Source organism: Altererythrobacter sp. TH136, from assembly GCF_007065885.1.
Classification (GTDB): Bacteria; Pseudomonadota; Alphaproteobacteria; order Sphingomonadales; family Sphingomonadaceae; genus Tsuneonella.
The window spans coordinates 392,889-506,079 of record NZ_CP041409.1 but is presented as its reverse complement, the minus strand read 5'-3'; the positions used below and the strand labels follow the sequence as shown (position 1 = coordinate 506,079).

Genomic DNA, 113,191 nt, shown 5'->3' with positions numbered 1-113,191 from the left:
CACGGCACGTCCTTGGGCAGGGCGTGCACGGTACCGAACAGATAGATCGTCGTGTCCGCGTCAGCGACTGCCCACAGCGCCGGTCCCGTGCTGGCCGGGACAGGCACGGGCGTGGTGGCGCAGCCTGCGGCCAGCAGCAGTGCGGCCAGTGCGCCGGTTGCCTTGCTCGTTCTGAAGTTCATTGCGTGCCTGTGAATTCGCGCGGTGCCTCGCGCAAGCGAAACGGCGAACAGCAGCACGCCGCCGCGACCATCCGTTCCGCGCCCGAGGCGCCGTTGTTGGGGCGCCATTGACGGGTGCAGGCCGCTCGGCCATTTGCCGCGGCAATGACCTCCGCTCGTGACCCCTCCCGCAGCTTCCAGGACATGATCCTGACGCTCCATGATTTCTGGAGCGCGAACGGCTGCCTGATCCTGCAGCCTTATGACATGCGCATGGGCGCCGGCACGTTCCATACGGCGACCACCCTGCGCGCGCTGGGGCCGGAGCCGTGGAACGCCGCTTTCGTGCAGCCGTGCCGCCGCCCGACCGATGGCCGCTATGGTGAAAACCCCAACCGGCTGCAGCATTACTACCAATACCAGGTGATCCTGAAGCCGAGCCCGCCCGACCTGCAGGAGCTTTATCTCAAGAGCCTGGAAGTGATCGGCATCGATCCGCTGAAGCACGACATCCGCTTCGTGGAGGACGACTGGGAAAGCCCGACGCTCGGCGCCTGGGGGCTGGGCTGGGAAGTGTGGTGCGACGGGATGGAAGTGACCCAGTTCACCTACTTCCAGCAGATGGGCGGCTTTGACTGCAAGCCGGTCGCGGGTGAGCTGACCTACGGCCTCGAACGCCTGGCGATGTACATCCAGGGCGTCGACAACGTGTACGATCTGTCATTCAACTCCGCCGGCGTAAGCTATGGCGAGGTGTTCCTGGAAAACGAGCGGCAGATGTCGAAGTGGAACTTCGAGGTTGCCGATACGGCGGCGCTATTCGACCTGTTCGCCAAGGCCGAGGCGGAGTGCCGCAATGCGCTCAGCGCCGACGTGCCGATCGCGGCCTATGAACAGGCGGTCGAGGCGAGCCACGTGTTCAACCTGCTGCAGGCGCGCGGCGTGATCAGCGTGCAGGAGCGCGCCAGCTACATGGGCCGGGTGCGCGATCTCGCGCGCTCGTCTTGCGAGGCCTATGCCGCCAAGATGACCCCCGAGTGGCAGAACAAGTATCCGGGGTGGACGCTGTGAGCGCCGCCGACTTCCTGCTCGAACTGCGCTGCGAGGAAATCCCCGCCCGCATGCAGAAGGGCGCGCGCGCCGACCTCGAAAAGCTGTTCCGCGCCCAGATGGACGCCGCCGGCGTGCCGCTGGGCGAGATCACCGTATGGTCCACACCGCGCCGCCTCGCGCTGATCGCGCGCGGCTTACTGCAAGCGACGCAGGCGGTCAGCGAGGAGACCAAGGGCCCCCGCACCACCGCGCCCGATCAGGCGCTTGAGGGGTTCCTGCGAACGACCGGGCTGTCGAAGGACCAACTGACCGACCGCGACGGGGTGTGGTTCGCCATTGTGGAGAAACCCGGCCGCGCCGTGCGCGAGGTGCTGGCTGACGCGATCCCCGCGATCGTGCGCGCGTTTCCCTGGCCCAAGTCCATGCGCTGGGGCGCGGCTTCGCTTTCGACCGAGAGCCCGCGCTGGGTGCGGCCGCTGTCGGGCATCGTCGCGATCCTCGGCGAAGACCTGGTCGAGTGTCAGGTGGGCGAGATCGCCAGCGGATACATGACGCTGGGCCACCGCTTCCACCACTCCGGCCCGATCACCATCGGCGGGGCGGATGACTACCAGGAAAAGCTGCGCGCCTGCCACGTGATCGTCGATCACGCGGAGCGCGAGGCGCTGGTCCGCGAGTTGAGCCGCGCCGCCGCGCTTGCCGCAGGGCTGACGCTGATCGAGGACGAAGGGCTGGTGGTCGAGAACGCCGGCCTCACCGAATGGCCGGTGCCGCTGCTCGGCCGCTTTGACGAAGCGTTCCTCGACGTCCCGCCCGAAGTGATCCAGCTCACCGCGCGGGTGAACCAGAAGTACTTCGTGTGCGAAGACGCGGCGGGCAAGCTCGCCAACGCGTTCGTTTGCACCGCCAACATCGAGGCGGCTGACGGCGGCGCGGCGATCGTCGACGGCAACCGCAAGGTCCTGGCCGCGCGCCTGTCCGACGCGCGCTTTTTCTGGGAGCAGGACCGCAAGACGTCGCTGGCCGACCACGCGAAGAAGCTCGAGCGGATCACCTTCCACGAGAAGCTCGGAACCGTCGCTGACAAGGTCGAGAGGGTCGCCAAGCTGGCGCGCTGGCTGGTCGAGGAAGGCATCGTCAAAGGCGCCGATCCAGAACAGGCCGAGCAAGCCGCACGCCTTGCCAAGGCAGACCTCGTCACTGAAATGGTCGGAGAATTTCCCGAACTACAGGGACTTATGGGTGGCTATTATGCCCGCGCCGATGGCTTGCCGGATGCCGTGGCCAATGCCATCCGCGACCACTACAAGCCGGTCGGGCAGGGCGATGGTGTGCCCACTGCGCCGGTGACGGTGGCGGTAAGTTTGGCAGACAAGCTTGATACGCTGCGCAGCTTCTTCGAAGTCGATGAGAAGCCAACCGGGTCGAAAGATCCTTTCGCGCTTCGCCGGGCGGCATTGGGCATCATCCGGCTCGTCCAGGACAATCAGCTGCGTTTGCCGATCGCGCACGGCGACCTGCTCGACTTCTTCGCAGACCGTCTCAAGGTCCAGCAACGCGAGGCCGGCGTTCGGCACGACCTGATCGATGCCGTTTTCGCGCTCGGCGGCGAGGACGATCTTGTCCGCCTGCTCGCCCGCGTTCATGCGCTCCAAGCGTTCATGGCGACCGAGGACGGCGCCAACCTGCTCGCCGGTTACAAGCGTGCGGCCAATATCCTCAAGAAGGAGGACTGGCACGGTTCGGAGGGCGAGATCGCCCGCACCGGCGAGGAAGACCCGCTCGCCCTGGTAGACGATCCCGATCTTGCACCGGTGATCGCCGCCAAGATGGCGGAGCGGCGCGAGAATGCGCTTTCCTACACCCCCGAACCTGCGGAAGTAGCGCTGATCCAGGCGCTGGATTCGGCCGAGCCTACCGCAAGCCGTGCGGTCGAGGCGGAAGACTTCGGCGCGGCGATGTCGGCGCTCGCTTCGCTGCGGGCGCCGATCGATGCGTTCTTTGACAGCGTGACCGTGAACGATCCCGATGCCGCCAAGCGCGCGGCGCGGCTGGACCTGCTGGCGCGCCTGCGCGACGCGGTTCATCGGGTGGCGGATTTCAGCCGGATCGAAGGATAGCACTTCTTGCCTTGGACAGTGTGACACGTGTGACACTTCCATCAAACCGTACAGCCAGACAGAGGCCTGCATGACCAGAACCGTCTACACCTTCGGCGGCCGCGCCGTGCACGAGGATCCGCGCGCCCGGGACAAGACGATCGTGGGCGGGAAGGGTGCCAACCTCGCCGAAATGGCCGGCATCGGCTTGCCCGTGCCTCCCGGCTTCACCATCACCACCGAAGAATGCGTCCGCTACCTAGCCGAAGGCGGCGACTTCTCAGGCGATCTGCAAGAAACCGTCGCCAACGCGCTGCAACATATCGAGAAAACGGTCGGCAAGCGGTTCGGCGACCCGGCCGATCCGATGCTGGTGTCGGTCCGCTCCGGCGCGCGGGTGTCGATGCCGGGCATGATGGACACGGTGCTCAACCTCGGTCTCAACGACCAGACCGTGCAGGGCCTCGCTGTCGTCAGCGGGGATGAGCGCTTTGCCTGGGACAGCTACCGGCGATTCATCCAGATGTATTCCGACGTGGTCCTTGGCCTCGACCATGGGCTGTTTGAAGAGGCGCTGGAAATCGCCAAGGAAGACAAGGGTCTCTACGCCGATACCGAGATGGAGGCTGAAGACTGGCAGGCGCTGGTCGCGCAGTACCGGACCATCGTCGAGGAGGAACTAGGCCAGCCGTTCCCGCAGGACGTGACCGAGCAGCTGTGGGGCGCGATCCGGGCGGTGTTCGACAGCTGGGACAGCGACCGGGCCAAGGTCTATCGCCGGCTCAACGACATCCCCGCCGGCTGGGGGACCGCGGTCAACGTACAGGCCATGGTGTTCGGCAACATGGGCGAGACGAGCGCCACCGGCGTCGCCTTCACCCGCGACCCCGCCACCGGCGAGCGCGCCTACTACGGCGAATGGCTGGTCAATGCGCAAGGGGAGGACGTCGTCGCCGGCATCCGCACTCCCCAGTACCTCACCCGCGCCGCCCGGACACGCGCCAACGCCAAGCCGCTCAGCATGGAAGAGGCGATGCCCCAGGCCTATGCCGAGCTTGCCCGGGTGTTTGACATCCTGGAACTCCACTACCGCGACATGCAGGACATCGAGTTCACCGTCGAACGGGGCAAGCTGTGGATGCTCCAGACCCGCTCCGGAAAGCGTACTGCCAAGGCTGCGCTCAAGATGGCGGTCGACATGGCGGGCGAGGGGCTGATCGACGAAAAGACCGCGATCCTGCGGGTCGATCCGATGGCGCTCGATCAGTTGCTTCACCCCACGCTCGATCCCCAGGCTCCGCGCGATGTCCTCACCACCGGCTTGCCCGCGAGCCCCGGCGCCGCGTCGGGCAAGATCGTGCTTGACGCCGATACCGCGGAAAGCTGGGCCGCGCGCGGCGAGAAGGTCATTCTCGTGCGTGTGGAGACCAGTCCCGAGGACATCCACGGGATGCATGCGGCGCAAGGCATCCTTACCGCGCGCGGCGGCATGACGTCACACGCGGCGGTTGTCGCGCGCGGGATGGGGCGCTGCTGCGTCTCGGGCGCTTCTGCCGTGCAGATCGACCGCGCAGCCCGCACGCTGCGCATTGGGGGGCGCGAACTGGCCGAAGGCGATGTGCTGACCCTCGACGGCAGCACAGGGCAGGTCATGGCGGGGGTGGTCGACACGATCGAACCCGAACTGGCCGGCGACTTCGGCGTGCTGATGGAGTGGGCCGATCGCCATCGCCGAATGGCCGTGCGCGCCAATGCCGAAACGCCGGGCGACTGCCGAATGGCGCGCCAGTTCGGCGCCGAGGGCATCGGTCTCTGCCGTACCGAGCACATGTTCTTCGATGCCAGCCGTATCAGCGCCGTGCGCCAGATGATCCTGGCCGAAGACGAGGCTGGCCGGCGCAAGGCCCTGAGCAAGCTGCTACCCGAACAGAGGGCGGATTTCGCGCAGATCTTCGAGGTGATGGCCGGCCTGCCGTGCACGATCCGCTTGCTCGACCCCCCGCTGCACGAGTTTCTGCCGCACGACGACGCCGAGTTCGCCGACCTGGGCGAGGCCACCGGCTTTGGCGTCGATCACCTCAAGCGCCGCGCGGCCGAGTTACACGAATTCAATCCGATGCTTGGCCATCGGGGTTGCCGGCTCGGGATCACCTATCCCGAAATCTACGAGATGCAGGCGCGTGCCATTTTCGAAGCCGCATGCGATGTCGCCGCGGCATCGGGCGCGGCGCCAGTCCCCGAGGTGATGATCCCGTTGATCGCCACCAAGCGCGAACTGGAGATTCTGCGTGCGCTGGTGGACCGCGTGGCCGCTGAAGTGTTCGCCGAGAAGGGCAGATCGGTCGACTTTCTGGTGGGTACGATGATCGAGCTCCCACGCGCTGCCCTCATGGCTCACGAGATTGCCGAAGAGGCACTGTTCTTTTCGTTCGGCACCAATGACTTGACGCAGACTACTCTCGGCTTGTCGAGGGATGATGCAGGCCGCTTCCTGGGGGCCTACGTCGATCAGGGGATTTTTGCGCGTGACCCTTTCGTCAGCCTGGATGTCGAGGGCGTCGGCGAACTGGTCCGCCTCGCTGCCGAGCGCGGGCGGTCGACCCGGGCCGACATCAAGCTGGGCATCTGCGGCGAGCACGGCGGCGATCCCGCGTCGATCCAGTTCTGCGAGAGCGTGGGGCTCGATTACGTCTCCGCCAGTCCCTATCGCGTGCCGATTGCGCGGCTGGCGGCAGCTCAGGCGGCGCTGCGCGCCTGATCGTGCGCGGTTGCTCAGTCTTTCCAGCCGGTAAGGGTCAGAATCTCGAGCGTTTCGATCACCCGGCCGTCGTCGTCGGCGTCCGCCAGAAACGCCTTTCGCGCACGGTCCAGACCGGTGCGGGTCAGAGGCGGCGCGCTGTCGGCGAGCGTGCTGGTAAGTCCTTGCGCACGCAGATCGGCGACCAGCGTGTCGAGCGCGCCGTACCGCAGGCGCAAGGTCCACGCGTCTGCCACCTGCCGCGCGAAACCGGCGCGCTGCAGCAGGCCGGCGCCCGAGCGAGCATCGACCGCGGGGTGCAGGCGCGCCGCCGGCCGCTCGCCATCGGCGGCGAGCAGGGCGGAGCGCAGCCTCGGCAGGCTGCCGGCACCGATCATTCCGGCCAGCATGACGCCGCCCGGCGCCAGCGCGGCGCGCTGATGGATCAGGGCGCCCGGCAGGTCATTGATCACATCGAGCGCGGCCAAGCTGACGATCAGGCCGAAGTCTCCAAACGGCATTGGCCGCTCCAGATCGATCGCTTCCGGTTCGGCCACGGTCACGCGGATGCCGTCCCGCTCCAGCGCGCGGCCAAGTGTGGTGCTTCCCACCCCCAATATCAGCACACGCGCGGGTTCGAGCCGCATGAAGGCGATCCGGTCCAGCATGTCCTCGACCATCGCCTCGCCCAGCCACTGAGCAGCATCTGCTTGTTGCTGGAGGACCTGCGCCCTGGCGGCGCGCGCGGCCCGGCGCCGGGCGCTGAAGATCGTTGGCGGGGCGGCATCTGTCATGGCGAAACTCACGCACCATCGGCGCGCGCGATGCAAGCGCGACAATGAGCGTCAAGGCGATCTTGCGCGACAGCCTCGCGCCGCTGGTCGACCTTATCTACCCGCCGCGCTGCCCTCTATGCGGCGCGGCGATCGGCGCCCAGACGGGCCTGTGCAGCGACTGCTGGAGCGAGTTGCGCATCCCTTCGGAGCCAGCTTGCGCCACCTGCCAGCGCCCGTTCGGCCACTCGGCGGCCGGGAGCGGAGCGGTCTGCGCCGTGTGCCTCGTCAAGCCGCCGCGCCACGACGGGATCGCCGCCGGTACGCTCTATGGCGATGGCTCGCGCAAGCTGGTGCTGGCCTTCAAGCATGGCCGGCGGATCGCGCTCGCGCCGATGCTCGCCCGGCTGATCGTCGCCCGCTTGCCGGCTCTGGAGGGGACGTGGCTGGTGGCCCCGGTGCCGCTCCACCGTTGGCGGCTGTGGTCGCGCGGCTACAACCAGGCCGCTCTTCTGGCGCGGGAGGTGGCCCGGCTGACCAATCAGACGCTGGCCCTCGATCCGCTGATCCGCACGAAGCACACCGCCACGCTTGGCGGGTTGGGGCGCACGGCGCGCGCACGCGCGCTGAGGGGCGCGCTGACCGTCAATCCGCGTTACGCCGCCGGTCTAAAGGGCGCGCAGATTATCCTGGTGGACGACGTGCTGACCAGTGGCGCGACCAGTGATGCCTGTGTCCGGGCGCTGAAACGCGCCGGAGCCGACAAGGTCATCGTTGCGTGCTTTGCTCGCGTGCTGGATGAGACGGATGGAGAGGTGCCGGAAAACGAAACGCCCGGGGCGTTAACCCCGGGCGCACCGTGACGAAATACGCTGAACCCGCCTTTCGGCAACAGCGGCCACCCCCTATGGCCGCCAGGTTCGATCCCTCATCGTCTGCCGATCCCGTCGCGACCTGATGCAAGCATTGGCGCGTTTGCCGTGATCGGCGGTCCCTGAACCTGGCACGCTATGGCTGCCGCGTTCCGGCTCGCCGCCCTTGCGGACTGCACAGGCTGTGTCTCACTGTTCGCCGGTTCATCAAATAGACATGTGGCAAAGACACTGATTTTGCCCGATCTCTGTGGTTATGATGCAACAAGGTGTGGCGTTAAGGAGAGTGACGAATGCACGCGCAGTTCAAGCCCAAGTACGATCAGCAAGGGCTGCTGACCGCCGTCGTGATCGACGCCGCCAGCAAGGCCGTGCTGATGGTCGCGTTCATGGATGCCGAAGCGCTTGCCGCAACTCGGGCGACCGGGTTCGCGCATTTCCATTCCCGCTCGCGCGGCCGCTTGTGGAAGAAGGGCGAAAGCTCGGGCAATGTCCTGCGCATCCAGCGCATTTTGGTCGATTGCGATCAGGACACTCTGCTGCTCGAGTGTGTTCCGGCGGGACCGGCGTGTCATACCGGCGCGCAAAGCTGCTTCTTCAGTGAACTCGACGGCGAGGTTCTCCATCCCGTCACAACTTGACGCGCACGTAAAGCAGCGAGTATCGTGACTTATGGCCGAACCCGCCCGCAGCGCCGAATCCGCTCATCAAGGGGCGCACCTCGAACGGCCCGATCATCTTGATCGAGAGCAGTTCTCCATTTCCGACCTGACGGAGGAATTCGGCTGCACTGCACGGGCGCTGCGGTTCTACGAGGACGAGGGTCTGATCGCGCCGCGCCGTGTCGGTCTGGCGCGGATTTACTCGACGCGTGACCGCGCGCGCTTGGCCTGGATCATGCGGGCCAAGAACGTCGGCTTCAGCCTGGGCGAGATCCGCGAGATGATCGACCTTTACGATCTGGGCGATGGGCGGGTCGAGCAGCGCCGCGTGACGATCGAAAAATGCCGCGAGCACGTCGCCAAGATGAAAGCGCAGCGGGACGATATCGATTCGGCGATTGCCGAGCTGACCGCATTCATCGCGCACGTCGAGCGCGTGGCCGAAGAACGCTAAGCGCTCTCGTTATACTAAGGACATCAAATGCCGAGCTATACTGCCCCGACCCGTGACGCCAAGTTCATCCTCAACGAGGTGCTGGACGTGGCAAGCTATGGCAACCTGCCCGGCTTCCAGAGCGCCACGCCCGATCTCATCAACACCGTGGTGGACGAAAGCGGCAAGTTCGCGGCCGCGGTCCTGGCGCCGCTCAACCAAGTGGGCGACCACGAGGGGTGCACCCGTCACCCGGACGGATCGGTAACGACGCCGACCGGCTTCAAGGCGGCGTTCGATCAGTACGTGGAAGCGGGCTGGAGCACGCTGACCGCGCCGGAGGAATTCGGCGGGCAGGGGATGCCCCACGTGCTCGGTTCAGTGCTGGAGGAATTCATCTCGTCCGCCAATCAGTCGTTCGGCATGTATCCGGGGCTGACGCAAGGCGCGGTGAGCGCCATTCTGGCCACCGGCAGCGACGAACAGAAGGCGCTCTACGCGCCCAGGATGATCGCCAATCAGTGGCTCGGGACGATGAACCTGACGGAGCCACAGTGCGGCACCGACCTGGGCCTGATCCGCACCCGTGCCGAGCCGCAGGGCGACGGCAGCTTCGCCATCACCGGGACCAAGATCTTCATCTCTGCCGGTGAGCACGATCTTGCCGAAAATATCATCCACCTGGTCCTCGCCAAGACGCCCGGCGCCCCTGACAGCAGCAAGGGCATCAGCCTATTTATCGTGCCCAAGTTCCTGGTGGGCGACGACGGCTCGATCGGGGAGCGCAACGCGGTCCAGTGCGGTTCCATCGAGCACAAGATGGGCATCCACGGTAACTCGACGTGCGTGATGAACTACGATGGTGCCAAGGGCTGGCTGGTCGGCGAGGAGATGAAGGGACTGGCCGCGATGTTCATCATGATGAACGCCGCGCGCCTTGGCGTGGGCATCCAGGGGCTGAGCCAGGCGGAAGTCGCCTACCAGAACGCGGTCGCCTATGCCCGGGATCGGCGCCAGGGCCGGGCGTTGACCGGTCCGGCTGACCCAACCGAGAAAGCGGACCCGATTATCGTCCATCCCGATGTCCGGCGGATGCTGATGGACGCCAAGGCGTTTACCGAGGGCATGCGCGCGCTCGTCCTGTGGGGCGGGTTGCTGGTTGACCTGACGCACAATGCCCCGAGCGAAGAGGAGCGCGGTCAAGCTGATGCGCTGCTCGGGCTGCTGACCCCGGTGATCAAGGGCTATGGCACCGATAAGGGCTTCGACACCGCGGTGAACATGCAGCAAGTGTTCGGTGGCCACGGCTACATCCAGGAATGGGGCATGGAGCAGTTCGTCCGGGACGCTCGCATCGCCCAGATCTATGAAGGCACCAACGGCGTGCAGGCGATGGACCTGTGCGGGCGGAAGCTTGCCAGCAAGGGCGGGGCAGCCATCCAGGCGTTCTTCAAGATGGTCGACGACGAAGTCGCTGCCAGCGATGGGGAGCTCGCGCCGCTGGCCGAAGCCCTCGGCAAAGCGGTGGGTGAGCAGAAGGCGGCCACCATGTGGTTCATGCAGAACGCAATGGCCAACCCCAACAACCTGGGCGCAGGCGCGCATCACTACATGCACATCATGGGTGTGGTGTGCCTGGGACTGATGTGGCTGCGCATGGCGAAAGCGGCGGCGGTGCGGGTGGCCGACGGCGACGGCGACGGCGCGTTCTACCAGGCCAAGTTGACCACCGCGCGCTACTTCTTCGAACGCTTCGTGCCGGACGTTGGAGCGCTGCGACGCAAGATCGAAACGGGCGCCGAAGCCTTGATGGCGCTGGACGAGGACGCCTTTCTCACCGCGGCTTAGCGTTCTGCGTCACAGCAGCCGCAACTGACCTCCGTTCGGTGGCGGGCGGAATTGCGTGCAGTCGAGCTCGAACCGCTCCTTGCGCATGCCTGCGCGGGAGGCGGCGATGCGAAAGCGGGCGCGGAACAGATCGGCCCAAACGCCGCTCGGCTTCATGCGGCTGAAGAATGCCGGGTCGTTGTCGCGCCCACCCCGGATCGATTGCACGATGCTCATCACCTTGTCGCCGCGTTCGGGAAAATGGACCGACAGCCATTCGCGGAACAGCGGGGCGACCTCATGAGGCAGGCGCAAGGGTATCCAACCGGCCGATCGCACGCCAAGCGCTCCGGCGCGGGTGATGATCTCCTCCATGAACTGGTCGGTGATCGCCGGGATGATCGGGGAAACCGAGCAGTGCGTCGGCACGCCCGCATCCACCAGCTTGCCGAGCGCGGCCAGTCGCTTGGCAGGCGCTGCTGCGCGCGGTTCGAGCTTGCCGGAGAGTGCGGGATCCAGCGTCGTTACCGACACGCAGACCGCGATCAGCCTCAGCCGGGCCATTTCTGCCAGCAGGTCGATGTCGTCGCATACCCGGTCTGACTTGGTGGTGATCGTCACCGGGTGGCGGGCATCGAGGCACACCTCCAGCAGTTCGCGCGTGATCCGATAATTCCGCTCTATCGGCTGATACGGATCGGTGTTCGTGCCCATGGCTAACGGCTGCGGACGGTATCTGGGCTTGGCGAACGTATCGCGCAGCAGGCGGGCGGCGTCGGGTTTCGTGAACAGCCGGGTTTCAAAATCCAGGCCGGGCGAGAGATCGTGATACGCATGGGTCGGCCGCGCGAAGCAGTAAATGCAGCCATGCTCGCAGCCCCGATAAGCGTTGACGGATCGGTCGAATCCGATGTCCGGCGATGTGTTGAAGCTGAGGATCGTCTTGGGGTGTTCCGCCGTGACCGTGGTGCGCAGCTTCACCGGCGGGCCCCCGGCTTCCCTGGCGAGTTGCTCCATGTAATCGCGCCAGTCGCCGTCCTCCTCGCGGGTGTTGAGGCCAAACCGGGTGGGGGCACCATCCGACTGGGCGCCGCGGCCGCTTACTTCTGGTGCGAATCGTCGTTCCACGTGGCGGAACATAGGTGGAACATTGATTGAGCGGTAGTCGCTATTGCTCCTGCAAGCGCGGTAGGAGGTCGACGAAGTTGCAGGGGCGATTGCGGCTGTCGAGTTGCTCGGCAAGGATGCCGTCCCACCCATCTTTCACGGCGCCGTTCGATCCGGGGAGAGCGAACAGGTAGGTCCCGCGCGAAACGACAGCGCAGGCGCGGCTCTGGACGGTGCTGGTCCCGATCGAGCGAAAACTCAGCCATCGAAATAGCTCCCCGAAACCGGGAATGTCCTTCTCCTTCACGCGGTCGAAAGCTTCTGGCGTGACATCGCGCCCCGTCAGTCCGGTGCCCCCGGTGGTGATGACCACGTCGATGGCAGGGTCGTCGATCAAGCCGTTGAGCCGGGCAGCCAGCGCATCCAGATCGTCGCGCTCGATCGCGCGGACGACAAGGTGGTGCCCCGCGTCCCGGATGCGATGGGCAAGGATATCGCCACTGGTATCGTCCGCAGGCGTGCGGGTATCGGAGACGGTAAGCAGCGCGATGTTGACCGGGCGGAACTCGCGCGCCGGATCGATCGGCATCAATCCAGCCCTCTAGTCGGCGCGGGTCAGACGGACTGCACGGCTGCCGGAAAGCTCAGGGAAAGTCGGCCACATGCCCTGGGCCAGCGCCTTGCGGCTGTCGCTCGCGCCGCCGGCTTGCCGCTCGTACATCCAGTAATTGCGCATCACGATGCCGACGTAGCCGCGGGTCTCCCAATACGGGATGCTTTCCATGTAGAGCAGCGGATCGCCCTGGTCGCGCACTTCGCTGTTCCATCGGGTGATCGGCGATAGACCCGCGTTGTAGGCGGCCATTATCTTGGGCAGCAGCCCGCCGGTCGCGGCGCTGTCACGCAGCATTTCCAGGTTTTCCTGCCCGAATGCGAGATTGGTCGCCGGGTCCGACAGGTTGACGTAGCTCGCGCTCATGTTCAGCCGCGGTGCGTGCTGGCGCACCGTGATCGGCGTGATCTGCATCAGGCCTTTCGCCTCAGCCGGGCTGACGGCGTTCACCTGGAACCGCGATTCCTGCAGCGTGTGGGCAAAGGCGAGCGCCGGATCGACCTTCCATCCGGTCGCCGGCTGCCAGCGCGGGGCGGGGTAGCGCAGGGCGGTTTCAGCCCGGGCACCCCGCGGGGCATTCGCCGCCATCCACAGTTGGGTCGATGGCAGGCCCAGCTCCCGCGCAAGCCGGCTGAGCGCATCGTATTGGCTGGCGGGACCGATCTTCGCCTCGTAGCGCAGCACCTGGTCGGCCAGGCTGTCGCGGCCGATCTCGGCCAATGCCACGGCGGTGCGCACGTTGGGCTCGTCGCGCAGCCGCTGCCAGTCCGCGAGATCGAAGTCGGCCGTCCGCTTGCCGCCGGGCAGGTCCTGGCCCAACTGCTCGCGGGCGAGCATACCGTAGAGCGTTTCATCGAGCCGCGCTGCTCCGCGCAGTTGCTCAGCGGCGCGCTCGGGTTCGCGGCAGCGCACCAGGGCGCGGCTGGACCAGTAATATGCGGCTGCGGTCAGTTCGAGGTTCTGCGCGGAGCCCGCCGCGCGGCGGAACGCATCCGCCGCGCCGGCACAATCGCCCAGCCGCCACGCGGCAAGGCCCGCCGCCCAGTCGCCTTCGCCGACCCACGCGCCACTCCCGCCATCACGGACGGTATTGGCCATCGCCAGCGCGGAGGCGTCGTCATTCTCGATGTAATAGCTCCACGCGACGCGCTGGCGCCATTCGGCGCGCGCCGCACTCGACAGGCCGGCGTCGACGCCGTCGAGCAGGATCCGCGCGCCGCCGGGATCGTCCGCCTTGATCCGCTCGAGGATCGCCGCCGATACTTCGGCTGGCATCGTCCCGTCATTGACCGCACGGGGCAGCGTCCGATTGGGCGCGTAGGGCTGCGCGACCAGCTGCTGCGGTACGGGAAGGCTGGGTACGGTCGCCAGTCCGCGCTTCAGACCCAGGCTGGCGATCTGCTGCGCCTGCGGCAGCGCCGTTCCCTTGTCGAGCCAGGCCTGGATGGCAGGCAGTTCAACCTTTGGGCTCTTGGCGTGGAGGAAATATTCGGCGCGGGCGACCTGATGCAGCGGGCCGTCCGCTTTCTCGGCGAACATCGCATCGACTCGGGTCCAGTCATTGAGGTCAATCGCGGCGAACAGCGACTTGTACCACTCGCTCTCGGCCTTGCTCAGCAACTTCGGAACGTTGGTGGAGTTGGCGCGGGCGCGGAAATATTCGGCGGCGCTCGAATTGGCGAGAGCTGGGGACGACACCGCGCAGGCGATTACGCCCGCCGCAGCCAGAGCTATCCGTGTGGTTCGTCCCATGTTTGCCCGTCCGTCCAATCCAGCCAGCGCTGCCATAACCTCGCCCGGAGTGCCGGTTTGGCCAGCAGCCGGTCGAGCCCCGCTTCGTGCAGCGCCGGTACCCTGCCGCCTTCATGGTTAAACGATTGTAAATTTGGTGAGCCTTGCGCTGGATTGTGCCCGCAAAGCGGCAGGATGCTCTGACCGAGCACGAGCAGCCGCTTCGGACGCGCCAGCATCACGTGATAAGCAAGAACCGCGCCCATTCCATCCGCCGTGATCTGGCGCCAGTCTGCCATCGGCGTGTGCCGGGGCAACACGCTTGCGAAATAGACGCGCTCATCGGGCAGGCCCGCTGCGGCCAGGAAGCCTGACAGGAGCTGGCCTTCCCGGCCGGTCAGGATGGTTTCGCGATCATGCTCCTCGGGCATCGCCACCAGCACCATGAGCTCCGCGCCCGCGTCGCCGCGGGGTGCGATGCGCGGGGCAAGTCCGCCTTCATCAAGCGAGGGTTCTTCAAGCCACCAGTTACGAAAGGATTCCAGGTCGCCTGGCCACCGCGCCCGATCGCCGCCAATCGCGGGCGCTGGCTGCGGCGTGGGTAGCGGTGCGGCGGCAGCGGTCTGGCTCGGCTCCGCAGGGGGAGAGGCTCCCTTTAGCTCACCCAGCCATTTGCGCGGCGTATCACCGAAGGTGGCATCGACGCCGGCTTCCCGCCACCAGTCCAGCGCGGCGGCAATGTCTCTTGCGAGCACGGAAGAGGTCGGGGTGGGCATGATCAGGAGCGGCTAGGTCTTGACCTGCCCCGCCGCTGCAATCAAGCGGTTAGCAACGCAAGAACTGGAGCCTTTCAGGCATGATTGAACGTGAATCGATGCCGTGTGACGTGGTGATCGTCGGCGGTGGCCCCGCCGGCCTGTCCGCCGCGATCCGCCTCAAGCAGATCAATTCCGAACTCGAAGTGATTGTGCTGGAAAAAGGCAGCGAAATCGGCGCGCACATCCTGTCGGGCGCGGTGGTCGATCCGCGCGGGCTCGACGAGCTGTTGCCAGACTGGCGGGATCAGGGTTGCCCGATGGCCGAAGTGCCCGTGACCGATAATTGGCACTGGGTTCTGTCGAAAGGCAAGAAGACCAACCTTCCGCACCTGATCATGCCGCCCTTCATGTCGAACGATGGCAATTACACCGGATCGCTGGGCAACCTGTGCCGCTGGCTGGCCGAACAGGCCGAAGCGCTGGGCGTCATGGTATTCCCCGGCTTCCCCGCGGCAGAGGTGATCATCGGCGAAGACGGCGCTGTCGCCGGCGTCATTACCCAGGACATGGGCGTGGCGGCGGACGGCGAGCACAAGGGCGATTTTCAGCCGGGCATGGAAATCCACGCCAAATATACTCTGTTCGCAGAAGGCGCGCGCGGTCACCTTACCAAGCGGATGAAGTCGAAATACGACCTGGAGGCGAACTGCCAGCCGCAGGTCTACGGCCTCGGCATCAAGGAAGTGTGGGATATCGATCCCGAAAAGCACGTGCCCGGACGGGTGATCCACACGCAGGGCTGGCCGCTCAACGAAAGCGAGAGCTGGGGTGGCGGGTTCATCTACCATCAGGCGAACAATCAGATCGCGATCGGCTTTGTCACCGCGCTCGACTATCGCAATCCCTACGTCAGCCCGTTTCAGGAATTCCAGCGCTGGAAACATCACCCGGCGGTTCGCGAGTATCTCGAAGGCGGCAAGCGGGTGGCGTACGGCGCGCGCGCCATCAACGAAGGCGGCTGGCAATCAGTCCCCAAGCTGGCATTCCCGGGCGGCGCGCTGATCGGGTGCTCCGCCGGCTTCGTGAACGTGCCTCGGATCAAGGGCACGCACACCGCGATCAAGAGCGGCATGCTGGCTGCGGAAGCGGCTGCTTCCGCGATCGGCCGAGGTGACGAGCGGACCGAGCTGATGGATTACGACGCAGCGCTCCGCGACAGCTGGATCGCGCATGAACTGAAACTGGTGCAGAACGCGCAGCCGGCGGTCGCCAAGTTTGGCGGGGACATGGGCACGATCGTCGCAGGCCTCGACATGTGGTTGCGCTATCTCAAGATGCCGATCATTCCCGCGTTCAAGCACCACCGCGACAGCGAGATGACCGAGCGGGCCGACCTGTACCAGCCGATCGCCTATCCCAAGCCCGACGGAGTGATCAGCTTCGACCGGCTGACCAGCGTCGCTTTCAGCTATACCAACCATGCCGAAAACCAGCCGGTCCACCTGGTGGTCAAGGACATGGAGTTGCAGAAGCGCAGCGAACTGGGTGTCTTTGCCGGCCCATCGCAGCGTTATTGTCCAGCCGGCGTGTACGAATGGCTCGTGGACGATGCGACCGGTGAGCCGCGGTTCCAGATCAATTCGCAGAATTGCGTCCACTGCAAGACGTGCGACATCAAGGATCCGAACCAGAACATCACGTGGGTTGCACCCGAAGGCGGGGGCGGACCCAATTATCCGAACATGTGAGGCGCTAGTCGGGCATCAGCTTGTTGGCCTTGCTGACGATGAAGGCGGTCGACCAGCCGATCAGCAGGAAGCCGATCAGCGCCTCGAACGCGCCGATCAGCCGCCAGTCGGGCGGGAAGTATTCGGCGGTCCGGCCAAGCGTCGTGTACGTGGATGCAGAGTAGAACAGCGCCTCCTTGACCGTCTCGACCCCGCCGACCCACAAGTAGAATGCACCAAACAGGCCGATCTCCAGCGAGTGCAGCAGCAAGAGCATGAACCCCATCGCCGACATCTTGATGATGCTGTGAATGCCGAAATTGAGCTCGTCGAGGCGCTCTTCCCGCAAATTGAGCAGGTGCGATATCGCAGTGATGCCGAACGCATGAACCACGGTCATGGCCACCATCAAGCCGCCTGCGGCGCTCAACTGTTTGCCAAGCGCGATCGTGTCGGACGTCTGTTCCATCATACCCATGCAAATGGTGGTCGGGACCGATGCGTTCCTGTTCCGGATGGAAGGGGCTGAATGCGCGAGATTGCATACGCCAAGATCAACCTGGCGCTGCACGTCCGTCGCCGGCGCGACGATGGCTATCACGAGCTCGAGACATTGTTCGCGTTCGTCGATGCGGGCGATGTGCTGGTCGCCCGGCCATCAGACCGGGACAAGCTGACGGTAAGCGGTGAGTTCGCCGAGCAACTGACTGATCCGTTTGGCAATCTTGTGACCGCTGCTCTGGGCAAGTTGCCGCGGGCGAGCGGGCTTTCGCTTGCGCTGGAAAAGAACCTTCCGGTGGCGGCCGGTCTTGGCGGCGGATCGGCGGATGCCGGCGCGGTATTCCGGATCGTGGACGCGCTCCATGACTTGCCGGCCGACTGGCTGCGGCGGGCGGCGGCCTTGGGGGCGGACGTTCCGGCGTGCGTCGAAAGCCGGATGTGCCTGGGTCATGGCTCCGGCGTCGATTTAACTCCTATAATCAATGATCTGGAGGATGCACCTGTTATCCTCGTGAACCCCCGGGCGCCGCTGGCGACCGGCGCGGTGTTCGCCGGCTGGAGCGGCGAGGATCGCGGTCCGCTCCCGGTCGGACCGGCGTCCATCGTCACCCAGCAAGGGCGCAATGATCTTGAGGACTCCGCCGTTGCCCTGGTTCCGGAAATCGCAGATGTCCTCAGCGCCCTCCGCCGAACCGGCGCGTCGGTCGCGCGGATGTCGGGTTCGGGCGCGACCTGTTTTGCCCTCTACTCCGACCCGGCCGCGCAGGCCGCAGCGGCGGCCCAGCTGGCCGGCGAGCATCCAGGCTGGTGGATCATGGAAGGTAAGCTGCGACCATGACATCATGGCAACCCTGGCGGCGCATCGGACCTCAACACGCCCCGGAAGGGATCGTGCTGGTAGCGGATCACGCGTCCAAATTCGTGCCGGCCGGGATCGACCTCGGTATCGCGCCTGAATTGCTCGACCAGCACATCGCCGTCGACATCGGGGTGGAGCCGGTCGCCGAACTGATGGCGCAGGACAGCGGGATCCCCGCTCACCTGGCAACCGTCAGCCGGCTGGTATGCGATCTTCACCGGGAAGAAGACCACCCCGCCGTGGTTCCAGCGATCAGCGACGGGCATGCGATACCTGGGAACGCGGGGGCAGATATAGAGGCGAGGTTGAACCTTTTCCACCGGCCATATCATGGTGCTTTAGCTGCATGGCTGGACGAGGTTGAACCCTCGCTGATCATCTCGCTGCACAGCTTCACGCCTTCGCTCCGCAGCGCACCAGGGGCGCGGCCATGGGAGGTCGCGCTGCTCCATAACGAGGATGATCGCGCCGCTCGGCTTGCGATGAACCTCTTTCGAGCGGCTGGCTTCACGGTCGGCGACAACGAACCGTACTCCGGCCGCCAACTCAACGCGACGATGAACCGCCATGCCGAGGCGCATGGTCGATCGTATCTCGCGATCGAGGTGCGGCAGGATCAGATCGCTGAGCCCGCGGGGCAAGCGCTCTGGGCGCACCTGATCAGCGATGTCGCGGCGCGGGTGGCGCTGCTGCTTGAGGCGCCTTAAGGAAATGCCGTTGGGACGGAGCAGCATCCTGGCCTAGCCTTTCTCGACAGCCAAGGACCCTGCACATGCCCGAACTCCGTTCCCGCACCTCCACTCATGGCCGCAACATGGCGGGCGCCCGGGGTCTCTGGCGCGCGACGGGCATGAAGGACGGCGATTTCGGCAAGCCGATCGTGGCGGTGGTCAACTCGTTCACCCAGTTCGTGCCCGGGCACGTCCACCTTAAGGACCTGGGCCAACTGGTCGCCCGGCAGATCGAGGCGGCGGGAGGGGTTGCGAAAGAATTCAACACTATAGCGGTCGATGATGGCATAGCGATGGGCCATGATGGGATGCTGTATTCGCTGCCGTCACGCGAACTGATTGCCGACAGCGTCGAATTCATGGTCAATGCCCATTGCGCCGACGCGATGGTGTGCATCTCCAATTGCGACAAGATAACGCCGGGCATGTTGATGGCTGCGCTGCGGATCAACGTGCCCGCCGTTTTCGTCAGCGGCGGGCCGATGGAAGCCGGCAAGGTGGTGGTGAAGGGCAAGGAGATCGCTCTCGACCTCGTCGACGCGATGGTCGCCGCGGGCGACGAGAGCTTTTCTGACGAAGAAGTCTCGGATATCGAGAGGGCGGCCTGCCCGACCTGCGGATCGTGCAGCGGGATGTTCACTGCCAATTCGATGAACTGCCTGACCGAAGCGCTCGGCCTGTCGTTGCCCGGCAACGGCTCCGTACTGGCCACGCATGCCGACCGGCAGGGGCTGTTCGAACGGGCAGGGCGCCTCGTCGTGGAGTTGTGCCGCCGTTATTACGGGGATGGGGATGCCAGCGTACTGCCACGCTCGATCGCCAGCTTCGAAGCTTTTGAAAACGCCATGAGCCTCGACATTGCGATGGGCGGTTCGACCAACACGGTGCTCCATCTGCTGGCAGCCGCGCACGAGGCCGGGGTCGATTTCACCATGCACGACATCGACCGTCTGAGCCGGCAAGTGCCCTGCCTGTGCAAGGTCGCGCCGGCCAAATCGGACGTGCACATGGAAGATGTCCACCGGGCCGGGGGCATCATGGCTATCCTCGGTGAGCTTGACCGCGGCGGCCTGTTGCATACCGCGCTACCGACCGTGCACTCTCCAACGCTGGGTGATGCGCTTGCCGACTGGGATGTGCGGCTGACCAACAACCCCGCGGTGCAGGATTTCTATCGCGCTGCGCCCGGCGGCGTCCCCACGCAGACTGCGTTCAGCCAGGACAAGCGTTGGGACGCGCTCGACACGGATCGTGCAGGCGGGGTGATCCGCTCACGCGAACACGCCTTCAGTCAGGACGGAGGCCTTGCCGTCCTGCATGGCAATCTTGCGCAGGATGGCTGCATCGTGAAGACCGCGGGGGTGGATGAAAGCATCCTCTCGTTCGGCGGCCCGGCGAAGGTGTTCGAAAGCCAGGACGCCGCGGTGGCGGCCATTTTGACCGATCAGGTCGTGTCCGGAGATGTGGTGGTGATCCGCTACGAGGGGCCTCGCGGCGGACCGGGGATGCAGGAGATGCTGTACCCCACCAGCTACCTGAAATCGAAAGGCCTCGGCGCCGAGTGCGCGCTGATCACTGACGGCCGCTTTTCCGGCGGCACGAGCGGCCTGTCGATCGGGCACGTAAGCCCGGAGGCAGCGGAGGGAGGGACGATCGGTCTGGTCCGCGACGGCGACTGGATAGAAATCGACATCCCTGCTCGGACCATCCAGTTGGTTGTGTCCCAGGATGTGCTGTCTCACCGTGCGGCGGAGCAGACGGAGCGCGGTTGGCATCCGGCGAAGCCGCGCCAACGGGCGATCTCCACCGCACTGCAGGCGTATGCCGCGATGACCACCAGCGCCGCGCGTGGGGCGGTGCGGGACCTCAGCCGGCTAAGGCGCGGGTGATGCGATCGTGTCTTGTCGCGGCGGTGCTGGGCCTGGCTGCGTGCTCACAAGGAGAAGCGCAGCCGCAGGCCAGCCCGGGCGCTCGCCAGATCGAGTGCGCGCAAGGATCAGGAAGTGCCTTTGCAGCTGATTGCCTGGTCGAGCGGTTTGCAGGCGAAGAAGGTTCGGAATTCGTGGTGCGGCATCCGGATGGCGCCTTCCGGCGATTCCGTATCGCGCAGGACCGCACCAGCATGGTGGCGATCGATGGCGCGGACGATGCAGTCAGTACGCTTGTCGGCGATCCCCCGGTGATGGAGGTGGCCGTCGGCCCGGACCGCTACCGTTTCCCGGCGGACATCGATGCGCAACCCTGACCAGGTCCTCACCGCCGATCAGATGCGCGGCGCTGAGCAGGCGCTGATGGCGCAAGGAGTATCGATCGACGAACTGATGCTGCGCGCCGGGCGTGGGGCGGCGGATTGGGTCCACCGGGCGGCGCGGGGGCGTTCCGTGACGGTGCTATGCGGCCCGGGCAACAATGGCGGTGACGGATATGTCGTTGCCGAGCACCTGCGCCATCTAGGGTCTGACGTGCGAGTCATCGCTCCGGTGGATCCGGCGACAGACGCTGCCCGCCGCGCAAAAGCGCGCTGGCAAGGGAACCAGGTGGAAGGCGCCCGGGGCGGCGTGTTGGTCGATTGCCTGTTCGGGTCCGGTTTGTCCCGACCACTCGCTAGCGAACACAGCGACCTTCTTGCCAAGCTTGCCGACGCTCACGAGTTCGTGATCGCGGTGGACCTGCCGAGCGGCGTTTCGTCGGATGACGGAGCGATCCTGGGAACAGCGGTGCGCTGCGATCTTACCTTGGCGCTGGGCGCGTGGAAGCCGGCGCATTTCATGACGCCGGCCAGCGACTGCATGGGGGAAGTACGCCTGGTTGATATCGGCATAGAGCTAGCCAGCACGGGTGCGCACCTGTTCACGGCGCCGCGCTTCAGTGCTCCCGCACGCGGCGCTCACAAGTATTCGCGCGGCATGGTCGGCGTGGTGGGGGGCGTGATGCCGGGAGCAGCGCTACTCGCCGCCGAGGCGGCGATGCGCAGCGGCGCGGGTTACGTCAAACACCTCGCACAGCCACTCCCTGCCACGCACGCGCGCGCGTTGGTGAATGACTGTCGCCCGATTGGTCTAGCGCTTGCCGATCCCCGCTTTTCGGCATTGGTCATAGGACCCGGGCTGGGCCGGGACGAAGCTGCTCGGCAGAACCTTGGCATGGTGCTGGAAAGGGGGATACCGACGGTCATCGATGCAGATGCGTTGCATGTGCTCGACGATGACCTCCTCGAAGGAGTTGCCGCCGCTCGGCTACTGCTAACCCCGCATGAAGGCGAGCTTGCCGCGCTGTGCCGGCGATTTGCAATCGCCGCTTCAGGCAAGATCGACCGTGCCAAGACGCTTGCCCAGACTATCGGTGCGACTGTGCTGGCGAAGGGTCCGGACACCCTGTTGGCGGGAGCAGGTGGCGAACTGGCTTTCTTCGCTCCGGGACCGAGTTGGCTTGCCACGGCCGGCACCGGCGATGTGCTCGCCGGTATCGCGGCCGGCCGGATGGCCGCGGGACGTGACCCCTTCCGAGCGGCAGGCGAGGCGGTCTGGCTGCACGGGGAGGCGGCTCGCATCGCCGGTACGGCGCTGATTGCCGATGATCTGATCCGCAATCTTTCACCCGCTTACGACCGGTTCTTGCGCACGTGACAGAGGAGATCGTCCGGGTCGCCGCGAAGGGGGACGGCGTGACCCCAAGCGGGCGCCACGTGGCGTTCGCCGCGCCAGGAGATGTGATTGCAGACGACGGCAGCCTGTTGCCTGGACCTCACCGCGCCGCGCCTCCCTGCCGTCATTTCGGAAAGTGTGGCGGCTGCCAGCTTCAGCATCTCGACGAAGGCGCTTTGGCAACCTTCGTACGTGATCGGGTCGTGCTAGCCGCCGAGGGTCAGGGAATACTGCCCGTGATGGTCGCGCCAACCCATCTGTCACCGTCGCGCTCACGCCGTCGGGCTTCGCTGCATGCGTCAGCGCAGGGCGGACGCGTCGTAGTCGGTTTTCGAGAACTCGCCTCTCACAAGATCGTCGACATGCGCGAATGTCACGTCCTCCGGCCTGAACTGTTCTCGTTGGTCGCGCCGCTCCGCCAAATGCTCGCCAGTCAGCGAGGGAGATGGGCGGTGGATGTGGACTTGACGCTGAGCGACCAAGGGGTCGACTGCAACTTGCGTCATTTTGCAATGGAAGGTCTCGCCGCGACAGAGGCCGCGCTGCACTTTGCGCAGACCAATCGATTGGCTCGGCTGACGGCGGACCTGGGATTCGGGGCGGAAGCGCTGTGGGAGCCGGAACCCGTTACCGTCACGTTGGGCGGGATGCGCATCCCCCTGCCCAGCAGCGCGTTCCTGCAAGCGACCGCGGACGGAGAGGCAGCACTGGTTGCCGCAGCGCGCGAATGGCTGGCCGACAGCACCTACTCCGCCGATCTGTTCGCGGGGCTTGGCACGTTCGCATTCGCGTTGCCTGGTCGGGTCGCGGCGTTTGAAGGGGCCCGCGATGTCTACCTCGCATGCCGCACGGCCGCGGGCCGAACCGCGTCTCGGGTGGAAGCGCACCATCGGGATCTGTTCCGCAACCCACTCCAGCAAGATGAACTGTCGCGCTTCGATGGAGTACTGATCGATCCGCCGCGGGCAGGTGCGCGGGAGCAAGTGGCTCACATCGCCAGCAGCGCGGTCTCAAGGGTCGTTTATATCAGCTGTAACCCGGCAAGCTGGGCGAAGGACGCACGAACACTGATCGATGCCGGCTTCAGTCTTGCCGAGTTGCGCCCTGTCGGCCAGTTCCGCTGGTCCACGCACGTAGAGCTTGCCAGCCTTTTCGTGCGCTAGCCGCGCAAGATCTCGAGCAGGTTCCGCTCCAGGAACTCCCGCGCGTGAGGTTCACTCCAGGCATGACCAGCGCCGTCGCAGCGCACCACCCGCGTATCGTCGGCATCCCAGTTGCTCGTGAAAATCTGAGCCGTGCGATCCGATCCTGCAACCAGTATGCGAACGGGGCCATCGAATGCCGCCAAACCGGCGGCCATCTCGCTTGCGAGTGTTGTGGGGGCAGACGTACGCCGACCGGCTCGCACCAAACCTTTCGCAAGCTTGCCGAGATCCACTCCGCCGCTTAGCAAGCGGGCGAGTTCTCGAGGGTTCTTTAGCTTTTCAGCATAGCGTGCACGCACCGCTTCGGGCGGCGGCAGGGCGCGGTCATCTTCGACGGTCCAGGGGTTTGATAGCACGAGTGCATCGCAATCCAGCCCGCTCGCCAGCATCAGGGCGCTTGCTGCGTCGCAGTTGCCATAGCCGACCACCCGTTCGATTTGGGGTGCGATGACGCGGAAGGCAGCGAGCGCAGACTGGATATCGCGGTTGCTCTTGCGAAAGCCCTTGTTCTCACCGCCACTGTCGCCGACCCCCCGCCGGTCGAAACGGAACACGGGGTAGCCTGCGGCGGAAATGCGTGCTGCAAGTGCCGCCTGGCCTGAAAAGACGCCCGAACGTACTTCGTTGCCCCCGCTGACGAGCAGCAGCCCGCTGACGCCGGCAGCCGTGTCCAGTGAGCCCGCCAAGGTGGTGTCGGCGCATTCGAAGGTCAGGTGAAGCCGTGTCATGTACCGGCGATGCCTATCGCGATCATGGCTGCCAAAGCATCCGCCTGTCCCGGGTCTTCACCGGGTTCGGCCCGCCGCCAGAAGCCAGTTCCGCCTGCCAGATCCTGATCGATGGGCACAAGTTCGGCTGATGGGGTGGCCGCTTCGAGGCTGCGGAACATTTGTGCACCGATGGTCCAACCTGCAAGTTCGATCCCGTCGATCCGGGCCCCGTTCTGAAGGTCCTCTACCCGCTCGGCTTTGCCAGCTTCGCGCGCGGCGATCGCGCGGGCGCGCAGCATCGTACGTAGCACTTTGGCGCCGGTAACCGGTCCGAATACCCAGCCGGGCAGCCCTTCGGGAGCGATCAACCCGCCCGCGCGAACCGCGAATACGTGTGTCGCGGCAAACTCCCGGGCAGCGGCGGTGGCTGAGTGACGCCAGCTTGCCAACGTCTGTTGGGGTAGCGGTGCCTCGCTCTCGTTGCAGCCCGCGAGATCAGGAAGGAAGCAGTCGATACCTGACAGATCGAGGCGGCGCATGATTTCGACGGTTTGGCGCCGCAGCTTGTTTGCCTCATCGAACCAGGCCGGCAGGACGAGCAGACGATGCTGGCGCCCCTTGTCGAACACGAGCGCCAGTTCGTCGTGCGTCCCTCCGTTGATTGAGGGGCACGGCCAGTCGATGTATCCGAAAGGGTTCACGCCGAGGCGGCTTTGACCTCGGCAAAGGCAAGCAGGCCGCCATAGGTTTCGAGCATTTCGCCGTCGACGTCCTCGTCATCGATAACGATGTCGAGTTGGTCCTCCATTTCGGTCAGCAGCCCGGCGACAGCCATGGAATCGAGCTCGGGCAGGTGCCCGAATAGCCCCGTGTCGTTGTCGAACGTCGCGACGCGATCCGGGTCGAGGCCCAGCGCGTCGACCAGAATCGAGCGCAGCCGGGCGTCGATCTCGGTGCGACTCGCGCCCAGGTGATGCTGATCAACCGTCATACGGTTCCCCATCCGAAATGCGCGCGGCACCTAGCCTTCGCTCGAGAAGCGCGCAAGCGCCCGCTTCGCCAGGGCAGGCCAGGCGCGGGGCTGTCTCGGATCCAGACAATCAATTCGATAGCGGGGCCGGTCGTGCTCCATCCAATGCCGTTTGTAGGGATCGTTGCCCGTCCCGAAGTCGACTAGGTCGACCCGGTCGGTATCAATCACCCGTTCAAAGAGCGCTGCAGTCAGGATGGTGCCAGGCGAGAGGTGTCTGGCGCTCTCGCGATGCGCGAGCTTGTGGATGTAGGCGATCTTGTTTTCGACGGTCCAGAATTGTGCCGCAACCGGCTCACCCTCGGCCCGAGCGACGCCCAGCCGGATGCGGCCCGCGGCGCCCTCGGCCTGCGCAAATTGACGTAGGAGCTCCGGGTCCCCTTCGGCAGGCTTCCAACTATCTCCGTAAATCGCCTGGTACGCTTCCCATGCGCTTCCATCGAAACGATCGAAAAGATCGACTGAGACCCTATTGGCCTTGCGCTTGTGGGTGGCGCGGATCTGTCCGGGTCGACCCGACCAGTATTCGGCAAAGCTGCGACCAGCGACCTCAAGCACGTGATTGTGGTCGCAAGGCGTGCAGCTCACCGCCCAACCTGCAGATCGAAACCCACTGGCAAGGCGGCTGGCGGCACCGTCTTCGTCGGGGACCGGCCACAGCGTCACGCCCGCGGCGCGTGTGCGCAAATCGCGTGCAACGACGGCGATCAGATGATCGTCCAGCATTCCGACGGGGCGCCAGCTGAAAGTGTACCAATTTCGCAAAGCCTCGATCCGGCCATCCGCATCTGACAACGGAAGCGCGATTGCGTTCTCGCCTTGGCGGGCAACCGCAATAAGGGGACGGTGTCCGGCAGTTTCCAGCAAGGCGAACCATTCGGCGCGATCGAACGGCCCGGCCGGCGCTGCTGCAACGTCTTGCAAGACCTTAACCGTGTGATGATAGCTGACCGCGTCCAACGCGCTTGTTCCCTTCGGAGTATTCATGCCCGTAGCGCTCGATCCCCGGCCCAGGCCGCTCGATCACCTCATTGACCGAGGCAATGCATCTGCGCCTGCGCTAATCCTGAGGTCGGAGACCCTTAGTTATCAGGATTTAAGGAACCGTGTCGCCCGGCTGGCGGGCTGGCTGCTGACGCAAGCGGGAAAGGGGGCGCGGGTCGCCAGTTGGGCAGCGAAGGGCGAGGTGACGTGCCTGCTGCCGCTTGCTTGCGCGCGGGCAGGACTGGTTCACGTGCCGATCAATCCATTGCTCAAGCGGCTCCAGGCAGCGCACATCCTGGCAGATAGCGGTTCGGACCTGCTCATCGGGACCCGCTCGCGTCTGGAAACGCTCAATCAGGGCGATCTGCCGCCCGGGTGCACGGCGGTAGCGGAACAAGATCTGTGGGATCTGGCGGGCGAAGCAACACCGCTGGGCCGGTCGGAGCACGACCCCAACGATCTGGCGGCGATCCTTTATACTAGCGGGTCGACCGGCCAGCCCAAGGGTGTAATGCTGAGCCATGCGAACATGTGGCTCGGCGCGGTCAGTGTCGCGCACTATCTCGGGCTTGAGATGGATGACATCACCCTGGCCGTCTTGCCGCTCAGCTTCGACTATGGACAAAACCAGTTGTTCTGCACGTGGTATGCAGGCGGCGCGGTGGCCCCGCTCGACTATCTGATGCCGCGCGACGTGGTGAAAGCATGCGCACGGCATGGCGTCACGACGCTGGCCGCCGTGCCGCCGTTGTGGATGCAACTCAGTGAAGTCGAATGGCCGCTTGATGCCACGCGGGCGATGCGGAGGCTCACCAACAGCGGCGGTGCATTGACGGAACCTCTTGTACGAACCCTGCGGGGCCTTTTCCCCGCCGCACGCCTGTTCCCCATGTATGGGCTGACGGAAGCGTTCCGCTCGACCTATCTTGATCCCTCGCTGGTCGACAGTCATCCCACGTCGATGGGCCGGGCCATTCCCTTCGCCGAAGTCATGGTGATCGGTGAGGACGGCGAGGAAGCCTCGAATGGCGAGGAGGGAGAACTGGTTCACGCAGGTCCGCTCGTCGCGCAAGGGTATTGGCGCGATGCCGAGCGCACGGCCCAACGGTTCCGCGCCGCGCCGCGCACATCCACCTACGGTGGGACCGCGGTCTGGTCAGGTGACCGAGTACGACGAGAGGCAGACGGCTTGTTATATTTCGTCGGGCGGAGGGACGCGATGATCAAGACCGCGGGAAACCGCGTCAGCCCCCAAGAGATCGAGGAAGCGGCCCTAGCCACGGGCCTTGTCGCTGAGGCGGTCGCGGTGGGCGTGCCGGACACGAAATTGGGGCACGCGATCGGCCTTGCGGTTCGCCCCGCTGCCGACTTCGATGAAGAGATGCTGAAAAAGGCACTGACGGCATCGCTGCCGAACTTCATGCAGCCCCGCCAGATGCGCCGTTACGATTCGATGCCGCGCAATCCGAATGGGAAGCTGGACCGGAACGCGATCCTGCTGGATTTCATTCAGTGAAGCCGCTCGGCCCCGTTCCGGCAGGCTACGACACCATAGGCGGCGAACTGGCTATCGGCGGCCGCACCGCGAGCGCGCTGATTGCAGAAGCGGGCGGTACGCCCCTTTTCGTGTATTCGCGAATGCACCTGGATCGCCGGATGATCGACCTGCGCGCGGCGATGCCCGAGCGGCTGGCGATTCACTATGCCGTCAAGGCGAACCCATGGCAGCCTGTGCTGCAGCACATGGCAGGGTTGGTCGATGGCTTCGACATCGCATCCGGCGGGGAACTCGCGCTGGTCATGGACGCAGGCATCGATCCGGCGCGAGTCAGCTTCGCCGGACCGGGGAAGCGTGACATCGAACTTGAGGCCGCCATCCGGGCGGGCGCGACCCTCAACTGTGAAAGCGAGAACGAAGTGCGGCGGGCGCTGAATATCGGCGAGCAACTCGGGATAAAGCCTCGGCTCGCAATCCGGGTCAATCCCGACTTCGAGCTGCGCGGGTCCGGGATGAAAATGGGCGGCGGAGCAAAGCCGTTCGGAGTCGACGCCGAGCGTGTTCCGGCGCTGGCGAAGGAAATCATCGCGGCGGGCGCGGATTGGCAGGGTCTGCACATTTTCGCAGGCAGCCAGGCACTTGATGCCGAAGCGATTGCCGAGGCCCAGGGCAACGTGCTGGACCTTGCCGCTCAGCTTGCTGACGACATCGGCCACGGAGCTTTGCCCAAGCTCAATATGGGCGGCGGGCTTGGCATCCCCTATTTTGCGGGTGACACGCCAGTGGACGTCAGAGTGGTCGGTGACCGCTTGGCGGAGCGCTTTGACAGGCTGCCATTATCTCTGCGCGAGACCGAACTCTGCATCGAGCTTGGCCGGTATCTGGTGGGGGAGGCGGGGGTTTACCTGTGTACCGTGGTTGATCGCAAGGACAGCCAGGGCGAAACCTACGTGATCACTGACGGTGGTCTGCATCATCAACTGGCGGCATCCGGCAATTTCGGCACCGTCGTCAGGCGCAACTATCCAGTCGCCATCGCCAGCCGTTTCGGCGCGGCAGCTGAGGAGGTGGCGACCGTGGTCGGCTGCCTGTGTACTCCGCTCGACCGGCTGGCCGACAAGGCGCTGCTTCCTCGCGCCGATGTCGGCGACGTGGTCGCCGTGTTCTGCGCGGGCGCTTATGGGGCGAGCGCTTCACCGGCGATGTTTCTTGGGCAAGGACCGGCGCGAGAAATACTCGTTTAACGCTTTTGCTAACCGTTGTCCCGGAGCGGGACTGCCCGCGTTAACGACCTTCAAGCCTAACAGTATGTTCACCAATTTCCGCGAGATGACGGCCGGATACGCGCGCCTTCGCCGTGTGCCGGGTCGCTCCCGGAACATGCGTCGCATGGGCCGCCTGAAGGCAAGGATCTATCGATGCGCTCTTTCCGTCCCGTCCAAATCATTGCGAGCATGGTCGCGGCTGCCTCGCTCGCGTTGAGTGGCTGCGCAAGCAGCGGAACTGACAACCAGCTGCCGCCCGCGGCATTCGTCTCCATGCAACAGGGACCGGGCGAAGATTACGTGATCGGTCCGCTTGACGAGCTGACAATCAAGGTTTGGCGCAATCCGGAACTCAGCGCAGAGAAAATCCAGGTTCGTCCCGACGGGCGGATCACCACGCCGCTGGTCAACGATATGCCGGCGGTGGGGAAAACGCCGGCGATGCTGTCCCAGGACATCAAGCTTCAGCTCTCGCAATATATCGAAGACCCCCTGGTCAGCGTGATCGTGACCGATTTCGCTGGCACCTTCAGCCAGCAGATCCGGGTAATCGGCGCGACCGAAAAGCCGGCGAGCATTCCATTTCGTGCCAACATGACCGTGCTTGACGCGATGATCGCGGTCGGAGGGCTGAGCGAGTTCGCTGCCGGCAACCGCGCCAAGCTGATCAGGTTCGACAAGCAGGTTGGGCGGCAACGCGAATACGCCCTGCGCCTTGGCGATCTGCTGAAAAAGGGTGAGAGCGAGGCGAACGTCATGCTTCAGCCGGGTGACGTCATCATCATCCCCGAAAGCATGTTCTGATGAACGAGATGTTCGGGGAACTGCGCGCGGCGGCGGTGTCGGTGTGGCACCGACGCTGGCTGGTGCTCGGGGTCGCGTGGGGCGTGTGCCTGCTGGGCTGGATGGCCGTCGCGATGATCCCCAACAAGTACGAATCGACAGCGCGGATCTTCGTCGAAACCGATGATGTCTTGTCCGATCAGCTGAAAATTGCGAACGGCGGCAAGGGCGAAATCGACCGTGTCCGCAAGACCCTAGCCGGCGGCGTGAACCTCGAGAAAGTCGTTCGCGGAACCGATCTGGGTGCCGACGTCGCCACTCCGCGGGAGATGGAGCAGACCGTCGCCGATCTCGCCGAAAACGTGAAGGTCGAGAGCCAGGAAGACAGCCTGTTCACGATCACGGCGCTGATCGGCAAGCCGAGCCTGTCGGACGCGCAGAACGCCAAGCTGGCGCAGGATGTCGTTCAGAAGCTGATCGATATCTTCCGCGAAGAGAACATCGCGGGCAACCGCGGCGAAGTCGCCGACACGGTTGTGTTCCTCGATCAGCAGCTAGAACAGCGCAAGGCCGAACTGGAAGCGGCCGAAGCCAAGCTTTCCGCATTTGAAGCCGCGCACCCCGATCTGGTGGGCGGCAGCAGCGCGATTTCCAGCCGTCTGGCCGCGACGCGCCAGGAAGTGCGCGGGGTCGATGCCGATCTTGCAGCGGCGCAAAGTGCGCTCGCCGCGATCAACGGGCAACTCGCCGGCACGCCGCGGATCTTAGCCGGACCGGGGGGCAGCGACGGTTCCGCGCTCGGCCAGACCCAGGCGCAACTCGCCGCGATGCAGGCGCGAGGGCTGACTGACAGTCACCCGGACGTGGTTGCGCTCAAGCGGCAGATCACGCTGCTCCAGCGGGCGGGCGGGGGACAGGCGAGCGGCATGCCCAATCCGGCGTACAGCTCCTTGATCTCGATCAAGGCGGAACGGGAAGCCAACGTCCAGGCGCTGATGGCACGCAAAGCGGCGCTTCAAGCGGACGTCAGCGGCGCGATGGCGGATCAGGCGAGCGAGCCATCCGCGTCGGCCGAAGCCAATCGCATCAGCCGCGATTACGACGTGCTCAAGAAGAAGTACGACGAGCTTCTCCAGAACCGCGAGGAAATGCGCCTCCGCGGGCAGGTGGAGGACGAACGGTCGAGCTTCAAGTTCGATGTGGTCGATCCGCCGTCGACGCCCCGCAACCCCGCATCGCCAAATCGGCCGTTGCTATTGCTTGGCGTGCTGATCCTGGGTCTCGGAGCTGGGGTGGGCTCGGCGCTTGCCTTGGGCCAGCTCCGCTCGACCTTCGCGACCACGGCCGGGTTGGAGCGCGCGCTCGACCTGCCGGTGATCGGCGCGATTTCAGAGAACCTGACGGGAGGCGCCAGGGCGCTGCGGGCCAGTCGGATGAAGCTGTTTTATGCCGCGACCGGCTCCTTGGGTGGAGTGTTCCTGGTGCTTCTGACGATCGAATTCGTCCAGCGGGGGATGGTGGCATGACCGAACACGCAAAGAGCCACCTTCCGCCGCAGGGCGACGATGCAAGCGAGGTGTCGCTGTTCGAACGCGCGAGTGGCGCTTTTGCACTGGATCCGTTTCGGGCTGCGCCAATGCCGAGCGAGCTCGCGGTGCCAGTAACAAGGCGCGTGCAGCGCACCGCCGCGCATGCCGGGTCGATTCCGGTGGCGGCAACGCCGCCCGAGCCGGGGCCGCAGTTCGAAGCCTCTGCTTCGGTCGTGCCCGAACCCGCTGCACCGGAGGCTCCATCGGCGGTTTCGCTCACGGGTCCGCGTCATCCGATTGATCGCGAGCGTCTGCGAGAGCGGGGCCTAATCGTGCCTGAAGATGGCGCAACGGCGCTGCTGGAAGAGTTTCGCATCATCAAACGACAGGTGCTCGCATCGGCGCACGCTGCCGGGGATACCGCCGCCCAGCGGGTTCTGATCTGTTCGCCCCTTCAGGGCGACGGAAAGACGTTTTGTGCCACCAACCTTGCTATCGCGATGGCGGGGGAACGTGGCGGCGAAGTGGTGCTGATCGATGCCGATTTCGCCAAGCCTTCCATCCTCGCGACACTTGGGCTGCCGTCCGCGCCCGGTCTGATGGATGCGCTGGCAGACCCGTCGCTCCGCGTCGAAGATCTTGTTTTGGCAACGGACATCGATGGACTTTTCGTGCTGCCGGCGGGGGATATGACCGCCACAGATAGCGAATGGCTTGCCAGCGCCAGAACCGCGGAAGTGCTCGACCGGTTGACCCGGGGCGCGCCTGGTCGAATGCTGGTGTTCGACAGTCCGCCCGCGCTGGCCGCCTCTCCAGCCGCGGATCTGGCGCAGCACGTGGGCCAGGCGGTTCTCGTCGCCCGTGCTGACAAGACGGGTCGAAGTGCGCTTGAGGACGCGGTGCACCTGCTGGGCGCCTGCCCGGACATAAAGCTGCTGTTGAACGCAACGCATTTCAGCCCGAGCGGACGGCGCTTCGGCACTTATTATGGGCACGAGGGGTAATGTCCGTGAAGGCATGGACCCTTGCCTCGGTCATTGGGCTGGCGGCCACAATTGCCGTGGTTCCGGCTTCCGCTCAGCAGGCGGACCAAGGCCAGCGCTCACGCAACGTGCGAACCGCCCCGTATATCGAGGCCAATCAGGTCCTGACCGCCGAACTGTCGCCGGGCAGCGACGCGGTGACTTATACGCAGGTGGCAGCCGGGGTCGATTTGAGCGTTCAGGGCCGCAACAACGGCGGCGCCGCCTCCGTTCGATTCGAACAGACGCTGGGCTACGACTCGCGGATGACCGACAGCTCGACGCTGTCCGGGGTGGCCCGCGGTTACGCCAGCGTGGTTCCTCGCGCTGTCACGGTCGAGGCCGGGGCGCTCGCCACGCGCACCCGCATCGACAGCAACGGCGGGGCCACGATCGGATCCGGACGGGATCGTGACAACGAAAGCCGCGTCTATTCAGCCTATGCCGGACCCACCGTTCACACCCGCGTCGGCGACGCGGAAGTGAACGCCAACTACAGGATCGGTTACACTCGGGCCGAAGCGCCCGAAGGGTTTGCGACCGCGCCGGGCGCGCCGTCAGTGGACGTGTTCGAAGACAGCGTGGTGCAAAGCGCTGGCGTGCACGCAGCAACGCGCGCGGGAGACGGACTGCCCGTCGGCGTCGGCGTCGGGGCCGGTTACTATCAAGAAGATATTTCGAACCTAGACCAGCGGGTGCGCGACGCACACTTCCGCGCCGACGTGAGCGTCCCATTGACCCCAGCGCTCGCCGCCGTGGCGGGGGCGGGGTACGAAAACGTGAAAATATCCAGCCGCGATGCCGTGCGGACCGCCGATGGCGCGCCGGTGATCGGAGCCGACGGCCGCTTTGTCACCGACAAGAGTGCTCCTCGCCAGCTTGCTTACGAAACCGAAGGGCTGATCTGGGATGTGGGCGTGATGTGGCGCCCCAGCCGCCGCACTCGGGCTGAGGCGCACGTCGGCAAGCGTTACGATTCAACGACCTATTATGGCAGCTTTGCGTGGGCGCCCAGCAGCCGCAGCTCGGTCAACATAGCGGTCTATGACGGCATCACCGGCTTTGGCGGGCAGTTGACCAACGCCCTGGTCGCGCTGCCGGCCGATTTCGCGGCGAACCGCAACGCAATTACCGGGGATGTAACCGGCTGCGTTGCCAGCTTGCAGGGCAGCAATTGTCTCACCGGTGTGCTCGGTTCGATCCGCTCGGCAGTGTTTCGTGGGCGGGGTATCAACGCAAGCTATGCGCGCCAAATCGGCCGCATGAGTGCCGGCGTCGGAATGGGTTACGATCGCAGCAAGTTCATCGCGGCCCCTGGCACGGTTCTCGGCAGTGCCAACGGCGTGGTGGACGAAAGTTACTGGGCAGCGGCCTACCTGTCGGGCCAGATCGACGCGCGCTCCAGCTTCAACGCCAATGCCTACGCGAACTGGCTGACCAGCGATTTTGCGGGAGCGCGGGATGCCAGCGTGATCGGCGCATCGGCCGCATACCGCCGGTATCTGCTAGACGGGCTCTCCGCCAATGCCGCGGTGGGACTGGACCACCTGAACGGATCGATTGCGGGTCAGGATCTGACTACTGCGTCGGCACTGCTCGGCCTGCGCTACGACTTCAATTGAGGGCTTGGGATAGACTGATATGTTCGACGACTTTTACGCTCTGAGCGGGCGGCCCTTTCAGCTTACCCCTGACCCGCAGTTCTTTTTCGAGAGCGCCACTCACCGCAAAGCGCTGAGCTACCTCGGCTATGGCCTATCCCAGGGGGAAGGCTTCATCGTCATCACCGGTGAAGTGGGCGCAGGCAAATCGACGCTAGTCGCGCACCTGATGCGCAAGGTCGATCCGGCCCAGCTGACTGTCGGACAGATCGTCACCAGCAACCTGGATGGTGAAGAGCTGGTCCATGTGGCCGCGCAAAGTTTTGGCCTCGACATAGATGGCCATGACAAGGCCTCTGCGCTTGCCGCGATCGAAGGCTTCCTGCACGACGAAGCGCGCGGGGGCCGCCGCTGTTTGCTGGTTGTCGACGAATCCCAAAACCTCAGGGTCGAGGCGCTGGAAGAGTTGCGCATGCTGTCAAACTTCCAGCTCGGCTCACATCCGCTGCTCCAGACCCTGCTGCTGGGCCAGCCCGAATTCAAACGGATGCTGGCTGACCATCCGGCGCTCGAACAATTACGCCAGCGCGTCATTGCCGCTCACCACCTCGAGGCAATGGGCGCCAGCGAAATCGAACCGTATGTCAGCCACCGCCTGCAGTGCGTTGGCTGGAAAGGCCACCCGGCGTTCGACCAGCGGGTTTTCGCGGAGCTTTTCGAGGCGACCGGCGGCATCCCTCGCAAGGTCAATCAGCTCATGAGTCGGCTCATGTTGCTGGGCGCGGTGGAACAGCGCACCCGGATCGACGCGGCCATGCTCGCTGCGGTCCGCAAGGAGATGGCCGGCGACAACGTCATACCGGCCGCCGTACCGCAGGCCGGCACCAGAACTGCCGTGCCCGCCGAAGAGCAGCGGCACGTTTCCACTAGTGCCGAAGGAGCAGCCCCCGCTGCTGGGATGGAGGATCTGCTCGCAGAACGTGATGCGCAGATCATGGAACTGCGCCGCGCGATTGACGAGTTGGCGAACGAGCGCCCAGCCAACGATGACTTGGCGAACAGCGAATGGTCCGCACGTTTCGAACGAATGGAGCAGCGGATCGCCGATCAGGAGGACGCCGTCCGCCACGTCCTGACCATGTTGATCGAATGGTTCGAAGATGCCTCTCCGCGCGCGGCGGCGTGACGGGCGTCGATGACCATCCCCCATTCCAGGATCGTCAACGGACTCTCGGTCGATGTCGAGGACTGGTTCCAGGTGGGCGCCTTTGAAGACGTGATCGCGCGGGACACCTGGGACAGCTTGCCGCTGCGCGTGAGCGACAACGTGCTGCGCGTCCTCGACATGTTCGCGGCGGCCGAGGTCAAGGCGACTTTCTTCACGCTCGGTTGGGTGGCGCAGCGCCATGGAGCGCTGATCCGCCGCATCGCCGAGGAAGGGCACGAGGTTGCCAGTCACGGCTGGGATCATGCGCGCGTGTTCACGCTGGATCGCAAGAGCTTCGGCGCCGATCTGAAGCGCGCGCGCCAGGCACTGGAAGATTCTTCGGGGGCGGCCGTTACCGGTTACCGGGCGCCCAGCTTCTCGATCGATCAGCGCACCCCATGGGCTTATGCCGAACTCGCCGAGCAGGGGTACGCCTACAGTTCGTCAGTCGCGCCGGTGACGCACGATCACTATGGTTGGCGGGAGGCACCTCGGTTCGCCTTCAATCCGCTGCCTTGGCACCCGCTGGTGGAGATTCCCGTGACCACCGCGATTCTTGGTGGTCGGCGCGTGGCGGCCGGCGGAGGGGGCTTTTTCCGGGTGCTGCCCTACGCCTTCAGCCGCTGGGCGATCCGGCAAGTCAATCGTCAGGACCGGCGGCCGGCGGTGTTCTACTTCCACCCCTGGGAGATCGATCCGAAGCAGCCTCGCGTGCCGAATGCCTCGGTCCGTTCCCGGTTGCGGCACTATACGAATCTCGACAAGATGGCGGGCAAGCTGGCCGAGCTGGTGCGCGAGTTCGAATGGGGCCGGATGGACGTGCTGGCTCACCGCGAGGCGGCAATCGCCGGCAGCCTTGCGGCATGAACGCGCCCTTCACTCCGATGCTGGAGACCGTCACTCTCGCCGACCTGACCGATCCGGGCGAACTCGCGCGGATCGAACGTTTCGTCGTCGAAAGGGAGGGGACCCCGTTCCATCGGCCAGCTTGGCTTCGCGCCGTCGAACGGGGGACCGGGCAGCGAGCACTCGGACTGATTGCAGAGAGGGGCGGCAACTTGACCGGTTGGCTACCGGTCACTGAAGTGCGATCGCCACTATTTCCAGCCGCACTGGTTTCGAGTGGGTTTGCGGTGGGCGGCGGCGCAATCGCCGACAGCGAATCATCAGTTCAGCGACTCACCAAAGCCGCGATCGAGCTTGCCCAACGGCTGTCCTGCGCCTCGGTCGAGCTGCGCTGCGCCGATATCGAGGAAGGATGGCGGCAGGTCACCGGCAAGCATGCGAACTTCGCGGCTCCTCTGGCGGAAAGCGACGATGCGCAGCTGCTGGCCATCCCGCGCAAACAGCGCGCCGAGGTGCGCAAAGGTCTGCAGCAGCCTTTCGCCGTCAAGGTCGGAACGAGCGATGAAGACCGGCGGATGCACTATGCCGTCTATTGCCAAAGCGTGCGCAACCTAGGCACCCCTGTATTCCCGCGTGCGCTCTTTGATGCGGTTCTGGATGGTTTCGGCTCCGCTGCCGATATCCTTACGATCTTGCTCGAAAATAAGCCGGTTGCGGCCGTTCTGACGGTTTATCACCGGGGGGTGGCGTATCCATACTGGGGTGGAGGTACCCGCGCCGCCCGCGCGTCGCGCGCGAACGAACGGCTGTATTTCGAATTGATGGGTCATGCCCGTCGGCGCGGATGCGGCACATTCGATTTCGGGCGGTCGAAGATTGGTAGCGGCGCCTTTGCCTATAAGAAGAACTGGGGCTTCACGCCTGAACCGCTGACCTATGCAGTCTGGCAAAAGCCCGGTGAAGCAGCGCGCGACATCGATCCAAACAGCGATGTGTATTCGGGCAAGATCGCGCTGTGGAAGCGTCTGCCGCTCCCGGTCGCCAACCGCTTGGGACCGATCATCGCCCGCGGGCTTGCGTGATGGGCGAGACACTGTTCATCGCTCATCGCATGCCCTTTCCGCCCGATCGGGGTGACAAGATCCGCTCGCATCACTTGCTCAAGGCAGTCGCCGAACTGGGGCCGGTGCATGTGGCGACCCTTGGCGAGAGTGCAGCCGATTTCGCCGCCGAACCGCTATTGGCTGAAGTATGCGCCAGCTATTGTCTGCAGCGGCGACCCAAGCTGATCCCGGCGGGTTTGCGCGCACTAGCGTCCGGCAAGCCCGTCAGCCTGACCGCTTTTGCCAGCGACCCTCTCCGGCAATGGATCGAGGATACGCTAGAGCAGAGAGCGATCGACACGATCTTCGTTTTTTCCGGGCAAATGGGACAATACGTGCCGCGCTCTTTCGAGGGCCGGCTGGTGGTCGACCTATGCGACGTAGATTCCGCCAAGTTCGAGGCCTACGCGCACCAGCGCACCGGCCCGCGCGCGTGGATCGACGAGCGGGAAGGGCGGTTGCTGGCAGTCGAGGAGCGCCAGCTCGCAAACCGCGCCGATACCGTTCTGCTGATCTCCGATGCAGAGGCCGCACTGTTCCGCAGCCGCACCGGCCACGTCAATGCTGACGTGGTTGCTCTTGGCAACGGTATCGACACTGACCTGTTCGATCACCAGGCAACGAAGCCTGAAGCGGCTCTGATGCAAGACCGCGGTCCGCACCTGCTGTTTACCGGGCAGATGGATTACCTGCCCAACGTCGATGCAGTCCGGCGGGCGGCCATGCAGCTGATGCCGGCGATCCGCGCGACGTACCCGTCCGCCACATTTCACATCGTGGGTCGCGCACCCTCAGCAAAAGTGCGTTCCCTTGACGGGCTGAACGGCACCCGGGTGTGGGGCGAGGTGCATGACGTGCGCCCATTCCTGGCGGCATGCAGCCTCGTACTTGCTCCGCTTGCCATTGCTCGCGGCGTGCAGAACAAGGTGCTGGAGGCGATGGCGATGGCGCGCCCGGTCGTCCTGTCTCCCGAAGCCGCGACAGGCATCAACGCGACCGATGGCGAGCACATGGCGGTAGGCAGCGACGATGCGGCGCTCATCGAACGCGTGATCGGCCTCTTAGCCAACACGATTTCGGCGCAGGCCATGGGTGCTGCGGCGCGCAAATTCGTAGTGCAGGAGAAGAGCTGGCCCACCGCTCTGGCGCCACTCGCCGGCATCATGGGCCGGGCTGCGCAGCGCGATCGCCATGCCGCCTGACAGCTCGACCTTCCGCCCGGCAGCAGTCGCCAATAATGATCGGAAATCGCTGCTGCTGCGCCTCGCCGCAGGATGGGTCGCGCTGTTCGTACTGACCGCGCGTGAGTGGGGCGAGATGGCGCACCAATGGTGGAACAGCGATACTTACGCGCACATTCTGCTGATTCCGCCGATTCTCGTGTGGCTGATCTGGCTGCGGCGGACCGAGTTATCCAGGTCCAGCCTCTCGGCCTTCGTCCCCGGACTTGGCCTGCTTTGCGGCAGCCTTTTGATCTGGTTGTGCGGCCGAGCGGCAGGAATTAATCTTGTCGCTCAGTTTGGCGCCGTCGCCGCGATGTCCGCTACCGTGATGACCATCTGCGGGATGCGGGTGATGCTTCTGTCGGCGTTCCCGGTCGCCTACTCGCTGTTCCTGGTGCCATTCGGGGATGAGATCATCGCGCCCCTGCAGCAATTGACCGCACGCATCGCAGTGGCCTTGACCCATGCGAGCGGGGTCCCCGCGATCTCAAACGGGTTGTTCATCGATACGCCTGCGGGGCGCTTTGTCGTTGCCGAGGAATGCTCCGGCGTGAAATTTCTCATCGCGATGGTCGCGCTCGCCACGCTGGTTGCCTGGACCTCCTTTACCAGCTGGAAGAGGCGCGTGATCTTCGTCCTTGCCGCGGCGTGCGTATCGGTAGTGGCAAACGGGGTACGCGCATGGGCAACCATCTTTGTGGCCCAGTACATCGGCGCCGAGCGCGCCGGGGGCTTCGATCACATCGTCTATGGCTGGGTGTTTTTCGCTCTCGTGATCGCGCTTGTGCTGGGAGTCGGGTGGCGGTTCATCGACCGCGATCCGGCGAATGCCGGGCTTTCGGCGACCGAGGCCGACGCGATCGCCCAGCGATTTCCCGCGGGTGTAATCGCACCGGACCTCGCGGTCGTGCTGGTCTGCGTGATCGCCGCAGCTTTTGCCGTTCTTGTGCGCCTGATCTAGGGCCGGCGGCATGTGCGGAATTGCGGGGATATTTCATTGCGGCACGCCCAAGCCGGTCGATCCGGCGCGGGTGACCAAGATGTGCGATGCAATCGCGCACCGCGGGCCTGATGGCGCAGGGGTGTGGAGTGCGCCGGGCGTAGCGTTGGGCCACCGCCGGCTGTCGATCATCGATCTGGCGGGGTCGCCGCAGCCCATGGCCTCGCCCGATCGTCGGGCCATGTTGGTATTCAATGGCGAGATCTACAATTTCCGCGAGGTGCGCCGCGAGCTTGAAGGGCTGGGTGCCCGCTTTGACACCCACGGAGACAGCGAGGTCATCCTGGCGGCCTGGCAGCAATGGGGACCGCGGTGCCTCGACAAGCTGCACGGAATGTTCGCGTTTGCCATCTATGATACGGAGCGGCGAGAGTTGTTCCTGGCTCGCGACCGGCTGGGCGTGAAACCCCTTTTCACAGCCATGCTCAGCGATGGCAGCCTGGCTTTCGCTTCGGAACTCAAGGGACTTCTCGCCCACCCGTTGCTGCGCCGCTCGGTCGATCCGCTTGCGGTCGAAGACTACCTCACCTGGGGGTACGTGCCCGACCATCGCTCGATCTTGGCGGGAGTGGAGAAGCTGTCGGCGGGACACTACCGACTGCTGAAACACGATGCACCTCCGGCGGGCCCCGTTCGGTGGTGGGACGTTTCGTTCGCTGATCGGCGGAAGGACAAGGCGGCCGACCTTGAGGCCGAACTTCTCTTTCACCTGCGGGAGGCTGTCAGCAGCCGCATGGTCGCCGACGTGCCGCTCGGCGCGTTCCTCTCCGGCGGGGTCGACAGCTCCAGCGTGGTCGCGTTGATGGCGGAGGTTTCGTCCGCTCCGGTGCGAACCTGTTCGATCGGTTTCGACGAAGCATCGCTCGACGAGACAGCCTATGCCCGGCAGATTGCCGAAAGGTTCGCCACCGATCACCGCGAGCGGATCGTTTCGGCGGATGAGTTCGGCGAGATCGATCGGCTTGCGGCCATGTTCGACGAACCCTTCGCCGACGCTTCCGCGCTGCCCACTCTGCGCGTGTGCGAACTAGCGCGCGAGACGGTTACGGTCGCGCTGTCGGGAGATGGGGCGGATGAAGCTTTCGCAGGTTACCGCCGCCACCGGTTCCACGCCGCTGAGGAACGGGCCCGGGCTGTATTGCCGCAATCGGTGCGCTCATCCGTCTTCGGCGCGCTGGGCCGCGCCTGGCCGAAGGCGGATTGGGCGCCGCGTGCCTTTCGCGCCAAGAGCACTTTCCAATCGCTCGCTGCATTCGGGGAAGAGGGTTATGCGCGCGGCCTTTCGGTGACCGCCCCTGAACTGCGCAATCAGTTATACAGAGATGCCTTCCGCAGTGGCTTAGGAGGCTACCAGGCGGAGCGCCCCTTCGTCGATCTGATGCGCAATGCGCCCGCCCGATCCGGCCTTGACCGGGCACAGTATGCGGATCTCAAGTTTTGGCTGCCCGGTGACATCCTGACGAAAACCGATCGCACCAGCATGGCGGTGAGCCTTGAAGCGCGAGAGCCGCTGCTCGATCATCGCCTCATCGAATTCGCGGCGGCACTCCCGGAGAACCTGCGCATCCGCCGGGGGCAGGGCAAATGGCTGCTGAAGCACACGATGGAGCGCTACCTGCCGCGAGAGGTGCTCTACCGGCCCAAGCAGGGCTTCGTTACGCCGATCGCGCAGTGGCTGCGCGGTCCGTTGGCGAGCGAGGCGCGCGCGATCGCTCGCGGTGCCTCGCTCGCCCGTACGGGGTGGTTCGATAGCGCGAGGATTTCTACGCTTGCAGAAGCGCACATCTCCGGCCGTAGCGATCACTCTCGCCTGCTGTGGCAGCTTCTGATGCTCGACCGCTCGCTCTCGCGGCTCGGCGTCGTCTAGCGGCTGTCGACCAGCACCAACTCGACGTCGTCGAGCGCTTCGACCGTGATCTCGCTCTCGCCCGTGATCGCCACGCCATCGCGAGCAGACGCCTGGAGCCCGTTCACTCGCACCTGGCCGTTGACCGGCACGAGATACAGATGCCGGGCCTCATCAGCCATATAGCGCACGGTTTCCCCAGCGCCGAGCGTGGCCGCCAGGACCTTCGCATCGGCACGAATGGGAAGTGCATCGTCAACATCGGGTGTGCCGCTGGCGAGCGTGACCCAACTGCCGCTGCGCTCCCCGCGCGGAAATTCGCGCGCTCCCCAACTCGGCTGTTCACCGGCGCGATCGGGCATGATCCACAGCTGGAACAGCGTCGTTTCGTCGTCTTCGAGGTTGTATTCGGCGTGAGTGATGCCCGTGCCGGCACTCATCACCTGGACATCGCCGGCGCCAGTCCGGCCGCGGTTACCAAGCGAGTCCTGATGCGTGATCGCTCCGGAATGTACGAACGTAACGATTTCCATGTCCCGGTGCGGGTGAGGGGGGAAACCGCTCTTCGCCGCGATCCGGTCATCGTTCCACACGCGCAGTGCGCCCCAGCCCATGCGCTGCGGATCATGATAGTCGGAAAAACTGAAGTGATAACGGGTTTCAAGCCAGCCATGGTCGCGGTGCGCCAGGCTCGCCTTTGGTCGAATGTCGATCATCGAAAATCAGTCCACCTCGGCGGGATGTTAACGCCGGAATGTAGGATATGTGGCGCCGCCCGAGCGCACCTTCAACCCGCGAGCCCGTGCCCGCGCGCCATGTAGTCGGCGCTGCGCATCTCTTCCAACCGGCTGACCGTCCGCGCAAATTCGAAGCTGCCTGGTCCGACTGGGTAAAGGTCCCCTGGCTCACCGGCGGCGGTGGCGAACAGCTTGACGCTGTTTTCGTAGAGCGCATCGACTAGCTTCGTGAACCGCAGCGCTTGGTCCCGGTTGTCGAGACCCATTAGCGGAATGCCGACAACGATCACGGTGTGATACGCGTGAGCGATCGCGAGGTAATCGGCGGCCCCGCGGTTTTCGCCGCACAGCCGTTTGAAGCTGAAAACCCCGACACCCTTCAGACTTTTGGGCACTTGCAGGGAACGCCCGCCGCCGAGGTCGAGCTGAGCGCTTGGTACGTGGTCCGCGTCTTCCGGGTTGTAATCGGTCAGCCGGAAAAACGCCTCTCGCACGCTGGCCGTGGCGGCATCGCCCAGCGGTGCATGCCAGGTCGAAATGCCCGCAAGGCGCTCGAGCCGATAATCGGTCGGCCCATCTAGGGGGATCACGTCGAGTTGATTTTCGACCAGCGCGATGAACGGCAGGAACAGCGACCGGTTGAGCCCGTCCTTGTACAGGTCATGTGGGGGCCGGTTGCTGGTGGTCACGATCGTGACACCCTGATCCACCATCAGCGCGGTGAACAGCCGCGCCATGATCGCCGCATCCGCCGTGTTGGTCACGACCATCTCATCGAAGGCAAGGCAGCGCAGGTCTCGGGCGATCCGGGCTGCTGTGGGAGCGATGGGGTCGCCTGCCTCTCTGGCCCGCTCATCCCTGATCAGGCTATCCACCTCCAGCATGAACGCGTGAAAGTGCGTTCGCCGTTTGTCGGGGATCGCGAGTGTCTCGACGAACAGGTCCATCAGCATCGACTTGCCGCGGCCTACTCCGCCCCACAGATAAATTCCGCGCGGGAGCGACGGCTTGCGTCCGAACAGCTTGCCTAGAAGCCCTGCTTCGACAGGAGCCTCGAGTTGATCTTGCAGCCGGGCCAATGCCGTCACAGCGGTTCGCTGATCGACATCCGGCTGCAATTCGCCTGCTGCGACGAGCGCGTCATACCGCGCCGACAGCCCGCTCATTTCTTCGACGCTTTGCGCACCAGCCCGGAAAAGGCCGCGACCAGGCGGTAATCCTGAACCACATCGCCGCGCAGGAACAGCATCCGCCCTGTCTCCCGCAGGACTTCCACCACCGCATCAAGTGGCTCATCGGGTCGTCCGGCGCCGATGAACTGGGTGGAAAGCTCCAACGTCACGGCCGGTCCCGCGTCGCCTTCGGTCCGCATCGCCGCGAACAGGGACACATCGATGAGCGACAAGGTTATCGCTCCGTGGATCATGTCCTGCAGGTTGGTATGCTTGCGTTCCGGGAACATCCGCAGGCGGCATTTGTCGCCTTCCACGCGAACGATCATCTCGCCAAGAACGACTGAGTTGAACCGCGTGTCATCGCGCAACCGCCAGGTCTTCCAGCCCGGATGTTCCGGGTGATCGCGGTGATCGAAGACCGCGCTGTCCCCGTCCACGTCAGGCGTGCTTTTCGACCTGCAGCTTCTTGATCTCGGCGATCGCCTTGGCCGGGCTCAACCCCTTGGGGCAGACGTTGGCGCAGTTCATGATCGTGTGGCAGCGATAGAGGCGGAAGGGGTCTTCCAGCTGCTCCAGCCGCTCGCCGGTCATCTCGTCGCGGCTGTCGGCGAGCCAGCGGTACGCCTGCAACAGGATCGCGGGCCCGAGGAAGCGGTCGGAGTTCCACCAGTAACTGGGGCAGGAGCTGGAGCAGCATGCGCACAGGATGCACTCATAGAGCCCATCGAGCCGTTCGCGCTGCTCCGGAGTCTGCAGCCGTTCCTTGTTCGAGGGAGTGGGCGTGACGGTCTGCAGCCACGGCTTGATGGACGCGTACTGGGCGTAGAAATGCTTGAAGTCCGGCACCAGGTCTTTGACCACCTGCATCGCCGGCAGCGGCGTGATCTTCACGTCGCCATCGAGATCTTCCATCGCAGTCGTGCAGGCCAGTCCGTTGCGGCCGTTCATGTTCATCGAACACGATCCACAGATCCCCTCGCGGCAGGACCGGCGGAAGGTCAAAGTGGGGTCGATCTCGTTCTTGATCTTGATCAGCGCATCCAGAACCATCGGACCGCAGTCGTCCAGATCGATCTGGAACGTGTCATAACGCGGGTTCTCTCCGCTTTCCGGATCGAAGCGATAAATCTTGAACGATTTGACGCGGCTGGCGCCCGCCGCCTGATGCGCGCGACCCTTTCCGGTAATCTTCGAATTCTTGGGCAGCGTGAAGGTGGCCATCGTCGGCATTCCTCGGGTCAAGGGATCGTGGCCTATCTAGCGCCTCGCTGGCCGAGGGCAAGGCCGCCACGCGGGACCGGACCATCTTCAACCGTCTTTCGGACGGCGCGCTTCCCCTCAGCCGCGTTTGCCCCTAGGGGGCCGCAGCCCGATGAGCGACGCCGCTATTCCCCCCGAGACCGTCGACAGCCGCCGCGTTGCGCGCGGACTCGGCTCGACGATCCTCGCCCGAATGGGTGCGGTAGTGGAGATCGTGGCGCAGCCGCTCTACGTGCTGATGTTCGGTCTCGCCGGGTACGGGATGTACGCGGTGATGTGGTCGACGATCAATCTGATCGAAAATATCTGCGACCTCGGAATGACCAGCGCGATGCAGCGTACCGTGCCCAAGGCCGCGAGCGATGCCGATGCGGCAGAGGCTCTGCGCACCGCGCTGCTGTTCGGCGTCGGCCCCTGTCTGGCGGTCGCTTGCCTGATTTCGCTCTACGCCCACGATCTGGCGCCGCTGCTTAACGTAGCGGAACAGGACGAGCATCTGTTGATCCCGGCGGTGCGCATATTCGTCTGGACCCTGCCGCTATGGGCTTTTGTCGAAGTCGCGACCTCAGCTTTGCGGGCTCGCATGGTGTTCGGCGCAGAGATTCGGCTGCGGATCGTGTGGGAGCAGATCATCAGGCTGGTGCTGGCGGGACTGTTCTTCTTCCTGGGGATGGGCCTGAAGGGCCTGTTCATCGCCCACATCATCTCGCTGGCTATCACTGCCGGGCTCTGCGTACGGTTGCTGAGACAGTATTACCGGCTTGACCTGCTGTTTGCCGGCAAGTGGTGGGGAGACTGCGCGCGGCACACGCTGCTCGCGGGCTTGTCTGTCCTGCCGAGCAATATCGTCGCGCGTATGTTTAGCGAATCTCCAACGCTTATCCTCAACCAGTTGCTGCCGGGCGCTGCCGGCGCGAGCGCCTCAGGGCTGTTCACCATCGCACGCAAGCTATCGAGCGTTGTGCAACTGGTCAGGGTCGCCTTCGTGTATGTCATGGCGCCCCTCGCGGCGAGTGCCGAGCGGACCGACCGGGCACAGGTGGCATCGATCTACAGCTATGCGGTGCGGGTGATCGTGGCGATTGCGTTCCCGCTCGCGGCCGTAATAGGGGGCGGCCGCTATTCCATCCTAAGCCTGTTTGGAAAGCAGGCGGACGTGGCTGCCGCGGCCGTGGTCATCCTGGTGTTTGCCCGCGCGCTCGAGGCGATGCTGGGCATTTCGTTGCCGGTTCTGCAGGTCATCGCTCATTACAAGCACCAGATCACCGCCAGCGTGTTTGGACTGGCGGTGGCGATCCTCGCAGGACGCGAGCTGGTCGGGCCGCTCGATCCCATCACCGGTATCACGCTGGCCATGGCGATCGGGTTCGTCACGATGGCGACGATCCCGATGATCCAGCTCTACCTGACCGAGAATCTGCATCCGTTTGATCGGCGGTTTCCCCGGGTTATCGTCGTCGTCACTGCGATTGCGGTGACGGCGGGCGTGGTTGCCGATGTCGTGGATATCGCGTTTGTCGACGAGGTCGCGATCCCGCTGATCATCGCAATCGGCGCTGCGTCCATCTGGACATCTTTGCGCCTTGCGCTTCCGCTGGATGACCGCGCTTCGCTGGGCAAGCTGGCGGTGCGGTTGCGGCTCGTTCCGCCAGGCACCCCGGTTCAGTGAGAGATGCTACGGCTCAGCCGCAGTTGAGCTGGCCCAGACTATCGTGAGGTCTCCCCCGGTCCTTCACTGACCGGGGGAGATTGGTTCATTAATCGCCGAAGGTGCGTTGCCACCAGCCGCGCTTGCCGCCGCGCGGCTCTTCGCCCGACTGCTCCGCTGTCTCAGTAGCCGGATCAGATTCTTCTGCCGGAGTGGTGACAGGATCGGCGCTCACCGGTGCAGCGCTTGCTTCAGCGGCGGGAGCCTTTCGGGCGCGAGTACGCTTGGGCTTGGCAGGAGCTTCGCTCTCTACATCCGCTGAGATCGCACTGTCCGCTGCCGGCGCCTCGGCCTCTACAGCCTTCTTGCGGCGGCTGCGTTTCGGCTTTTCTTCCGCTGGTGCTTCAGGAGCATTTTCCTCCGTCGGAATTGCCTCTTCCGCCGCCGGCGAAGCTTCGGTCACCACTTTCTTGCGGCGCGAGCGCTTCTTGGGCTGCTCTTCGGGTTCCGCTTGCGGTGCATCCGGTTCGTCCGGCTTGGCAACGACAGCTAAGTCGTCCTCCAGTTGCTGGCCGACGGTCTCTTCGATGGCCTGAGCCTCGCCTTCGCCTTCGCTGCTGGATTCGTCGCCGTCGCTGCGGCCACGCCCCCGCCTGCGGCGTCCTCCGCGGCGGCGGCGCCTACGCGGCTTGTCCTCGTCGCCTTCGGGCTCGTCGGAACTGCTCCGTTCGTCAGTCTCTTCGCCGGTGGTCTCGTCATCCTCTTCGGCTGACGGAGACATTTCCGCACCGTTCTCGCCTTCGCGGTCGTCGCGGCGGTTCCTGCCGCCGCGGCGGCGGCGCTTCTTGCGAGAGTGGTCGGTATCATCGTCGACGCGGCTCTCCTCCGTGTCCTCGTCGATCTCGTCCTCTTCCTCGATCGGATCGTCCTCGACCTCATCGATGATCGGCTCGAACTTGGGCGGGGTGGTCGGGCGCGGGCCGCTGCTCGCAACCCTCATCTTGGCGCCTTCATCCTCGCCTTCGGGCAAGACTTCCACAGCCACAGAGTAGCGATCTTCGATCTCAGCCAAATCCGCCCGCTTGGCGTTCAGCAGATACACCGCAGCTTCGGTCGAGGCGTAAAGGCTGATGACAGAACCCTTGCCCCGGGCCGCTTCGTCCTCGATCAAGCGCAGGGCGCTGAGACCGGCCGAAGACGCCGTGCGGACCAGACCGGTCCCGTCACAGTGGGGGCATGATCGCGTGGTGGCTTCCAGCACGCCGGTGCGCAAACGCTGGCGGCTCATTTCCATAAGCCCGAAGCCGGATATGCGACCAACCTGGATGCGTGCCCGGTCGTTTTTCAGCGCGTCCTTCATCGCCTTCTCGACCTTACGGACATTCGATCCGTATTCCATGTCGATGAAATCGATGACTACGAGACCGGCCATGTCGCGCAGGCGCAGCTGGCGTGCGATTTCCCGCGCTGCTTCGAGGTTCGTGCTGAGCGCGGTCGCCTCGATCCCGTGTTCTTTAGTCGACCGTCCCGAGTTGATGTCGATCGACACCAGCGCCTCGGTTGGGTTGATCACCAGATAACCGCCGCTCTTCAACTGCACGACCGGATCGTACATCGCGCGCAGCTGGTCTTCCGCGCCGTAGCGCTGGAATAGCGGAACCGGATCGCTGTAGGCCTTCACCCGGCGGGCATGGCTGGGCATCAGCAGCTTCATGAACTCACGCGCGGCGCGATATCCCTGCTCACCCTCGACGACGACCTCTTCGATCTCCTTGTTGTAGATATCGCGGATCGCCCGTTTGATCAGGTCGCTGTCGGAATGGATCAGTGCCGGTGCGACCGACTTGAGCGTGTTTTCCCGGATTTCATCCCACAGACGCGCGAGGTAATCGAAATCGCGCTTAATCTCGGGCTTGGTGCGCTGGAGGCCCGCGGTGCGAACGATGAGCCCCATGGAACGCGGCAGCGACAGATCACTGACGATAGACTTGAGCCGCTTGCGATCAGCCGCCGAACTGATCTTGCGGCTGATGCCGCCGCCATGGCTCGAATTGGGCATGAGAACGCAGTAACGCCCGGCAAGGCTAAGGTATGTTGTCAGCGCGGCGCCTTTGTTGCCGCGCTCTTCCTTGACGACCTGCACGAGCAGGACCTGGCGGCGCTGGATAACGTCCTGAATCTTGTAACGGCGGCGCAGAGCCATCCGCTTCGCGCGAACTTCGTCCACTTCCTTGGCCCGGCTGCGGCCGCCGCCTTTACCCTGGCGCCGGCCACGGCCGCGACCGCGCGACCGATCGTCTTCGCGTCCTTCGTCGTCGCGAGTGTCGTCATCGCCGGGGTTCGCGTCATCGTCGTAGTCGACCTGACCATCCTCGATTGTCGAGACATCGTCCTTTTCCGAAGTGTCGATTTCTTCGACGCCGTCTTCGGCAAATTCCTCGACAAGCTGCTCGCCCGTTTCATCGTCGGCATCGTATTCGTCGCCGGGGGAGTGGCCTTCCTCTTCCTCTTCGGCCCGGAGCCGAGCTTCCTCGTCGGCAGCTTCGGCTTCTTCAGCCAGAAGTTGCTCGCGGTCCTCTTTCGGGATCTGATAGTAATCGGGGTGGATCTCGCTGAACGCGAGGAACCCGTGCCGGTTGCCCCCGAAATCGACGAAAGCAGCTTGGAGGCTGGGTTCTACCCGCGTGACCTTGGCGAGGTAGATGTTGCCCTTGATTTGCTTGTGTTCGGCAGACTCGAAATCGAATTCTTCGATCCGGTTACCTTGAACCACCGCCACCCGGGTTTCTTCCGGGTGGCGCGCATCGATAAGCATGCGCGTTGCCATTGTATTGTCTCCGAGCGCATGCCGGCCGACCTCGATCTCCATCGAAGGGTGGGCGGGGCGTGCGCGCTAATGTTGGACCGCCGCCAAACGCATTAGGCGAGACGGCGAAAGCGAACCGGCCCATGCGCTGTTCAGCGCCGGGCCGGGATGATGTGTCTGCAAGGGTGCACTCGTGTGCGCGGTACGCGCCCCGGTCAGTCAAAACCGCGCGACCGCTGAAAAGCGACGTCACAGTCTGCTGAGAAGGAAAGCTCATCGCTTGCGTCAACCTGGTATTGGACCGCCGCGATTGCGAAGGTCAGCGGCCGGGCCGGCCCCCGGCCAGCGCGTGCGACGCGCCTTGAGTGAGCTCTGAGGCTGATCGCCCCGGTTGGGCCATCTGCTAGCATCGTGGGTTAAACTCGGCAACCATATTGCGCCGCCTCCCGGCAACGCCTTAACCATCGTGCGCAATGTCATTACGCGGCCAGCTTTTGCTCGTGTTTCTGGCACCCGTCGTGGTGCTGGCGATACTGTATGCCTTGGGGACGACCTTGCCCGTGCCCGCGCTGGGCCGCGGCTACATCGTAAAGTTCGAGCTCCCGCCGGCGGGGGAACCGATCGACCTGCCGAAAGTGGAAGGGCCACCGGACCGCTCCCGCCCACTGATCGTCATCGATGCAGGCCACGGCGGTCACGATCCCGGAGCCCAGGGACAGGGTTTTGAAGAAAAAGAGCTCGTCCTGGCTTTGGCGCGGGCGTTGCGTGACCGGCTTGTGGCCGAAGGCGGGGTGCGGGTGGCGCTGACGCGGAGCGACGACAGCTTCCTCGTCTTGGCAGAGCGTTTTGCCATCGCTCGCGAACTCGGCGCCGACCTCATGCTGTCGATCCACGCAGATTCTGCCGGGAGTGAAGATCAGGTCACCGGGGCGAGTATCTATACGTTGTCGGACGACGCATCGAGTGAGGCGGCCGCCCGATTTGCGATGCGCGAGAACGCAGTCGACACAATGAACGGCGTCCCGCTCTCTGGTCAGAGCGAAGCGGTCAACTCCATCCTCGTGCAACTCTCTCAACGGCGTGTTCAAGCTGACAGCGAAGAGTTTGCCCGCCTCATCGAGCGAGAAGGGCAGGGCGTGCTGCAGTTTCACCCCCAGGCGCGCAGGTCGGCTTCCCTCGCCGTGTTACGCGCGCCCGATGTCCCTTCGGTGCTGTATGAAGCGGGCTTCATCTCCAACGAAGAAGACGCCAAGCGCCTCGCTTCCGAGGAGGGGCGCGAGCGGTTTGCGGTCGTGCTGGCGCGCGCCGTACGCATCTATTTCGCGCGCCAGTCCGCGCAGGAATGACCTTCCCTAGACGCGCCGGGCGATGCTAAGGCGCGCGCCACATGGCGGACAGCACGACCCTAGAGCACATCCGGTATCGCATTCGCCGTGATACCCATGGCGCAATTCAATGGTTTCGCGACAACTGGCGCGAACGGCGATGGTTTCGGTGGCTTGCGAGTTTAATCGCTGGTGGCCTGCTTCTGCTGGTGATCGGGTGGATCATCCTCGCACGGGACTTGCCGAGCGCGGACACGCTAGTTGATTACGAGCCGCCGCTGCCGACGATCGTGCGGGGCATCGATGGGCAAATCGTCCATTCGTATGCTCGTGAACGCCGGGTGCAGCTGCAATATGCCGATTTCCCGCAAGAGCTGATTGAATCGTTTCTCGCGGCCGAGGACAAGACGTTCTTCAGCCATGGCGGGGTCGATATCACGGGCACGATCGGCGCAGCATTCGATTACGCGACCAAGTTCAGTTCCGGCGAGCGTGCGGTCGGCGGATCGACTATCACTCAGCAGGTGGCGAAGAACATCCTCCTGGGGGACGAGTATTCGGTCACGCGCAAGCTGAAGGAAATGATCCTCGCGCGGCGCATCGAGGGCGTTCTGACCAAGCCCCAGATCCTCGAACTCTATCTCAATGAGATTCCGCTGGGCCGGCGCAGCTACGGCGTGCAGGCGGCATCGCGAGCCTATTTCGACAAGGATGTCGGCGAGCTGAATTTGCACGAGATGGCGTTTCTCGCGATCTTGCCGAAGGCGCCGGAGCGTTATGGCCGCGCGAGGTACGAAGACCTGGCGATCACCCGCCGCAACTTCGTCCTCGATCAGATGGTCGCAAACGACTTCGTCACCGCGCAGGAAGGGGCCGCGGCCAAGGCGCAGCCACTCGGTCTGAAGCCCTCCCGCTCGGCGGTGCCTTCAGTGGATGCCGGGTATTTTCTCGAGGAAGTACGCCGCCTGCTGATGGCGAAGTTCGGCGAAACCGCGGAAGACGGCAAGAACAGCGTTTACGCCGGCGGGTTGTGGGTGCGCACGTCGCTTGATCCGGAATTGCAGCTAGCCGCGCGCGATGCGCTGCGGGGCGGCATTCTCCGGTATAGCGCAGGCAAAGGATGGTCCGGTCCGATTGCGCAGATCAACGTGGATGATGACACCTGGCAATCGCAGCTTGCCGCATCGCCGCTTGGCATTTCTTACAAGGACTGGCGGGTCGGCGTCGTGGTCGAACGGTCCGGCGGCAGCGGCCGGATCGGGTTTTCAGACGGTGACACTGCGCCGCTGACGGGCATGCCCGATGCTCTGAAAGCAGGCGATGTCATCGCCGCGGCGCCGGTCGGAGATTCCTACGCCGTTCGATCGGTGCCGGAAGTCTCGGGTGGAATGGTCGCGGAAGAGCCGGCCACGGGCCGAGTGCTGGCATTACAAGGTGGCTTTGATCATCGGTTGACCGACTTCAATCGCGCCACCCAGGCGCTGCGCCAGCCAGGCTCCACGATCAAGCCGTTCGTCTATGCGACTGGCCTGGACCAGGGCATGACCCCGGCAACCGAAGTTCCCGATCAGTCGTACTGTTTCTATCAAGGGGCGGCACTGGGGGAAAAATGCTTCCGTAACTTCGGCGGCGGCGGCGGCGGCGTGCACACGATGCGCTGGGGCCTGGAGCAAAGCCGCAACCTGATGACGGTGCACATTGCGATGGACGCCGGGATGCCGAACGTGGTCCGTACCTTCGAGCGGCTGGGCATTGGTTCCTATAAGCCGTATCCGGCGTTCGCGCTTGGCGCGGGCGACACGACCGTGCTGAAGATGGTCAATGCGTATGCCACGCTCGCCAATTTTGGTCGGATGCACAGTCCGTCATTGATCGATTATGTACAGGATCGCCGGGGGAAAGTGATCTGGCGCTCTGACAAGCGTGAGTGCGCCCGCTGTAACATGGCCGAATGGGATGGGACGGCCATGCCGCGACTGGGCGCTTCGGGTCGGCAGGTGATGGATCCGCGGACCGCCTACCAGGTCGTCCACATGCTCGAAGGCGTGGTCCAGCGCGGTACCGCCGTGCGCGTGGCTTCACTGGGCCTCCCACTTTTTGGAAAGACGGGAACCACAACGGGGCCGACCAACGCGTGGTTTATCGGTGGCTCGCCCGACATCGTCGCTGGCGCCTATATCGGCTTCGACAAGCCGCGGAATCTTGGTGGCTGGGTGCAGGGTGGCAATACTGGCGCGCCAATCTTCATCGATTTCGTGAAGGCGACCCGCGATCGCTGGAGCGATGAACCGTTTGTCGCGCCCGCCGGCGTCCGAATGGTGCGGATCGACCGCCAAAGTGGGCGGCGCGTGTTTGACGCGTGGCCGACCAATGAACCGAAAGCTTCGGTGATATGGGAAGCGTTCAAGCCAAGCACCGAACCGCCGCGGGCGACCCGGCAGGACGAGGTCGCAGCCAAACGCAACGAGATTCTCGAACTCATTCGCCGGGGCCGACAGGTCAACGCACAAGCGGCTGCAGTAACCCGAAAACGCGAGGTCGAGGCGAAAGCTGATTTCGTCGAGGAACAGGGCGGCATCTACTGATGCGGACAAGCGTCCTGCACACCGCGACGAAACACCTCTTCATCATCGATCACCCAGGGCGAATCGCTTTCCTCGGTTTCGATGGCGATTAAGGAACACGCCCGGTGACGCGGGCGGCGTTGAGGAAGCTACCGGCGAAACCTCGCAACTGATCACCGCCACCTTTCGCAACCCATCCGCCTCGGCTAAGCGGCGGGCCCATCTTCCGTTGAAAAAGGCTAGTTCCATGCGTGCCGAAGGGCAGGCCCACATCGATCGCATCGAGGCCGCGCTGGCGCTTGTACGCCAGTCGCTCGATTGGGAGCGCGCCCTGCGCCGGCTCGACGAGCTGAACGCGCGGGTAGAGGATCCGAACCTGTGGAACGATCCCAGGGAGGCTGAGGCCGTCATGCGGGAGCGCCGCCGGCTCGACGCCGCCATCGGCACCGTTAACCAGATCACCGCAGAAATGGGCGACGCGATCGAGTTCGTCGAAATGGGCGAGGCGGAAGGCGATCAGGAGATCGAGCAGGAGGGGCTGGCCAGCCTCGCGCGCCTCGCCGAGCGAGCCGATGCCGACAAAGTACAGGCGCTGCTCTCAGGCGAAGCGGATGCCAACGACACCTATATCGAGATCCACGCGGGAGCGGGGGGAACCGAGAGCCAGGACTGGGCCGAGATGTTGCAGCGGATGTATACCCGCTGGGCCGAGCGGCGCGGGTTCAAGGTCGATCTGGTCGATTACCACGCGGGTGATCAGGCGGGGATCAAAAGTGCGACCCTGCTGGTGAAAGGCGAGAACGCCTATGGCTACGCCAAGACCGAAAGCGGCGTGCATCGTCTCGTGCGCATTAGCCCGTACGATTCGAGCGCTCGGCGGCATACGAGTTTCAGCTCCATCTGGGTCTATCCCGTCATCGACGATAACATCTCGATCGAGGTGAATCCGGCCGATCTGCGGATCGATACCTATCGGGCGAGCGGCGCCGGCGGACAGCACGTCAACACCACCGACAGCGCGGTGCGCATCACGCACATCCCCAGCGGGATCATCGTCGCCAGCCAGATCGACCGCAGCCAGCACAAGAACCGCGAAATTGCGATGAACATGCTTAAGGCGCGCATGTTCGAGGAAGAGATGCGCAAGCGCGAAGAGGCAGCCAGCGCGGAACACGCAAGCAAGACCGACATTGGGTGGGGCCATCAGATCCGCAGCTATGTTCTGCAACCCTATCAGATGGTGAAAGACTTGCGGACGGGGTATACCTCGCCCGCGCCGGACGATGTGCTCGACGGCGCGCTCGACCCGTTTATCTCCGCGGCCCTGGCACAGCGGGTGACTGGCGAAAGCGTCGATGTGGAGGACGCCGATTGATGCGGACAGAGGCGTTACTGGCGCTGGCTCTGTTCGCGGTCACTGGGTGCGATCAGGCAGACCCGGCGGTCGAGCGTCCAGAGACCGCGCTGGCATTCCCGCAGGCCGAGCGCGCGGTATCCGATCTTGGCAGCAATCAGTTTTCCACTGAGGATCAGCGCGACAGCGTAGGCGAAGCGCGCAAGGTCATGGATCTCGCCGAGATCCGACCGGGGATGACGGTTGCCGATATCGGCGCGGGCGAAGGCTATTATACGATCCGACTGGCGGAAACAGTCGGTGGTACCGGCCGGGTGCTTGCTCAGGACATTGATCGCGCGGCGCTGGACAGGCTCGCTCAGCGGGTTGAGCGCGAGCGGCTCGATAACGTATCGATCCGACTTGGCACTGCCGACGACCCGAAACTGCCCGCAAACAGCTTCGACCGCGTGTTCATGGTTCACATGTATCACGAGGTGCAGGAGCCTTACGCCTTCCTCTGGCGCCTGTGGCCGAGCCTCAAGCAGGATGGCCGGATCGTGGTGGTCGACATCGATCGGCCGACCAATCAGCACGGCATCGATCCGTTGCTGCTCAGCTGCGAATTCGAGCGGGTCGGGTTCCAACTAGAGACTTTCAAGGACTCGCCCGAGTTGGCCGGGTACTATGCACAGTTCAAGCGAGCCGCTAAGCGGCCCGAGCCGCAGGATATCAGGCCCTGCAAGCAAGAGCCGGGAACGACCGGCGGTGCGGCGCGCTGATTTACCGCGCCCAAACTTTGGGATGAGATGAGCTCGATGGCGTTCAAGGGATTGCAGCCGATCGTCTATGGCGGACGCGAAGTCTGGCCGCTTGTGGAAGGCGGCAAGGGCGTTTCTGCCACCAATCACATGAGCTCCGGTGCGTGGGCTGCGGCGGGGGGCATCGGGACGGTCAGCGCGGTGAACGCCGATAGCTACGATGCCGAAGGCAAGATCGTGCCGCAGGTGTACGATGCACTGACCCGGGCAGAGCGGCACGAGCAGTTGAAGCGGTACGCAATCGACGGGGCGGTGGAGCAAGTTCGCCGCGCTTACGAGATTGCCGACGGCAAGGGCGCGATCAACATCAACGTGTTGTGGGAGATGGGCGGGGCTCAGCCGATTTTGGAAAGCGTCCTCGAACAAACCCAGGGCATGGTGACCGGCGTCACCTGCGGGGCGGGCATGCCCTACAAGCTGGCGGAAATTGCCGAGCGCCACAATGTGCACTACCTCCCGATCGTAAGCTCAGCGCGCGCCTTCCGGGCTTTGTGGAAGCGCAGCTATAGCCGCGTCCCGCACCTGATGGCGGCGGTCGTCTATGAAGATCCTTGGCTGGCCGGGGGACATAACGGATTGTCCAACGCCGAAGACCCGCTGAAGCCTGAGGATCCGTACCCGCGGGTGAAAGCCTTGCGTGACACCATGCGGGCTGAAGGCGTGTCCGAAGACACCGCGATCGTGATGGCAGGCGGCGTATGGTTTCTGCGCGAATGGAACGACTGGATCGACAACCCGGAATTGGGGAAGATTGCTTTCCAGTTCGGAACTCGTCCGCTGCTCACGGTCGAGAGCCCGATCCCGGATGACTGGAAGGAAGCGCTTCGCCATATTGAAGAAGGCGATGTCCTGCTTCACCGCTTCTCACCGACGGGGTTCTACAGTTCGGCGGTGAAGAACGAATTCCTGTTCGACCTGATCCACCGGTCGGAGCGACAAATCCCCTTCAGCAAGGTCGCGGCCGGAGAGCACACGCGTCAGCTGGATATCGGCGTCAGAGGTCGCAACTTCTGGGTCGCGCCGACCGACTATGAGCGCGCGCTATCCTGGTTCGCGCACGGGTATACCGAGGCGCTGAAGACGCCAGACGACACGATCGTCTACGTCACGCCGGAGAGCCGCGACGTGATCCGGCAGGATCAGAAGGACTGCATGGGCTGCCTGTCGCATTGCCAGTTCTCAAGCTGGAAGGATCACGATGACTTCACCACCGGACGGTTGGCTGACCCGCGCAGTTTCTGCATTCAGAAAGCGCTGCAGAACATCGCTCACGGAGAGCCGATCTCGGAAAACCTGATGTTTGCCGGGCACGCGGCATACCGGTTCGGCCAGGATCCGTTCTATTCGAACAACTACACGCCGACCGTGAAGGAACTGGTTGATCGGATTTTGACCGGCGATTGAGTGACGCCGGCTGACCGGCCGGCTGCGCTCAGCGCCACAACTGCATCGACCGGATGGCGGGCGGAAATCGACGATCCTCATCCGGACGGGACAGGACTCGCTCGACGAGCTGCCACTTGCGCCGAATCTTGGAGCGGGCCCACAGGTCGGTCACCCATCCCGCGCCTGACCATTCGTCGTCCCCGATGATCCCCTCCATCGTGAGTTGCGCGGCGAACAGGCCGAGCCCGCCATGGCGCCGCACGTACACCTCACCGAAGCGGTACGAGGTACAGCGGAACCGGGTGGTGGCAGCCTCAAGCCAGCTGGCCCGATCAAGAATAGCGGGCTTGGTCGACCCGAGCAGAAAGATGAACTCTCGCGACGCGAGTGATTTCATCGCGGTTCGATCACCCAGTATCCAGGCGCGCATCCAGTGGTGCTCGAGCGTCTCTATCTTGGCGGCAAATTGATCCATCGGGGCAGGCTCTAACGGAGGGTGGCGGCGGCGCGCCAGACTATTATGGCTGTTTTGGGCGCCGGCTCGGTGCGCAGATCAGACCAGGCCCTCGAGCACCTGATCAGGCGGACGATGCCCGTCAGCCCAGAAGCGAATGTTGGCGATGACTTTCTCGCCCGACGCTTCGCGCCCTTCGATCGTGGCACTTCCAATGTGTGGCTGGGCGATGACGTTGGGCATCGCAACGAGCCGAGCGTCGACCGTCGGCTCCTCGGGATAGACGTCCAGCCCGGCCCCTCCCAGGTGACCGCTTTCCAGCGCCGCGATCATCGCCTCGTAATCGATCAGGTCCGCCCGGGCGGTATTCACGATCGTCGCGCCCGGCTTCATCGCCGCGATGCGATCTGCGTTCAACAAGCCGCGGGTCGCCTCCGTCGCGGGGGCGTGAAGCGTGACGATGTCGGCTTCGCGCAGCAGAACGTCGAGGTTGTCGACGTATTCCGCTCCGAACATGCTCTCGACCGCCTGAGGCAGCCGGTGGCGGTTGTGATAGCGGATCGTCAATCCGAACGCGCGCGCCCGCCATGCCACTGCCTGGCCAATCCGGCCCATGCCAACGATGCCAAGCACCTTGCCGCCCAGCTTACGGCCCAGCAGCGTGGAAGGCGCCCAGCCGCTCCACTCGCCGCGCCGGATCAGCGCGGTTCCTTCCCGCAATCTGCGCGGCACGCCGATGATGAGCGCCATCGTGAGATCGGCGGTATCGTCAGTGAACACGCCGGGGGTGTTCGTGACGATGATCTTCTTCGCTCTCGCCGCGGCGAGGTCGATGTGGTCGATGCCAGCGCCGAAGCTGGCGATCAGGCCGAGCTGTGGTCCCGCTTCGGCGATCAGAGCGGCGTCGATCCGATCTGTGACGGTTGGTACCAGCACGTCCGCCGTGCGCATCCGGTCGGCTAGTTCGTCGCGGGTCAGCGGCGCGTCCGCTTCGTTGAAGGTGGCATCGAACAGCTCCGCCATCCGCGCTTCGATCGAGGGCAACAGGTGGCGCGTGACCGCCACTTTGGGCTTCGCCGTGCGGCGTGGGGTGGGGCGTTCGCTCATGGTTCAACGAGCTACCCGCTCCCTCGTGATGGTCAAGCACCCAGCCGTAGCGGCGACGGCGCTTGAAGCGCGGCGGCTGGTGAGGCTATCGCTGCTGGTCATGCGCTTCATACTCCTTGCCGCTCTCGTGCTGATCGCCGCCCCCGTCGTTGGACAGGAACGCGAGGTTCCGTATTGGGCCTCGGTAAAGGCCGAGACGCTCAACCTGCGCGCCGGGCCCGGCCGCGATTACCCGGTGCGGTGGATTTATCACCGGATCGGCCTGCCGCTCAAGGTGATCCGCGTTCACGAAGGCTGGCGGCTGGTCCAGGATCCCGCTGGGGACGAAGGGTGGGTCACCGCCAACCTGCTTAGCAAGGAGCGCGGCGGGATCGTGATCGGCAAGGGCCTCGCCGCCATTCGCGCCAAACCGTCGGATGGCGCCCAGACGCGCTGGAATGCCGAGCCCGGGGTCGTCGGCGAGATCGAGGACTGCGAGGCCGGTTGGTGCGAAATCGACATCGGCGGCCGGCGCGGGTTCATCCGCGCCGACCGGTTGTGGGGTTCGGCCGAGCTTTAGACCAGTTCCACCGCGACGGCGGTTGCCTCGCCGCCGCCAATGCACAGCGATGCGACCCCACGCTTCAAGCCTTTCTGCTTGAGTGCGTTGAGGAGGGTAACAATGATCCGCGTCCCGCTCGCGCCGATGGGATGGCCCAGAGCGGTCGCCCCGCCGTGCACGTTGACCTTGGCATGATCGAGACCGAGATCCTTGATGGCGAACATCGCCACGCAGGCGAACGCCTCGTTGATCTCGAACAGATCGACTTCGTCTTTCGACCAGCCGGCCTTGTCCAGCACTTTGCCGATAGCGCCGACCGGAGCGGTGGTGAAGTCCTTGGGCGCCTGCGCGTGCGCGGCCATCGCGACGATCCGGGCGACCGGGGCAAGGCCCTTGTCCTTGGCGACACTTTCGCGCGCCAGCACCACCGCCGCGGCGCCATCGCTGATGGAGCTGGACGAAGCGGCGGTGATCGTCCCGTCCTTGGCAAATGCCGCCCTGAGCTGGCGCAGCTTGTCGGGGTTGCCCTTGGGCGGCTGCTCGTCGGTGTCGACCGTAACGTCACCCTTGCGGCTCTTCACCAGGACCGGCACCACCTCGTCAGCGAAGGCGCCGCCGGTGATCGCCTCGTTGGCGCGGCGTAGAGACTCGACCGCGTAGTCATCCTGGTGTTCGCGGGTCAGTTGGTACTCGTCGGCGGTATCCTGCGCAAAGGTGCCCATCGCGCGGCCCTGGTCGTAGGCATCTTCCAGCCCGTCGAGGAACATGTGATCATACGCCGTGTCGTGGCCGATGCGTGCGCCCGAACGATGCTTCTTCAGCAGGTACGGAGCGTTGGTCATGCTCTCCATGCCACCGGCCACCGCGACGTCCAGCGAGCCGGCGGCGATCGCCTCGCTCGCCATGATCACCGTCTGCATCCCGCTGCCGCAGACCTTGTTGACGGTGGTCGCCTGGACCGATGTGGGCAGCCCCGCCTTTATCGCCGCCTGGCGGGCAGGAGCCTGGCCCAGCCCTGCGGGCAGGACGCAGCCCATATAGATTCGCTCGATGTCTTCACCTGCAATGCCCGCACGTTCCACGGCCGCCTTGACGGCGGTCGCGCCAAGATCGGTCGCCGAGACATCGGACAAGGCGCCCTGCATGCCGCCCATCGGGGTGCGAGCGTAGGACAGGATCACGACCGGATCGGCGGCGGAGAAGGTGGGCATGACAAGCCTTTCTGATGTGCGTGCGCCGCCGATCTAATGTTGCACTGCGGCAATGGCAATCCAGCGACCCCGGCGTGTCGCGAAGTACGGAGTGTCACACGTGTCATACTGTTCTGGCGCAAAACCGCGCTGCTTTGGGCGAACGCCTTTTCTGGGTGTTTGAAGGTTATTGTCCCAGCGCGCATCCTGGTGCGATGGCACATCGAACTGGCTGTAGGACAGCGCCATCCCACGCCGCTTGCCAAGGGCGGGATAATCGCCGAACGTCAGTGGCAAAGGACAACGGAGAGCAAGCATGGCTGAAAACCGCACGAACCAGCTCCACGCGCTGCTGCAAAAGCAACGCAGCGCCTTTACCACCGCCCGGCCCGAGCCCCTGTCCGTCCGCCGCGACCGGATCGAGCGGGCTATGGCGCTGCTGAAGGAGCACGGCGAGGAACTGTGTCAGGCGATGAGCGCCGACTTCGGCAATCGCAGTCCGCATCAGTCGATGATCACTGACATCGCCGGCACGATCGGGTTCGGCCGCTATTGCCTGAAGCACCTTTCACAGTGGTCGCGGACCGAAAAGCGCAAGGTACAGTTCCCACTCGGCCTGCTCGGCGCGAAGGCGGAACTGCGGTACGAACCCAAAGGCGTGATCGGCATCCTCGCGCCATGGAACTTCCCGGTGAACCTCAGCTTCGGGCCGCTGATGTAGGTCTTCGCCGCTGGCAACCGCGCGATGATCAAGCCCAGCGAATTCACCGAGCGCACCAGCGCGCTGATGGCGGAACTCATCGCCAAGCGGTTCGACGAAGCGGAGTGCGCGGTGGTGCTCGGCGGGCCGGAAGTGGCCCATGCCTTTTCAGAGCTACCGTTCGACCACCTGGTCTTCACCGGCTCCACCGCTACCGGGCGCAAGGTCATGGAAGCGGCGGCCAAGAACCTGGTCCCGGTCACGCTGGAACTTGGCGGCAAGAGTCCCGTGTTCATGGGGAAGGGCGCGGACCTCACCAAGGCGGGCGAGCGCATCGCCATGGGCAAGATGATGAACGCCGGGCAGATCTGCCTGGCGCCCGATTATCTCTATGTCCCCGAAGACATCGAGGAAGGCGCGGTCGCCGCCGTCCAACTGGGCGTACACAATATGTACCCCAAGCTGCTCGATAACGAAGACTACGCCAGCGTCGTATCCGACCGGCATTTCGAACGTCTGCAGGGGCTGGTCGCCGACGCGCGCGAGAAGGGCGCCGAAGTGATCGAGGTCAATCCGGGAGAGGAGGACTTCTCGTCGGCCAATGCGCGCAAGATGCCGCTGACGATCCTGCGCAACGTGACCGACGACATGAAGGCGATGCAAGAGGAGATTTTCGGGCCAGTCCTGCCGGTCAAGACCTACAAGCAGATCGATGAGGCGATCGATTACGTCAACGAGCACGACCGGCCCCTGGGACTGTACTACTTCGGTGACGATGCGGGAGAACGCGAGAAGGTGCTTACCCGGACGATCTCGGGCGGCGTGACGGTCAATGACGTGGTCTTCCACGTATCGATGGAGGACCTGCCGTTCGGCGGGGTCGGCCCATCGGGCATGGGAAGCTATCACGGGATCGAAGGCTTCCGCGAATTCAGTCACGCCCGCAGCGTCTATACCCAGCCCAAAGTGGACGTGGCCAAGCTGGGCGGGATCAAGCCCCCTTATGGCCCGGCGACGATCAAGGCGATCAAGGGGATGATGAAGTAAGCTGACATTTGCGGGGTAAATTTGCGGGCCCGCAGCCTTGCGCGGGCAGGGTGCGAGGCCTAGAGGCGGCGCGAAAGTCCGTGCCTGCGCAAGCGGGCGGCCCGCAACTGGAAATCTCGTGGTCGATCTCAGCCAGTACCTGCCGATCCTGATCTTCCTGGGGATAGCGATCGCGTTGTCGGCGTTGTTCGTGTTCCTCCCGATGGGCGTGTCGCGCCTGACGGGCACGCACAATCCCGATGCCGAGAAGCTCAGCGAGTACGAATGCGGCTTCCCCGCGTTCGAGGACCCGCGCGAACCGTTCGACGTGCGCTTTTACCTGGTGGCGATCCTGTTCATCATCTTCGATCTGGAAGCCGCGTTCCTGTTCCCCTGGGCGGTCAGCCTGGACATGACCGGATGGCCGGGCTGGATCACCATGATGATCTTCCTGGGAGAACTGGCTATCGGCCTTGCCTATGCCTGGAAGAAGGGAGCTCTCGAATGGGAGTAGATCGCCAGCCCTCGCTCAGCCACCAGCTGGCCAATCCCGCGGGTTCGACCGTCAGCGGCCCGGGCGAAAACTGGGTGCTGCACCCGGATTCGCGCATGCCCGACGGGGCGCTGCCCAGCGCGCTGTCGACCGAGCTCGACAACAAGGGTTTCCTGCTGACCTCGACCGAGGAGTTGTTTCAGTGGGCCCGGACGGGTTCATTGTGGTGGATGACCTTTGGCCTCGCGTGCTGCGCGGTGGAAATGATCCACGTCAACATGCCGCGCTACGACATGGAACGGTTCGGCGTCGCCCCGCGCGCGTCGCCGCGTCAGTCGGACGTGATGATCGTCGCCGGCACGCTGTGCAACAAGATGGCCCCGGCGCTGCGCAAGGTGTACGACCAGATGTCGGACCCCAAGTACGTCATCAGCATGGGTTCGTGCGCCAACGGCGGCGGTTACTATCACTACAGCTATTCCGTGGTGCGCGGGTGTGACCGGATCGTGCCGGTCGACATCTACGTGCCCGGCTGCCCGCCGACGGCCGAAGCGCTGCTTTATGGCGTGATGCAGCTTCAGCGGAAGATCCGCCGCGAAGGGACGGTCGAGCGCTAGGATGGCACTGGTCCTTCATTCCGCTCCGAAGATCGCCTCCAATTCGGGCGTGGTCGAAACGCTGTCCGGCGCGCTCGGCGCGATGGTGCTGGATGCGCGCGAGGAACATGGCGAGGTTATCCTCACCGTGGCGCGCGGCCGCATCGAGGATGCGCTGCGGCTGCTGCGCGATGGCCACGAATACCAGCAGTTGATGGAGATCGCCGGGGCCGACTATCCCGCGCGGGCTGAGCGGTTCGAGTGCGTGTACATGCTGCTCAGCCTGACCAAGAACCACCGCATCATGGTCAAGTGCAGCGCGGCCGAAAACACGCCGGTGCCGACCGTCACCACCCTCTGGCCCAACGCCGGGTGGCTGGAACGCGAGGTGTTCGACATGTTCGGCGTCGTGTTCGCCGGCAACACCGATCTGCGCCGGATCCTGACCGACTATGGGTTCGAAGGGCATCCGTTCCGCAAGGATTTCCCGCTCACCGGCTATGCCGAGCTGCGCTATTCCGAAGACGAGAAGCGGGTCGTGTACGAGCCGGTCGATCTGCCGCAGGACTTGCGCCGGTTCGATTTCATGAGCCCTTGGGAGGGCGCGGATTACGTGCTTCCGGGTGACGAGAAGGCCGCCAAGGCGCCACCGTCGCCGCAAGTCGACGAGCCGAAGGTAACTCCCGGACCCGGCATTAGCGGGGCGGGTGAACCGACCGACAGCAAGGCCGACGACAAGGTCGCGCCGGCCGCCCCGATCGGGCAGGTCGCGGGGCAAGGGCAGGGGGAGCCGGCGCCCGTCGTCACCGCCACGCCCGAACCCGGCGCGCCCGATCCCACCGAGGACCGGCCAGCGCGCAAACCGCGCAAGGCAGCCGCAAAGGATACCGCGGGCGCGACCGAGCCCAAGGCCCGTCGTCCGCGCAAGCCGAAGGGGGACGGCGCATGAAAGCTCTCGTGGCGTTGAGTGCCCTCGCACTGGTGGCCGGCTGCTCCGACAATCGGAATGGCGAAAGCGCCGAAGAATTCGCCGAACGCACCGGCGCCGGCGCGGCTGCGCAGGGTGGCGAGGCAGCCCCGCTTGGTGAGGTGAATGCCCAGCCCGTCGTCGCGCCGACAGGCTCGTCAGTGCTTACGCCGCTGGCGCCGACCGCCCCCAAGGCGCTTGGCGCCATCGCTGGCGCATGCTCGTTCGTTTATCAGGGCCGTTCGTTGCTGGTGGCGGGGGCGGACGATGCCGCAGGTGCCGGCGTGCGCGGCGTGCTGGTGATCGATGGAAAGGAAGTCTCGTTGCCCGGCGCGCCTGCGGGAACCGCGCAGGTTGTCGCCAACGGCGTGACCCTGGCGGCCAACGGCTACTCGGTGGCGGTCAAGCCTGGTTCTGGCTCAGCCGTGCTGACGATCAACGGTCCGCAGGGTGAAACCACGTTCGCCCCCGGAAGCTGGAACTGCGCGCGATGAGCATGCAAATGGAACGCTCGCCCACCACGGGCGACGAGGTCATCACCAACTACACGATCAACTTCGGGCCGCAGCACCCGGCGGCGCACGGCGTGCTGCGCATGGTGATGGAGCTGGACGGTGAGATCATCGAGCGGATCGATCCGCACGTCGGCTTGCTGCACCGCGGCACCGAGAAACTGATCGAGCACAAGACCTACCTGCAGGCGCTGCCGTATTTCGACCGGCTCGATTACTGCAGCCCGATGTGCATGGAGCACAGTTATGTGCTCGCGATCGAGAAGCTGCTGAACCTCGAAGTGCCGCTGCGCGGGCAGTACCTGCGGGTGCTGTTCGCGGAACTCACGCGCATCAAGAACCACATGCTCAATCTCGGCAGCCACGTGATGGACGTGGGCGCGATGACGCCCAACCTGTGGCTGTTCGAACTGCGCGAAGACCTGATGAATTTCTACGAGCGGGTCTCCGGCGCGCGGATGCACGCAGCCTGGTTCCGCCCGGGCGGGGTGCACGAGGACGCGACCCCCGAACTGCTGGCCGACATCGGCACCTGGCTCGACACCCGCCTGCCGCGCCTGTTCGAGGATGCGATCAGCCTGGTGGCCGACAACCGGATCTTCAAGCAGCGCAACGTCGATATCGCGGTCGTGAGCAAGGAAGACGCGATCGCGTGGGGTTTTTCCGGCCCGATGATCCGCGCCGCCGGCCTGCCGTGGGATCTGCGCAAGAGCCAGCCCTACGATGTCTATGACCGGATGGACTTCGAAATCCCGGTGGGCACCAATTCCGATTGCTATGACCGGTTCATGGTCCGGGTTGAGGAAGTGCGGCAGTCGGCGCGGATCATGAAGCAGTGCCTCGCCGAGATGCCCGACGGGCCGGTGCAAAGCCTCGACCGCAAGATCGCCCCGCCCAAGCGCGGCGAGATGAAGCAGTCGATGGAAGCGCTGATCCACCACTTCAAGCTCTACACCGAAGGCTTCCACGTGCCGGCAGGCGAAGTCTACGTCGCCACCGAAAGCCCCAAGGGTGAGTTCGGCGTGTACCTCGTTAGCGACGGCAGCAACAAACCCTACCGCTGCAAGATCCGCCCGACCGCCTTCAGCCACCTCCAAGCAATGGACTTTATGAGCAAGGGCCACATGCTTCCTGATGCGACCGCCATCCTCGGCGCGATCGACGTGGTGTTCGGGGAGTGCGACCGCTAATGGCTGACCGCGCCCCCGCACCCGATACGCCCGAGCTGCGCGAGCGGTGGGGTCCGTTCGCTTGGACCGTTGAGAATGCGGCCAAAGCGAAGGAGATCGTCGCGCGCTATCCCGAAGGGCGGCAGCGATCGGCGGTGATGCCGCTGCTGTTCCTGGCGCAGTACCAGGTCGGTGCCGAGACGAACACTCAAGGTTGGCTGCCGATCCCGGTGATCGAATTCGTCGCGCGCGAACTGGACATGCCGGTGATCCGCGTGCTCGAGGTCGCGACGTTCTACACCATGTACAACATCGCGCCGGTCGGCCGCTTTCATGTGCAGGTCTGCGGCACTACCCCGTGCATGCTGCGCGGGTCCGACGACATCCTCGCCGCCTGCTACAAGCGCGGGATGAAGAAGGGCCACACGACGCCCGACGGCATGTGGACGCTGACTGAGGTCGAATGCATGGGCAATTGCGCCAGCGCCCCGATGGTCCAGATCAACGACGGCAATTACGAGGACCTGACGCCTGAGCGGCTCGACGCGGTGCTCGATGCGCTTGCTGCCGGGCAGCAGCCCAAGGAAGGCACGCAGGACCCGGCGCGGCACACGGTCGAGCCGGTGGGCGAGCCGACCAACTTGACCGAAATGATGACGGCAAACCACGATTACCGGAGCGAGTGGTGATGGACGTGCGCAAGCTGCTTGCCGTCATGGCAGTCGTCCTTCTGGGGCTGGCGGTGTTCTTCTTCGTCGAGGGCAACGTGGCACTGGGGGCCGCGATGATCGCGATCGCCATGTCGCAGATCGCCACCTTTGCCGCGCTGACAGCTAACGCGAGGAAAACCGATTCCGCCGCGGGGGAGCGGGCGGAATGAGCATCGTCACCATCATCATCGCCATCGTGCTGATCTTCATCGCCTGGAAAGTGGTGACCGGGATCGTGAAGTTCGGCCTGATCGCGCTGATCATCGTCGCCGCGATTTACTTCCTGTCACAGGGAGGGATGGGCTGATGCTCGCTGACAAGGACCGCATCTTCACCAATGTCTATGGCTTCCAGGACTGGGGGCTGCAGGCGGCGCAGGCGCGCGGCGATTGGGATGACACCAAGGCGCTGATCGCGCGCGGACAAGACGCGCTGATCCAGGAGATCAAGGATTCCGGCCTGCGCGGACGCGGCGGCGCGGGCTTCCCGACCGGCATGAAGTGGTCCTTCATGCCCAAGGAGAGCAAGGACGGTCGGCCCAGTTTCCTGGTCATCAACGCCGACGAATCCGAGCCCGGTTCGTGCAAGGACCGCGAGATCATCCGCCACGATCCGCACAAGCTGATCGAAGGCGCGCTGATCGCGGGCTTCGCGATGCGCGCGCGAGCAGCGTACATCTACATCCGCGGTGAATACATCCGCGAGGCCGAGACGCTGTTCGCTGCCGTCGCGCAGGCTTATGACGCGGGGCTGCTGGGCAAGAACGCCGCTGGCTCGGGCTACGACTTCGACGTGTTCGTCCACCGCGGCGCGGGCGCGTACATCTGCGGTGAAGAGACCGCGATGATTGAAAGCCTGGAAGGCAAGAAGGGCCAGCCGCGCCTGAAGCCGCCGTTCCCGGCGGGCGCGGGCCTTTATGGCTGCCCGACCACGGTCAACAATGTCGAGAGCATCGCGGTCGTGCCAACTATCCTGCGGCGCGGCGCGGCGTGGTTTGCGAGCTTCGGGCGCGAGGGCAACAAGGGGACCAAGCTGTTCCAGATCAGCGGCCACGTTGAGCGGCCGTGCGTGGTGGAAGAGGCGATGAGCATTCCCTTCCGCGAGTTGATCGAGAAGCACTGCGGCGGCATCAACGGCGGATGGGACAACCTGCTGGCGGTGATCCCTGGCGGATCATCCGTGCCCCTGGTCCCGGCGGCGCAGATCATGGACTGCCCGATGGATTTCGACGGGCTGAAGGAAGTCGGGAGCGGCCTTGGCACCGCGGCGGTGATCGTGATGGACAAGTCCACCGACATTGTCCGCGCGATCAGCCGGATCAGCTATTTCTACAAACACGAGAGCTGCGGTCAGTGCACCCCGTGCCGCGAAGGCACCGGATGGATGTGGCGCGTGATGGAGCGTCTGCGTACCGGCGATGCACACATCGATGAGATCGACATGCTGCAGCAGGTCACCAAGCAAGTCGAAGGCCACACCATCTGCGCGCTCGGCGACGCGGCGGCCTGGCCGATCCAGGGGCTGATCAAGCATTTCCGACCGGAGCTGGAGCGCCGCATCGTCGAGGCGGGTAATCTGGCGGAGGCGGCGGAATGATCGGACTCGCTCTTATCCTCGCGATGCAGGCCGCGCCGCAGCCGCAGCCGCAGCCGAATATCGAGAACACGCCCGCGCCGTGGCCCGACCATGAGCGCGAGCTGGGAATGGTCGATGCCTATACTACCGACAGCGACAGCATGGCGCGCCGCACGATGAGTGCATTTGCCGCTTGCGTGGTGGAAGGCAGTACCGACAAGGCAAGCGCTCTGCTGCTCAGCGACTTTCGGGCAAACTCGTACCGCTCGGGCATCCAGACCATGATCCGCAACAACGATCATTGCGCCCGCAAGGTGGGGCTGCAGGGCCGACTGAAGATGGCCAATCTGTCGTTCGCAGGCGCTCTTGCCGAAGCGCTCATGAAGCAGCGCGCCGCGCCGCTGAACGCGCAGCTGGCACGTGCTGCGGCAAGCCCCGCAGCGCAGACGTATTCGTTCACCGACAGCGTCGCCATGTGCGTCGCCCGCTCAGCGCCCGATCAGGTGGCGGCACTATTCGCGACGACGCCCGGCAGCGCCGAGGAAACGACGGCCATTAACGTCCTGGCGACGCCGGCCGCGCTGTGCGCGCAGGCGGCCAAGGCGCGCAAGCCGCTGTCGATCAGTCCGGCGGGCCTGCGTGCTATGCTGGCGACCGCCTCGTTCCGCTCCGTCGCGAGCATGAAAGAAGTCTGATGCCCAAGGTCACCGTAGACGGCGAAACGATCGAGGTGCCGGATGGCGCCACCGTGCTGCAGGCGTGCGAGCTCGCCGGCAAGGAGATCCCTCGGTTCTGTTACCACGAGCGGCTGAGCATCGCGGGCAATTGCCGGATGTGTCTGGTCGAGGTGAAGCCGGGCCCGCCGAAGCCGCAGGCGAGCTGCGCCTTGCCGGCTGCAGAAGGCCAGGAAATCCGCACCGATAGCCAGATGGTCAAGCTGGCGCGCGAAGGGGTGATGGAGTTCCTCCTGATCAATCACCCGCTCGACTGCCCGATCTGCGACCAGGGCGGCGAATGCGATCTGCAGGACCAAGCGATGGCCTATGGCCGCGGCGGCTCGCGCTATTACGAGAACAAGCGGGCGGTCACCGAGAAGTACATGGGTCCGCTGATCAAGACGATCATGACCCGCTGCATCCACTGCACCCGCTGCGTGCGCTTCTCCGAGGAGATCGCCGGGGTGGACGAAATCGGCGCGCTTTATCGCGGGGAGTCGATGCAGATCACGACCTATCTGGAGAAGGCAGCGACGCACGAACTGTCGGCCAACGTGATCGACCTGTGCCCGGTCGGCGCGCTGACCTCGCGCCCTTATGCCTTCGAGGCGCGGCCGTGGGAGCTGAAGAAGACGCTGTCGATCGACGTCAGCGATGCCGTGGGCGCCAATATCCGCCTCGACAGCCGCGGTCGCGAAGTGCTGCGCGCGCTGCCGCGGGTCAATGACGACGTGAACGAGGAGTGGTTGAGCGACAAGGGCCGCTACATGGTCGATGGGCTGGTGCGCCGGCGGCTCGACAAGGTGTGGATCCGGCAAGGCGGCAAGCTGCGAGCCGCTTCCTGGCACGAGGCGTTCGCCGCCATCCGCCAGGCCCAGCCGGGCGCCAGCATCGCCGCCATCGCCGGCGATCTGGTCGATTGTGAAACGATGTTCGCCGCCAAGACGCTGCTCGGCGCCATGGGCTCGACCCTGCTGGAAGGCCGGCAGACCGGAATGAGCTATGCGGCGGACAATCTCGCCGCGGTCAATTTCAATTCCACGCTGGCCGGGATCGAAACCGCCGACGCGATCCTCATCGTTGGCAGCCATGTGCGCTGGGAAGCGCCGCTGGTGAACGTCCGCCTGCGCAAGGCGGGAAAGGCCGGAGCCAAGGTGTTCGTGGTCGGGCCGAAGTGGGAAACGACTTATCCCGCCGAATTCCTGGGTGACGATGCCGCGGTGCTGCACGATTTGCCGGGCCACGTCACGGAAGCGCTCGACAAGGCTGAGCGGCCGGCGGTGATCGTCGGAGGTGCCGGGCTGGCGGCGGGCGTGCTCGACGCGGCGCTGGCGCTCAATACGCAGCGTGATGGGTGGAACGGGTTCAATGTTCTCCACATGGCCGCCAGCCGGATGGGCGGGCTGATGCTCGGTTTCGCTCAGAAGGGCGGGATCGCCGACATCGTTCAAGCCGCGCCCAAGGTCGTGCTGGCGCTGGGCGCGGACGAGGTCGACTGGACGCAGTTCGAGGGCAGTCTGAAGGTCTACATCGGCCATCACGGCGACAAGGGTGCCCATGCCGCCGACATCATCCTGCCGGCTGCCGCCTACAGCGAAAAGGACGGCACTTACGTCAACACTGAGGGTAGGGTGCAGTTCGCCGAACGCGCGGTGTTTCCGCCGGGCGACGCGCGCGAGGATTGGACGATCCTGCGCGCGCTGGCCGATGCGTTTGGAGTGGAGGTCGGCTTCGATAGCCTGGCCGAACTCCAGGCCAAGATGATCGAGGCAGTTCCCGCGCTCGGCGTCGAGGGGCTGGCAAGCTACGGCGCGCTGCCCACGCCCGGCGCGGCCATGGCGAGCGGTGCGATCCGCTACCCGATCCAGGATTTCTACCTCACCAACCCGATCGCCCGCGCGAGCGTGGTGATGCAGCGCTGTTCGGATGAACTGCTTCACGGCGATGCGCTGGCGGAGGCCGCGGAATGACCGAGACCTTCCAACACTGGGGCATGTCCTACGAATGGTCGTGGTTCGCCGCGACGATCGCCGGCATCCTGCTGATCGCGCTGCCGCTGATGCTGGCGGTGGCGATGATCATCTATGCCGACCGCAAGATCTGGGCGGCGATGGCGCTGCGGCGCGGGCCCAACGTGGTCGGGCCGTTCGGATTGCTCCAGAGCTTCGCCGACGGGCTCAAGGTGTTTCTGCAGGAAACGATCATCCCCTCGGCCGCGAACAAGGGCCTGTTCCTGATCGCGCCGATCGTCACCTTCACCGTCGCGCTGATGGCGTGGGCCGTCATCCCATTTAATTCGGGCGCGGTGCTGGCCGATATCAACGTCGGGTTGCTTTACGTTCTGGCGATCAGTTCACTGGGTGTTTACGGCGTGATCATCGCCGGGTGGGCCTCGAACTCCAAGTACCCTTTCTTCTCCGCCATGCGCGCCGCCGCGCAGATGGTCAGCTATGAAGTCTCGATCGGCTTCATCCTGGTGTGCGTGGTGCTCTATGCCGGCACCTTCAATCTCAACGCCATCGTGGAGGCGCAGCGCGGCCACGGGCTGGGCATCGTCAATGGCTACTGGTTCAACCTGCTGCTGTTCCCGATGTGGGTCATGTTCCTCATTTCGAGCATGGCGGAGACGGGCCGCGCGCCGTTCGACCTGACCGAGGCGGAAAGCGAGCTCGTCGCGGGTTATCAGACCGAGTATTCCTCTATGAGCTTCGCGCTCTACTGGCTCGGCGAATACGCGAACGTGCTGCTGATGTGCGCGCTCAACGCGACGCTGTTCTTCGGCGGGTGGTTGCCGCCGATTGACTGGGCGCCGCTCTATGCGGTTCCGGGAATCATCTGGCTGTTCGCCAAGATGTTCATGTTCTTTTTCATCTTCAGCTGGGTCAAGGCGACCGTGCCGCGGTACCGCTATGACCAGTTGATGCGGCTTGGGTGGAAGGTGTTCCTGCCCGTTTCGCTGCTGTTCGTCGTGCTCGTTTCGGGCTGGCTCATGCTTACGAGGTACGGATGAGCGTCGCTCACTTCATCAAGTCGTTCACCCTGTGGGAATTCGTGAAGGCGCACGCCCTCACGCTGAAGTATTTCTTCAAGCCTAAGGCGACGATCAACTACCCGTTCGAGAAGAACCCGCTGTCCCCGCGCTTCCGCGGAGAGCACGCGCTGCGCCGCTATCCCAATGGCGAGGAACGCTGCATCGCGTGCAAGTTGTGCGAGGCGGTGTGCCCGGCACAGGCGATCACGATCGAGGCCGAACCGCGCGAGGACGGCAGCCGCCGCACCACCCGTTACGACATCGACATGACCAAGTGCATCTATTGCGGCTTCTGTCAGGAAGCCTGTCCGGTCGATGCCATCGTCGAAGGGCCGAACTTCGAATTCTCGACCGAGACGCGCGAGGAATTGCTCTACGACAAGGCGAAATTGCTGGCCAACGGGGACAAGTGGGAGCGGGCGCTGGCCGCGAACCTTGAAGCCGATGCGCCCTATCGTTAGGGGCCGCGCCGAACCATGATCCAGGTCTTCGCCTTCTATCTTTTCGCCGCGCTCGCGATCCTGTCCGCGGTGTTCGTGATCCTGTCGCGCAACCCGGTGCATTCTGTGCTGTGGCTGATCGTCGCGTTCTTCAACGCGGCGGGACTGATGGTGCTGGTCGGCGCTGAGTTCATCGCGATGCTGTTGGTGATCGTGTACGTCGGCGCGGTCGCGGTGTTGTTCCTGTTCGTGGTGATGATGCTCGACATCGACTTCGCCTCTCTCAGAGCAGGGTTCGTGAAGAACTTCCCGCTGGGTATCGCTATCGCAGTGGTGCTGCTGGCCGAACTGGTGTTCGGGATCGGCGCGTACCGCGCAGGATCGATCGACCTTGCACCCGCCGCAGCGACGGCGGCACCGCCGATCATGACCAGCAACATCGCCGCGATCGGGCAGGTCCTGTACAGCCGCTACCTGTTCCTGTTCGAAAGCGCCGGCATCATCCTGCTGGTCGCGATGATCGGGGCGATCGTGCTGACGCACCGCGACCGCAAGGACTCGCGCCCGCAGAACATCGATAGGCAGAACCGCCGCCGGCCGCAGGATGCGACCGTGAACATGCTTCCCGAAGTCGGGGGAGGGCTGGACTTGTGATCGGCCTCGAACACTACATCGTCGTCGGGACCATCATGTTCGTGCTGGGTGTGCTGGGCATCTTCCTCAACCGGAAGAACGTGATCGTCATCCTGATGTCGATCGAGCTCATCCTGCTGGCGGTAAACATCAACCTGGTCGCGTTCAGCGCTTTCCTGAACGACATCACCGGCCAGGTTTTCGCGATGTTCGTCCTGACCGTCGCCGCGGGCGAAGCGGCGATCGGGCTGGCGATCCTGGTCATCTATTTCCGCGGACGCGGCACCATCGCGGTCGACAGCGTCGACCGGCTGAAGGGATAACGGACCCTTGCATCCGATCCTCATCATTGTGTTCGCCCCCCTGCTGGCCGCGATTGTGGGCGGGCTGGGCAACCGGGCGCTCGGCAACACGGTCGTCAAGTCGCTCACCACTGGCGCGCTGTTCCTGTCGTGCGCTTTGAGCTGGCCGATCTTCCTGGCCTTCCTCAACGGCTCTGCGGACGCGAGCGTCGTGCCGGTGCTGCAGTGGATCCGCTCGGGCGACCTGGCGTTCGACTGGGCGCTGCGGGTGGATACGCTGACTGCGGTCATGCTGGTGGTCATCACCACCGTCTCGGCGCTCGTGCACCTGTACAGCTGGGGCTACATGGACGAGGACCCGGACCAGCCGCGATTCTTCGCTTACCTGTCGCTGTTCACCTTCGCGATGCTGATGCTGGTGACCGCGGACAACCTGGTGCAGATGTTCTTTGGTTGGGAAGGCGTAGGTCTGGCCAGCTACCTGCTGATCGGATTCTGGTTCCGCAAGCCGAGCGCCAACGCCGCGGCGATCAAGGCGTTCGTGGTCAACCGGGTCGGCGACCTCGGCTTCATGCTCGGAATATTCGGCACCTATCTGGTGTTCGGCACTGTCTCCATCCCCGAGATCCTGGCCGCCGCGCCGGGCATGGCGGGCAGCACGATCGGCTTCCTGGGATACCGCGTCGATACGATGGATGTGCTGTGCATCCTGCTGTTCATCGGCGCCATGGGCAAGTCGGCGCAGCTCGGCCTGCACACGTGGCTGCCCGACGCGATGGAAGGCCCGACCCCGGTGTCGGCGCTGATCCACGCGGCGACGATGGTGACCGCAGGCGTGTTCATGGTCTGCCGCTTGTCGCCGATGTTCGAAACCGCGCCGATCGCGCTGATGTTCGTGACGTTCATCGGCGCTGCCACTTGCCTGTTCGCCGCGACGGTCGGCACGACCCAGTGGGACATCAAGCGGGTGATCGCTTATTCCACGTGCTCGCAGCTTGGCTACATGTTCTTCGCCGCGGGCGTGGGTGCCTACAACGCGGCGATGTTCCACCTGTTCACGCACGCGTTCTTCAAGGCGCTCTTGTTCCTTGGCGCAGGATCGGTGATCCATGCCATGCATCACGAGCAGGACATGCGGTACTACGGCGGCTTGCGTAAGAGCATTCCGTTGACCTTCTGGGCGATGATGGCGGGCACGCTGGCGATCACCGGGGTCGGCATCTACTGGCTGCACGCTGGCTTTGCGGGCTTTCATTCCAAGGACGCGATCCTCGAAGCCGCCTGGGGCCGCGGGACGGAGATGGCGCACTTCGCCTTCTGGCTTGGCGCGGTCGCCGCACTGCTGACCAGCTTCTACAGCTGGCGGCTCATGTTCCTGACCTTCTTCGGCAAGCCGCGCTGGGCGGCGAGCGACCACATCCAGCACGCGATGCACGACGCGCACGGCCACGCCGATAGCGAGCACGGCAATCCTCCGGCGCAGGAAGACTCCGGCCATGACGTCGCGCATCACGTGCCCGATCCGGATCACGGCGACGGCACCGCGGGCTATCACCCGCATGAAAGCCCGCTGACGATGCTCATTCCGCTTGCCGTGTTGAGCGTGGGGGCGGTGGTCGCCGGATTCCTGTTCAACCCGCAATTCCTCGATTCCGAGGCGTTCTGGGGCGGCTCGATCTTCTACAACGAGAACCTGATGCACGCGATGCATGCCGTGCCGCTGTGGGTGAAGCTGACCGCGACGATCGTCATGCTGATCGGCCTTGCGATCGCCTGGCTGGGTTACATCCGCGACACCGGCATGCCCGAGCGCGCGGCCAGGCAGTTGGGTCCGGTCTATCGGTTCTTCTTCAACAAGTGGTACTTCGACGAACTCTACCACTTCCTGTTCGTACGGCCGGCATTCTGGTTCGGCCGCCGGTTCTGGAAGACCGGCGATCAGGGCATTATCGACCGCTTCGGTCCCAATGGCGCGGCGCGGGTGGTGGCACTCGGCAGCGTCGGCAACACCCGCGTGCAGTCGGGTTACCTTACCACTTACGCGCTCTGGATGCTGGTTGGCGTCGTCGGCGCGATCACCTGGGTGCTCTTCTGATGGACGGGTTCCCGATCCTTTCGCTGATGCTGCTGGTCCCGCTGGTCGGGGCGCTGGCGTGCTTCTTCCTCGACGCTAAGGCCGCCCGCACGGTGGCGCTGGCGGCGACGCTGATCGACCTCGCGCTCGGCATCGCGTTATGGGCGAACTATGACATCGGCGGCGCGCAGTGGCAGTTCACCGAGCGCGCGGAGCTGTTTGCCGGCTTCAGCTACGCGCTCGGCATCGACGGGATCGCGCTGCTGCTGATCGTGCTCAGCGTGTTCCTGATGCCGATCTGCGTCCTGGCGAGCTGGGAATCGATCGAGCAACGCGTGGGCGAATACATGGCCGCGTTCCTGTTCATGGAACTGTTGATGATCGGCGTGTTCGCGGCGCAGGACATCCTTCTGTTCTACATATTCTTCGAAGCAGGCCTGATCCCGATGTACCTGATCATCGGCATCTGGGGCGGAGCCGAGCGGATCTACGCGAGCTACAAGTTCTTCCTCTACACCCTGCTCGGGTCGGTGGTGATGCTGGTGGCGATGCTCTGGATGATCCGCGAAGCGGGCACGACCGACATCCCGACACTGATGCAGTACGATTTTCCGGCTCAGGCACAGACGTGGCTGTGGCTGGCGTTTTTCGCCAGCTTCGCGGTCAAGATGCCGATGTGGCCGGTGCATACCTGGCTTCCCGATGCACACGTGCAGGCGCCCACGGCGGGATCGGTGATCCTGGCGGGCGTGCTGCTCAAGATGGGCGGGTACGGCTTCATCCGCTTCAGCCTGCCAATGCTGCCCGAGGCGAGCGCGCAATTGGCCTGGCTGGTCTTCGCGCTCAGCATGATCGGGGTGATCTACACCTCGCTCGTCGCGCTGGTGCAGCACGACATGAAGAAGCTGATCGCTTATTCCTCGGTCGCGCACATGGCGATTGTGACGGTCGGCCTGTTCGCGTTCAACGTGCAGGGCCTCGAAGGCGCGATGATCGTGATGTTGAGCCACGGTCTGGTCTCTGCCGCGCTGTTCCTGTGCGTCGGGGTGATCTACGACCGGCTGCACACCCGCGAGATTGATCGCTACGGCGGGCTGAGCATCAACATGCCACGCTACGCACTGTTCTTCCTGTTGTTCACGATGGCCAGCATCGGCCTGCCGGGCACCAGTGGTTTCGTCGGCGAATTCCTGAGCCTTGCCGGCATCTATCAGATCTCGACCTGGGTCACGCTGGTGTGCACCACGGGCATCATCCTGGGCGCGGCCTACATGCTATATCTCTACCGCCGCGTAGCTTTCGGCGTCCAGGCCAATGCCGACGCTGCCGCGATGCGCGACATGAACGTGCGTGAATGGTTCATGCTCGCCCCCATTGCCGCCGCCGTGTTGTGGATGGGTGTCTACCCGGAAAGCTTCCTCGCCCCGATGCGCAAGGACATTGCCGCGCTCGACGCCCGGTTGGCGCGCGCGGCCCCTGCGGGCGATAGCAAGCTGGCGGCCCCCGCCGCCGGGCAGGCGCGGACGCAGGCGGCCAACGCCTTGCCACACGCGGGGACTGGCGCGGGCCATGCTGCCGAAGGGGAGGCCCACTGATGGATCTCACCCAATCCCTCCGCCTCATTCTGGCCGAGGAAATCCTCGGTGTCGGCGGGCTGGTGCTCCTGCTGGCCGCAGCGTGGCTGGGCGACAAGTCGAGCCGCGCCATATCGATCGCCGCAGTGGCCCTGATGGTCGCTGCCGCGGCCGTGACCGTCCCGACGCTGGACGCGGGCGCCATGGGCCCCGATACAAACGCGTTCTTCGGACAGTTCCGCGCCGATGCCTTTGCCGCTTACGCCAAGCTGCTGATCTACATCTCGGGCGCCGCCGGACTGATGATCGCCCCGCGATTCTTCGATCGCTGGAACGCGATGCGGGCCGAATATCCGGTGCTGCTGCTGTTCGCCGTGCTCGGCACCGGGATCATGGTATCCGCAAGCGACCTGATGACGCTGTATATCGGGCTCGAGATGAACAGCCTGGCCGCTTACGTGCTCGCGGCATTCCTGCGGGTCGACAACCGTTCCGCCGAAGCGGGGCTCAAGTACTTCGTGCTGGGCGCCCTTGCGAGCGGCATCCTGCTCTATGGCATGAGCCTGACCTACGGCTTCACCGGGTCGACCAACTTCGCGGCCATCCGCGTCGCGCTGGAAGGTGGCATGTCCACCGGCGCGCTGTTCGGACTGATCATCGTGCTGTCGGGGCTGGCGTTCAAGATTTCGGCCGTGCCGTTCCATATGTGGACGCCCGACGTCTATGAAGGCGCGCCGACGCCGGTCACCATGTTCTTTTCGACCGCGCCCAAGGTTGCGGCGATCGCACTGACCATGCGCGTCGCGCTCGAGGCGTTCGGTGACCAGGCCGATGCCTGGCGCCAGGTGGTGGTGTTCGTCGCCCTCGCTTCGATCGTGGTGGGTGCACTCGGCGCGATCGGGCAGAGCAACATCAAACGCTTGCTCGCCTATTCCTCGATCAACAACGTGGGTTTCATCCTCGTCGGCCTGGCGACTGCGACGGTGGGCGGGGCAAGTGCGATGCTGGTGTACCTGGCCATCTACGTCGCGATGTCGATCGGCGCGTTCGTCGGCGTGCTGATGTTGCGCGATGCCGAGGGCAACCAGATTGAATCGATTTCGGCCATGGCCGGCCTGTCGCGTACTCAGCCGCTCCTGGCTTGGTGCATGTTGGTGATGATGCTCAGCCTGGCCGGCATTCCGCCACTGTTCGGGTTCTGGGGCAAGCTTGTCGTGTTCCGCGCGGCCGTCGATGCGGACATGATCGCACTCGCAACGCTGGCGATCGTGGGCAGCGTGATCAGCGCGTATTATTACCTGATGGTCTGCAAGACGATGTTCTTCGACGAACCGGCGGATCAGGCGAAGGGCCGAAACGACTGGGCTCACTGGAGCTTGCTGCTGGCGGCAACCGTGTTCAACTCTCCCCTGGGCTACCTGCTTTCAGGGTGGTTCGACCGGATCGCGGGTAAGGCAAGCGCGGCGCTGTTCCTCGCCGCTTGACTCAGTCACTGCTGAAGTTCGTCTCTGAAACCGGCTCCACCAACGCCGACCTAGCCAGCGCAATGCGTGCTGGTGAGCGGTTGAGTGAAGGTCACTGGCTGATCGCCGACCGCCAGATTGCCGGGCGCGGGCGCCAGGGGCGTGCATGGTTCGGTGGGGCTGGCAACTTCATGGGGTCCACCATCGTGCGTCCCGGCCCGCACGATCCTGCAGCGCCGACCCTGGCACTGATGAGCGGCCTGGCCCTTTATGAAGCGGTCGCGCCATTGCTTGCGGAACCCGCGAGGCTCTCGCTAAAGTGGCCAAACGATCTGCTGCTCGGCCGTGCCAAGCTCGCCGGTATTCTGCTGGAGCGGGAAGGCGACGCGGTGATCGTCGGGCTGGGGGTCAACCTGGCCGCGGCACCGGATGTGGAGGGGCGCGAGACCGTGGCGCTGTCAGCACTCGGCCCTCCGCCCGCGCGCGACGACTTCGCTGCCGCTCTCGCGCGATCGTTTGACCGCGAGCTTGAACGCTGGCGCACGGCCGGGATCGATCCGCTGCTGCGACGGTGGCTCGCAGCCGCGCACCCTATGGGTACCGCGCTGACGGTGCATGAGCCCGCCGGGGCGAAGGTATCAGGCGCCTTCGCCGGGCTCGGTCCGGATGGATCGCTGTTGCTACGCTTGGAAGACGGCTCAACCCGGCCTATCCACGCCGGCGATGTGATGCTTGCTTGATCCTCTTGGGCTGAAGGGAACCGCCATGCTGCTCGCCGCCGATGTCGGCAACACCAACGTGGTCTTCGCGCTGTTCGCCCTGGGTGAAGGCGGTGGCCGCGAGATCAAGGCGCGCTGGCGCATCGCGACCGACCCGCGCCGGACCGGCGATGAGTACGCCGTGTGGCTCCTCCAGCTCCTCGCCATCGAGGGCTTCAAGCGTGAAGACATCAAGCAGATCATCGTCGGCTCGGTAGTCCCGCGCGCGATCCACAACATCACGGTGCTGGCGGAAAAGTACTTCAAGTTAACACCGGTGATAGCGGGAGAGGGCGCGGCGGAGTGGCCGTTTCGCGCAGATGTCGATCAGCCGCGTTCGCTTGGCGCGGACCGCGCACTCAATGTCATCGCCGCGCATGCCAAGTACCAGGGCGACCTGATCGTGGTCGATTTCGGCACGGCCACCACGTTCGACGCGATCGACTTCAGCGGCGCATACAAGGGCGGCATCATCGCGCCGGGGATCAACCTGTCGCTCGATGCCCTGGTGGGCAACACCGCGAAGTTGCCGCGCATCGCCATCGAAGCACCACGCAACGACAGCGTCATCGGCACTAACACGGAAGACCAGATGCTGATCGGGGTGTACTGGGGCTACGTTGCCATGCTGGAAGGTTTAATCGCGCGTATGCGTGAGGAGATCGGCCGGCCGGCGACGGTGATCGCCACCGGTGGGCTGGCGATCCTGTTCGATCAACACACCACTATTTTCGACGCAGTCGATGCCGACCTGACACTGGACGGTCTGGCGCTGCTGGCAGAGCAGGCGCGCGCATGAAAAAGAACTACACCCCCGAAGACGAATTGCTGTTCCTGGCGCTCGGCGGCTCTGGCGAGATTGGCATGAACGTCAATCTGTACGGCTGCCAGGGCAAGTGGCTGATGGTCGACCTGGGCATGACCTTTAGCGGCAACGAATACCCGGGGGTGGACTTGGTGTTCGCCGACCTCGAGTTTATCGAGGAGCGGACCCGCGACCTGGTCGGGATCGTCCTGACTCACGCGCACGAAGATCACATCGGCGCCGTGCCGTACTTTGCCGCTGATCTTGGCGTGCCGCTCTATGCCACGCCGTTCACTGCAGACCTGGTGCGGCGCAAGCTGGCCGAAGCGGGTCTGGTGGACGAAGTCGAACTCAACATCATTCGCGGCTCCGACAGCTTTGCGCTGGGCCCGTTCGACGTTGCCTACGTGCCGCTGGCGCACTCGATCGCCGAAGGGCACGCGCTACTGATTGACACGCCTTATGGCCGCATCTTCCACACCGGCGACTGGAAGCTCGACGAAGAACCGATCATCGGTGACCCCACCACCGAAGCGGAGCTGCGCGAGATCGGCGACGAGGGCGTGCTCGCGATGGTGTGCGATTCCACCAATGTGTTCAATCCGGCGGAAAGCGGTTCCGAAGGCGCGGTCTATCGCGCGCTGCACGAAGAGGTAGCGCGGTGGGACGGCCGGCGCGTGCTGGTCACCACCTTTGCGAGCAACGTCGCTCGACTCCATACATTGGGAGCGGTGGCAGAGGCCACCGGACGCCGGTTGTGCGTTGCCGGACGGTCGCTCGACCGGATGATCGAGGTCAGCCAGGACAATGGCTACCTCGCAGACTTTCCCGAGATTGTCGATTTCGACACCGCGATGTCGCTGCCGCGCGGGGAAGTGCTGATCGTCGCGACCGGCGGGCAGGGCGAACCGCGAGCCGCTCTGGCGCGGGTCGCGGAAAACCAGCACCCCCTGTCGCTCAGCGAAGGCGACGTGGTGCTGTTTTCCAGTCGGCAGATCCCCGGAAACGAAATTTCAGTCGGGCGCATCCAGAACCTTCTGGCCGAGCGGGGGATCATCGTGGTGACCGATCGGCAGAGTGCCATTCACGTGTCCGGTCACCCCGGGCGGCCCGAGCTGGAAGCGCTCTACAGCTGGCTGCGCCCCGAAATCCTGGTGCCGGTCCATGGCGAAATGCGCCACATGACCGAGCAGGCCCGGTTGGGGCTTGAGTGCGGCATCCCGCACGCAGTGGTGCAGAAGAACGGCGATATCGTGCGGATCGCGCCCGGAAAGCCCGGCACGGTGGCCAAGGTACGGGCGGGGCGGTTGATCCTCGACGGCGACCTGATCACGCCGGCGGATGGCGATGCGATGGTGATGCGCCGGCGGATCGCGCGCGAAGGGCTGGTGATCGTCGCGCTGGATCCGCGGGGCCGGGCGCAAGTCGAAGGCATCGGCCTGCCACTGGACGAGGATTACCCCGCGTTCGTTACCGAAACGCAGACCGACATCGCCGCTGCCGTCGCGAAGCTGAAGGGCGGCTCTCGGGATCGAGACAGCGTGATCGAAGCGGCGCGCCTCGCCGCGCGCCGTGCCGCCACTCGCTGGAGCGGCAAGCGGCCGCAGGTCAAAGTCCTCCTGACCGAAAGCCAGCCGGCATGAAGTGGACGTCGATCCTGGCGATCTACTTTCTGTTCTGGGTCGCCAGCGCATTCGTGCTGCTGCCGTTCGGGGTCAAAACCCATGACGAGTTGGGGATCGACAAAATTCCGGGGCAGGCTGACAGCGCTCCGGCCAATTTCCGACCGGGGTGCCTGGCAGTGCGAGCGACGGCCCTGTCGGCCGCGCTGACGGCATTGTATGTCGCCAACTATATCTACGGCTGGATCACTCCGCGCGACCTGATGATCGGCAGCTAACGTCTAGTCCCGCAGCCGTTCGATGGCTTGGGCGAGTGCCACGTAGAGCTTGCCCATGTCGCTGCTGAGCAAGGTGACGCCGATCGCGTTCCCATCGCGCGTCGACAGCATGGCCCGCAGCATCGCTTCGAAATCGTGGATGTAACGGCTGACGTGCTCGCGGAATTCGCGGTCGCTCTCGAACAGGTCGGAGATTTCGCGCGCCTGCGTGTTGTCGATCAGGCGGACCGCACGGCGAGTGAAGATTCCGCGATCACCCCGCAAATAGCTCGCCCAGGCAGTGTCGGTCACTTCGCTCGACAAGGCCTTGGCAAGATCGATGGCGTTGGAGTTCAGGCTCTCGGTGATCAGCGCGACCCTGCGCGCGAAGTCGCTGTCGACCTGCTCTTCGGCTCGCTGACGAGCGTGCGCCACGCGGTTTTCCAGATTAGCGGTGAGTTCGTTCACCCGCGCCAGCTGGTCTCGCAGTTGCAGGGCCGCGGCACGACCGGCTCCGGCGGCTTGCGCCGCGCTCTCGTCCAGTTCAGCGAGGGCGGCACCGACATGGGTCTGCAGTGCCCGATCAATCGCACCGGCGGCGTCAGCGCCGATCCGCTCGGCCAGCGCCGCGACTTGACCGGCGCTGTCACGCTCCAGCGAGGCAATGGCGTCTCGCGCGGAGCTCTCTAACGCGCCGATCGCCTCGCGTAGCGGGCCCTGGATCTCGGCGGCCGTCCCCCGGCTGTCTTCCGCGAGGGCGGCAAGCTGCGCGCGAAGGTTAGCGATGTCCTGCTCGTTGGCCGCAAAAGTGGCGGTGAATTGTCCGTGAAAACCCTTGAGGTCGCCCATGGCCGCCGCGCTGTCGCGACTGGCGAGAATGACGTATTCCGACAGCTCCCGGCTTTGTTCGCCCGCTTGACCCAGCATCAGGCCAAGCCGCTCGCCACGTTGGCTGAGCTCTTCAAGGCGCTCTTCGGCGTTGCCGAGCGCGGCGGGGAGGTCGGTACGGGTGTGATCGGCACTCGCGCGGATCAGCTCAAGCAGGCGGACACTCGCCTCGGTCAGGCTCGCGACAGCTCGATCGGTCCCGGTCAGTGCTTCGCGGCTTTCCGTGAGGCGAGCGGCCAGAACATCGATCGAGCTCGCGAGCGCGGTTTCGGCCTCGCGGCCCTGGTCCGCAGCGCGGGCCATCTCCGCACCCAACGCATCCAGCCTCATCCCAAGGATTTCGCTTTGCTGGGCGAGTTCTTCGGCCTGAACGGCATGACCTGCACGCCGCTCAGACAGGGCCTGGTCGATCAGGGCCAGGCGCTCCTGAATGAGTTCGGCCTGTTCGGCAGCAAGCGCTGCAGCCTCGCTGCGTCGCTTATCAACCTCGTCGACGAACAGCGCGTGCGAGTTCTTGAGCTGGTCGTCGACCAGTACTGCTTCGTCCTGGATCAGGCGCAGCCGCTCGCTTGCGCCATCGCGGGCCGCGATGTCGATTGCTTCCACTTCCTTGATCGCCGCAGCAAGGTCCGCCTTTAGGGCATCGAGCCGGGTATTCCACGCGGCCAGCGCCTGTCGCTCGGTCCCGGCCAGCCCGTCGCCTACAGTGATGGCACCATCGCGCAGGGCGGCCAGCCGCGCCTGCATCGATTTAAGCAATTCCTCCTCTTGCGTTTCAAGCAGGTTGGCTGCGGCGGCGACTTCCTCGCGCAGGCGATCGGCCCGGTGGCGCATCGCTGCCAGCGTATCGACCTCGCGCCCGTCCAGCTCAGCGCGGAACGCATCGCTCTTCTCAAGCAAGAGGGTGAACCGGGCGCCAGCGATTTCATCAAGCTGCGACGCCTGTGCCTCGAACCCCGCGATCGCCGCGTCGACCTTGGCACGAAGGGTCCCGACCTGCCGTTCGCTTGCCTGCCCGAATTCGTTCAGGCGGCCGAAGCCGGCAATCAGTTCAGCCAGTTGGGAATGCGCGGTGTTCCCCGCGTTGCCGATCTGGCTGGTTACATCTCGCGCAGCATTGGCGATGACCGGCAGATCGCCGCGCAGCTTGTCCATGTTGTCGAGTGCAGTGCGGCTGACGCCCGCGATGGCCTCCACCTGCGTCCCGTTGTCCCGCACCAGATCCTGGAGCCGGTCAGCGTGTTCCGACAATCGCTGCGTCGCGACCCGCCCGAGGGAATCGAGTTCCCGGGTTTGCGCCGCAAGGAACTCGCGCGCCAAGCTGAGCTCCCGGTTGACGACCGACAGGCGCACCTCGAGCGCGGCACTTTCGGTGCGCAGCGTGACCGCGGTATCGCCGAAGCGGCGTGTCTCGCGCCGGCTGTTGCGCATTGCCAGCAGCCATACGCCGATGACCAGCAGGGTCGGGATCGACCAGTCGATCAACAGTTGCGATCCGCCTTGCGGCGTTACTCCGGTACGCAGCTCGCTCAAATGAGCCCAGGCAAAGAACGCGGTCCAGGCAACAATCGCCGCCCCCGCCATGGCCGGCACGACCAGGCCGCTCCGCGATGCGGGCGACGGTTCATCCCAATCCGCTTCGTGTTCCGGGACTTCGGCCCAAGTCTCATCCAGGGTCAGCGGTTCGCTGTCCTGCCGAGTTGTTTCGCCTGACGCGTCAGCGCCGCTGCCGGCGCCGATCGCCCGGATATGTGAACCCCCGCTCATGTCTGGCGAAATACACCATCGGGTTATGGTTAAACAGTCTATTAATCATGGCCCGGCTATCTCGCCAGGTGATGGCATACGAACACGGAGCATTCGACGCGACCCTGGCCGCTGCCGCCGGGCAAGATCGGGAGCTTGTTGCTGAGCTGCGGGCGGCTTTCGCCGACAGTGTCTCGAGGCATCTCGACCTGCTGCGACGATCTCGGTGCGACGGCAACTGGGCCGTCGCGGCCCAGCGCCTGAAAGGACTGGCGGCGGGTTTCCATGCCAGCGAGCTGATCGCGCTTGCCGATGAGGCTATCGCCGCCGCACCGGGAGAGCCGGCAGTCGTGCGGCGGATCGCGGACTTTCGCGACCGCTTCATCGCTGGGTGATCGCACAAACCTAGCCAATCGGTTTCGAACTGCCTAGCGCTCCATCCTCGACAGGAGGGTGGACGCGGCTTTGCGCATAGCGCTGATTTCGATGACGGAGCTGCCGGCGACCGACGTTCGCGTGGCGGGCCATCCGCTTGCCTGGCACCAGCTTCAGGCCGCGCTCGACCTGTCCTGCGAGCGGGTTATTGTCTTGGCCAACGCGCCTGGGCCAGCGCTTGCGATCGTCCAGCGTGAAGCAGAACGACGCGGCGCGACCTTTCACGCCGTTGCGGGCCATCGGCCGCTGTCAGGTCTGGTGAGCGCGGCAGACACTCTGGTGGTGTTTGCGCCAGGGGTGCTGCCCGACCGCGACTGGCTGGTTCAGGCATTCGGCGCCCGCGCCGGGATTGCGACGCTGCCGGCGGATAGCGCGATCGAGCAGGGGTTCGAACGGATCGATCGCGAGCGAGCCTGGGCTGGCGTGCTGGCCACGCGGGGGGACGCGGTGGAAGCATTGGCAGGCCTGGCGCCCGATGCCGATCCCGTTGGGGGACTGCTGCGCGTTTCGCTTCAGCGGGCTGGCGGCACGCTCGCGGTGCCGGACAACTGGATCGACGATGGCCGCTGGGCAATGGTGACCAGCGAGGGGGCAGCGCAGCGCTACCAGGACGATTGGTATGCACGGCACGTGCCGGCGCCTTCGCTGAGCCGACCGGGTGCGGCACTCGCTTACAAGCTGGCCCGGCGCCTGCTGGACCGGCTCGGGGACGCTCAGCGCTCCTCGATCATGCTGGCTGGAAGCGGGTCAGTGATGGCGGTGGGCGGGGCCCTTGCCGGTTACTTGGGGTGGACGGCTGCCGGGCTGGGCGCGCTCACGATCGGTAGCATGTTATTGAGTTCCGGAAGTGCTCTCGCCCGGCTCGCCGGCGCCGGATCGCCTGCGGTCGAGAGGCCGTGGATGTCGCACACGCGTGGTGCGCTTCTTGACCTGTCACTCGTCGCGATTGCATCCAGCCCGGCCGCGTTTGAAAATTGGTGGACGGCATTTGCAGCTCTCATGCTGGTCGGAGCGATCCGGCTTTCGCTGGAGGAGGGCGCGCCGCGGCTGCTACGTCCGATGTCGGATCGGCCCTTCGTGTTCCTAGTGCTGACCATGGTTGCCGCAGTTGGCGTGCTGCCCGGCGGATTGGCCATTCTCGCGCTGATTGCACTCGCCGTCAGGATATTCGCCCCGAACCAACGGAGCTAACGCGCGCTTAACCACGGCGGTGCTATAAGTGGCATCGATGAACGAAGCGGCCTCGACCCCCTCTCCTGAAGCTCCCGTCGAAGCGATCCTGCGTGACGAGTTGGCGCATGGCGACATCGTGCTTGGCACGATCGGCCCCGTGTTGGGACATTTGCTGGCGAACCACGACCATTCTCTGTTCAGCGACGAGATCGTCAGCCGGGTGCGCGGGATGATTGGCGACCTCGCGCGGCAGATGCTGCACGCTCAGGCCGACGCAGCGGATGCGGCGGATCCACGGGCTGTCCCGGAGACAGGCATCGGCGTCTTGACGGACGCACTGATGTCAGACGCCCGGCTGGTTGGCCATTGCCACGCGCTGGCGCTCGAATGGCAACTCACCTTGCGGTTGGAGACCCGTAGCGGAGTGGACCCCGTTCTTTCGCCGCTGTTGCAGGCGCTGATCGCGTCGGACGATCCACCGACGGCGTCGACCGCGATGGCCGCTCTGACCGCGCAGGCGCGGTTCGCGCAACGCCAGCGGCGGATGGAACTGCCATTGCCGGAGCTGCCGGCGGACCACTTCCACCAGGCGCTCGCCACGTGGCTAGAACTGGTGGAACCTCAGGATGCTGAAGCGGCAGTTCTGGCGGCGGGCAAGCTGCGCGATGACTTTGATGAGAGCGCCGGTCGTCTGGGCCTTCTCGCGCGCCTGATCCACACCATGGGTGCAGGAGCGCTTGCCGCGTTGTCCGTGAGCCATGCTGGGGCCGCGATGTTCCTGACGGCGCTGTCCTCGGCCAATCAGCAGGACCGGGACCTGACGATCATCGCAACCAACGACCGCCAGCTCGCCCGGCTGGCGTTGTCGCTGCGCGCCGCCGGTCTGAAGCCGTCCGCGATCGAAGAGCAGTTTCTCTACCTCCACCCCAACATCGCGCTGCCGGAAGGGTTCGATTCGCTGCGCGCTGATCGCGCGCGCGAATTGCTCGCGTCGTCCCGTCGCACCTCGGCGACTTGACCATGACAGCTGAGCGCACAGTGCTGGCGCGTGCGCGGACCGATGCAGCCGATTGCCTGGTCGAGGCCGATGAGCCATTGGCGGGCCTGCAGCGTCGCTGCGGCGGGGAGCTTCCGGGGACGGTCGCGATCCCGCAACTGCTCGAAGCGGTGAGCAAGGCACGCACGATGGGTCTGAAACTCGCGCGCTCGATCACGGCCACTGATGGGGAAGAAACCATCCGCGCGTGGGTCGAGATTGCGCCTCAGGACAGCGCTGGCGGGGGCGGCTGCGCGATTTCGGTAGGCAGCTGGCAAAGCGCCCCGCGCGCAGTCGAACCTGATGCGGAGGTGGCCGCACGACGGATCATGATTGACCGCGCAGTTGCCGAACTGACCGCGCGCCTCGATCCGGCACAGCGGCCGCTCGCAGTGGAGGTAAGTGCGCCGGACCTCGGTGAACTTGCTAAAAAGCTGCGCGATGGTCGAGACCGGCCGTGGAGTGAGTGGCTGACTTTTCCCGATGTAGCCCACCATCAGCCGTTGCACTGGCGGCTGCTGGACGGGGCGCGGTGCCGTGCACCCGGATCGGACCGGATCTGGACCGTCACTCTGGTGCCGCTCGGCCATCCAGAGCCCGGCAGCGCCGGGTTCGAGCTGCTGCTGGTGGCGGACACTCCGCTGGCGGATGCCCCCGAGCCGGTCGAGGCCGACGATCCGGGATTGAGTGGGTTTGGCCGCGAGTTGACCCCGGTTCTGCGACCACCGATCGCGCGCATCATCGCCAACGCCGAAACGATCCGGTCACGCCTGGCGGGACCACTGGCGGAAGAATATAGCGATTACGCGGCGGATATCGCGGCGGCGGGGCAGCACCTGCTGTCGCTGGTGGAAGATCTCGCCGACCTCGACATCGTGGACTCAGATGGGTTTGTCACGGCGCCTGAGCCCATCGACCTTGCCGACGTCGCACGCCGCGCGGTGGGCATCCTCGGCATGCGGGCACAGGCCAAGACCATCACCCTGACAGCGCCCGCGGTCGGCGAAAGCCTGCCCGCGACGGGTGAGTTTCGCCGGGTCCTACAGATTCTGCTCAATCTGGTGGGCAACGCGATTGCCTACTCACCGGCCGGATCGCGGGTCACGCTCGCGCTGGAGAAGCACGCGGGATCCGCGCTCGTGACCGTCGCGGATCAGGGGCCGGGGCTAGAGCATAACCAGGCTGCCAGGATATTTGAAAAGTTCGAACGCCTCGGTCGAAGCGGGGACGGGGGCTCAGGCCTGGGGCTTTATATCTCGCGCAAGCTTGCCCGCGCCATGGGGGGCGAGCTGACTGTCAGCAGCGCGCCGGGGGAAGGGGCGCGGTTCACCCTGACGCTGCCGGCCGACGACTAGGCGCGGCGCCGGCTGCCCCACCAGATCAGCAGCAGGCCGACCACAACCGTCAACCCACCGTAGAGCGCCCATGAACGGTCGGCGAGCATGAAGCTTTCGGCCGGCCACATGACCAGCCCCAGGCCCTGCAGCGCCCACAGCCCGCCCGATAGCACCAGCGCAACGCCGAAGATTTGCGCGATGAGCTTCAGCGCGCGCACCTCAGCGCTGGCCTACGGGTACGTAATCGCGTTGGGTAGGGCCGGTGTAGAGCTGCCGCGGACGACCGATGACCTGCGCCGGATCGGAGATCATCTCGTTCCATTGAGCGACCCAGCCCACCGTGCGTGCGAGAGCGAACAGCGCGGTGAACATGGTGGTCGGGAAACCGATCGCGGAGAGGATCACGCCCGAATAGAAGTCGACGTTCGGAAACAGCTTCTTCTCGATGAAGTAATCGTCCTGCAGGGCCAGTTCTTCCAGCCGCAGCGCGGTCTCGAACAGTGGGTCGTTGACCTTGAGCGCGTCGAACACCTCGCGCACCGTCTTCTGCATCACCGTCGCGCGAGGATCGTAGTTCTTGTACACCCGGTGGCCGAACCCCATCAGCCGGAACGGATCATTCTTGTCCTTGGCCCGCTCGATGTAGTGCGGAATCTTGTCGGGCGTGCCGATTTCCCGAAGCATGTTCAGTGCCGCCTCGTTGGCCCCGCCGTGCGCGGGCCCCCACAGGCAAGCGATGCCCGCCGCGATGCACGCGAACGGATTGGCTCCCGACGACCCGGCCAGCCGCACCGTGGACGTCGATGCGTTCTGCTCGTGGTCGGCGTGGAGGATGAAAATCCGGTCCATCGCCTTCTCGACCGCCGGCACCACCTCGTACGGCTCGGCCGGAACACCGAAGGTCATGCGCAGGAAGTTGCCGGTGTAGGACAGGGAGTTGTCGGGATAGAGAAACGGCTGCCCGACCGAATACTTGTATGCCATCGCGGCGATCGTCGGCATTTTAGCGACCAGACGATGGCTGGCGATCTTGCGCTGCTCCGGATCGGAGATGTCGGTGCTGTCATGGTAGAAAGCGGACAGGGCGCCCACCACGCCGCACATGATCGCCATCGGGTGAGCATCGCGGCGGAAGCCGCGGTAGAACGTCGACAGCTGCTCGTGCAGCATCGTGTGGCGGCTGATGGTGTAAGTGAAGTCGTCCAGTTCGTCCTTGGACGGCAGTTCACCGTTGAGCAGCAGATAGCTGACTTCCATGAACGAGGATTGCTCGGCCAACTGACCGATCGGATAGCCGCGATGAAGCAGCACGCCCTCATCGCCATCGATGTAGGTTAGCGCGCTCTCACAGCTGCCGGTCGACTTGTAGCCGGGATCGTAGGTGAACGCTCCGGTCTGGCCGTACAGCTTGCGGATATCGAGCACTTCCGGACCGACGCTGCCTTCCAGCACCGGCAGGTCGATGGTCTTGTCGTTGTAAGTGAGCGTGGCCTGTTTGTCCGCCATCGTGAGTCTCCTTAAGCTTGTTGGGACGCGTCGGCGGAAGTCGCGTGTGCGTCAAGCCGCGCCAGCGATTCCTCCCGTCCGAGCAGAGCGAGAACGTCGAAAATTCCGGGCGAGGTCGTGGTCCCGGTCAAAGCTGCCCGCATGGGTTGCGCCAGCTTGCCAAGCCCCAGCCCGAGCTCTTCGGCGAACGGTTTGAGTTCAGCTTCCAGCGCGGCGACTGTCCAATCATCCTGATTTCGCAACCGCGCCGAGATCTTTGCCAGCAACGCCCGTGCGTCTGGGGTCAGAAGCGCGGCAGCCTTGTCCTCAAGCGCGAGCGGACGCGTCTTGAAGAGGAAGGCCGCGCCCGTCGCAAGTTCATCCAGATCCTTGGCGCGCAGCTTCAGCTGCGGCATCGCGCGGGTAAGCAACGTCAGGTCGATGCCTTCGCCGATCCGCGGCGCGACCAGTTCGGCAAGCCGCGCATCATCCGCCTCACGGATGTAATGCCCGTTGAGGTTCTGCAACTTCTTCAGGTCGAACCGGCTGGGGCTTTTGCCCACACCGGCCAGATCGAACAGCGCGATCGCCTCGTCGCGAGATATTTCCTCGCGATCGCCGTGACCCCATCCCAGCCGGAGCAGGTAGTTGAACAGCGCTTCCGGCAGGATGCCGAATTCGTCGCGATAGTTCTCGGCTCCGAGCGCGCCATGGCGCTTGGACAGTTTCGCGCCATCAGCCCCGTGGATCAGGGGAATGTGCGCATACACTGGCTCCTGCCAGCCCATCGCGCGGTAGATGGGCAATTGGCGAAACGCGTTATTCAGGTGGTCGTCGCCGCGAATGACGTGCGTCACTCCCATGTCGTGATCGTCGACGACCACCGCGAGCATGTAGGTCGGGGTGCCGTCAGCGCGCAGCAGGACGTAATCGTCAAGCTCTGCGTTGCGCACGGTGACGGACCCTTGCACCTGATCCTGGATGACCGTCTCGCCTTCATCTGGCGTCTTCAGGCGAGTGACGAACGGCGCGCCTTCGGGAGCCGTGCCAGGGTCACGATCGCGCCACCGACCGTCATATCGCAAAGGTTGCTTCGCAGCCCGCTGGGCCGCGCGCATAGCCTCGAGATCCTCAGGCGTGGCGAAGCATTTGTAGGCATGTCCGGCCGCCAGCAACTGATGGGCGACCTCCGCATGGCGGCCCGCACGTTCTGATTGAAACACAACGGGCGCATCGTAGTCCAAGCCAAGCCAGGACAAACCATCGATGATGGCATCTATCGCCTCGGCCGTGCTCCGCTTCTTGTCGGTGTCTTCAATCCGCAGCAGTGCCTTGCCGCCGTGATGCCGGGCGAACAACCAGTTGAACAACGCGGTTCGCGCACCACCGATGTGCAGGAATCCAGTGGGCGAGGGCGCGAAGCGGGTGACCACTTCTCCGCTATCGCTTGCCATCCGAATGCGTATCCTTATCCAACGGTTACATGGCGACCCGCGCAGCAGTGATCGTACCCATCGGCGACGATCCTGGCGATGTTGCACTGCAGCAGCATTGGCGCAAGGCGTGGTCCTTGTCCAGCCTTGCGGAGGGCGCAGATGCGTGGCTCGATCGCGCCGGATTCGACCGTGCGCCGTGGCTGGCGATCGCGCTGGCCGGCGGGGTCGTCGCCTGGTTTGCGCTACCCAGTCCTATCGCCTGGATCGTCGCTATGGCGGGCTGCATCCTGCTTGCTTTGGCTACTGTCGCCCTGACGCGGCCGGGCGATGATTACGTTCACCTTCGTCGTGCAGTGGTCGCGATGGCATTGCTGATTTCCGCGGGCATCGCGCTTGTCTGGATCCGTTCAGTCGTGATCGGCGCCGAACCCATCGCCCGGCCCCAGGTCATCTGGCTGGAGGGCAAAGTTCTGGAGCGCGCGAACCAACCCGCGCAACAACGAGTGCGGTTGACGCTCGCTTATCGTGACGCAGAGGCAGGTCTGGCGCGCAAGGTGCGCGTGAACGTAGCGCCCGATGATCTCGATCCCGGCATTGTGGAAGGTGCGCGCGTACGCCTGCGTGCCCGCCTGATGCCACCGGCGCCGCCGATGGCCCCCGGCGCGTACAACTTTGCTCGCGCTGCGTGGTTTGCCGGACTGTCGGCTACGGGGACCGCCATCGGACCCGTTCAGTTGATCGGCTCAGCCACGCCAGGCGGCACGCTGGCCGCCGCGCAACGCACCTTGTCAGACCACGTGCGCTCGCGGCTCAACGGCTCCGCAGGCGCCATCGCCGCGGCATTTGCCAGCGGTGACCGTGGCGGAATCTCGGCCGCGGGCGATGATGCGATGCGCGATGCGGGGCTCACGCACCTGCTGTCGATCAGCGGTCTGCATGTCAGCGCCGTGATCGCGGGCACCTATTTCGTCGCCCTGCGGCTGCTTGCGCTGTGGTCCTGGTTGACATTGAGGGTGCGCCTGCCGCTGGTCGCGGCGGCTTGCGGGGCAGGGGCAGGGGTGGGGTACACCTTGCTCACCGGCGCCGAAGTGCCCACCGTGCGCAGTTGCGTCGGCGCGCTGCTGGTTCTTGGCGCTCTTGCACTCGGTCGGGAAGCGCTGTCGCTCCGGATGGTCGCCGCGGCGGCATTCGTGGTCATGCTGGCCTGGCCCGAGGCGGTGGTGAGCCCCGGCTTCCAGATGAGCTTCGCCGCGGTGATCGCGATCGTCGCCCTCCATGAAGCGGCTCCGGTGCGCGCTTTCCTTGCGCCGCGTGACGAAGGGGCGGTGGCGAGAACCGGGCGGCGCGCCGTCATGCTCCTTCTGACGGGCGTGGTGATCGAGGTCGCGCTGATGCCGATCGTGCTGTTCCATTTTCACCGAGCGGGGTTCTACGGCGCGCTCGCCAATGTCGTCGCAATTCCGTTGGTTACCTTTGTCACCATGCCGCTGATCGCGCTAGCCCTCGCGCTGGACCTGGTGGGAGCCGGCGCTCCGGTCTGGTTCCTGGTCGGCGGGTCACTCGATCTGATGCTGGCGCTCGCTCATTTCACCGCTAGCCAGCCAGGCGCGGTCAAGCTGATGCCCCAGATGGGGGCCGGGGTTTTCGCATTATTTGTCGGGGGTGGATTATGGTTAGCGCTTTGGCATGGCAGGCGGCGGTTGATTGGACTGGTGCCGGTGCTGGCCGCGACCATCTTTCTGCTTGGCGCTCAACCGCCCGATTTGCTGATCTCCAGTGATGGACGCAACGTTGGCATTGTCGGGGAGGGTGAGCGGCTGCTGGTTCTGCGCGAGGGACGCAGCGATTTCGCGCGCGACAACCTAATGGAGCTTGCCCGGGGTGGAAGCCGATCCGGTGCTGATCGAACGGTGGCCTAACGCCGCCTGCAGTCGAGACTTCTGCAGCCTGACGATCGAACGCGACGAGCGCACCTGGCACATCCTAATGGCACGGAGCCGTGCCCTAATCGAGGAGCGGTCGCTGGCCGCGGCTTGCGAACGGTCCGATATCGTCATCGCCGAACGCCGGCTGCCGAGAAGCTGCCGGCCCCGCTGGCTGAAGGCGGACCGCAATTTCCTGGATGCCCACGGCGGCCTGGCGATTTACCTCGCCGAGGCGCGCACCGTCACCGTGGGCGAAAGCGAAGGCGAGCACCCATGGTGGACCGCCAGCCGCCCAGAACCGCGCTTTTCCCGCTCAATGGTACCGGCGCAGGAGGCCCGCTAGCTTACCCTGCACCTTGACCTCGCCGGCCCGATACACCTGCGGCTCATACGCTCCGTTCGCGGGATCCAGCCGCACCATGCCGTTCTCACGGTGCAGGTACTTGAGGGTCGCTTCCTCGTCCCGCACCAGCGCCACCACGATTTCTCCGTCGCGTGCCACGTCAGTCTTGCGGACGAGCGCAAAATCACCGTCGAAGATGCCGGCTTCGATCATCGAGTCGCCAGACACCTCCAGCGCGTAATGTTCGCCCGGACCCAAAAGCGCGGCGGGCACGGGCAGGGTGCTTTGGCCTTCGAGCGCCTCGATCGGCACACCCGCCGCAATGCGCCCGTGCAAGGGCAACTCGACGACATCGTTGGCGATCTGGCGCTGGACAGGTGTAGGTCGGCGGAGGGGCACGACATTGTCGTGGGTGCTCTCCGACGACTTGGCGCGCGGCGCGGCGACTGAATCCTCGGCCTGGCGGATCACTTCGAGCGCGCGAGCGCGGTTGGGAAGCCGGCGGATGAACCCACGTTCCTCCAGCGCGGAGATGAGCCGGTGCACGCCCGACTTGCTCTTCAGATCGAGCGCTTCCTTCATCTCTTCGAACGACGGAGAGATTCCGCTGTCTTCAAGGCGGACGGTGATGAAGTGGAGAAGTTCGCGTTGCTTGGCAGTGAGCATGCCCGATCCTTTGCGAGACCGTTCCAATGCGGGAACGAACGCGGAACAATTAGGCAACTTACCCCGGCGCGTCAAGTCACGGCGTCAAACCACCGTCACGTCGCCAGTTTCCCGACTTGCCGCCGGTCTTTTCCAGCAGCCGAATATTCCCGATCATCATGCTTTTGTCGAGCGCCTTCGCCATGTCGTAGATGGTCAACAGGGCGACGCAACATGCTGTCATCGCTTCCATTTCTACGCCGGTGCGGCCGGTCAGCGCCACCTCAACCGTGGCCGAAATCGCCGCCTCCTCGAACGTGAAGTCGACGATCACGCTATCGAGCGCGAGCGGGTGGCACAGCGGGATAAGATCGGCGGTCTTCTTGGCCGCCATGATGCCAGCGATCCGCGCGGCGCCGAGCACGTCGCCCTTGGGCCCGCTGCCGTCACGAATGGCGGCGAGCGCAATTGCCGACATCGCGATCCGACCCGAGGCCACCGCCTGACGCACGGTTTCCGCCTTGCCACCGACGTCGACCATCCGTGCCTGACCGTGTTCATCGAGGTGCGTGAGATCGTTCATAGAGGAAAATCCAGAAGTGAAAGTGTCACACGTGTCACACTGTTCATGAGCGGAAAGTTTGCCCGCTCCGCTGTGGGCCAATTAGCTGCTGGGACCGGGTAGCGTAAGCAGCGAGATGTAGGACAGCGCTAATGTCCGCCGAGCAGTTCGCGCGTTGCAGCTTCCACGTCTGGCTGCCGCATCAGGCTTTCGCCAACCAGGAACGCGTGAACGCCAGCGCGCTCCAGCCGCTTACAATCGGCATGGCTGCTGATGCCGCTCTCGCCGACCAGCAGCGTACCTTCTGGTGCCAGCGGTGCGAGCCGCTTAGTCGTGGCAAGATCGGTGTTGAAGGTCTTGAGATCGCGATTGTTTATCCCGATCAGGCGCGAGCGTAGATTGGCGGCGCGCGCCAGTTCTGCTTCGTCATGAACCTCGATCAGCACGTCCATCCCACGCTCCAGCGCGGCCGCCTCGATCTCCGCCATCACGCCGTCTTCCAGCGCCGCGACGATGATCAGGATCGCATCCGCCCCGATCGCGCGAGCTTCTGCAACCTGCCAGGGATCGACCATGAAATCCTTGCGCAGCACCGGCAGTTCACAGGCCCTTCGCGCATCCGCCAGAAAATCCTCATGTCCCTGAAAGTAGGCGGCGTCGGTGAGCACCGACAGGCAGGCGGCCCCGCCGCGGGCGTACGCCACGGCATGTTCGGCAGGCCTGAAGTCCTGCCGGATCAGCCCCTTGGACGGCGAAGCTTTCTTGATCTCCGCGATAAGGGCAAAGCCCTCCTGCGCCTTGGCATCAAGTGCCGCCCGGAACCCTCGCGGAGGCGTCTGGTCGCGCGCTAGGCGATCGAGATCGCTCATCGTGGCCGCTCCGCGTCGGTCAGCCACCTCAATGCGCTTGGTCGCGCAGATCTCGTCAAGCTTGTTCATTGGGCGATCGCAATCCAGCGGGTGAGCAATTCTTCGGCACGGCCGGAATCGAGAGCGTCGGCCGCCTGTTCGGCGCCATCGGCATAGTCCGCGGCTTGCCCGGCGATCATCAGCGCGGCGCCGGCATTGAACAGCACCGCGTCCCGATAAGGACCAGGCGCACCCATCAGGAGCGCCTTGAGTGCTTTCGCGTTGTGTGCGGCATCTCCGCCGCGGATCGCCTCGATCGGCGCGGTGGGCAGGCCTGCGTCGGAGGCGCGAGCCCGGCGCATCTCCCAGTCGTGCCCCTGCACGTCGGCCACTTCGTTGCCGCCCGCGAGGCTCAATTCATCAAGTCCTTCGTCGCCGGACACGATCAGCGTGCGTTCGCTGCCAAGTCGCGCCTTGGCCTCGGCGTAGATGGGCACGTAAGCGGGGCGGGCGATGCCGATCAGCTGGCGCTTCACGCCCGCGGGATTGCACAACGGCCCCATGAGATTGAAGATCGTCCGCCGGCCAAGCCGTTGGCGAATGGGCTGAATGCGCCGCATCGCAGGGTGGTGGTTGGCTGCGAACAGGAACCCGATTCCCAGCTCCGCCAACGACTTCTCAGCCGTTCTTCCGGCGGCTTCCATGTCGAGGCCCAGCATCTCGAGAGTATCGGCAGCGCCGGCCTTGCTGCTAGCGGCCCGGTTGCCATGTTTGGCTACCGGCACGCCCGACGCTGCCACGACAAGGCTCACCGCAGTCGATACGTTCAGCGTGTGGTGCCCATCGCCGCCCGTGCCGCAGACGTCGATCGCGTCGGCGGGCGCGTCAACCGGGATGAGCCGTGCGCGCAGCGCGCGCGCCGCACCGGCAATCTCGTCAGCGGTTTCGCCGCGATCGGACAGATCGCACAGGAACCGCGCGATTTCTTCCTGGCTCGCTTCGCCATCGAGCAGCGCGCCAAACACCTCTTCAGCTTGCGCTTCGTTCAGGTGCGGCTCGGCCTCAGGAAGAGTTCTCATATCCGATCCTCCGGAGCGATCCCGCACACCCGCAGGAAGTTCGCCAGGAGTGCGTGGCCGTGCTCGGTAGCGATGCTTTCGGGATGGAACTGCACGCCGTGGATCGGCAGCTCTGCGTGGCGAAAGCCCATGACGTGGGTATCATCGGACGTGGCGTTGACCGGCAGGGTCGGCGGAATACCCTCTACGACCAGGCTGTGATACCGGGTGGCGAGGAAGGGCGAGGGCAGGCCTGCGAACACCCCGCTGCCGTCATGGCTGACCGGCGATGTCTTGCCATGCATCAGACCGCCGCGCACCACGCGTCCTCCAAAGTGCTGGCCGATCGCCTGATGCCCCAGACAAACGCCGAGCAAGGGCATGGCGGCATCCGCGCAGGCCGCCACGAGATCGAGGCTGATCCCCGCCTCGTTCGGCGTGCACGGTCCCGGAGAGATCAGGAACCCTTCCGCCCCGGACGCGATCGCTTCCGAAGCGGTCAGCGCATCGTTGCGCTCCACCCGCACTTCGGCACCCAGTTCCATCAGGTAGTGGACAAGGTTGAAGGTGAAGCTGTCGTAGTTGTCGATGACCAGAATCATGTCGGCGACGCACCGGCAAAGCGATCGGTGGCGCGCACCAGGCCATCGGTAATGCCGGGCTCGGTAAACAGGTGGCTGGCGTCCGGCACGATCTGCAGATCGACCTCGGGCCAGGCCTGCTTGAGCGCCCAGGCTGCCGCCGGCGGCGTGCAGCAGTCGTGGCGTCCCTGGACGATCACGCCGGGGATGCTGCGCAGCTTGTTCGCACCCGCCAGCAGTTGCCCGCTTTCCAGCCAGCACTTGTGGCGGAAATAATGCGTTTCGATCCGAGCTGTGGCGACGGCATTTTCGCCGCCTGCCATGCGGTCGATCGTGTCTTCTTCAGGAAGCAGGGTTACAGTGACGCCTTCCCACCGGTTCCATGCGTTAGCCGCGGCCTTGCGCACCTCGGGGTCTGCATCGTCCAGCAGCGCGATGTACGTTTCCAGCAGATCGTCCCCATGCGCCGCGGCGTGAGCGACGAAACGGTCCCATTCTTCGGGGTAGAGTTCGCTTGCGCCGTATTTGTAGAGCCAGTCGAGCTCGTTCTGCTCGCACAGGAATATTCCGCGCAGGATGATCTCGCTTACCCGCTCCGGGTGGGTCTGCGAATAAGCCAGCGAGAGCGTGGAGCCCCAGCTACCCCCAAACACCTGCCATTGCTCGTGTCCGAACATCGCGCGCAGCGCCTCGATATCGGCGACGAGATCCCAGGTGGTGTTGTGCTCCAGGCTGGCGAACGGCTTGGAACGACCGCAGCCGCGCTGGTCGAACAGCAGGACGTCGTACCGTTCCGGGTCCCACTGACGGCGGTGACCGGGGCTGCAGCCGGCACCGGGCCCGCCGTGGAGCATGACCGCCGGCTTGGCGCCGGGGGTGCCGACCCGCTCCCAGTAAAGCGAATGGCCGTTGCCGACGTCCAGCATGCCGGTCTCGTACGGTTCAATGGGCGGATAGAGCGTGCGACGTTCCTGATCCGTGACACTCACTGACTCGTCTCCTCAACCACGATCATCGGCCCGATCGGCGCACGAGCGTCCATGCGACCGGTCGCCGGATCCCACAATGCGGACACCGAACCATCGAGATAGAGCGCGTTCGGCGTCTTCAAGACGTCGCGGTAGAACCGCGCGAGCTTGCCGAAGCTGACCGCGCTGTCGCTGATGACGAAATGCGCGCGTCCAGCAGCATCGATGCCAACCCCGTTGCGGATCGTGCGGCTGGGGCCATCGTCGGTAATTTCAGGATGAAGCTTGCCGTCTACCAGCAGCATGGGGCCGCTCTGGGTGCCGAACTGGGGGCGGTCACCGACCTGCGCATAGAACGCATCGGCGGTCATCACGCGCCACTTGCCAGCGGTGCCGAAGAACACGCCGTTCGGCTTCATGTGGAAGTTGCCCGCGCCGTCGTTGCGGTTCAATTCCTGCCCGCGCTCCCCTTCGCGAACGTAGTAGCCGACCGGCTTGCCGGCATCATCGAACATGCCCGCGTTCACCGCGAAGGCGGGGGCGGGGGCATCGGCCGCGCGCGCGGCGGCGTAGGCCTTGAAGCTGCGGTAAGGCGGGTTGCCCAGCATGGTGGTGATGCGGTGCCTGGCCGGGTCGGCGACACAGTGGGTGAACTGCGCGTCCTCGAACGTGACGGTTTGGCACGCGCCTGTAGTGACGGGCGTGGGGATCGGCGCGGGCATGGCCGCCTTGCCCGGATTCTCGAGATCGACGCGGGTCACCGGCTCACCGCCCGCTTGCGGGTTGCACGCCCCGAGCAGGCTCACGAAGATAAGCGGAAGGCGCTTCACTGACCGAACTCCGGTTCTGCCGCGATGCGTACCGCCTCGCGCGCGGCGGCGATCAGGGCACCGGCCTTGGCATGGCATTCGCGCAGCTCGTATTCGGGATCGCTGTCGGCGACGATGCCCGCGCCTGCCTGGACGTGGAGGGTGCCATCCTTGATGACCCCGGTGCGCAGCACGATGCAGGAATCGAGCGTGCCGTCGGGCGCGAAATAGCCCACTCCGCCGGCGTAGGCGCCTCGCGTTTCGGGTTCGAGCTCCGCGATGATCTCGCACGCGCGCACTTTCGGCGCGCCGCTGACGGTGCCGGCGGGAAAGCCCGCGAACAGGGCATCGAGCGCGTCCTTCGCCGGATCGAGCTGCCCCACCACGTTGCTGACGATGTGCATCACATGGCTGTAGCGTTCGATGGTGAAGCTGTCGGTGACGTCCACCGTGCCCCGTGCCGCCACCCGGCCGACATCGTTGCGTCCGAGATCGAGCAGCATCAGGTGTTCGGCGCGCTCCTTGGCGTCGGCCAGCAGGCCTTCCTCCGCAACGCGATCAAGCTCCGCTGTCGCTCCGCGCGGACGCGTCCCGGCGATCGGGCGGATAGTCACCTCACCGCCGCGCACCCGGACTAGGATCTCAGGGCTGGAGCCGACCACCGCGAACCCGGGCAAATCGAGGAAGTAGAGAAACGGGCTTGGGTTGACCCGCCGCAGCGCCCGATAGAGCGCAACCGGGGGCAGGGTGAACGGCGCGGTGAAGCGCTGGGCGAGCACTACCTGGAACACGTCGCCCGCCTCGATGTAGTCTTTCGCCTTGAGCACCATCGCTCGGTAATTCTCGGGCGCGAGCACTGGCGACAGAGTCGGCTCGGGAACGTTGGCGCGCGCGGTTGGTGGGGTCGCCTGCGACAGGCGGCGGAGCGCTTCGTCTATCCTCTCCCCGGCAGCAGCGACCGCTTCATCACCTGAGAGTTTTCCCGGCCACAACGGCGCGATGCAGAACAGTTCGTCGCCCAGCCGGTCGAACACCAGGATCAGGGTGGGGCGCACAAACAACATGTCGGGCAGACCGATGCCTGGGGCGGCGGCGCGGGGCAGCCGCTCTACCAGGCCAATGGTCTCGTATCCGAAGTAGCCGACCAGACACGCGATGGGCGGGAGCCCAGGCGGCAAATCGATGCGGCACGCCTCCACCAGCCCGCGCAGTTCCGCGAGTGCATCGCCGCCGCAGGCGACAAACGCTTTCCTGTCCGCCTGCCACCGGTGATTGGTTTCCGCCAGGCTACCCTGCGCGCGAAACACCAGATCGGGATCGAGGCCCAGCAGGCTATAGCGCCCGCGCACCTCCCCGCCTTCGACCGACTCCAGCAGGAAGTCCCCCCGCTCAGGCTCGATCAACTTGAGCGCAGCCCCGACCGGCGTCTCGGTGTCGGCGACGATGCGCCGCCAGACGAGCGCCGCGCGGCCCTCGTTCAGCGCGGCGCGCGCGGCCGCAGCATTATGGGGCGCGGCGCCGCTCAGTGTCCGGCCCTTAGTTCGCGCTGTTGTCGCCGACGAGGCGCTGGCGAACCGCCGCGACCGCCTCCGCATTGCGCTCGACGCCAACATCCTTGCGGATCGCCGCGCGCAAGGAATCGCTGTACTCGCGACCGAGGAGCTGGCCGAGGCTCTGTGAAGCCTGCGCCATCAGTGGGTCATTGGGGGCGATCTTGCCCGGCTCGATGCTGTTGACGTTGACCACGAACCAGCCTGCGTTGTTCGGCCCTTCCAGCTTCTTGACGCTGCCCCGTGCCATCGAGAACAGCAACGCCAGCGCTGGCGGCACCCGCTGTCCCTGCGACGCCAGTTCTTCGCGGGTCATATTGATCGTTTCGATGGCGGGCAGGGCGGCGGTTTCGGCTGCGACCGCCTGAGAAAGCGTCTGCCCCTTGCCAACTCGTGCGAGGATCCGGTCGGCCGCGGCCTTTGCCGCCGCGGCCCCCGCCGCCTGGCGCCAGCCAGCCACCACGTCAGCGCGGATTTCGGCGAGCGGTGCGGCCGCCGAAGGCGTGATCCGGGCTGTTTCATAGACCAGATAGGTCTCCCCGCCGGGCATCGCGGCAATCTGCGGATTGCCTTCTTCCATCTCGAACGCGCTGGCCAGTGCCGGCGCCAGCGCATCGGGCACCCGCTCCGTGCCAGAGCCGTAGACGCGCCCGTCAGCGACCACCGGCTTGGTGGTGAGAACATCGACCTTCAGCGATCGGACGATGTCCGACAGCGAATTACCCTCGTCGATCTGCTGCTCGACGTCCCCGGCCAGTTCGCTGAGCGCACGCGTGCGCTTCTCTGCGGTCAGCGCCGCGACGATCTCGCCGCGCGCCTGGTCGATCGAGCGCGCCGGAACCGTCTGCACGGCATCGACGCGCACGACGTACCAGCCCAATGCGCCCCGTGCGGGGGCGGCGATCGCTCCGCGATTGGCCGCGAAAGCGGCCTGCGCGACCGCGGCGGAGTTCTGGGCGGCGTACCCGTTGCGATCGATCGAGGGGATTTTCGCCACTTCCAGCCCGGCCTCGCGCGCCGCCGTTTCGAGGGCGCCAGGCCCGCGCTGCGCAATCGCCTCCGCCGCCTGGCGGGTGGGGACGATCAGCTGGCTGAACGTGCGCAGTTCACGCGCGGCGTAGAGGTTGGCCCGGTCCCGCGCGTAGCGCGCGGCGATTTCCGCGTCGGTCGGCTGCACACTGCCGAGCGAGTCCGCGCCGAACACGGCATAGCGCAGGATGCGGCGTTCCGGACGGATGAAGTCGGCCTTGTTGCTGTTGTAATAGCTGGTCAACTGCGCCGCCGTCGGCTCACCTTTGGGCGCGAAGGCATTGCTCGGGATGACGGCGATCCCGCCCTGGCGACGCTCCTTGGTCAGCGCTGCATAACGCATGGCGATCTTCTGCGGCATGCGCGCGCCGAACGCCGCCGGGACCAGCGCCTGCTGCGCCAGCAGGCCATCGGCGAGGTCGCGGCGCACCGTCGCGTCGGTCAGGCCGCGACCGGCGAGCGCCTGCCGGTAAGTGGTTTCGCTGAAGTTGCCGTCAGCGCCCGCGAACGCCGGGATTCGGCGGATTTCGCTGTTCACCAGGTTGTCGCCTGCGCTGAACCCATGCTTCCGCGCCCAGGCACTGATCGCGCGCCGATCGAGCAATTGATCGAGCACCTCGGTCAAGCCACCTTGTTCGACAAAGGCCGCCATCGAGATGGTCGGGTTGGTTTGGCGCAACTGATCGACGGCGTTGGTCGCCGCCTCGCTGAATTCTGCCGCGCCGACCTTGTCTCCACCCACGACCGCAACATTGTCGCCGCCAGCCAGGCTCCCACCCAATCCGCCGGTGTTCGCCACGTCGCCGACCGCGAACGCCACGCCGATCAGGCCGACGAATCCGATCGTGAGGGCAAGGCCGATCTTGGTCTTGAAGATGTTGCGGAAGAAACTGAGCATGAAACCGAAATCGCCTGCACGGAAGGGCGCGCACGGGGCGCGGAAGGCCGGACCTTTAGGAGGCATGCGACCTTGCCGCAACAGGTGCTGCATCGTTTTGACGCAGGCGCGCAAGCGCGCTAGCGGGGCGCGGCGCAGCGGCACTATAGGCCGCGCAAACGCCCCTGGCGGCAAATCTCTTGAGGAACTGGTGTATGTCCCTGCGACCCTACGTCGTCGGTAACTGGAAGATGAACGGTACGCGGGCCATGCTCGCCGAAGCGCGCGCGATCGATCGGTCGGCCCAGCGCCTGATGAAGGTCGAGGTGGCGCTGGCCCCGCCGTTCACGTTGCTTCACGCCGTGCACCGGGAAGCGGAGCAGATCGGCGTGGGCGCGCAGGATTGTCACGCATCGCCCGATGGGGCGTTCACCGGGGACGTCTCGGCGGCGATGGTCGCCGATGCCGGCGCCAAGTTCGTGATCCTGGGCCACAGCGAACGGCGTGGCGGCCATGGCGAAAGCGACGAACTGGTCCGCGCCAAGGCGGATGCCGCGCTGGCGGCCGGTCTCAAGCTGATCGTCTGCTGCGGCGAGAGCGAAGCCACGCGCGACGCGGGCGGGGCCGAAACCTTCGTGACCGGTCAATTAGCAGCGTCGCTGCCGGATGCGATCGATGCGGCGTCGGAACGCCTGTCGGTGGCATATGAGCCGATCTGGGCGATCGGCACCGGGCGGACGCCGACCGTCGCCGACATTTCGGCGATGCATCGCGCGATCCGCGCGCTGCTGATCGATCGATACGGCGAGGAGCAGGGCGCGCTCGTGCGGATCCTTTATGGCGGCTCGGTCAAGCCTGATAACGCGCGGGAGCTGCTCGCGGCTGACGAGGTCGGCGGTGCGCTGGTCGGCGGCGCCAGCCTGACTGCGGAAAGCTTTCTGGGGATCGTCATGGCGACGGTGGACTTGCAAGACGCCTGAGGGGCCGCCCTTGCCGTGACTGCCCGCCGCGCCTAAGTCGCGCAGCATAGCCAACCGGAATCTTCGTACATGTCGACGTTCATCTTTCTCCTGGTCGTGCAAGCGATCGTCGCCGCCGCATTGGTGGGGGTCATCCTGGTCCAGCGCTCCGAAGGCGGCGGGCTGGGCATAGGCGGCAGCCCAAGCGGGATGATGAGCGCGCGCGGCGCGGCCGATTTCCTCACCCGCGCAACCCGTTGGCTGGCGATCGTGTTCGTGATCCTGTCGATCATCCTCGCAGCGATCGCTGCCGGGGCGGGCACCGCGGCATCGGTGGAATCGACGCTGGATCGTGCTGCCCCGCTGCCGGCCGCGCCTGATGCCGCCGCTCCTGCCGCGCCGGCACCATCGGCACCCGCCACCACGGACGATCCGCTCGCCGGCGTCGCTGGCTAACGCTTCTGACGACAAGGCAGCTGTGGATTGCGGTTCCCGGCCGCACCAAGCCGCTTGCGCCCACCCTGCACCACCGCTTAAGGCCCAACTCCCATGGCGCGGTATATCTTTATCACCGGCGGCGTGGTCTCCTCGCTCGGCAAAGGTCTCATGGCAGCGAGCCTCGCGGCGCTGCTGCAGGCGCGCGGTTTCCGCGTGCGGATTCGCAAGTTCGATCCGTATCTGAACGTCGATCCCGGCACGATGAGCCCGTATCAGCACGGCGAAGTCTACGTGACCGACGACGGGGCGGAGACCGATCTCGACCTCGGGCATTACGAACGCTTTACCGGCGTGTCGGCGCACCAGGGCGACAACATCACGTCTGGCCGCATCTATCGCGACATCATCGCCAAGGAGCGGCGCGGAGACTATCTCGGCGCGACGGTCCAAGTGATCCCGCACGTCACCGACGCGATCAAGCAGTTCGCGCAGGACGACACCAGTGATCTCGACTTCGTCCTGTGCGAGATCGGCGGCACCGTGGGCGACATCGAGAGCCTGCCGTTCATCGAAGCCTTGCGGCAGCTCAGGAACGAACTGGGCCGCGAGAACACCTGTTCGGTGCACGTGACGCTGGTGCCGTACATCGCGGCGGCGGGTGAGCTGAAGACCAAGCCGACGCAGCACTCGGTTCGCGAAATGACCGGGCTGGGCGTGCAGCCCGACATCCTGCTGTGCCGCTGCGAAAAGCCGCTGCCGGACAGTGAACGCGCCAAGATCGCGCTGTTCTGCAACGTGCGCAAGGAAGCGGTCATTCCCGCGCTCGACGCCTCGAGCATCTATGCAGTGCCGCTGCAGTATCACCGCGAAGGATTGGACAGCGAGGTGCTGCGTCATTTCGGCATGAACGCGCCCGATCCCGAGCTTGCCCGGTGGGACGACATCCTCGACCGCTATGAGCATCCCGAGGGCGAAGTCACGATCGGCGTGGTCGGCAAGTACGTCGGCCTGCCGGATGCCTACAAATCGCTCAACGAAGCGCTGGTCCATGGTGGGATGGCCAACCGGGTCAAGGTCAACATTCGCTGGATCGACGCGGAGCTGTTCGAGGCTGACGACGAAGAGATCGCCGCGCGGCTGGAACCGATGCACGGGATTCTGGTGCCCGGCGGGTTCGGCGAGCGGGGGAGCGAGGGCAAGATCGCCAGCGTCCGTTTCGCCAAGGAACGCAATGTTCCTTTCCTGGGTATCTGCCTTGGCATGCAGATGGCCTGCATCGAAGGCGTGCGCGCGGCCGGCCATGCTGCCGCCAGCTCGACCGAATTCGGCCCGACCGACGAACCGGTGGTCGGCATCATCACCGAGTGGATGAGCAAGGAAGGCCTGCAGCAGCGCAGTGCCGAGGGCGATCTGGGTGGGACGATGCGGTTGGGTGCCTACGATGCGCACCTCACCGGCAACAGCCACGTCAGCACGGTCTATGGCGGCGCCACCACTATCAGCGAACGTCACCGTCACCGGTACGAGGTGAATTCCGCTTATCGCGAAGCGCTGGAGAAGGACGGGATGATCTTTTCCGGCATGTCGCCCGATGGGCTGCTGCCGGAGATTGTCGAGCGGCCGGACCATCCCTGGTTCATCGGCGTGCAGTTCCATCCGGAGCTGAAAAGCAAACCGTTCGACCCGCACCCCCTGTTCGCCGGCTTCGTGGAAGCCGCGTTGAGGCAGGCCCGCCTGGTCTGAAAACCGCGCGGAAATGACACGATCGTCATTTTCTACAAGCGGAGCAGCCAAAAAAAGAATATATGTTGCTTATGTCACGAGAGCCGGTAGGGCGGCGCTCGGGCAAGAGATTGCTTTTTGCTAAGTTTTGGTCGCGATTATCGATTCGGTCGATGCGCTGGCCTGCTGGCAGGGGGCGAACATCTTGGTGCGGATCTGATCGTCTTCTGCGACCCGGACGATCAGCTTCGCCCAAGGCGGCTTCATTGTCGCGGGGGCAGACCGCAAGGTCTGCCCCCAACAACGTCGATCAGTCTGGCAGACGATTTCAGGCCGCGTTGGCTTGGCCACCCTCGTCGTCCTTGACGACTTCCAGGCTTGGCTGGCCGCCCACGATGATCTTTTTGGGCCGCATCGCCTCCGGCACCTCGCGCACCAGGTCGATCGTCAGCAATCCATCTGCAAGATCGGCATTTTCGACCCGCACGTAATCCGCCAGTTCAAAGCGGCGTTCGAACCCGCGGTTGGCAATGCCGAGGTGCAGCACTTCGCCCTGAGTGGTTTCGGGACGTTTCTTGCCCTGGATGACCAGCAGGTTCTGCTGCGCGGTGATGTCGAGATCGCTCGCGCGGAATCCGGCGACGGCGAGAGTTATGCGGTAATCGTCGTCACCGCGGCGCTCGATGTTGAACGGCGGGTAATTATCGCCCGCGTTGTTGCGCACTTGGCTCTCAAGGATGTCGAACAGCTTGTCGAAGCCGACGGTGGTGCGGCGATAGGGGGTGAAATCAAGACGTGACATGAAACAAATCCTCCAATGAGCAATTTGAACCAGATTGACGGACCCACGCGCGTGGCATCCGCCAAGATTGCCTTCCCGCCCGCCATGCGGCACGGGTCGGCAAACAAAATCTAGTTGTCCGAAGCGGCCGTTCAAGGGGTCCGCCGGCAAAGAAAAAAGGGACGATAATTGGCCAGCCCAGACGTCGTGATCTACACCAAGTTCGGCTGTGGTTTCTGCTTTCGCGCCAAGCGGCTGCTGGACTCCAAACGCGTCGAATACACCGAACATGACATCACCATGGGCGGCCCCAAACGTGACGAAATGCTGAGCCGCGCACCCAACGCGCGCACCGTGCCGCAGATTTTCATTGGGGATACGTACGTGGGCGGTTCGGACGATCTCCAGGCGCTCGAGTCCGCCGGAAAGCTCGACGCATTGCTGGCGAACGCGTGACGCGCGTCGCGCTGCTGCAGATGACCGCCGGGATCGACCCGGCGGAGAACGCGCAGACTATTTGGCAGGCCGCGGAACGTGCCGCCGAGGGCGGGGCGGCCATGCTGTTCACGCCAGAGATGAGCGGCCTGCTCGATCGAGATCGGGCGAGGGCCGCCCAGCATATCGTCTCCGAAGGTGATAATCCGGTACTCTCCGCGGCGCAGGGCGCTGCCAGGGAGAATGACCTGTGGATCGCGCTCGGCTCGCTGGCTGTCATCAGGGCCGATGGGCGCTGGGCAAACCGCTCCCTGCTGATCGATACGCAGGGGACGGTCGTGGCCCGCTACGACAAGATCCACATGTTCGACGTCGACCTGGCTAACGGAGAAAGCTGGCGCGAATCCAGCGCTTACGAAGCTGGCCAAGAAGTGGTGTCGGTAAACGAAACGCCCGTCGGGACGCTGGGCCTGACGATTTGTTACGACATCCGTTTTCCAGCTTTGTTCGACACGCTTGGCCGGCGCCAGTGCGATGCGATCGCCATCCCCGCCGCTTTCACCATACCCACTGGCAAGGCGCATTGGCACTTGCTGCAGCGCGCGCGCGCCGTCGAAGCAAGCGCGTACGTCGTTGCCGCGGCGCAAGTCGGCGAGCATGCGGATGGTCGGCATACTTACGGCCACAGCCTGGTAGTCGACCCGTGGGGCGAAATTCTGCTCGACATGGGCGACAGCCCCGGCGTCGGTTTTGCCGACATCGATCCGGCGCGGATCGCTGAAGTCCGCGCGCAGTTGCCCAGCCTTGCCAACAGGCGCGAGATACCGCTGTAGGACGGCATGATTGTATTCGACCTCGCCTGCACGCTCGGCCATCGGTTCGAAGGCTGGTTTGCCTCGTCCAGCGCATTCGCGGACCAGCAAGATCGTGGTCTGATCCTGTGCCCGCACTGTGGCTCGAATGACGTCATGAAGGCACCGATGGCCCCCTCGGTCCCGGCAAAAAGCAATACCCGGCCCACCGCTCAGCAGGCCATGACCGGCACGATCCCGCCCGAACTGGTCAAGGCGATGAAGGCTTTGGCGGACGCTCAGAGCAAGGCGCTGAAACACAGCACCTGGGTGGGCGAGCGGTTCGCGCACGAAAGCCGCGCGATGCATTACGGCGAACGGGACCAGGCGACGATCCACGGACAAGCCACACGCGAGGAAGCGGTCGCGCTAGCGGACGAGGGGATTGCAGTCGTCCCGCTGCCGTTTCCGGTCGCTCCGCCGGACGAGATCAACTGATCGCTGGCGCGGAAAGGGGGGCAGCCGGCATAATGTCACCGACAGGCAGTGAGTTTGCTATCGTCCCCAGTTCGGTCGTCCTGCCGGCACTTTGCAGACCGATCGTTGGTTCACGCCCTTAACGGAGTCAGTATTAAGGGCTTCCCAACACGACAAGAACTAACCTCCCTCGCGACTTGCCGTAGCGCGAGCGACGACATCTGCCGGCCAAGTGACCCGAGTCTGGGTCTGGGGATTGAATACCCCACCCGGGTACTGCGCTGCCTTCGCCGCCGCGATCTCTTCCGCGGTCAGAAAAGCGCTCGGCTCGAGAGCCAATACGTCAATGCCCCGGACGATCTCGGTCGCGTAGATGTGGCCGTTATACCAATACGCTGACCAGTGCCCGCCAGTGACCAGCTGGTCTTTGTCCACCGGCCCGCGGTCGAAGTATGCGATCTCGACCGGGTTCGCGCTGTCGGTGAAATCGATCACGGAAATTCCCCCCTGATACCAAGCCTGCACGAAGATATCGCGCCCTGGCACAGGGATGATGGACCCGTTGTGGGCGACGCAGTTCTCCTTGTCGCTTTGCGGCGCGGGCAGTTTGAACGTCCCGCGCTGGACCAGCTTGCGGTCCACGATGTCGTAGAACGCGTTCGCGCCCCAGTTGACCGGATCGCCCGCTTGGCACCGAGGACGCCCGCCACCGCCCCATTCGTCGGTGAAGAGCACTTTGGTGCCGTCGTTGTTGAAGGTAGCCGAATGCCAGTAAGCAAACCCCTTGTCGGTGACGTCGTCGATGCGCTTCGGCTTCAGCGGATCGGAGATGTCGAAGATGATACCGTTGCCCGAGCAGGCACCTGCGGCAATCTTCTTCGACGGGAACACAGTGATGTCGTGGCACATGTCGGTGCGCTCTGTTTCCTGCGTTCCGTCGCCATGGTCGCCGCCGCGCCACAAACCGGCAATCTGCCCGCCCGTCGCGAATACGCGCGGGCGATCCACGATCCGCGCTGCCGCCGGATCGGCCACCGGAATCTCGATGACATCGATACTGAACAGCGCCGTCTCGTCGCCCGAAGTGTCGAAGCAGCCGGCTAGTTCCTTCTCATCGCGTACGTAGCTGGTGCCAGAGTTGTAGAGCACGATCCGCTTGTCGTCAGCGGAGACAATCGAATGCGTGTGGCTGCCTCGGCAGGTCTGCACCTGCCCCACCTGACGGGGGCGGGTGGCGTCAGAGATGTCAAAGATGCGGATGCCGCGGAAGCGCTCTTGGCTGACTTTCTGATCGACGCCCTGCAGTCCGCAATCTTTCCGCGCGCGGCTGTCTTGCACGCTCATGATCAGCAGCTTGCCGACGATGGAGACGTCGCCCTGGCCACCGGGACAGACCGTGGAACTCACGAGCTGTGGGACACCGTCCGCGCCGAGCCTGTAAGCGTTGAAGCCGTGATAGTTGCCAGCCACCATCAGGTCGCCCGAAAAGGCGATATCGGTATTTGCGAAGTTCAGGAGCGATCCGCGCTCGCTGAAGCTTGGCTTTTCCGGTTCGCCATCCTTCGTAGGCTTGGGCGCATCTCCTTCCTTTTGCGGTTTCACGGGTTGGAGATCAGCCGGGTTTGCGGGGTCGAAAAAACCGGCTGGCCTGGGCAGGGCACTCACCAGCCTCAATCCCTTGATGGCCTGACCTGCGTCTCGCAGACCCGCGGCGAGCGTTGCCCGCGGGTCCTGCGACAGACCAGCGAACACCGCGTTCATCCGGTCGATCTCGGCTTTCTGATCGGTCACCACGTCGTTGGTAAATTCGAACATCACCGGCTCGTAGGCCGTGCCCGGCTGCTCGTGCAGCTTTTCGACCATGTCGACCGCGCCTTCGTGGTGAGCGATCATCAGCTGCAGGAACTGCCGATCGAAGGCTGTGCCCTCGGCCGCGGCGAGCGCGGTCATCTGGGCTGGGCTGGCCATCCCCTTCATCGTATGATGCGCGTGACCCATTCCCGCCATCGCCAGTTCTTCGTTATGGTCTGCAAGCCAGGTCCGCATGAACTTCATCTCGTCCGCCTGACTGGCTTCGATACGGCTTGCGATCTTGAGGACTGCGTCATTGTTGGTCCGCGAACGCGCCAGCCGCGACATCTCCAGCGCTTGATCGTGATGCACAATCATGACTTGCATGAAAGCGACATCGGCCGGCGAATAGCGGGTGTTCGCAAGCGCGATGGCTTGCTCGGCACTGAGTGGACGGGTCATCTCGCCCGGCGCGCCCGGCTGCACGATCGGCGCATCCGCCCCCAGCACCGGCGCTGCGGTGGCGAGCACCAAAAGCGATGCGCCCAACAGACTGCCAACATTGTTCATCGCGCTGCCCTCCTTCTTAGCTTGAGAGGGTTCTGAATGAGTTGCGGCGCAATGAAAAGGCGCCTGCGCGGTTCGGCGTGAACGCTCGTGCGCCTTAACCTGCTGGGCGGTGCGATCTGCAATCGGCCCAAGAGCCAACGGTGTGCAGGCAAGGGCAGTCAAACCCTGCTCAAGTCATGCAGTGATTCCCAACACCATGTTCGTTGCGGTTTCAGCCACCCGCCTGACATTCTTGAAACCGGCTTCGTGACAGACCTTGGTCAGGCGCTTTTCGCCCGCCTGTGCCCCAAGACCGAGACCAACCTCCTGTGAAAGCGAATTGGGCGTGCAGATGGTGCACGAGGCGGCGTAGAAGATCTGGCCTAGCGGGTGCATGTTGTCAGCCATCGTGTCTCCCGCGAGAGGTTCGACGAGCATGAATGTTCCATCAGGAGCGAGGGTCTCGCGGATATGCCGGGCAGCCCCAACGGGATCACCCATGTCGTGCAGCGCATCGAATATGCACGCGAAGTCGTAGCCTTCTCCTGAAAAATCCTGAGCCTTCGCTACCTCGAACTCCACGTTGGTCACGCCAGCCTCCGCAGCCTTCTTCCTGGCCTCCTCGATGGAAGGTGCGTGGTAATCGATGCCACGGATCGTCGAGTTAGGAAAAGCCTGCGCCAAGAGGATCGTCGACGAGCCGTGGCCGCACCCGATGTCGGCTATCTTAGCGCCCGACCTCAGCTTCTCCTCGACGCCATCGAGGGCCGGAATCCAGTTGTCGATCAGGTTAGCTTGATAGCCTGGACGGAAAAACCGATCGGTGCCGCAGAACAGACATGCCGGGTGGTCACTCCAGGGCCGCCCCTGGCCTGAAATGAACGTCTCCGTCGCTTTCTCGTGCTCGGCGAATTGGGATACAACTAGCTGGAAGAAGCCCTGCATGCAGGCGGGCTGACCCTCGCGGGTAAAGACCAGGGCCTGCTCGGGCGTTATCGAGAAGGTCTCATCTTGCGGATGGTGGGTCACGTACCCTGCCCCGCACACCGACCCGAGCCATTCATGGAGATACTTGGCATTGAGGCCGGTCTTCTCCGCGAGCTGCCCCACGCTCATCTGGCCGGCGCCATCCAGCGCCTTGAATACGCCCGCCTGATCGCCGAGGTAGGCCATGAACATGCTCAAGGCACCGGCGACGTCGCCGATGACCTTGCCGACCAATTCGTTGAGTAGTGTTTCGTCGATGCCTTCGTTCATGGGTCCGCCTCCTTTACAGGGTAGGCGACCCGACTCGCTGGATACCTTTAGCACACCGGCTGGTGCAGTGGTAATTAGCTCCGCCGTCCAAGCAGCGTCCGGTTGTCTGAGAAGACCGGACCCCGAACGCTAAGGTCCGCTTTTACGTCCTTCAGATTCGAGCTGCCTCTCTGCTGTCGGCCCAGAAGCCGGCAGGGCCTCCCGCACCGAATCTTACGTTGGATCGGCCATCGCCGTGAGGCGCTTGGCCGCTTCAAGAGTCGCAGTTCCCAGTGGAAAACGTCCGCAATCGGTGGAACGCGGTCGTTCGATGATCCGAGGCTAGCCGCGCCTTACGCATCCTTTCTCTCGCTGCGAGAGCTGAAAGGCTTGTAAGCTAGTGCCGGGGCCCCGGCCGGAGACCGATCTGCAAACAGGCCGAAGCCGACACCGAAACAATCGGGCCACCCAAAGCATTTGCTGTGTAGTTGAGGCTTCAAGGATCGACGCCATGACCGACAAGCAGGAACGCGACGCCGCGCGGCACGGGATAATCGGTAAGTACGCTTATGCCTGGCTCACACTCGCCTTCTTCCTCATTTCCCTCGTCCTGCATTGGTACTTTGGTTGGCAGGCGTACGTTGACGAAGCGCAGGCGCACAGCGAGGCGCCAAAGCTGGCCGAATATCTCAATGAGATGGGCCGCGACACGTTCGAGAACTGGCAATCCGAGTTCCTCCAGTTGTTGTGGCAGGTCGTCGGCCTCGCCTACTTCCTGTACCTCGGCTCGCCTTCCTCAATGGAGGGCGATGACCGGATCGAGGCCAAGCTCGACGCCTTGATCCGCCTCAAGGCGGGCGACGATGGCGAGGCGATCATCCGCGACATCGATCACCGCTTCCTTCGCCATCACGGCCACGCCAAGCCATTGAACTACGAACAGGAGGCACCGCGATGACGACGGTCTCGCTAGCGGTGCGAGAGGCCGGAGAAGCGTTCGACCGCGGGGCCCCGGCGGCCAAGGCGACAAACGGCGACACTGCACTGGAAGCCCGGCAGGTCGGTACGGACCTATGGGTCTCGTTCGAACGCAAGGGCGAGCAAGGCGGGCTCGCATGGCGAGTGGCTCTGCTGAGCGATGATGTGAAGCTGACGCGCGCGGAGGGCGACGCGCTGATCGCGCTCGAAGCGACCAGCGCACTCGGCCGCCATCGCATCACCGTGGAAGCCGACAAATCCGAAGAGGCGATGTTCGTGCTCACCGCCAGCTTCCGCCCAGAGCGCGCGTTGCACATTCCGTTCCTGCCGCGGGACCTGATCGCGGTCGGACCCAAAGGGCGCCCCGACAGGCCCAAGGGCAAGATCGAGGCGAAGCAGCGCCGGCTCAACACCGGCATGTGCTATTTCGAACTCGCCGAACCCGATTTCGGCAAGGTCCTCTACTGGCAGGACCTGACCGCGCTTAACGATTACTTCCTTGCGACCGGCACCAAGCCCGAGAACGCAGTAGGGGGCGAATGGCCTGAGGTCGGCTACCGCCCGCCAACCAACCCCGATGACCCGAAGAGCGCGCTGCCCGCGGGGCACGACACCGTGATCAACCGCGCTTACCTGGTCGTCCGACGCTTCCTCGAGGAGGAAGAGACCACCTCGGCGTGGCAGTTCCTCGACATGCAGGCGGCGGTCTATCGTCGGCTCAACCTGCCTGGCTGGGAATATCACGACTGGATTGAGCGGTCGAACCGCACTCTGCGCGATCTCGCGCGCAGCCCGAAAGCGCGCGTGCGGCATGGCAAGGAAGTCTACTACCACCCCTATACCGCCTCCGAATATCCGGACTCGATGGTGCAGCTCTCGCTTGGCGGGGCGATCCACGAGTGGGGGCGTTGGACCGGGCGCAAGAGCCCGCTCGAGCGTGAGGTGGTCAAGGGCCTGCGAGGCTTCTACGATCCCAAGCTCGGGGCTTTACGCCGTTACCTGCCTGACGTCGGCGACGACAAGGATGCCGACGCGGTCGACAGCTGGTACCTCTACCATCCATTGCGCAACCTCGCCGAACTGGCGCTCGACGGGGATGTGGACGCGAAGGCGCTGTTCTTCGATTGCGTCGACTATGGCATCAAGGCTGCGCAGCACTTCAGTTACAAATGGCCGATCCAGTACAAGATCGACACGTTCGAAGTGATCACTGCGGTCGCCGCCGACGACCGCGGGCAGACCGACGTCGGCGGGATGTACGCCTGGGTCATGTTGCTCGCCTTCGAGCTGTCGAACGAGCAGCGCTTCCTCGACGAGGCGCGCGCGGCGATCGCGGCAGCCGAGGGGATGCGCTTCGATCTCAATTATCAGGCCAACCTCACCGCGTGGGGCG

Annotated in this window: 105 protein-coding genes and 1 pseudogene (2 of these 106 only partly in view); 70 read left to right on the top strand and 36 right to left on the bottom strand. The window is 64.7% G+C overall.

Translation table 11 applies throughout. The features are described 5' to 3' along the window. Positions 1-182: the 5' end (the start) of a TraB/GumN family protein gene (locus C0V74_RS02480; protein ID WP_143250472.1), read on the bottom strand. It extends 715 nt beyond the left edge of the window; only the first 182 of its 897 coding nucleotides appear in the window; it begins with the start codon at positions 180-182; its stop codon lies off the left edge, out of view. 144 nt (positions 183-326) lie between these two features. Here C0V74_RS02480 and C0V74_RS02475 point away from each other — a divergent pair, with 144 nt between their 5' ends. The 3 genes from C0V74_RS02475 to ppdK all read left to right on the top strand — a co-directional run bounded on the left by C0V74_RS02475 (position 327) and on the right by ppdK (position 6,071). Further along, on the top strand, positions 327-1,232 hold the full coding sequence (locus tag C0V74_RS02475) for a glycine--tRNA ligase subunit alpha (protein WP_131625727.1): 906 nt from the start codon (positions 327-329) through the stop codon (positions 1,230-1,232). Beyond that, positions 1,229-3,334: a glycine--tRNA ligase subunit beta gene (glyS, locus tag C0V74_RS02470; protein ID WP_282595930.1), complete on the top strand. Its 2,106-nt coding sequence runs from the start codon at positions 1,229-1,231 to the stop codon at positions 3,332-3,334. The genes C0V74_RS02475 and glyS overlap by 4 nt, the downstream gene beginning before the upstream one ends. Before the next feature lie 70 nt (positions 3,335-3,404). Beyond that, positions 3,405-6,071: a pyruvate, phosphate dikinase gene (gene ppdK, locus C0V74_RS02465; protein WP_143250470.1), complete on the top strand. Its 2,667-nt coding sequence runs from the start codon at positions 3,405-3,407 to the stop codon at positions 6,069-6,071. A 14-nt stretch (positions 6,072-6,085) separates the two neighbouring features. Here ppdK and C0V74_RS02460 read toward each other — a convergent pair whose 3' ends face one another. After that, positions 6,086-6,844 carry a methyltransferase domain-containing protein gene (locus tag C0V74_RS02460; RefSeq protein ID WP_143250469.1) on the bottom strand — a complete coding sequence of 253 codons (759 nt, stop codon included), beginning with the start codon at positions 6,842-6,844 and terminating at the stop codon, positions 6,086-6,088. Positions 6,845-6,888: 44 nt separating this feature from the next. Here C0V74_RS02460 and C0V74_RS02455 point away from each other — a divergent pair, with 44 nt between their 5' ends. The 4 genes from C0V74_RS02455 (at position 6,889) to C0V74_RS02440 (ending at position 10,638) form a co-directional block, all read left to right on the top strand. Then, entirely contained in the window at positions 6,889-7,686 is a 798-nt protein-coding gene (locus C0V74_RS02455; RefSeq protein WP_143250468.1) for a ComF family protein, read from the top strand. Positions 7,687-7,988: 302 nt separating this feature from the next. Continuing rightward, positions 7,989-8,336, top strand: coding sequence for a phosphoribosyl-AMP cyclohydrolase (gene hisI / locus C0V74_RS02450; RefSeq protein WP_143250467.1), 348 nt, complete (start codon positions 7,989-7,991; stop codon positions 8,334-8,336). 31 nt (positions 8,337-8,367) lie between these two features. After that, a complete protein-coding gene (locus tag C0V74_RS02445; protein WP_131625579.1) occupies positions 8,368-8,811 on the top strand; it encodes a MerR family DNA-binding transcriptional regulator in 444 nt (147 codons plus the stop codon). Positions 8,812-8,838: 27 nt separating this feature from the next. Next, positions 8,839-10,638 (top strand): acyl-CoA dehydrogenase C-terminal domain-containing protein, encoded by a 1,800-nt coding sequence (locus C0V74_RS02440; protein WP_143250466.1) that lies wholly within the window; start codon positions 8,839-8,841, stop codon positions 10,636-10,638. Positions 10,639-10,647: 9 nt separating this feature from the next. On the opposite strand, the gene C0V74_RS02435 is transcribed toward C0V74_RS02440, so the two are convergent. From C0V74_RS02435 to C0V74_RS02420, 4 genes are read right to left on the bottom strand one after another with little or no spacing between them, the layout of a single operon-like run. Further along, a complete protein-coding gene (locus C0V74_RS02435) occupies positions 10,648-11,757 on the bottom strand; it encodes a PA0069 family radical SAM protein (RefSeq protein WP_143250465.1) in 1,110 nt (369 codons plus the stop codon). Positions 11,758-11,785: 28 nt separating this feature from the next. After that, positions 11,786-12,313, bottom strand: coding sequence for a molybdenum cofactor biosynthesis protein B (gene moaB, locus C0V74_RS02430; RefSeq protein WP_143250464.1), 528 nt, complete (start codon positions 12,311-12,313; stop codon positions 11,786-11,788). A 12-nt stretch (positions 12,314-12,325) separates the two neighbouring features. Continuing rightward, positions 12,326-14,089, bottom strand: a complete 1,764-nt coding sequence (locus tag C0V74_RS02425) for a transglycosylase SLT domain-containing protein (protein WP_210413432.1) — start codon at positions 14,087-14,089, stop codon at positions 12,326-12,328. Continuing rightward, entirely contained in the window at positions 14,068-14,844 is a 777-nt protein-coding gene (locus C0V74_RS02420; protein ID WP_168194131.1) for a hypothetical protein, read from the bottom strand. The genes C0V74_RS02425 and C0V74_RS02420 overlap by 22 nt, the downstream gene beginning before the upstream one ends. 80 nt (positions 14,845-14,924) lie before the next feature. On the opposite strand from C0V74_RS02420, the gene C0V74_RS02415 reads away from it, so the two are divergent. Then, positions 14,925-16,574 (top strand): electron transfer flavoprotein-ubiquinone oxidoreductase, encoded by a 1,650-nt coding sequence (locus tag C0V74_RS02415; protein ID WP_143250461.1) that lies wholly within the window; start codon positions 14,925-14,927, stop codon positions 16,572-16,574. Between the two features lie 4 nt (positions 16,575-16,578). On the opposite strand, the gene C0V74_RS02410 is transcribed toward C0V74_RS02415, so the two are convergent. Then, complete coding sequence (locus tag C0V74_RS02410) at positions 16,579-17,031, bottom strand: ion channel (protein ID WP_131625586.1); 453 nt, start codon at positions 17,029-17,031, stop codon at positions 16,579-16,581. Positions 17,032-17,082: 51 nt separating this feature from the next. On the opposite strand from C0V74_RS02410, the gene C0V74_RS02405 reads away from it, so the two are divergent. From C0V74_RS02405 to C0V74_RS02380, 6 genes are all read left to right on the top strand, one after another. After that, positions 17,083-17,892 carry a 4-(cytidine 5'-diphospho)-2-C-methyl-D-erythritol kinase gene (locus C0V74_RS02405; RefSeq protein WP_143250460.1) on the top strand — a complete coding sequence of 270 codons (810 nt, stop codon included), beginning with the start codon at positions 17,083-17,085 and terminating at the stop codon, positions 17,890-17,892. Further along, a complete protein-coding gene (locus tag C0V74_RS02400; RefSeq protein ID WP_143250459.1) occupies positions 17,889-18,620 on the top strand; it encodes an N-formylglutamate amidohydrolase in 732 nt (243 codons plus the stop codon). The genes C0V74_RS02405 and C0V74_RS02400 overlap by 4 nt, the downstream gene beginning before the upstream one ends. A 65-nt stretch (positions 18,621-18,685) precedes the next feature. After that, on the top strand, positions 18,686-20,533 hold the full coding sequence (gene ilvD / locus C0V74_RS02395) for a dihydroxy-acid dehydratase (RefSeq protein WP_143250458.1): 1,848 nt from the start codon (positions 18,686-18,688) through the stop codon (positions 20,531-20,533). Next, positions 20,533-20,889 (top strand): hypothetical protein, encoded by a 357-nt coding sequence (locus C0V74_RS02390; RefSeq protein ID WP_143250457.1) that lies wholly within the window; start codon positions 20,533-20,535, stop codon positions 20,887-20,889. The genes ilvD and C0V74_RS02390 overlap by 1 nt, the downstream gene beginning before the upstream one ends. Continuing rightward, on the top strand, positions 20,876-22,270 hold the full coding sequence (locus C0V74_RS02385) for an NAD(P)H-hydrate epimerase (protein WP_143250456.1): 1,395 nt from the start codon (positions 20,876-20,878) through the stop codon (positions 22,268-22,270). The genes C0V74_RS02390 and C0V74_RS02385 overlap by 14 nt, the downstream gene beginning before the upstream one ends. Before the next feature lie 380 nt (positions 22,271-22,650). Next, positions 22,651-23,451 (top strand): hypothetical protein, encoded by an 801-nt coding sequence (locus C0V74_RS02380; protein WP_349236020.1) that lies wholly within the window; start codon positions 22,651-22,653, stop codon positions 23,449-23,451. On the opposite strand, the gene C0V74_RS02375 is transcribed toward C0V74_RS02380, so the two are convergent. From C0V74_RS02375 to C0V74_RS02360, 4 genes are read right to left on the bottom strand one after another with little or no spacing between them, the layout of a single operon-like run. After that, positions 23,448-24,221, bottom strand: a complete 774-nt coding sequence (locus tag C0V74_RS02375; RefSeq protein WP_143250454.1) for a hydrolase 1, exosortase A system-associated — start codon at positions 24,219-24,221, stop codon at positions 23,448-23,450. The genes C0V74_RS02380 and C0V74_RS02375 overlap by 4 nt on opposite strands. Then, positions 24,218-24,904 (bottom strand): hypothetical protein, encoded by a 687-nt coding sequence (locus tag C0V74_RS02370; RefSeq protein ID WP_246844933.1) that lies wholly within the window; start codon positions 24,902-24,904, stop codon positions 24,218-24,220. Before C0V74_RS02370 ends, C0V74_RS02375 begins: the two co-directional genes overlap by 4 nt. Beyond that, on the bottom strand, positions 24,901-25,194 hold the full coding sequence (locus C0V74_RS02365) for a phosphopantetheine-binding protein (protein WP_143250453.1): 294 nt from the start codon (positions 25,192-25,194) through the stop codon (positions 24,901-24,903). Before C0V74_RS02365 ends, C0V74_RS02370 begins: the two co-directional genes overlap by 4 nt. A gap of 30 nt (positions 25,195-25,224) precedes the next feature. Further along, complete coding sequence (locus C0V74_RS02360) at positions 25,225-26,193, bottom strand: GNAT family N-acetyltransferase (protein WP_246844932.1); 969 nt, start codon at positions 26,191-26,193, stop codon at positions 25,225-25,227. Between the two features lie 25 nt (positions 26,194-26,218). Between C0V74_RS02360 and C0V74_RS02355 the strand changes: the two genes are divergently transcribed. The 12 genes from C0V74_RS02355 (at position 26,219) to C0V74_RS02300 (ending at position 41,161) form a co-directional block, all read left to right on the top strand. Then, positions 26,219-27,733, top strand: a complete 1,515-nt coding sequence (locus tag C0V74_RS02355; protein WP_143250451.1) for an acyl-CoA ligase (AMP-forming), exosortase A system-associated — start codon at positions 26,219-26,221, stop codon at positions 27,731-27,733. Beyond that, on the top strand, positions 27,730-28,959 hold the full coding sequence (locus C0V74_RS02350) for a pyridoxal-dependent decarboxylase, exosortase A system-associated (RefSeq protein ID WP_143250450.1): 1,230 nt from the start codon (positions 27,730-27,732) through the stop codon (positions 28,957-28,959). The genes C0V74_RS02355 and C0V74_RS02350 overlap by 4 nt, the downstream gene beginning before the upstream one ends. A 174-nt stretch (positions 28,960-29,133) precedes the next feature. Further along, the gene (locus C0V74_RS02345) at positions 29,134-29,784 is read left to right on the top strand and encodes an XrtA/PEP-CTERM system exopolysaccharide export protein (protein WP_168194130.1); all 651 of its coding nucleotides are present in this window, start codon (positions 29,134-29,136) and stop codon (positions 29,782-29,784) included. Then, entirely contained in the window at positions 29,784-31,289 is a 1,506-nt protein-coding gene (locus C0V74_RS02340; protein ID WP_143250449.1) for an XrtA system polysaccharide chain length determinant, read from the top strand. Before C0V74_RS02345 ends, C0V74_RS02340 begins: the two co-directional genes overlap by 1 nt. Further along, positions 31,286-32,296, top strand: coding sequence for a capsular biosynthesis protein (locus C0V74_RS02335; protein WP_143250448.1), 1,011 nt, complete (start codon positions 31,286-31,288; stop codon positions 32,294-32,296). The genes C0V74_RS02340 and C0V74_RS02335 overlap by 4 nt, the downstream gene beginning before the upstream one ends. Further along, positions 32,296-33,936 (top strand): preprotein translocase subunit YajC, encoded by a 1,641-nt coding sequence (locus C0V74_RS02330; protein ID WP_246844931.1) that lies wholly within the window; start codon positions 32,296-32,298, stop codon positions 33,934-33,936. Before C0V74_RS02335 ends, C0V74_RS02330 begins: the two co-directional genes overlap by 1 nt. Positions 33,937-33,955: 19 nt before the next feature. Beyond that, entirely contained in the window at positions 33,956-35,101 is a 1,146-nt protein-coding gene (locus C0V74_RS02325) for an XrtA/PEP-CTERM system-associated ATPase (protein ID WP_143250447.1), read from the top strand. 9 nt (positions 35,102-35,110) lie between these two features. Further along, complete coding sequence (locus C0V74_RS02320; protein WP_210413431.1) at positions 35,111-35,989, top strand: XrtA system polysaccharide deacetylase; 879 nt, start codon at positions 35,111-35,113, stop codon at positions 35,987-35,989. Further along, positions 35,926-37,050, top strand: a complete 1,125-nt coding sequence (locus C0V74_RS02315) for a FemAB family XrtA/PEP-CTERM system-associated protein (protein WP_349236019.1) — start codon at positions 35,926-35,928, stop codon at positions 37,048-37,050. The genes C0V74_RS02320 and C0V74_RS02315 overlap by 64 nt, the downstream gene beginning before the upstream one ends. After that, positions 37,050-38,273 carry a TIGR03087 family PEP-CTERM/XrtA system glycosyltransferase gene (locus tag C0V74_RS02310; RefSeq protein WP_143250445.1) on the top strand — a complete coding sequence of 408 codons (1,224 nt, stop codon included), beginning with the start codon at positions 37,050-37,052 and terminating at the stop codon, positions 38,271-38,273. Before C0V74_RS02315 ends, C0V74_RS02310 begins: the two co-directional genes overlap by 1 nt. Beyond that, positions 38,263-39,255 carry an exosortase A gene (xrtA, locus tag C0V74_RS02305; RefSeq protein WP_143250444.1) on the top strand — a complete coding sequence of 331 codons (993 nt, stop codon included), beginning with the start codon at positions 38,263-38,265 and terminating at the stop codon, positions 39,253-39,255. Before C0V74_RS02310 ends, xrtA begins: the two co-directional genes overlap by 11 nt. A gap of 10 nt (positions 39,256-39,265) precedes the next feature. Beyond that, the gene (locus C0V74_RS02300; RefSeq protein WP_143250443.1) at positions 39,266-41,161 is read left to right on the top strand and encodes an XrtA/PEP-CTERM system amidotransferase; all 1,896 of its coding nucleotides are present in this window, start codon (positions 39,266-39,268) and stop codon (positions 41,159-41,161) included. On the opposite strand, the gene C0V74_RS02295 is transcribed toward C0V74_RS02300, so the two are convergent. The 4 genes from C0V74_RS02295 to C0V74_RS02280 form a co-directional block, all read right to left on the bottom strand. Next, positions 41,158-41,856, bottom strand: a complete 699-nt coding sequence (locus C0V74_RS02295; protein ID WP_143250442.1) for a pirin family protein — start codon at positions 41,854-41,856, stop codon at positions 41,158-41,160. The genes C0V74_RS02300 and C0V74_RS02295 overlap by 4 nt on opposite strands. A 71-nt stretch (positions 41,857-41,927) precedes the next feature. Continuing rightward, positions 41,928-43,043: a cell division protein ZapE gene (gene zapE / locus C0V74_RS02290; protein ID WP_143250441.1), complete on the bottom strand. Its 1,116-nt coding sequence runs from the start codon at positions 43,041-43,043 to the stop codon at positions 41,928-41,930. Further along, positions 43,040-43,489 (bottom strand): PaaI family thioesterase, encoded by a 450-nt coding sequence (locus C0V74_RS02285; protein WP_246844930.1) that lies wholly within the window; start codon positions 43,487-43,489, stop codon positions 43,040-43,042. Before C0V74_RS02285 ends, zapE begins: the two co-directional genes overlap by 4 nt. A gap of 1 nt (position 43,490) precedes the next feature. After that, on the bottom strand, positions 43,491-44,273 hold the full coding sequence (locus tag C0V74_RS02280) for a succinate dehydrogenase iron-sulfur subunit (protein WP_131625607.1): 783 nt from the start codon (positions 44,271-44,273) through the stop codon (positions 43,491-43,493). Between the two features lie 151 nt (positions 44,274-44,424). Between C0V74_RS02280 and C0V74_RS02275 the strand changes: the two genes are divergently transcribed. Beyond that, positions 44,425-45,981 (top strand): oligosaccharide flippase family protein, encoded by a 1,557-nt coding sequence (locus tag C0V74_RS02275; RefSeq protein ID WP_143250440.1) that lies wholly within the window; start codon positions 44,425-44,427, stop codon positions 45,979-45,981. Positions 45,982-46,069: 88 nt separating this feature from the next. Here C0V74_RS02275 and C0V74_RS02270 read toward each other — a convergent pair whose 3' ends face one another. Then, positions 46,070-48,787, bottom strand: coding sequence for a ribonuclease E/G (locus C0V74_RS02270; RefSeq protein ID WP_143250439.1), 2,718 nt, complete (start codon positions 48,785-48,787; stop codon positions 46,070-46,072). Between the two features lie 479 nt (positions 48,788-49,266). On the opposite strand from C0V74_RS02270, the gene C0V74_RS02265 reads away from it, so the two are divergent. The 5 genes from C0V74_RS02265 (at position 49,267) to C0V74_RS02245 (ending at position 56,213) form a co-directional block, all read left to right on the top strand. Beyond that, on the top strand, positions 49,267-50,112 hold the full coding sequence (locus C0V74_RS02265; RefSeq protein ID WP_349236026.1) for an N-acetylmuramoyl-L-alanine amidase: 846 nt from the start codon (positions 49,267-49,269) through the stop codon (positions 50,110-50,112). A 41-nt stretch (positions 50,113-50,153) separates the two neighbouring features. Further along, complete coding sequence (locus C0V74_RS02260; protein WP_143250437.1) at positions 50,154-52,676, top strand: transglycosylase domain-containing protein; 2,523 nt, start codon at positions 50,154-50,156, stop codon at positions 52,674-52,676. 226 nt (positions 52,677-52,902) lie between these two features. Next, positions 52,903-54,030 (top strand): peptide chain release factor 2, encoded by a 1,128-nt coding sequence (gene prfB / locus C0V74_RS02255; RefSeq protein ID WP_131625611.1) that lies wholly within the window; start codon positions 52,903-52,905, stop codon positions 54,028-54,030. Continuing rightward, positions 54,030-54,770 carry a methyltransferase domain-containing protein gene (locus C0V74_RS02250; RefSeq protein WP_131625612.1) on the top strand — a complete coding sequence of 247 codons (741 nt, stop codon included), beginning with the start codon at positions 54,030-54,032 and terminating at the stop codon, positions 54,768-54,770. Before prfB ends, C0V74_RS02250 begins: the two co-directional genes overlap by 1 nt. A 36-nt stretch (positions 54,771-54,806) precedes the next feature. Next, positions 54,807-56,213 carry a nitronate monooxygenase gene (locus tag C0V74_RS02245; protein ID WP_131625613.1) on the top strand — a complete coding sequence of 469 codons (1,407 nt, stop codon included), beginning with the start codon at positions 54,807-54,809 and terminating at the stop codon, positions 56,211-56,213. Between the two features lie 28 nt (positions 56,214-56,241). Here C0V74_RS02245 and C0V74_RS02240 read toward each other — a convergent pair whose 3' ends face one another. Together C0V74_RS02240 and C0V74_RS02235 are read right to left on the bottom strand one after the other, a co-directional pair. Then, on the bottom strand, positions 56,242-56,670 hold the full coding sequence (locus tag C0V74_RS02240) for a DUF4440 domain-containing protein (RefSeq protein ID WP_143250436.1): 429 nt from the start codon (positions 56,668-56,670) through the stop codon (positions 56,242-56,244). A 78-nt stretch (positions 56,671-56,748) separates the two neighbouring features. Further along, complete coding sequence (locus C0V74_RS02235; RefSeq protein WP_143250435.1) at positions 56,749-57,756, bottom strand: D-glycerate dehydrogenase; 1,008 nt, start codon at positions 57,754-57,756, stop codon at positions 56,749-56,751. Between the two features lie 100 nt (positions 57,757-57,856). On the opposite strand from C0V74_RS02235, the gene C0V74_RS02230 reads away from it, so the two are divergent. Beyond that, positions 57,857-58,315, top strand: coding sequence for an SH3 domain-containing protein (locus C0V74_RS02230; protein WP_143250434.1), 459 nt, complete (start codon positions 57,857-57,859; stop codon positions 58,313-58,315). On the opposite strand, the gene C0V74_RS02225 is transcribed toward C0V74_RS02230, so the two are convergent. Further along, positions 58,312-59,508 (bottom strand): acetyl-CoA C-acyltransferase, encoded by a 1,197-nt coding sequence (locus tag C0V74_RS02225; protein WP_143250433.1) that lies wholly within the window; start codon positions 59,506-59,508, stop codon positions 58,312-58,314. The genes C0V74_RS02230 and C0V74_RS02225 overlap by 4 nt on opposite strands. Before the next feature lie 289 nt (positions 59,509-59,797). Between C0V74_RS02225 and C0V74_RS02220 the strand changes: the two are divergent. The 23 genes and pseudogenes from C0V74_RS02220 to C0V74_RS02115 form a co-directional block, all read left to right on the top strand. Then, positions 59,798-61,234, top strand: a pseudogene (locus C0V74_RS02220) (coniferyl aldehyde dehydrogenase); the annotation flags it as partial. A 118-nt stretch (positions 61,235-61,352) separates the two neighbouring features. After that, on the top strand, positions 61,353-61,727 hold the full coding sequence (locus tag C0V74_RS02215) for an NADH-quinone oxidoreductase subunit A (RefSeq protein WP_131625618.1): 375 nt from the start codon (positions 61,353-61,355) through the stop codon (positions 61,725-61,727). A 95-nt stretch (positions 61,728-61,822) separates the two neighbouring features. Beyond that, positions 61,823-62,323 (top strand): NADH-quinone oxidoreductase subunit B, encoded by a 501-nt coding sequence (locus C0V74_RS02210; protein WP_207974575.1) that lies wholly within the window; start codon positions 61,823-61,825, stop codon positions 62,321-62,323. A 1-nt stretch (position 62,324) separates the two neighbouring features. Then, positions 62,325-63,251 (top strand): NADH-quinone oxidoreductase subunit C, encoded by a 927-nt coding sequence (locus tag C0V74_RS02205; protein ID WP_143250432.1) that lies wholly within the window; start codon positions 62,325-62,327, stop codon positions 63,249-63,251. Beyond that, complete coding sequence (locus C0V74_RS02200; RefSeq protein ID WP_143250431.1) at positions 63,248-63,763, top strand: hypothetical protein; 516 nt, start codon at positions 63,248-63,250, stop codon at positions 63,761-63,763. Before C0V74_RS02205 ends, C0V74_RS02200 begins: the two co-directional genes overlap by 4 nt. Next, positions 63,760-64,971: an NADH-quinone oxidoreductase subunit D gene (locus C0V74_RS02195; protein ID WP_143250430.1), complete on the top strand. Its 1,212-nt coding sequence runs from the start codon at positions 63,760-63,762 to the stop codon at positions 64,969-64,971. The genes C0V74_RS02200 and C0V74_RS02195 overlap by 4 nt, the downstream gene beginning before the upstream one ends. Next, positions 64,971-65,639, top strand: a complete 669-nt coding sequence (locus C0V74_RS02190) for an NAD(P)H-dependent oxidoreductase subunit E (RefSeq protein ID WP_143250429.1) — start codon at positions 64,971-64,973, stop codon at positions 65,637-65,639. Before C0V74_RS02195 ends, C0V74_RS02190 begins: the two co-directional genes overlap by 1 nt. Beyond that, complete coding sequence (locus tag C0V74_RS02185) at positions 65,639-65,830, top strand: hypothetical protein (protein ID WP_143250428.1); 192 nt, start codon at positions 65,639-65,641, stop codon at positions 65,828-65,830. Before C0V74_RS02190 ends, C0V74_RS02185 begins: the two co-directional genes overlap by 1 nt. Beyond that, a complete protein-coding gene (locus tag C0V74_RS12805; RefSeq protein ID WP_165938568.1) occupies positions 65,827-65,967 on the top strand; it encodes a hypothetical protein in 141 nt (46 codons plus the stop codon). The genes C0V74_RS02185 and C0V74_RS12805 overlap by 4 nt, the downstream gene beginning before the upstream one ends. Beyond that, positions 65,967-67,256, top strand: coding sequence for an NADH-quinone oxidoreductase subunit NuoF (gene nuoF / locus C0V74_RS02180; RefSeq protein WP_143250427.1), 1,290 nt, complete (start codon positions 65,967-65,969; stop codon positions 67,254-67,256). Before C0V74_RS12805 ends, nuoF begins: the two co-directional genes overlap by 1 nt. After that, complete coding sequence (locus C0V74_RS02175; protein ID WP_143250426.1) at positions 67,253-67,930, top strand: hypothetical protein; 678 nt, start codon at positions 67,253-67,255, stop codon at positions 67,928-67,930. The genes nuoF and C0V74_RS02175 overlap by 4 nt, the downstream gene beginning before the upstream one ends. After that, positions 67,930-69,921 carry an NADH-quinone oxidoreductase subunit NuoG gene (nuoG, locus tag C0V74_RS02170; protein ID WP_143250425.1) on the top strand — a complete coding sequence of 664 codons (1,992 nt, stop codon included), beginning with the start codon at positions 67,930-67,932 and terminating at the stop codon, positions 69,919-69,921. Before C0V74_RS02175 ends, nuoG begins: the two co-directional genes overlap by 1 nt. Then, complete coding sequence (gene nuoH / locus C0V74_RS02165) at positions 69,918-70,961, top strand: NADH-quinone oxidoreductase subunit NuoH (protein WP_143250424.1); 1,044 nt, start codon at positions 69,918-69,920, stop codon at positions 70,959-70,961. The genes nuoG and nuoH overlap by 4 nt, the downstream gene beginning before the upstream one ends. After that, a complete protein-coding gene (nuoI, locus tag C0V74_RS02160; RefSeq protein ID WP_131625628.1) occupies positions 70,958-71,443 on the top strand; it encodes an NADH-quinone oxidoreductase subunit NuoI in 486 nt (161 codons plus the stop codon). The genes nuoH and nuoI overlap by 4 nt, the downstream gene beginning before the upstream one ends. Before the next feature lie 15 nt (positions 71,444-71,458). Next, a complete protein-coding gene (locus tag C0V74_RS02155; protein WP_143250423.1) occupies positions 71,459-72,076 on the top strand; it encodes an NADH-quinone oxidoreductase subunit J in 618 nt (205 codons plus the stop codon). Continuing rightward, complete coding sequence (gene nuoK / locus C0V74_RS02150) at positions 72,073-72,378, top strand: NADH-quinone oxidoreductase subunit NuoK (protein ID WP_143250422.1); 306 nt, start codon at positions 72,073-72,075, stop codon at positions 72,376-72,378. Before C0V74_RS02155 ends, nuoK begins: the two co-directional genes overlap by 4 nt. Before the next feature lie 7 nt (positions 72,379-72,385). Further along, a complete protein-coding gene (gene nuoL, locus C0V74_RS02145; RefSeq protein ID WP_143250421.1) occupies positions 72,386-74,452 on the top strand; it encodes an NADH-quinone oxidoreductase subunit L in 2,067 nt (688 codons plus the stop codon). Further along, positions 74,452-76,026, top strand: coding sequence for an NADH-quinone oxidoreductase subunit M (locus tag C0V74_RS02140; RefSeq protein ID WP_143250420.1), 1,575 nt, complete (start codon positions 74,452-74,454; stop codon positions 76,024-76,026). The genes nuoL and C0V74_RS02140 overlap by 1 nt, the downstream gene beginning before the upstream one ends. Then, a complete protein-coding gene (gene nuoN / locus C0V74_RS02135; RefSeq protein ID WP_143250419.1) occupies positions 76,026-77,489 on the top strand; it encodes an NADH-quinone oxidoreductase subunit NuoN in 1,464 nt (487 codons plus the stop codon). The genes C0V74_RS02140 and nuoN overlap by 1 nt, the downstream gene beginning before the upstream one ends. 8 nt (positions 77,490-77,497) lie before the next feature. Continuing rightward, positions 77,498-78,208, top strand: a complete 711-nt coding sequence (locus C0V74_RS02130) for a biotin--[acetyl-CoA-carboxylase] ligase (protein WP_143252124.1) — start codon at positions 77,498-77,500, stop codon at positions 78,206-78,208. A 25-nt stretch (positions 78,209-78,233) separates the two neighbouring features. After that, positions 78,234-79,025 carry a type III pantothenate kinase gene (locus C0V74_RS02125; RefSeq protein WP_143250418.1) on the top strand — a complete coding sequence of 264 codons (792 nt, stop codon included), beginning with the start codon at positions 78,234-78,236 and terminating at the stop codon, positions 79,023-79,025. Further along, positions 79,022-80,674 carry a ribonuclease J gene (locus C0V74_RS02120; protein WP_143250417.1) on the top strand — a complete coding sequence of 551 codons (1,653 nt, stop codon included), beginning with the start codon at positions 79,022-79,024 and terminating at the stop codon, positions 80,672-80,674. The genes C0V74_RS02125 and C0V74_RS02120 overlap by 4 nt, the downstream gene beginning before the upstream one ends. Further along, positions 80,671-80,931 carry a DUF1467 family protein gene (locus tag C0V74_RS02115; protein WP_143250416.1) on the top strand — a complete coding sequence of 87 codons (261 nt, stop codon included), beginning with the start codon at positions 80,671-80,673 and terminating at the stop codon, positions 80,929-80,931. The genes C0V74_RS02120 and C0V74_RS02115 overlap by 4 nt, the downstream gene beginning before the upstream one ends. Positions 80,932-80,934: 3 nt before the next feature. On the opposite strand, the gene C0V74_RS02110 is transcribed toward C0V74_RS02115, so the two are convergent. Further along, positions 80,935-83,565, bottom strand: a complete 2,631-nt coding sequence (locus C0V74_RS02110) for an ATPase (protein ID WP_143250415.1) — start codon at positions 83,563-83,565, stop codon at positions 80,935-80,937. Positions 83,566-83,636: 71 nt separating this feature from the next. On the opposite strand from C0V74_RS02110, the gene C0V74_RS02105 reads away from it, so the two are divergent. The 4 genes from C0V74_RS02105 (at position 83,637) to C0V74_RS02090 (ending at position 87,543) form a co-directional block, all read left to right on the top strand. Further along, on the top strand, positions 83,637-83,939 hold the full coding sequence (locus C0V74_RS02105) for an Hpt domain-containing protein (RefSeq protein ID WP_143252123.1): 303 nt from the start codon (positions 83,637-83,639) through the stop codon (positions 83,937-83,939). A gap of 91 nt (positions 83,940-84,030) precedes the next feature. Continuing rightward, entirely contained in the window at positions 84,031-85,170 is a 1,140-nt protein-coding gene (locus C0V74_RS02100; protein WP_143250414.1) for a hypothetical protein, read from the top strand. A gap of 37 nt (positions 85,171-85,207) precedes the next feature. Beyond that, a complete protein-coding gene (locus C0V74_RS02095; RefSeq protein WP_143250413.1) occupies positions 85,208-86,170 on the top strand; it encodes a hypothetical protein in 963 nt (320 codons plus the stop codon). Positions 86,171-86,172: 2 nt separating this feature from the next. Then, positions 86,173-87,543 (top strand): HAMP domain-containing sensor histidine kinase, encoded by a 1,371-nt coding sequence (locus tag C0V74_RS02090; RefSeq protein WP_143250412.1) that lies wholly within the window; start codon positions 86,173-86,175, stop codon positions 87,541-87,543. Here the strand turns inward: C0V74_RS02090 and C0V74_RS02085 are convergent. From C0V74_RS02085 to gltX, 3 genes are read right to left on the bottom strand one after another with little or no spacing between them, the layout of a single operon-like run. Further along, the gene (locus C0V74_RS02085) at positions 87,540-87,743 is read right to left on the bottom strand and encodes a hypothetical protein (protein WP_131625641.1); all 204 of its coding nucleotides are present in this window, start codon (positions 87,741-87,743) and stop codon (positions 87,540-87,542) included. The genes C0V74_RS02090 and C0V74_RS02085 overlap by 4 nt on opposite strands. A 1-nt stretch (position 87,744) precedes the next feature. After that, positions 87,745-89,031, bottom strand: a complete 1,287-nt coding sequence (locus tag C0V74_RS02080) for a citrate synthase (RefSeq protein ID WP_143250411.1) — start codon at positions 89,029-89,031, stop codon at positions 87,745-87,747. Positions 89,032-89,042: 11 nt separating this feature from the next. After that, positions 89,043-90,464 (bottom strand): glutamate--tRNA ligase, encoded by a 1,422-nt coding sequence (gene gltX, locus C0V74_RS02075; RefSeq protein WP_143250410.1) that lies wholly within the window; start codon positions 90,462-90,464, stop codon positions 89,043-89,045. A 29-nt stretch (positions 90,465-90,493) separates the two neighbouring features. Here gltX and C0V74_RS02070 point away from each other — a divergent pair, with 29 nt between their 5' ends. Together C0V74_RS02070 and C0V74_RS13090 are read left to right on the top strand one after the other, a co-directional pair. Next, positions 90,494-92,365 carry a ComEC/Rec2 family competence protein gene (locus tag C0V74_RS02070; protein WP_246844929.1) on the top strand — a complete coding sequence of 624 codons (1,872 nt, stop codon included), beginning with the start codon at positions 90,494-90,496 and terminating at the stop codon, positions 92,363-92,365. Beyond that, positions 92,328-92,714, top strand: a complete 387-nt coding sequence (locus tag C0V74_RS13090; RefSeq protein WP_246844928.1) for a hypothetical protein — start codon at positions 92,328-92,330, stop codon at positions 92,712-92,714. The genes C0V74_RS02070 and C0V74_RS13090 overlap by 38 nt, the downstream gene beginning before the upstream one ends. Here the strand turns inward: C0V74_RS13090 and lexA are convergent. The 9 genes from lexA to C0V74_RS02025 all read right to left on the bottom strand — a co-directional run bounded on the left by lexA (position 92,685) and on the right by C0V74_RS02025 (position 101,662). Then, positions 92,685-93,380 (bottom strand): transcriptional repressor LexA, encoded by a 696-nt coding sequence (lexA, locus tag C0V74_RS02065; protein ID WP_143250409.1) that lies wholly within the window; start codon positions 93,378-93,380, stop codon positions 92,685-92,687. The genes C0V74_RS13090 and lexA overlap by 30 nt on opposite strands. A gap of 76 nt (positions 93,381-93,456) precedes the next feature. Then, positions 93,457-93,942: a cyclic pyranopterin monophosphate synthase MoaC gene (moaC, locus tag C0V74_RS02060; protein ID WP_143250408.1), complete on the bottom strand. Its 486-nt coding sequence runs from the start codon at positions 93,940-93,942 to the stop codon at positions 93,457-93,459. Between the two features lie 128 nt (positions 93,943-94,070). Next, positions 94,071-94,859: an indole-3-glycerol phosphate synthase TrpC gene (gene trpC, locus C0V74_RS02055; protein ID WP_143250407.1), complete on the bottom strand. Its 789-nt coding sequence runs from the start codon at positions 94,857-94,859 to the stop codon at positions 94,071-94,073. Next, the gene (gene trpD / locus C0V74_RS02050) at positions 94,856-95,848 is read right to left on the bottom strand and encodes an anthranilate phosphoribosyltransferase (RefSeq protein WP_143250406.1); all 993 of its coding nucleotides are present in this window, start codon (positions 95,846-95,848) and stop codon (positions 94,856-94,858) included. The genes trpC and trpD overlap by 4 nt, the downstream gene beginning before the upstream one ends. After that, a complete protein-coding gene (locus C0V74_RS02045; protein WP_143250405.1) occupies positions 95,845-96,429 on the bottom strand; it encodes an aminodeoxychorismate/anthranilate synthase component II in 585 nt (194 codons plus the stop codon). The genes trpD and C0V74_RS02045 overlap by 4 nt, the downstream gene beginning before the upstream one ends. Next, positions 96,426-97,397, bottom strand: coding sequence for a prolyl aminopeptidase (pip, locus tag C0V74_RS02040; protein ID WP_282595929.1), 972 nt, complete (start codon positions 97,395-97,397; stop codon positions 96,426-96,428). Before pip ends, C0V74_RS02045 begins: the two co-directional genes overlap by 4 nt. After that, the gene (locus tag C0V74_RS02035) at positions 97,394-98,206 is read right to left on the bottom strand and encodes a phosphodiester glycosidase family protein (protein WP_246844927.1); all 813 of its coding nucleotides are present in this window, start codon (positions 98,204-98,206) and stop codon (positions 97,394-97,396) included. Before C0V74_RS02035 ends, pip begins: the two co-directional genes overlap by 4 nt. Then, positions 98,203-99,780, bottom strand: coding sequence for a chorismate-binding protein (locus C0V74_RS02030; protein ID WP_143250403.1), 1,578 nt, complete (start codon positions 99,778-99,780; stop codon positions 98,203-98,205). Before C0V74_RS02030 ends, C0V74_RS02035 begins: the two co-directional genes overlap by 4 nt. Next, complete coding sequence (locus C0V74_RS02025) at positions 99,722-101,662, bottom strand: peptidylprolyl isomerase (protein WP_143250402.1); 1,941 nt, start codon at positions 101,660-101,662, stop codon at positions 99,722-99,724. The genes C0V74_RS02030 and C0V74_RS02025 overlap by 59 nt, the downstream gene beginning before the upstream one ends. A 194-nt stretch (positions 101,663-101,856) precedes the next feature. Here C0V74_RS02025 and tpiA point away from each other — a divergent pair, with 194 nt between their 5' ends. The 3 genes from tpiA to C0V74_RS02010 all read left to right on the top strand — a co-directional run bounded on the left by tpiA (position 101,857) and on the right by C0V74_RS02010 (position 104,781). Beyond that, positions 101,857-102,621 (top strand): triose-phosphate isomerase, encoded by a 765-nt coding sequence (gene tpiA, locus C0V74_RS02020; RefSeq protein ID WP_143250401.1) that lies wholly within the window; start codon positions 101,857-101,859, stop codon positions 102,619-102,621. A 69-nt stretch (positions 102,622-102,690) separates the two neighbouring features. Then, a complete protein-coding gene (gene secG, locus C0V74_RS02015; RefSeq protein WP_131625652.1) occupies positions 102,691-103,056 on the top strand; it encodes a preprotein translocase subunit SecG in 366 nt (121 codons plus the stop codon). 93 nt (positions 103,057-103,149) lie between these two features. After that, positions 103,150-104,781 carry a CTP synthase gene (locus C0V74_RS02010; protein WP_131625653.1) on the top strand — a complete coding sequence of 544 codons (1,632 nt, stop codon included), beginning with the start codon at positions 103,150-103,152 and terminating at the stop codon, positions 104,779-104,781. Positions 104,782-104,901: 120 nt separating this feature from the next. On the opposite strand, the gene C0V74_RS13210 is transcribed toward C0V74_RS02010, so the two are convergent. Further along, positions 104,902-105,027: a hypothetical protein gene (locus tag C0V74_RS13210; RefSeq protein ID WP_282595928.1), complete on the bottom strand. Its 126-nt coding sequence runs from the start codon at positions 105,025-105,027 to the stop codon at positions 104,902-104,904. Between the two features lie 61 nt (positions 105,028-105,088). Next, on the bottom strand, positions 105,089-105,562 hold the full coding sequence (locus C0V74_RS02005) for an Hsp20 family protein (RefSeq protein WP_143250400.1): 474 nt from the start codon (positions 105,560-105,562) through the stop codon (positions 105,089-105,091). Positions 105,563-105,730: 168 nt separating this feature from the next. On the opposite strand from C0V74_RS02005, the gene grxC reads away from it, so the two are divergent. The 3 genes from grxC to C0V74_RS01990 are packed head-to-tail and all read left to right on the top strand — an operon-like array spanning position 105,731 to position 107,265. Continuing rightward, positions 105,731-105,997, top strand: a complete 267-nt coding sequence (gene grxC, locus C0V74_RS02000; RefSeq protein ID WP_143250399.1) for a glutaredoxin 3 — start codon at positions 105,731-105,733, stop codon at positions 105,995-105,997. Beyond that, a complete protein-coding gene (locus C0V74_RS01995; RefSeq protein WP_143250398.1) occupies positions 105,994-106,809 on the top strand; it encodes a carbon-nitrogen hydrolase family protein in 816 nt (271 codons plus the stop codon). Before grxC ends, C0V74_RS01995 begins: the two co-directional genes overlap by 4 nt. 6 nt (positions 106,810-106,815) lie before the next feature. After that, complete coding sequence (locus C0V74_RS01990; RefSeq protein ID WP_143250397.1) at positions 106,816-107,265, top strand: DUF1178 family protein; 450 nt, start codon at positions 106,816-106,818, stop codon at positions 107,263-107,265. Between the two features lie 159 nt (positions 107,266-107,424). Here C0V74_RS01990 and C0V74_RS01985 read toward each other — a convergent pair whose 3' ends face one another. Continuing rightward, positions 107,425-109,605, bottom strand: a complete 2,181-nt coding sequence (locus C0V74_RS01985) for a DUF305 domain-containing protein (RefSeq protein ID WP_143252121.1) — start codon at positions 109,603-109,605, stop codon at positions 107,425-107,427. Positions 109,606-109,779: 174 nt separating this feature from the next. Next, a complete protein-coding gene (locus tag C0V74_RS01980) occupies positions 109,780-110,841 on the bottom strand; it encodes a class I SAM-dependent methyltransferase (RefSeq protein WP_143250396.1) in 1,062 nt (353 codons plus the stop codon). Between the two features lie 490 nt (positions 110,842-111,331). Between C0V74_RS01980 and C0V74_RS01975 the strand changes: the two genes are divergently transcribed. Together C0V74_RS01975 and C0V74_RS01970 are read left to right on the top strand one after the other, a co-directional pair. Next, on the top strand, positions 111,332-111,778 hold the full coding sequence (locus C0V74_RS01975) for a DUF6766 family protein (protein WP_246844926.1): 447 nt from the start codon (positions 111,332-111,334) through the stop codon (positions 111,776-111,778). Next, positions 111,775-113,191: the 5' portion of a hypothetical protein gene (locus C0V74_RS01970; protein WP_143250395.1), read on the top strand. The gene runs 758 nt beyond the window's last position; 1,417 of the gene's 2,175 nt are visible here — the first part of the coding sequence; the start codon lies at positions 111,775-111,777; the stop codon falls past the right edge of the window. Before C0V74_RS01975 ends, C0V74_RS01970 begins: the two co-directional genes overlap by 4 nt.

Excerpts from the sequence above, each read along its gene's own strand:
- C0V74_RS02475 (WP_131625727.1), top strand. The coding sequence starts at position 327 with ATGACCTCCGCTCGTGACCCCTCCCGCAGCTTCCAGGACATGATCCTG.
- ppdK (WP_143250470.1), top strand. The coding sequence starts at position 3,405 with ATGACCAGAACCGTCTACACCTTCGGCGGCCGCGCCGTGCACGAGGAT.
- C0V74_RS02460 (WP_143250469.1), bottom strand. The coding sequence starts at position 6,844 with ATGACAGATGCCGCCCCGCCAACGATCTTCAGCGCCCGGCGCCGGGCC.
- C0V74_RS02455 (WP_143250468.1), top strand. The coding sequence starts at position 6,889 with ATGAGCGTCAAGGCGATCTTGCGCGACAGCCTCGCGCCGCTGGTCGAC.
- hisI (WP_143250467.1), top strand. The coding sequence starts at position 7,989 with ATGCACGCGCAGTTCAAGCCCAAGTACGATCAGCAAGGGCTGCTGACC.
- C0V74_RS02445 (WP_131625579.1), top strand. The coding sequence starts at position 8,368 with ATGGCCGAACCCGCCCGCAGCGCCGAATCCGCTCATCAAGGGGCGCAC.
- C0V74_RS02440 (WP_143250466.1), top strand. The coding sequence starts at position 8,839 with ATGCCGAGCTATACTGCCCCGACCCGTGACGCCAAGTTCATCCTCAAC.
- C0V74_RS02435 (WP_143250465.1), bottom strand. The coding sequence starts at position 11,757 with ATGTTCCGCCACGTGGAACGACGATTCGCACCAGAAGTAAGCGGCCGC.
- moaB (WP_143250464.1), bottom strand. The coding sequence starts at position 12,313 with ATGCCGATCGATCCGGCGCGCGAGTTCCGCCCGGTCAACATCGCGCTG.
- C0V74_RS02425 (WP_210413432.1), bottom strand. The coding sequence starts at position 14,089 with ATGGGACGAACCACACGGATAGCTCTGGCTGCGGCGGGCGTAATCGCC.
- C0V74_RS02420 (WP_168194131.1), bottom strand. The coding sequence starts at position 14,844 with ATGCCCACCCCGACCTCTTCCGTGCTCGCAAGAGACATTGCCGCCGCG.
- C0V74_RS02415 (WP_143250461.1), top strand. The coding sequence starts at position 14,925 with ATGATTGAACGTGAATCGATGCCGTGTGACGTGGTGATCGTCGGCGGT.
- C0V74_RS02410 (WP_131625586.1), bottom strand. The coding sequence starts at position 17,031 with ATGGGTATGATGGAACAGACGTCCGACACGATCGCGCTTGGCAAACAG.
- C0V74_RS02405 (WP_143250460.1), top strand. The coding sequence starts at position 17,083 with ATGCGCGAGATTGCATACGCCAAGATCAACCTGGCGCTGCACGTCCGT.
- C0V74_RS02400 (WP_143250459.1), top strand. The coding sequence starts at position 17,889 with ATGACATCATGGCAACCCTGGCGGCGCATCGGACCTCAACACGCCCCG.
- ilvD (WP_143250458.1), top strand. The coding sequence starts at position 18,686 with ATGCCCGAACTCCGTTCCCGCACCTCCACTCATGGCCGCAACATGGCG.
- C0V74_RS02390 (WP_143250457.1), top strand. The coding sequence starts at position 20,533 with ATGCGATCGTGTCTTGTCGCGGCGGTGCTGGGCCTGGCTGCGTGCTCA.
- C0V74_RS02385 (WP_143250456.1), top strand. The coding sequence starts at position 20,876 with ATGCGCAACCCTGACCAGGTCCTCACCGCCGATCAGATGCGCGGCGCT.
- C0V74_RS02380 (WP_349236020.1), top strand. The coding sequence starts at position 22,651 with ATGCGCGAATGTCACGTCCTCCGGCCTGAACTGTTCTCGTTGGTCGCG.
- C0V74_RS02375 (WP_143250454.1), bottom strand. The coding sequence starts at position 24,221 with ATGACACGGCTTCACCTGACCTTCGAATGCGCCGACACCACCTTGGCG.
- C0V74_RS02365 (WP_143250453.1), bottom strand. The coding sequence starts at position 25,194 with ATGACGGTTGATCAGCATCACCTGGGCGCGAGTCGCACCGAGATCGAC.
- C0V74_RS02355 (WP_143250451.1), top strand. The coding sequence starts at position 26,219 with ATGCCCGTAGCGCTCGATCCCCGGCCCAGGCCGCTCGATCACCTCATT.
- C0V74_RS02345 (WP_168194130.1), top strand. The coding sequence starts at position 29,134 with ATGCGCTCTTTCCGTCCCGTCCAAATCATTGCGAGCATGGTCGCGGCT.
- C0V74_RS02340 (WP_143250449.1), top strand. The coding sequence starts at position 29,784 with ATGAACGAGATGTTCGGGGAACTGCGCGCGGCGGCGGTGTCGGTGTGG.
- C0V74_RS02335 (WP_143250448.1), top strand. The coding sequence starts at position 31,286 with ATGACCGAACACGCAAAGAGCCACCTTCCGCCGCAGGGCGACGATGCA.
- C0V74_RS02330 (WP_246844931.1), top strand. The coding sequence starts at position 32,296 with ATGTCCGTGAAGGCATGGACCCTTGCCTCGGTCATTGGGCTGGCGGCC.
- C0V74_RS02325 (WP_143250447.1), top strand. The coding sequence starts at position 33,956 with ATGTTCGACGACTTTTACGCTCTGAGCGGGCGGCCCTTTCAGCTTACC.
- C0V74_RS02320 (WP_210413431.1), top strand. The coding sequence starts at position 35,111 with ATGACCATCCCCCATTCCAGGATCGTCAACGGACTCTCGGTCGATGTC.
- C0V74_RS02315 (WP_349236019.1), top strand. The coding sequence starts at position 35,926 with ATGGGGCCGGATGGACGTGCTGGCTCACCGCGAGGCGGCAATCGCCGG.
- C0V74_RS02310 (WP_143250445.1), top strand. The coding sequence starts at position 37,050 with ATGGGCGAGACACTGTTCATCGCTCATCGCATGCCCTTTCCGCCCGAT.
- xrtA (WP_143250444.1), top strand. The coding sequence starts at position 38,263 with ATGCCGCCTGACAGCTCGACCTTCCGCCCGGCAGCAGTCGCCAATAAT.
- C0V74_RS02300 (WP_143250443.1), top strand. The coding sequence starts at position 39,266 with ATGTGCGGAATTGCGGGGATATTTCATTGCGGCACGCCCAAGCCGGTC.
- C0V74_RS02295 (WP_143250442.1), bottom strand. The coding sequence starts at position 41,856 with ATGATCGACATTCGACCAAAGGCGAGCCTGGCGCACCGCGACCATGGC.
- zapE (WP_143250441.1), bottom strand. The coding sequence starts at position 43,043 with ATGAGCGGGCTGTCGGCGCGGTATGACGCGCTCGTCGCAGCAGGCGAA.
- C0V74_RS02280 (WP_131625607.1), bottom strand. The coding sequence starts at position 44,273 with ATGGCCACCTTCACGCTGCCCAAGAATTCGAAGATTACCGGAAAGGGT.
- C0V74_RS02275 (WP_143250440.1), top strand. The coding sequence starts at position 44,425 with ATGAGCGACGCCGCTATTCCCCCCGAGACCGTCGACAGCCGCCGCGTT.
- C0V74_RS02270 (WP_143250439.1), bottom strand. The coding sequence starts at position 48,787 with ATGGCAACGCGCATGCTTATCGATGCGCGCCACCCGGAAGAAACCCGG.
- C0V74_RS02260 (WP_143250437.1), top strand. The coding sequence starts at position 50,154 with ATGGCGGACAGCACGACCCTAGAGCACATCCGGTATCGCATTCGCCGT.
- prfB (WP_131625611.1), top strand. The coding sequence starts at position 52,903 with ATGCGTGCCGAAGGGCAGGCCCACATCGATCGCATCGAGGCCGCGCTG.
- C0V74_RS02250 (WP_131625612.1), top strand. The coding sequence starts at position 54,030 with ATGCGGACAGAGGCGTTACTGGCGCTGGCTCTGTTCGCGGTCACTGGG.
- C0V74_RS02245 (WP_131625613.1), top strand. The coding sequence starts at position 54,807 with ATGGCGTTCAAGGGATTGCAGCCGATCGTCTATGGCGGACGCGAAGTC.
- C0V74_RS02240 (WP_143250436.1), bottom strand. The coding sequence starts at position 56,670 with ATGGATCAATTTGCCGCCAAGATAGAGACGCTCGAGCACCACTGGATG.
- C0V74_RS02235 (WP_143250435.1), bottom strand. The coding sequence starts at position 57,756 with ATGAGCGAACGCCCCACCCCACGCCGCACGGCGAAGCCCAAAGTGGCG.
- C0V74_RS02230 (WP_143250434.1), top strand. The coding sequence starts at position 57,857 with ATGCGCTTCATACTCCTTGCCGCTCTCGTGCTGATCGCCGCCCCCGTC.
- C0V74_RS02225 (WP_143250433.1), bottom strand. The coding sequence starts at position 59,508 with ATGCCCACCTTCTCCGCCGCCGATCCGGTCGTGATCCTGTCCTACGCT.
- C0V74_RS02210 (WP_207974575.1), top strand. The coding sequence starts at position 61,823 with ATGCCCGACGGGGCGCTGCCCAGCGCGCTGTCGACCGAGCTCGACAAC.
- C0V74_RS02205 (WP_143250432.1), top strand. The coding sequence starts at position 62,325 with ATGGCACTGGTCCTTCATTCCGCTCCGAAGATCGCCTCCAATTCGGGC.
- C0V74_RS02200 (WP_143250431.1), top strand. The coding sequence starts at position 63,248 with ATGAAAGCTCTCGTGGCGTTGAGTGCCCTCGCACTGGTGGCCGGCTGC.
- C0V74_RS02195 (WP_143250430.1), top strand. The coding sequence starts at position 63,760 with ATGAGCATGCAAATGGAACGCTCGCCCACCACGGGCGACGAGGTCATC.
- C0V74_RS02190 (WP_143250429.1), top strand. The coding sequence starts at position 64,971 with ATGGCTGACCGCGCCCCCGCACCCGATACGCCCGAGCTGCGCGAGCGG.
- C0V74_RS02185 (WP_143250428.1), top strand. The coding sequence starts at position 65,639 with ATGGACGTGCGCAAGCTGCTTGCCGTCATGGCAGTCGTCCTTCTGGGG.
- C0V74_RS12805 (WP_165938568.1), top strand. The coding sequence starts at position 65,827 with ATGAGCATCGTCACCATCATCATCGCCATCGTGCTGATCTTCATCGCC.
- nuoF (WP_143250427.1), top strand. The coding sequence starts at position 65,967 with ATGCTCGCTGACAAGGACCGCATCTTCACCAATGTCTATGGCTTCCAG.
- C0V74_RS02175 (WP_143250426.1), top strand. The coding sequence starts at position 67,253 with ATGATCGGACTCGCTCTTATCCTCGCGATGCAGGCCGCGCCGCAGCCG.
- nuoG (WP_143250425.1), top strand. The coding sequence starts at position 67,930 with ATGCCCAAGGTCACCGTAGACGGCGAAACGATCGAGGTGCCGGATGGC.
- nuoH (WP_143250424.1), top strand. The coding sequence starts at position 69,918 with ATGACCGAGACCTTCCAACACTGGGGCATGTCCTACGAATGGTCGTGG.
- nuoI (WP_131625628.1), top strand. The coding sequence starts at position 70,958 with ATGAGCGTCGCTCACTTCATCAAGTCGTTCACCCTGTGGGAATTCGTG.
- C0V74_RS02155 (WP_143250423.1), top strand. The coding sequence starts at position 71,459 with ATGATCCAGGTCTTCGCCTTCTATCTTTTCGCCGCGCTCGCGATCCTG.
- C0V74_RS02140 (WP_143250420.1), top strand. The coding sequence starts at position 74,452 with ATGGACGGGTTCCCGATCCTTTCGCTGATGCTGCTGGTCCCGCTGGTC.
- nuoN (WP_143250419.1), top strand. The coding sequence starts at position 76,026 with ATGGATCTCACCCAATCCCTCCGCCTCATTCTGGCCGAGGAAATCCTC.
- C0V74_RS02125 (WP_143250418.1), top strand. The coding sequence starts at position 78,234 with ATGCTGCTCGCCGCCGATGTCGGCAACACCAACGTGGTCTTCGCGCTG.
- C0V74_RS02120 (WP_143250417.1), top strand. The coding sequence starts at position 79,022 with ATGAAAAAGAACTACACCCCCGAAGACGAATTGCTGTTCCTGGCGCTC.
- C0V74_RS02115 (WP_143250416.1), top strand. The coding sequence starts at position 80,671 with ATGAAGTGGACGTCGATCCTGGCGATCTACTTTCTGTTCTGGGTCGCC.
- C0V74_RS02110 (WP_143250415.1), bottom strand. The coding sequence starts at position 83,565 with ATGAGCGGGGGTTCACATATCCGGGCGATCGGCGCCGGCAGCGGCGCT.
- C0V74_RS02105 (WP_143252123.1), top strand. The coding sequence starts at position 83,637 with ATGGCATACGAACACGGAGCATTCGACGCGACCCTGGCCGCTGCCGCC.
- C0V74_RS02100 (WP_143250414.1), top strand. The coding sequence starts at position 84,031 with ATGACGGAGCTGCCGGCGACCGACGTTCGCGTGGCGGGCCATCCGCTT.
- C0V74_RS02095 (WP_143250413.1), top strand. The coding sequence starts at position 85,208 with ATGAACGAAGCGGCCTCGACCCCCTCTCCTGAAGCTCCCGTCGAAGCG.
- C0V74_RS02090 (WP_143250412.1), top strand. The coding sequence starts at position 86,173 with ATGACAGCTGAGCGCACAGTGCTGGCGCGTGCGCGGACCGATGCAGCC.
- C0V74_RS02080 (WP_143250411.1), bottom strand. The coding sequence starts at position 89,031 with ATGGCGGACAAACAGGCCACGCTCACTTACAACGACAAGACCATCGAC.
- gltX (WP_143250410.1), bottom strand. The coding sequence starts at position 90,464 with ATGGCAAGCGATAGCGGAGAAGTGGTCACCCGCTTCGCGCCCTCGCCC.
- C0V74_RS02070 (WP_246844929.1), top strand. The coding sequence starts at position 90,494 with ATGGCGACCCGCGCAGCAGTGATCGTACCCATCGGCGACGATCCTGGC.
- lexA (WP_143250409.1), bottom strand. The coding sequence starts at position 93,380 with ATGCTCACTGCCAAGCAACGCGAACTTCTCCACTTCATCACCGTCCGC.
- moaC (WP_143250408.1), bottom strand. The coding sequence starts at position 93,942 with ATGAACGATCTCACGCACCTCGATGAACACGGTCAGGCACGGATGGTC.
- trpC (WP_143250407.1), bottom strand. The coding sequence starts at position 94,859 with ATGAACAAGCTTGACGAGATCTGCGCGACCAAGCGCATTGAGGTGGCT.
- trpD (WP_143250406.1), bottom strand. The coding sequence starts at position 95,848 with ATGAGAACTCTTCCTGAGGCCGAGCCGCACCTGAACGAAGCGCAAGCT.
- C0V74_RS02045 (WP_143250405.1), bottom strand. The coding sequence starts at position 96,429 with ATGATTCTGGTCATCGACAACTACGACAGCTTCACCTTCAACCTTGTC.
- C0V74_RS02030 (WP_143250403.1), bottom strand. The coding sequence starts at position 99,780 with ATGCGGAGGCGGTCGCGGCGGTTCGCCAGCGCCTCGTCGGCGACAACA.
- C0V74_RS02025 (WP_143250402.1), bottom strand. The coding sequence starts at position 101,662 with ATGCTCAGTTTCTTCCGCAACATCTTCAAGACCAAGATCGGCCTTGCC.
- tpiA (WP_143250401.1), top strand. The coding sequence starts at position 101,857 with ATGTCCCTGCGACCCTACGTCGTCGGTAACTGGAAGATGAACGGTACG.
- secG (WP_131625652.1), top strand. The coding sequence starts at position 102,691 with ATGTCGACGTTCATCTTTCTCCTGGTCGTGCAAGCGATCGTCGCCGCC.
- C0V74_RS02010 (WP_131625653.1), top strand. The coding sequence starts at position 103,150 with ATGGCGCGGTATATCTTTATCACCGGCGGCGTGGTCTCCTCGCTCGGC.
- C0V74_RS13210 (WP_282595928.1), bottom strand. The coding sequence starts at position 105,027 with ATGAAGCCGCCTTGGGCGAAGCTGATCGTCCGGGTCGCAGAAGACGAT.
- C0V74_RS02005 (WP_143250400.1), bottom strand. The coding sequence starts at position 105,562 with ATGTCACGTCTTGATTTCACCCCCTATCGCCGCACCACCGTCGGCTTC.
- C0V74_RS01990 (WP_143250397.1), top strand. The coding sequence starts at position 106,816 with ATGATTGTATTCGACCTCGCCTGCACGCTCGGCCATCGGTTCGAAGGC.
- C0V74_RS01985 (WP_143252121.1), bottom strand. The coding sequence starts at position 109,605 with ATGAACAATGTTGGCAGTCTGTTGGGCGCATCGCTTTTGGTGCTCGCC.
- C0V74_RS01980 (WP_143250396.1), bottom strand. The coding sequence starts at position 110,841 with ATGAACGAAGGCATCGACGAAACACTACTCAACGAATTGGTCGGCAAG.
- C0V74_RS01975 (WP_246844926.1), top strand. The coding sequence starts at position 111,332 with ATGACCGACAAGCAGGAACGCGACGCCGCGCGGCACGGGATAATCGGT.